At 48.3% G+C, this 115,343-nt stretch carries 84 protein-coding genes, 2 tRNA genes and 2 pseudogenes (1 of these 88 cut by a window edge); 49 read left to right on the top strand and 39 right to left on the bottom strand.

Annotated elements, in window-relative coordinates:
- The 5 genes from WKT13_RS04415 to WKT13_RS04395 form a co-directional block, all read left to right on the top strand.
- Positions 1–82, top strand: the 3' portion of a protein-coding gene (locus WKT13_RS04415; RefSeq protein WP_340322993.1) for a hypothetical protein. 362 nt of this gene lie to the left of the window's left edge; only the last 82 of its 444 coding nucleotides appear in the window; its start codon lies beyond the left edge, outside the window; it ends in the stop codon at positions 80–82.
- 227 nt (positions 83–309) lie between these two features.
- On the top strand, positions 310–771 hold the full coding sequence (locus WKT13_RS04410; RefSeq protein WP_298618244.1) for a MarR family winged helix-turn-helix transcriptional regulator: 462 nt from the start codon (positions 310–312) through the stop codon (positions 769–771).
- On the top strand, positions 752–2,071 hold the full coding sequence (locus tag WKT13_RS04405) for a TolC family protein (RefSeq protein ID WP_340322992.1): 1,320 nt from the start codon (positions 752–754) through the stop codon (positions 2,069–2,071). The genes WKT13_RS04410 and WKT13_RS04405 overlap by 20 nt, the downstream gene beginning before the upstream one ends.
- A gap of 39 nt (positions 2,072–2,110) precedes the next feature.
- A complete protein-coding gene (locus WKT13_RS04400) occupies positions 2,111–3,181 on the top strand; it encodes an HlyD family secretion protein (protein WP_298618242.1) in 1,071 nt (356 codons plus the stop codon).
- Positions 3,178–4,782 carry an MFS transporter gene (locus WKT13_RS04395; protein ID WP_340322991.1) on the top strand — a complete coding sequence of 535 codons (1,605 nt, stop codon included), beginning with the start codon at positions 3,178–3,180 and terminating at the stop codon, positions 4,780–4,782. Before WKT13_RS04400 ends, WKT13_RS04395 begins: the two co-directional genes overlap by 4 nt.
- 60 nt (positions 4,783–4,842) lie before the next feature.
- On the opposite strand, the gene WKT13_RS04390 is transcribed toward WKT13_RS04395, so the two are convergent.
- Positions 4,843–6,204 (bottom strand): MATE family efflux transporter, encoded by a 1,362-nt coding sequence (locus WKT13_RS04390; RefSeq protein ID WP_340322990.1) that lies wholly within the window; start codon positions 6,202–6,204, stop codon positions 4,843–4,845.
- A 411-nt stretch (positions 6,205–6,615) separates the two neighbouring features.
- On the opposite strand from WKT13_RS04390, the gene WKT13_RS04385 reads away from it, so the two are divergent.
- The gene (locus WKT13_RS04385; protein WP_340322989.1) at positions 6,616–6,903 is read left to right on the top strand and encodes a LysO family transporter; all 288 of its coding nucleotides are present in this window, start codon (positions 6,616–6,618) and stop codon (positions 6,901–6,903) included.
- A complete protein-coding gene (locus tag WKT13_RS04380) occupies positions 6,893–7,513 on the top strand; it encodes a lysine exporter LysO family protein (protein ID WP_340322988.1) in 621 nt (206 codons plus the stop codon). The genes WKT13_RS04385 and WKT13_RS04380 overlap by 11 nt, the downstream gene beginning before the upstream one ends.
- A 103-nt stretch (positions 7,514–7,616) precedes the next feature.
- Here the strand turns inward: WKT13_RS04380 and WKT13_RS04375 are convergent, their stop codons facing one another.
- The 9 genes and pseudogenes from WKT13_RS04375 to WKT13_RS04335 form a co-directional block, all read right to left on the bottom strand.
- On the bottom strand, positions 7,617–8,510 hold the full coding sequence (locus WKT13_RS04375) for a fimbrillin family protein (protein ID WP_340322987.1): 894 nt from the start codon (positions 8,508–8,510) through the stop codon (positions 7,617–7,619).
- Between the two features lie 50 nt (positions 8,511–8,560).
- The gene (locus WKT13_RS04370) at positions 8,561–10,354 is read right to left on the bottom strand and encodes a fimbrillin family protein (protein WP_340322986.1); all 1,794 of its coding nucleotides are present in this window, start codon (positions 10,352–10,354) and stop codon (positions 8,561–8,563) included.
- Between the two features lie 315 nt (positions 10,355–10,669).
- Complete coding sequence (locus WKT13_RS04365; RefSeq protein ID WP_340322985.1) at positions 10,670–11,179, bottom strand: GNAT family N-acetyltransferase; 510 nt, start codon at positions 11,177–11,179, stop codon at positions 10,670–10,672.
- Entirely contained in the window at positions 11,176–11,571 is a 396-nt protein-coding gene (locus WKT13_RS04360; RefSeq protein ID WP_340322984.1) for an SRPBCC family protein, read from the bottom strand. The genes WKT13_RS04365 and WKT13_RS04360 overlap by 4 nt, the downstream gene beginning before the upstream one ends.
- Positions 11,559–12,122: a helix-hairpin-helix domain-containing protein gene (locus tag WKT13_RS04355; protein WP_340322983.1), complete on the bottom strand. Its 564-nt coding sequence runs from the start codon at positions 12,120–12,122 to the stop codon at positions 11,559–11,561. Before WKT13_RS04355 ends, WKT13_RS04360 begins: the two co-directional genes overlap by 13 nt.
- A gap of 11 nt (positions 12,123–12,133) precedes the next feature.
- Positions 12,134–12,718, bottom strand: coding sequence for a nucleotidyltransferase domain-containing protein (locus WKT13_RS04350; RefSeq protein ID WP_340323113.1), 585 nt, complete (start codon positions 12,716–12,718; stop codon positions 12,134–12,136).
- A gap of 102 nt (positions 12,719–12,820) precedes the next feature.
- Positions 12,821–13,348, bottom strand: a pseudogene (locus WKT13_RS04345) (GNAT family N-acetyltransferase); the annotation flags it as partial.
- A 59-nt stretch (positions 13,349–13,407) separates the two neighbouring features.
- Entirely contained in the window at positions 13,408–13,731 is a 324-nt protein-coding gene (locus WKT13_RS04340; protein WP_340322982.1) for a TfoX/Sxy family protein, read from the bottom strand.
- Between the two features lie 216 nt (positions 13,732–13,947).
- Positions 13,948–14,562 (bottom strand): DJ-1/PfpI family protein, encoded by a 615-nt coding sequence (locus WKT13_RS04335; protein WP_340322981.1) that lies wholly within the window; start codon positions 14,560–14,562, stop codon positions 13,948–13,950.
- A 1,731-nt stretch (positions 14,563–16,293) separates the two neighbouring features.
- Here WKT13_RS04335 and WKT13_RS04330 point away from each other — a divergent pair.
- From WKT13_RS04330 to WKT13_RS04315, 4 genes are all read left to right on the top strand, one after another.
- On the top strand, positions 16,294–20,634 hold the full coding sequence (locus WKT13_RS04330; RefSeq protein ID WP_340322980.1) for a T9SS-dependent choice-of-anchor J family protein: 4,341 nt from the start codon (positions 16,294–16,296) through the stop codon (positions 20,632–20,634).
- A gap of 72 nt (positions 20,635–20,706) precedes the next feature.
- Positions 20,707–22,890, top strand: coding sequence for a choice-of-anchor J domain-containing protein (locus tag WKT13_RS04325; RefSeq protein WP_340322979.1), 2,184 nt, complete (start codon positions 20,707–20,709; stop codon positions 22,888–22,890).
- Between the two features lie 20 nt (positions 22,891–22,910).
- Positions 22,911–25,112, top strand: coding sequence for a S8 family peptidase (locus WKT13_RS04320; RefSeq protein ID WP_340322978.1), 2,202 nt, complete (start codon positions 22,911–22,913; stop codon positions 25,110–25,112).
- A gap of 8 nt (positions 25,113–25,120) precedes the next feature.
- On the top strand, positions 25,121–26,269 hold the full coding sequence (locus tag WKT13_RS04315; RefSeq protein ID WP_340322977.1) for a hypothetical protein: 1,149 nt from the start codon (positions 25,121–25,123) through the stop codon (positions 26,267–26,269).
- Between the two features lie 896 nt (positions 26,270–27,165).
- Here the strand turns inward: WKT13_RS04315 and WKT13_RS04310 are convergent.
- From WKT13_RS04310 to WKT13_RS04290, 5 genes are all read right to left on the bottom strand, one after another.
- Positions 27,166–28,359: a hypothetical protein gene (locus WKT13_RS04310; RefSeq protein WP_340322976.1), complete on the bottom strand. Its 1,194-nt coding sequence runs from the start codon at positions 28,357–28,359 to the stop codon at positions 27,166–27,168.
- Positions 28,360–28,551: 192 nt separating this feature from the next.
- Positions 28,552–31,161, bottom strand: coding sequence for a hypothetical protein (locus WKT13_RS04305; protein WP_340322975.1), 2,610 nt, complete (start codon positions 31,159–31,161; stop codon positions 28,552–28,554).
- A 516-nt stretch (positions 31,162–31,677) separates the two neighbouring features.
- Positions 31,678–32,301: a PliI family lysozyme inhibitor of I-type lysozyme gene (locus WKT13_RS04300; RefSeq protein ID WP_340322974.1), complete on the bottom strand. Its 624-nt coding sequence runs from the start codon at positions 32,299–32,301 to the stop codon at positions 31,678–31,680.
- Positions 32,302–32,614: 313 nt separating this feature from the next.
- Positions 32,615–33,328, bottom strand: coding sequence for a LytR/AlgR family response regulator transcription factor (locus WKT13_RS04295; protein WP_340322973.1), 714 nt, complete (start codon positions 33,326–33,328; stop codon positions 32,615–32,617).
- Positions 33,325–34,329, bottom strand: coding sequence for a sensor histidine kinase (locus tag WKT13_RS04290; protein ID WP_340322972.1), 1,005 nt, complete (start codon positions 34,327–34,329; stop codon positions 33,325–33,327). The genes WKT13_RS04295 and WKT13_RS04290 overlap by 4 nt, the downstream gene beginning before the upstream one ends.
- A gap of 205 nt (positions 34,330–34,534) precedes the next feature.
- Between WKT13_RS04290 and WKT13_RS04285 the strand changes: the two genes are divergently transcribed.
- The 8 genes from WKT13_RS04285 (at position 34,535) to WKT13_RS04250 (ending at position 47,790) form a co-directional block, all read left to right on the top strand.
- Complete coding sequence (locus tag WKT13_RS04285; protein WP_340322971.1) at positions 34,535–35,653, top strand: efflux RND transporter periplasmic adaptor subunit; 1,119 nt, start codon at positions 34,535–34,537, stop codon at positions 35,651–35,653.
- A gap of 13 nt (positions 35,654–35,666) precedes the next feature.
- A complete protein-coding gene (locus WKT13_RS04280) occupies positions 35,667–38,810 on the top strand; it encodes an efflux RND transporter permease subunit (RefSeq protein WP_340322970.1) in 3,144 nt (1,047 codons plus the stop codon).
- 13 nt (positions 38,811–38,823) lie between these two features.
- The gene (locus tag WKT13_RS04275) at positions 38,824–40,197 is read left to right on the top strand and encodes an efflux transporter outer membrane subunit (protein ID WP_340322969.1); all 1,374 of its coding nucleotides are present in this window, start codon (positions 38,824–38,826) and stop codon (positions 40,195–40,197) included.
- Positions 40,198–40,468: 271 nt separating this feature from the next.
- The gene (locus WKT13_RS04270; RefSeq protein ID WP_340322968.1) at positions 40,469–41,533 is read left to right on the top strand and encodes an efflux RND transporter periplasmic adaptor subunit; all 1,065 of its coding nucleotides are present in this window, start codon (positions 40,469–40,471) and stop codon (positions 41,531–41,533) included.
- The gene (locus tag WKT13_RS04265) at positions 41,533–44,571 is read left to right on the top strand and encodes an efflux RND transporter permease subunit (RefSeq protein ID WP_340322967.1); all 3,039 of its coding nucleotides are present in this window, start codon (positions 41,533–41,535) and stop codon (positions 44,569–44,571) included. The genes WKT13_RS04270 and WKT13_RS04265 overlap by 1 nt, the downstream gene beginning before the upstream one ends.
- Positions 44,572–44,610: 39 nt before the next feature.
- Complete coding sequence (locus WKT13_RS04260; protein ID WP_340322966.1) at positions 44,611–45,909, top strand: TolC family protein; 1,299 nt, start codon at positions 44,611–44,613, stop codon at positions 45,907–45,909.
- Between the two features lie 47 nt (positions 45,910–45,956).
- Complete coding sequence (locus WKT13_RS04255) at positions 45,957–47,012, top strand: sensor histidine kinase (RefSeq protein WP_298618215.1); 1,056 nt, start codon at positions 45,957–45,959, stop codon at positions 47,010–47,012.
- Complete coding sequence (locus WKT13_RS04250; RefSeq protein ID WP_340322965.1) at positions 47,005–47,790, top strand: LytR/AlgR family response regulator transcription factor; 786 nt, start codon at positions 47,005–47,007, stop codon at positions 47,788–47,790. The genes WKT13_RS04255 and WKT13_RS04250 overlap by 8 nt, the downstream gene beginning before the upstream one ends.
- Before the next feature lie 345 nt (positions 47,791–48,135).
- Here the strand turns inward: WKT13_RS04250 and WKT13_RS04245 are convergent, their stop codons facing one another.
- From WKT13_RS04245 to WKT13_RS04230, 4 genes are all read right to left on the bottom strand, one after another.
- Positions 48,136–50,046, bottom strand: a complete 1,911-nt coding sequence (locus WKT13_RS04245) for a RecQ family ATP-dependent DNA helicase (RefSeq protein ID WP_340322964.1) — start codon at positions 50,044–50,046, stop codon at positions 48,136–48,138.
- Between the two features lie 42 nt (positions 50,047–50,088).
- A complete protein-coding gene (gene recJ / locus WKT13_RS04240; RefSeq protein ID WP_298618212.1) occupies positions 50,089–51,822 on the bottom strand; it encodes a single-stranded-DNA-specific exonuclease RecJ in 1,734 nt (577 codons plus the stop codon).
- A gap of 230 nt (positions 51,823–52,052) precedes the next feature.
- Complete coding sequence (locus WKT13_RS04235; RefSeq protein WP_298618253.1) at positions 52,053–53,291, bottom strand: C1 family peptidase; 1,239 nt, start codon at positions 53,289–53,291, stop codon at positions 52,053–52,055.
- Between the two features lie 9 nt (positions 53,292–53,300).
- On the bottom strand, positions 53,301–54,704 hold the full coding sequence (locus tag WKT13_RS04230) for an aminopeptidase P family protein (RefSeq protein WP_340322963.1): 1,404 nt from the start codon (positions 54,702–54,704) through the stop codon (positions 53,301–53,303).
- A gap of 93 nt (positions 54,705–54,797) precedes the next feature.
- On the opposite strand from WKT13_RS04230, the gene WKT13_RS04225 reads away from it, so the two are divergent.
- Positions 54,798–55,643: a patatin-like phospholipase family protein gene (locus tag WKT13_RS04225; protein WP_445323575.1), complete on the top strand. Its 846-nt coding sequence runs from the start codon at positions 54,798–54,800 to the stop codon at positions 55,641–55,643.
- Positions 55,644–55,689: 46 nt separating this feature from the next.
- Here the strand turns inward: WKT13_RS04225 and WKT13_RS04220 are convergent, their stop codons facing one another.
- From WKT13_RS04220 to WKT13_RS04200, 5 genes are all read right to left on the bottom strand, one after another.
- Positions 55,690–56,205, bottom strand: a complete 516-nt coding sequence (locus tag WKT13_RS04220; RefSeq protein WP_340322962.1) for a DUF805 domain-containing protein — start codon at positions 56,203–56,205, stop codon at positions 55,690–55,692.
- An 84-nt stretch (positions 56,206–56,289) separates the two neighbouring features.
- Complete coding sequence (locus tag WKT13_RS04215; protein ID WP_340322961.1) at positions 56,290–56,859, bottom strand: DUF805 domain-containing protein; 570 nt, start codon at positions 56,857–56,859, stop codon at positions 56,290–56,292.
- Positions 56,860–56,983: 124 nt separating this feature from the next.
- Positions 56,984–58,099 carry a Gfo/Idh/MocA family protein gene (locus WKT13_RS04210; protein ID WP_445323574.1) on the bottom strand — a complete coding sequence of 372 codons (1,116 nt, stop codon included), beginning with the start codon at positions 58,097–58,099 and terminating at the stop codon, positions 56,984–56,986.
- A gap of 67 nt (positions 58,100–58,166) precedes the next feature.
- Complete coding sequence (gene trmD / locus WKT13_RS04205) at positions 58,167–58,844, bottom strand: tRNA (guanosine(37)-N1)-methyltransferase TrmD (protein ID WP_340322960.1); 678 nt, start codon at positions 58,842–58,844, stop codon at positions 58,167–58,169.
- A 604-nt stretch (positions 58,845–59,448) separates the two neighbouring features.
- The gene (locus WKT13_RS04200) at positions 59,449–60,204 is read right to left on the bottom strand and encodes a TIGR02757 family protein (RefSeq protein WP_340322959.1); all 756 of its coding nucleotides are present in this window, start codon (positions 60,202–60,204) and stop codon (positions 59,449–59,451) included.
- 495 nt (positions 60,205–60,699) lie between these two features.
- Between WKT13_RS04200 and rmuC the strand changes: the two genes are divergently transcribed.
- On the top strand, positions 60,700–62,073 hold the full coding sequence (gene rmuC / locus WKT13_RS04195) for a DNA recombination protein RmuC (protein WP_298618206.1): 1,374 nt from the start codon (positions 60,700–60,702) through the stop codon (positions 62,071–62,073).
- Between the two features lie 167 nt (positions 62,074–62,240).
- Positions 62,241–63,812, top strand: coding sequence for a site-specific integrase (locus tag WKT13_RS04190; protein ID WP_340322958.1), 1,572 nt, complete (start codon positions 62,241–62,243; stop codon positions 63,810–63,812).
- Positions 63,813–64,022: 210 nt separating this feature from the next.
- On the opposite strand, the gene WKT13_RS04185 is transcribed toward WKT13_RS04190, so the two are convergent.
- Positions 64,023–64,895: a hypothetical protein gene (locus tag WKT13_RS04185; RefSeq protein WP_340322957.1), complete on the bottom strand. Its 873-nt coding sequence runs from the start codon at positions 64,893–64,895 to the stop codon at positions 64,023–64,025.
- A 61-nt stretch (positions 64,896–64,956) separates the two neighbouring features.
- On the opposite strand from WKT13_RS04185, the gene WKT13_RS04180 reads away from it, so the two are divergent.
- Together WKT13_RS04180 and WKT13_RS04175 are read left to right on the top strand one after the other, a co-directional pair.
- The gene (locus WKT13_RS04180) at positions 64,957–65,124 is read left to right on the top strand and encodes an NUMOD3 domain-containing DNA-binding protein (protein ID WP_340322956.1); all 168 of its coding nucleotides are present in this window, start codon (positions 64,957–64,959) and stop codon (positions 65,122–65,124) included.
- A 299-nt stretch (positions 65,125–65,423) separates the two neighbouring features.
- The gene (locus WKT13_RS04175; RefSeq protein WP_340322955.1) at positions 65,424–66,053 is read left to right on the top strand and encodes a recombinase family protein; all 630 of its coding nucleotides are present in this window, start codon (positions 65,424–65,426) and stop codon (positions 66,051–66,053) included.
- A gap of 44 nt (positions 66,054–66,097) precedes the next feature.
- Here the strand turns inward: WKT13_RS04175 and WKT13_RS04170 are convergent, their stop codons facing one another.
- Both WKT13_RS04170 and WKT13_RS04165 read right to left on the bottom strand, forming a co-directional pair.
- Positions 66,098–66,604: a hypothetical protein gene (locus tag WKT13_RS04170; RefSeq protein ID WP_340322954.1), complete on the bottom strand. Its 507-nt coding sequence runs from the start codon at positions 66,602–66,604 to the stop codon at positions 66,098–66,100.
- Positions 66,605–66,646: 42 nt separating this feature from the next.
- A complete protein-coding gene (locus WKT13_RS04165) occupies positions 66,647–67,171 on the bottom strand; it encodes a hypothetical protein (RefSeq protein WP_340322953.1) in 525 nt (174 codons plus the stop codon).
- A gap of 442 nt (positions 67,172–67,613) precedes the next feature.
- Between WKT13_RS04165 and WKT13_RS04160 the strand changes: the two genes are divergently transcribed.
- The 5 genes and pseudogenes from WKT13_RS04160 to WKT13_RS04140 all read left to right on the top strand — a co-directional run bounded on the left by WKT13_RS04160 (position 67,614) and on the right by WKT13_RS04140 (position 74,895).
- The gene (locus WKT13_RS04160) at positions 67,614–68,105 is read left to right on the top strand and encodes a low molecular weight protein-tyrosine-phosphatase (RefSeq protein ID WP_340322952.1); all 492 of its coding nucleotides are present in this window, start codon (positions 67,614–67,616) and stop codon (positions 68,103–68,105) included.
- 377 nt (positions 68,106–68,482) lie between these two features.
- Positions 68,483–69,721, top strand: coding sequence for a TlpA disulfide reductase family protein (locus WKT13_RS04155; protein ID WP_340322951.1), 1,239 nt, complete (start codon positions 68,483–68,485; stop codon positions 69,719–69,721).
- A gap of 228 nt (positions 69,722–69,949) precedes the next feature.
- Entirely contained in the window at positions 69,950–72,211 is a 2,262-nt protein-coding gene (locus WKT13_RS04150) for an aconitate hydratase (RefSeq protein ID WP_340322950.1), read from the top strand.
- Positions 72,212–72,288: 77 nt separating this feature from the next.
- Positions 72,289–73,479 (top strand): annotated as a pseudogene (icd, locus tag WKT13_RS04145) (NADP-dependent isocitrate dehydrogenase); the annotation flags it as partial.
- Positions 73,480–73,548: 69 nt separating this feature from the next.
- On the top strand, positions 73,549–74,895 hold the full coding sequence (locus WKT13_RS04140; protein ID WP_298618202.1) for a citrate/2-methylcitrate synthase: 1,347 nt from the start codon (positions 73,549–73,551) through the stop codon (positions 74,893–74,895).
- 115 nt (positions 74,896–75,010) lie between these two features.
- Here the strand turns inward: WKT13_RS04140 and WKT13_RS04135 are convergent, their stop codons facing one another.
- Positions 75,011–75,376, bottom strand: a complete 366-nt coding sequence (locus tag WKT13_RS04135) for a hypothetical protein (RefSeq protein WP_340322949.1) — start codon at positions 75,374–75,376, stop codon at positions 75,011–75,013.
- Positions 75,377–75,636: 260 nt separating this feature from the next.
- Here WKT13_RS04135 and WKT13_RS04130 point away from each other — a divergent pair, with 260 nt between their 5' ends.
- The 5 genes from WKT13_RS04130 to asnS all read left to right on the top strand — a co-directional run bounded on the left by WKT13_RS04130 (position 75,637) and on the right by asnS (position 83,943).
- A complete protein-coding gene (locus tag WKT13_RS04130) occupies positions 75,637–78,051 on the top strand; it encodes a T9SS type A sorting domain-containing protein (RefSeq protein ID WP_340322948.1) in 2,415 nt (804 codons plus the stop codon).
- 241 nt (positions 78,052–78,292) lie between these two features.
- Positions 78,293–78,367 (top strand) — tRNA-Val (locus WKT13_RS04125).
- A 1,127-nt stretch (positions 78,368–79,494) separates the two neighbouring features.
- Positions 79,495–80,841, top strand: a complete 1,347-nt coding sequence (purB, locus tag WKT13_RS04120) for an adenylosuccinate lyase (protein ID WP_340322947.1) — start codon at positions 79,495–79,497, stop codon at positions 80,839–80,841.
- 95 nt (positions 80,842–80,936) lie between these two features.
- On the top strand, positions 80,937–82,391 hold the full coding sequence (locus WKT13_RS04115) for a pseudouridine synthase (RefSeq protein WP_340322946.1): 1,455 nt from the start codon (positions 80,937–80,939) through the stop codon (positions 82,389–82,391).
- Between the two features lie 148 nt (positions 82,392–82,539).
- Positions 82,540–83,943 (top strand): asparagine--tRNA ligase, encoded by a 1,404-nt coding sequence (gene asnS / locus WKT13_RS04110; protein ID WP_298618843.1) that lies wholly within the window; start codon positions 82,540–82,542, stop codon positions 83,941–83,943.
- 704 nt (positions 83,944–84,647) lie between these two features.
- Here the strand turns inward: asnS and WKT13_RS04105 are convergent.
- The 5 genes from WKT13_RS04105 to WKT13_RS04085 all read right to left on the bottom strand — a co-directional run bounded on the left by WKT13_RS04105 (position 84,648) and on the right by WKT13_RS04085 (position 90,084).
- Positions 84,648–85,382: a tRNA threonylcarbamoyladenosine dehydratase gene (locus WKT13_RS04105; RefSeq protein WP_340322945.1), complete on the bottom strand. Its 735-nt coding sequence runs from the start codon at positions 85,380–85,382 to the stop codon at positions 84,648–84,650.
- Complete coding sequence (locus WKT13_RS04100) at positions 85,382–86,215, bottom strand: CvfB family protein (protein ID WP_340322944.1); 834 nt, start codon at positions 86,213–86,215, stop codon at positions 85,382–85,384. Before WKT13_RS04100 ends, WKT13_RS04105 begins: the two co-directional genes overlap by 1 nt.
- A 38-nt stretch (positions 86,216–86,253) precedes the next feature.
- On the bottom strand, positions 86,254–86,991 hold the full coding sequence (locus WKT13_RS04095) for an ABC transporter ATP-binding protein (protein WP_298618837.1): 738 nt from the start codon (positions 86,989–86,991) through the stop codon (positions 86,254–86,256).
- Between the two features lie 68 nt (positions 86,992–87,059).
- Complete coding sequence (locus WKT13_RS04090; RefSeq protein WP_340322943.1) at positions 87,060–89,216, bottom strand: cation:proton antiporter; 2,157 nt, start codon at positions 89,214–89,216, stop codon at positions 87,060–87,062.
- 418 nt (positions 89,217–89,634) lie between these two features.
- Complete coding sequence (locus WKT13_RS04085) at positions 89,635–90,084, bottom strand: hypothetical protein (protein WP_340322942.1); 450 nt, start codon at positions 90,082–90,084, stop codon at positions 89,635–89,637.
- A gap of 128 nt (positions 90,085–90,212) precedes the next feature.
- On the opposite strand from WKT13_RS04085, the gene WKT13_RS04080 reads away from it, so the two are divergent.
- The gene (locus tag WKT13_RS04080; RefSeq protein WP_340322941.1) at positions 90,213–91,223 is read left to right on the top strand and encodes an aspartate-semialdehyde dehydrogenase; all 1,011 of its coding nucleotides are present in this window, start codon (positions 90,213–90,215) and stop codon (positions 91,221–91,223) included.
- 196 nt (positions 91,224–91,419) lie between these two features.
- On the opposite strand, the gene WKT13_RS04075 is transcribed toward WKT13_RS04080, so the two are convergent.
- Positions 91,420–91,501, bottom strand: a tRNA-Leu gene (locus tag WKT13_RS04075).
- Between the two features lie 341 nt (positions 91,502–91,842).
- Here WKT13_RS04075 and WKT13_RS04070 point away from each other — a divergent pair.
- The 4 genes from WKT13_RS04070 to WKT13_RS04055 all read left to right on the top strand — a co-directional run bounded on the left by WKT13_RS04070 (position 91,843) and on the right by WKT13_RS04055 (position 95,445).
- The gene (locus WKT13_RS04070) at positions 91,843–92,658 is read left to right on the top strand and encodes a polyphosphate polymerase domain-containing protein (RefSeq protein ID WP_340322940.1); all 816 of its coding nucleotides are present in this window, start codon (positions 91,843–91,845) and stop codon (positions 92,656–92,658) included.
- A gap of 139 nt (positions 92,659–92,797) precedes the next feature.
- Entirely contained in the window at positions 92,798–93,487 is a 690-nt protein-coding gene (locus tag WKT13_RS04065; protein WP_340322939.1) for a DUF4956 domain-containing protein, read from the top strand.
- The gene (locus WKT13_RS04060) at positions 93,466–94,248 is read left to right on the top strand and encodes a DUF2490 domain-containing protein (RefSeq protein ID WP_340322938.1); all 783 of its coding nucleotides are present in this window, start codon (positions 93,466–93,468) and stop codon (positions 94,246–94,248) included. Before WKT13_RS04065 ends, WKT13_RS04060 begins: the two co-directional genes overlap by 22 nt.
- Positions 94,249–94,251: 3 nt before the next feature.
- Positions 94,252–95,445, top strand: coding sequence for a carbohydrate-binding domain-containing protein (locus tag WKT13_RS04055; protein WP_340322937.1), 1,194 nt, complete (start codon positions 94,252–94,254; stop codon positions 95,443–95,445).
- Positions 95,446–96,490: 1,045 nt separating this feature from the next.
- Here the strand turns inward: WKT13_RS04055 and WKT13_RS04050 are convergent.
- From WKT13_RS04050 to WKT13_RS04035, 4 genes are all read right to left on the bottom strand, one after another.
- A complete protein-coding gene (locus WKT13_RS04050; protein ID WP_298618812.1) occupies positions 96,491–96,865 on the bottom strand; it encodes a RidA family protein in 375 nt (124 codons plus the stop codon).
- 68 nt (positions 96,866–96,933) lie between these two features.
- Positions 96,934–97,971, bottom strand: coding sequence for a S41 family peptidase (locus tag WKT13_RS04045; protein ID WP_340322936.1), 1,038 nt, complete (start codon positions 97,969–97,971; stop codon positions 96,934–96,936).
- Positions 97,968–98,783 carry a DUF3316 domain-containing protein gene (locus WKT13_RS04040; protein WP_340322935.1) on the bottom strand — a complete coding sequence of 272 codons (816 nt, stop codon included), beginning with the start codon at positions 98,781–98,783 and terminating at the stop codon, positions 97,968–97,970. The genes WKT13_RS04045 and WKT13_RS04040 overlap by 4 nt, the downstream gene beginning before the upstream one ends.
- A complete protein-coding gene (locus WKT13_RS04035; protein WP_340322934.1) occupies positions 98,770–101,514 on the bottom strand; it encodes a DNA gyrase/topoisomerase IV subunit A in 2,745 nt (914 codons plus the stop codon). Before WKT13_RS04035 ends, WKT13_RS04040 begins: the two co-directional genes overlap by 14 nt.
- An 822-nt stretch (positions 101,515–102,336) precedes the next feature.
- On the opposite strand from WKT13_RS04035, the gene WKT13_RS04030 reads away from it, so the two are divergent.
- The 10 genes from WKT13_RS04030 to WKT13_RS03985 all read left to right on the top strand — a co-directional run bounded on the left by WKT13_RS04030 (position 102,337) and on the right by WKT13_RS03985 (position 114,318).
- A complete protein-coding gene (locus tag WKT13_RS04030) occupies positions 102,337–103,878 on the top strand; it encodes a glycine--tRNA ligase (RefSeq protein WP_340322933.1) in 1,542 nt (513 codons plus the stop codon).
- 5 nt (positions 103,879–103,883) lie between these two features.
- A complete protein-coding gene (locus WKT13_RS04025) occupies positions 103,884–104,534 on the top strand; it encodes an FKBP-type peptidyl-prolyl cis-trans isomerase (RefSeq protein ID WP_340322932.1) in 651 nt (216 codons plus the stop codon).
- A 965-nt stretch (positions 104,535–105,499) separates the two neighbouring features.
- Entirely contained in the window at positions 105,500–106,876 is a 1,377-nt protein-coding gene (locus tag WKT13_RS04020) for an MATE family efflux transporter (protein ID WP_340323110.1), read from the top strand.
- A gap of 863 nt (positions 106,877–107,739) precedes the next feature.
- A complete protein-coding gene (locus tag WKT13_RS04015; RefSeq protein WP_340322931.1) occupies positions 107,740–108,234 on the top strand; it encodes a DUF3836 domain-containing protein in 495 nt (164 codons plus the stop codon).
- A 56-nt stretch (positions 108,235–108,290) separates the two neighbouring features.
- A complete protein-coding gene (locus WKT13_RS04010; RefSeq protein ID WP_340322930.1) occupies positions 108,291–109,109 on the top strand; it encodes an ABC transporter ATP-binding protein in 819 nt (272 codons plus the stop codon).
- Between the two features lie 31 nt (positions 109,110–109,140).
- On the top strand, positions 109,141–109,965 hold the full coding sequence (locus WKT13_RS04005) for a hypothetical protein (RefSeq protein WP_340322929.1): 825 nt from the start codon (positions 109,141–109,143) through the stop codon (positions 109,963–109,965).
- Between the two features lie 34 nt (positions 109,966–109,999).
- Positions 110,000–110,875 carry a hypothetical protein gene (locus tag WKT13_RS04000; protein ID WP_340322928.1) on the top strand — a complete coding sequence of 292 codons (876 nt, stop codon included), beginning with the start codon at positions 110,000–110,002 and terminating at the stop codon, positions 110,873–110,875.
- On the top strand, positions 110,872–111,237 hold the full coding sequence (locus WKT13_RS03995) for a GntR family transcriptional regulator (protein ID WP_298618795.1): 366 nt from the start codon (positions 110,872–110,874) through the stop codon (positions 111,235–111,237). Before WKT13_RS04000 ends, WKT13_RS03995 begins: the two co-directional genes overlap by 4 nt.
- 109 nt (positions 111,238–111,346) lie before the next feature.
- Entirely contained in the window at positions 111,347–113,371 is a 2,025-nt protein-coding gene (locus tag WKT13_RS03990; protein WP_340322927.1) for a M13 family metallopeptidase, read from the top strand.
- A gap of 35 nt (positions 113,372–113,406) precedes the next feature.
- Positions 113,407–114,318 (top strand): TraB/GumN family protein, encoded by a 912-nt coding sequence (locus WKT13_RS03985; RefSeq protein ID WP_298618793.1) that lies wholly within the window; start codon positions 113,407–113,409, stop codon positions 114,316–114,318.
- A 46-nt stretch (positions 114,319–114,364) separates the two neighbouring features.
- Here WKT13_RS03985 and WKT13_RS03980 read toward each other — a convergent pair whose 3' ends face one another.
- Positions 114,365–114,631 carry a hypothetical protein gene (locus WKT13_RS03980; RefSeq protein WP_340322926.1) on the bottom strand — a complete coding sequence of 89 codons (267 nt, stop codon included), beginning with the start codon at positions 114,629–114,631 and terminating at the stop codon, positions 114,365–114,367.
- Between the last annotated feature and the right edge of the window lie 712 nt (positions 114,632–115,343).

Below are 115,343 nucleotides of genomic sequence, written 5' to 3'. Positions count from 1 at the left end.
AAATTTAACGTTTCCGGCAGCGCTTTTTGTTTTTTTATATATCTGCGCGTTCAACATACAGGTCTGCGTGGATATGGTCTGACAGCGGCTTATGGAAGGGAAGCGGTGCACAATATTCCGTAATCATAAGACCGGATGCAGCTTGTCGCACGCATGCCACAGAGTGGCGACTGATGCAGGAGTCAATGGTGTTACGGGTGAGGAAAATCGGCTGACGAAGCGGTAAAATTGCTCCATTTTATGCTAATTAGTTAAATATTTGACTAATTTTGGGAAAAAAGATGTAATTTTGCACGCGCTAAAAGAATTATGGATAATGACAGAATAGAGGAAAGCCGTAATACATCCTCGCGTGATTGTATATTGCAGCTTATCCGTACGCGTATGGCTTCGCGCCAGGCCATGCAGAGATTATTGAGAAATACCGGCGCAGGGATAACGTTTGAGATGCTTCAGATAATGAGCTGTCTTTGGGACGAACAGGGGATAACACAACAGACTCTTGCCGCGCGCACATCGAAGGACAAAGCCTGTCTCACAGGGCTGATGCTCAATCTTGAGCGCAAGGGTTATGTGTGCCGGCGCGAGGATCCGGCCGACCGCCGCAACAAGCTCGTGTATCTCACAGAGGAGGGCGAGGCTTTCCACAGATGGATAGCGCCGCAGCTCAAGGCTTATTACAGCCGCATCGACCGTGTGTTCGGCGAGGACCGGCTGAAACAGGTAGAAACATTGTTAAAGGATTTACAGAATGCCATTGAGTCGTATTAACAACATCTTTTTGTCGCTTGGCGTCGCGTTGCTGGCGCATGGCGGCATATATGCCCAGAGCGACACTCTGCGTCTTGGTCTGCAGCAGCTTTTTGAGCGTGCGTCGGCCAGTCATCTGCAGGTGGCTGCCGACCGGATAAAGGAGCAGATGGCTTCCGACAGGGCTGCCACGGCACGCACCGCACGTCTGCCGGAGATTACGACAGGGCTGCGCGGAGGATTTCTCGGACAGCCCATAGTGTGGAAGAACGGGCTTGACAATGCCACCAGACCGGAGTCGCCCGACTGGCAGCAGAATTACACAATAGACTTTACGCAGCCGGTATATCAGGGAGGAAAGATAAAGTATGCCATACGCAAGGCTGACATAGAGCAGGACATAGCAAAGCTGCAGACCGCTACGGACCTGTCGGACATCAGGCTCGGACTGCTGGAACAGTATCTTGAGCTTTTCAGTCTCTACAAGCAGCGGCAGGTGTTGTACCGTAAGATAGAGGAGTCTGAACACAGACTCAAGGACATAAGGCGGCTGAAGGATGAGGGCGTGATAACAAACAACGACGTACTGCGCAGTGAGATGCAGCTCACCAACGACCGTCTTGCACTGACAGAGAGCTGCAACAGCATACGCATAGTGTCACAGCGGCTCGACATTTTGCTCGGTCTTGACGAGGGGCTGACGCTAATGCCCGATACGTCTTTGCTCGATGGTAATTACTCAGTGGAGGGATATGCCGACTATGTGGAGCGTGCCTGCATGTACAATCCGTCGCTGCGGCTTCTGCAAAAGGAGACGGAACTGGCTGAGAACAATGTACGTCTGACACGTGCCGACCAGCTGCCGCGACTCTCGCTCACGGCATCAAACACGCTGGCGCGTCCGGTATCGCGTACGCTGGCCGACATGTATAACAACAGTTGGAACATCGGACTGTCCTTCTCTTTCTCGCTTTCGTCGCTTTACAACAACCGTCACCGTATGGACGAGGCGCGCAGAAACGTGGGGCTCATGCGCAATGCCGAGGAGCAGCAACGGCAGAACGTACGCATGGCTGTGCAGACGGCGCTGCTCAGACACCGCGAAGCGGCCGGACGGGTGGAGGCGCTGGAACTGTCGGTGAGGCAGGCTGAGGAGAACTACCGCATCATGCGCAACCGCTACATGAACCAGCTGGCCATACTCACCGACCTGCTCGATGCAGACAATCTCAGGCTGAATGCCGAGCTGCAACTTACCACTGCCCGTACGCGTGTGGTGTATACATATTATGAATTACAGCGGGCTGCAGGAACATTGTAGGCCGTAAGTCATCTGTTTTTAACAATACAATAAACGTATATGTCTCTTATTCATCTGAAATACAGGCGGCTGAAACGACAGAAACGCCGCAACATCATTCTGAACATAGTGTGTATTCTCATAGCGGGTTCGGGCATTGTCTGGACGATAAACTATTTCTGGAGATACATAAGCTACGAAATCACCAATGACGCGTTTGTCGATCAGTATGTGGCACCGGTGAATGTGCGTGTGGCCGGATATATACAGGAGGTGCGTTTCAAGGAACATCAGTTTGTGCACCGCGGCGATACGCTTGTGGTTCTGGACAACCGTGAGTATGTCATACGGCAGAAGGAGGCATGTGCGGCACTGCTCGACGCACGCGGTTCGCGCGATGTCCTTGCCTCAGGCATACGCACATCGCACACAAAGGTGGCCGAGCAGGACGCCAATCTGGCCGAGGCGAAGGCCAAACTTTGGCAGGCCGGACAGGACTACCGGCGCTATGAGAGGTTGCTTCGCGAGGAGTCGGTGCCCGAACAGCAGTTTGAACAGGTGAAGGCCGACTATGAGGCGGCGCGTGCACGATATGATGCACTGATGCGGCAGAAGGAGGCCGCCAGTTCGCAATATGACGAGACAAACAAGAAGAAAGTGAATGTGGAGGCGGGCATACTGCGTGCCGAAGCTGCGCTCGACCTGGCAAACCTCAATCTTTCATACACGGTGGTCACGGCTCCATACAGCGGATACATGGGCAGGCGCACTATAGAGCCGGGACAGTATGTAAGTGCCGGGCAGACTCTTTCGTACATAGTACGGCAGTCTGGCAAGTGGGTCACAGCCAATTACCGCGAGACACAGATAGCCAACATCTACATAGGACAGCCTGTGCGCATAAAGGTGGACGGTGTGCCTGGCCGTGTTTTCAAGGGCCACGTGACTGCCATATCAGAGGCTACGGGCTCGAAGTATTCGCTGGTGCCTACGGACAACTCGGCAGGAAACTTCGTGAAAGTGCAGCAGCGCATACCCGTGCGCATTGATTTCGATGATGTGGACGAGAAGAACATGAGCATGCTGCGTGCAGGAATGATGGTTGAAACAGAAGCAGAGAGAAAGAAATGAAGACCGCACGCGAACTCGACATTCCCGTACGCCGGTGGGTGCCGGACATTATTGGCGTGGCTGCCGTCTTCATCATAATGCTCCCCATCGCCATGCTTAACGGCACTTATACGGGCAGCATGGTGGAGGTGTCGGGCACACTCGGTGTTTATACGGAGGATATCACCATAGGTTATTATGCCGCTTCGGCCGGTATGGCGGTGTCTTATCCCATCGTGCCGAAGATTCTTAATGCCTTTTCGTCGAAGTCGCTTCTGCTTGCCGACCTCACCATGCAGTTCTTTCTGAGCTGGTTTTGTGCGCGTCAGTCGGAAATAGGACTGCTCATCGCTGCCAGCTTCATCATTGGTTTTCTCAAAGGATTTATCATGCTTTGGGTCATACGGCGCATAAAGTTCATATTCAGTCCCAAAGATGTGAGAAGCGAATTCTACGCTTACTTTTATCCTTTGGTGTTTGGCGGCGGCCAGTTGTCGATGGTCATAACGGCTCTGCTGGCTTATCATTACGACTGGAAGTACATGTATTATTTCATGATGCTGCTTCTGCTGCTTGCCATTATGGCGGTGATACTGCTGTTCCGGCATGACCGCCCGTCACGTTCAGTGCAATGGAAGGAACTTCATCCGCGCGAGATGCTTATCATTTCCACCGGTCTGCTCATGCTGATATATGTGATAACTTATGGCAAGACTCTCGACTGGATGGCGTCAACACGCATTTGTGTTTATATTGTCGTGGCACCGCTGCTTGTGGCTTTGTTCTTATGGGAGCAGTTCCATTCACCCCGTCCGTATGTCAGTCTGAAGCCTTTGTTCCAGTGGAAGGCCATTCTCGGATATTTCTATATGATGCTTGTGATGTTCTTTAGTACGTCGACAAGTCTTCTTACAAGTTACATGACAACGATACTTCACGTTGACAATACGCATACTTACACACTCTACGTGTGGCTTTTGCCCGGTTATCTGCTCGGAGCGTTCATCTGTTTCTGGTGGTTTCGCTGGCAGCGGTGGCGCTTCCGTTTCTTCATAGCTGGTGGAATGGCGTGTTTTGCATTGTTCTTCGGAATGCTCTATTTCGGCATATCGCCCGACAGTACTTATGAGATGTTGTATCTGCCGATGTTCTTCCGTGGACTTGGCATGCTCACACTTATCATAGCCTTTGCACTTTTTGCGGTGGAAGACCTGCATCCAAAGTATCTGTTGTCTAATGCTTTTTTTCTTATCACATTCCGTTCTGTGCTTACTCCGGTCATTGCTTCTGCCTTTTACAGCAATGTGCTTTATCATCTTCAGCAGAAGTATATGGTGGAATTGTCGGAGAATATGACCGCAGCCGACCCGTTGGCGGATGTCCGTTGGCAGTCGGCATTCAACAGTGGGATTATGCAGGGACACGGAGTGGATGAGGCAACACAGCTTGCCACCAATACGCTTTACAGCGTGGTGCAGCAGCAGGGCACTCTGCTTGCTCTAAAACATATTCTCGGCTGGTTGTTTGCCGTAACGCTGGTGATAGCTGTTGTGTCACGTTTCATACCGTTCCATAAGACAGTGCGCGTACCGGTTGTACGTATGGGCGAGGATATGGTGTGATTGATGAGTTGGCACATACGTGTATACGGTTTTATTTCATGTTCATTCCGGAGTGTTCAATTAGTTGCGGCAACTTGACATGAGGATGTGGCGCCGGCGGCGGTAATACCATAGTCCGGTGATGTCGGCCAAAGCCCAGCCTATAGGCACAGACCACCATATGCCGGTGTATCCAACAGACGGGATGGCGGCAAGGGCGTATGCCAGTGCCACACGGGTGCCGAGCGACACAACGGTGAGCACCACCGACATCGAGGGCAGCGCCACTGCGCGGTAGAGTCCGTAGAGAAGGAACAGATAGCCAATGCCTACATAGAAGCTGCCTTCGATGCGCAGATATTCCACTCCGATGGCTATTATTTCGCTTTCGCCTTCAGGTACGAAGAGCGACATGAGCCACGGCGACAGCCAGAACACCAGAACAGACACCGTGAGGGCGAACAGCGTGGTAACGACAACGGCGCTGCGTATACCCCGTCTTATGCGGTCGGCACGTCCGGCGCCGAAGTTCTGTGCGATGAATGTGGAGAAGGCGTTGCCGAAATCCTGCACTGGCATATAGGCGAACGAATCAATCTTGACCGCCGCGGCGAATGCTGCCATGACCGCTGTGCCGAAACTGTTGACCAGACCCTGCACCATCAGTATTCCGAAATTCATCACCGACTGTTGCAGGCACGTGAGAAACGACCATGAAGCCACGCGTCTGAGTGATGCACCGTCGGCCTTGCAGTCGGAGCGGGTGAGGCTAAGTTCGGGGAAACGACGTTTGGTGTATATGTAAAGTCCGACAGCAGCTACGGTCTGTGCGGCCACAGTGGCAAGCGCAGCACCCTCTACGCCCATACCCAAACCGAGTATAAGTGCAAGGTCAAGCGCGATGTTGAGAACCACGGACACTGCGAGAAACACAAGTGGAACAACCGAGTTGCCAATCGCGCGAAGCAGAAATGCGTAGAAATTATATACGCATACGGGCACCATTCCAAGAAAGACGATGAACAGGTAGTCGTGTGTAAGCTGTTCAATCTCGGACGGTGTCTGCATGATGCGGATTATGGGATCGAGAAAAACAAGTGACACGGCATTGAGCACAAGTGTCGTTGCGCCTATGATGAGTATGGAGGAGAACAGGCTGCGGCGCAAAGCCTTCAGGTCGCGGGCACCGTAGTGTATGGAGAAAAGGGCGCTGCAACCCATGCAGAGTCCTATGAACACGGATGTGATGAATACCATGAGAGCATACGACGAACCTACGGCTGCCAGTGCACGTGCACCAAGTACGCGGCCAACGATGAGTGTGTCGGCAATGTTGTAGCACTGTTGCAGCAGATTGCCGAGCATCAATGGCAGTGCAAAACGCAGCATGGTGACGGTGATGCCGCCCTCTGTGAGATTTCCTTTGTTGTATAATTGGCTCATGTCCTTGTTCCGAAAAAACATTCAAAATTACGCTTTGTGCGTCAATTACACAAATATCCATGATGTAATTATATGTATGTAATGAATGATTTTTGCATATTTATTTGCAAAATATACATAAAAGCATTACCTTTGCGGCCGCAAAATTCGATATCCAATGAACAATACATTATTCATAACACGCCGTTTACGTATTGATGCCGGTCTTTACAAAGGCACCGACATCAGTCAGACCGTGCATGTTCATTGGTTCAGCGGTTTTATCTGATTTTCCACTTTATTTTATTATATCAGGCTGTCATGCTGTCCGTATGAGGCATGGGCCGAAGTGATGTTGCGTGTGGAGTTTTTCCATCGCGCCGTCATCAGTGTTCTGTATGTGGAATTCTTAAAATCAAGACAATACAAATCATGTTCAGCATAGTAATGACCATGCTGGCCGGTGTGCTTATCGGCCATTTCCTGCGCAATGGAAAGAGAGTGGAGAAGATAGAGAAGAGCACGTCAATAACCATTTTCGTACTGCTCTTCGTGCTCGGCCTTTCAGTAGGCTCAAACAATGTTATAATTGACAATCTGGGACGTTTCGGCTGGCAGGCTGCAGTCATTGCCATGCTCGGAATGGGCGGAAGCATCATTGCCGCACGCATAGTGTTTCAGTTGTTTTTCAAGAAAGGAGAAGAGAAAAATGAAAAATAGTCTGTTTGTAATCGTGATTTTCGTTGCCGGTTGTATCGCCGGTGCATATTATGAAATAAAAACCGACATGCACAATATGTCGCTCTGCATACTCTACGCGCTTATGCTGCAGGTGGGCATTGGTATCGGCAGCAACAAGAGTCTGCGCGAAAGCCTGAGACATGTAAGTCCGAAGATACTGCTTGTACCTGTTGCCACCATCATGGGAACATTGCTGTTTTCGGCTGCTGCAAGTCTTTTGCTCAGTCAGTGGAGTGTGTTCGACTGCATGGCTGTGGGCAGTGGTTTCGCCTATTACTCGCTTTCGTCAATACTGATAACGCAGTTTAAGGAACCGTCGATAGGTCTGCAGCTTGCTACCGAGCTTGGTACGATAGCGTTGCTCAGTAATATCATACGCGAGATGATGTCGCTTGTGGGTGCTCCACTCATACGCCGTTACTTCGGAAAGCTGGCTCCCATATCGGCTGCGGGAGTAAATTCAATGGACGTTCTGCTGCCTTCCATCACCAGATGCTCGGGCAAGGAGGTCATGCCGATAGCCATTTTTCATGGAATTCTTGTCGATCTGAGTGTTCCGTTCTTTGTAAATCTGTTCTGCAGCCTGTAAAAAATCCGGCGCCTCCATGCAGACTTTTGCTGCGGAGACGCCGGAACGCATTGGGTTTTGATTGTTTAGTAGTTTTCTTTTATTTTACGGTAGTCTGATGTTTTCAGCCGATGGTCACTTCACCGTCAGCCGTTACCTGGTCCTCCCATCCGCTTATTGAGCCACCCGAAACGGTTATTCCGTCGCGTCCGATGCTCAATGTGATGGTGCATTTCTTGCCTCCTTCTAGGTTTTCCTGCGGTGTGCCGAGCTTTTCGAGCAGCTCTTTCAGAGTCATGCCTTTCTCTTCTCCGTTCATGTTTATGGACAGTGTGATGTCGGCAGTGGCCTGTGGTACGAGGAAGAATGATGCTGCCGCTCCTTCAGATACGTAGTTGTCTTTTGTATCTTTCACCTTGCTTATCTCGCCTTTGGCGGCATCCACCACGCATGTTGTTTTGGCGTTGCATTTCAGCACAAGTTCTTTCAGGTCTTCCTCTGTATATCCGCTGCCCGGTGTGAAGTTGATGTCGAGGCGGTGGAGGGCATGTGTGAACGTGAGGTTCACGTCATCCTTCGTGCCTACGTTTACCGGCTGTGCTTTTGAAAGCAGCAGATCCTTATATGATGCAGTGGCTGTATTGAATTCGAAAGTGCCGTCGTCGGCAAGTGTCTGTTTCGGATAGCATGCGGCGAAAGTCACGTGTGTGGTGCCTTCTGGCAGGTTAAGACCACTCCATGTCAGCACGTCTGTGTCGAATACATAGTCGGTGCGTGTTATGCATTTTGTGCCGTCGCCGACAAAAAGCGACAGAACGTCTCCCTTGATGAAGTTGCCTTTGCCTTCGTTGTCGAGCTGTGGAGTGCGCTTCTGCGGTGCCACACTTGTTCTTATCTTTATAATGTCTCTCTTGCTTGAGTTGTCATCGTTATTGTCATTCGAACATGCTGTCAGTATAAGACCGCTCATAATGCACATGCACAGAGCACTGATGATACGTGAATAGCTTTTTTTCATAATCATTGTTTTTTATTGTTTGTTTTATTATTTCGTTGTTTCTTAAATAATTATTTTATGTGTGGGTATTTCGTCTTCCAGATGTCAAGACGAAGATCAGCAAGTACCAGCGAGTTGAACGCAATCTTTCTGGCAGAAATGTTGCCGTTGTCAGGCAGTTGTACCATGTATGCACACAGGTCTTTTATCTCTGGCAATGTGGATTTCTCGTAAACAACCTTATATCTCATTATTGATGCATGGTTGGGTTCATCTATTCCGTCGTTGTTGTCACAGAAATAAACGTATGCCACATCTCCGTTTTCATCGAATTCTGCTCCCCAGATAGTCATGGAGTGACGGCCTGTGTTTGTTCCGGCATAATCGAATGCCGAGAAACCTATTGCCTTATGATTTCTGAATGCATCCTTCATCCACAGGTTGAAGTTCTTCTTCGACATGTCTCTCGTTTCTGTAGCGATATCATCTCCTGTCTTGAATAAACTTCTGAAGAATCCTTTGAATTCGGGATTATTAGGGCTGAGATTTTGTCTGTTACCGTTAATAAACCAGTTGACACCTCCTTTGTCCCAACTTCCGGCGTCTCGGAATGATTTCTTGAAGAAATTGAATACGGCACTATGATCCAGATTGTCGGGTGTCATCTGCTTGTATTCTTCAGGACGACTCATGTCACTGTATTCCAGACCGTAATCTTGGTCGTATGCTTCTATGTATTTTTTGTTTTGTTCCAACCACCAATGAATGAGGTTGGAAGAAGTGGCGGCCCAGCACATATTCCTGTCACTTACGAGGCTTTTGTTACAGTCGTACCAGCCACATCCTTCCTTCCAGGTAAAGAATTGCATTTCCAAGTTCATTGGCGGATACATGTTCTCGTACGCAAGGCGTAACCATTCTCCAGCCGGGAACTTAGTTTGTCCTACAGGATATGTGGTGATGTTTTCCCTGCCCGGGAAGTCGACGCCTTTTACACCATATACCCACCGTGTCTGGTTGGCAAACTCGGTATCTACTCCGCCTTCGTCCATTTTCAGTGTCAGATTGAGCGTTGTCTGTTTCCCTGCCTCAAATGTGCTGATGTCCGATTTCAGCATATATTTGGCCGACTTGCCACCGCTTTTGAAGCTTATGAGGCCTTCGCCGTCGTGAAACGCCTTGGCGTCCTGTGGCATGATGATGACAGAATACGAACTGTCGCCCGTCTTGTAAGGTTTTATCCATACGTATCCGGCTGCCTCGTCCGGGCTTACACTGCCATCGGCAACAGACATAGTACCCTGGCCGAGAGATTTTATTTCTACGGTCAGGTCTTCAGGTATGGAACCTTTCAGATTGATTTTTATGCGGTGCATGGCATGTGCGAACTGCATGTCCGCAGCTACAGAACCTTCCTTTACGGTGGTTCTGGCGAAGAGAATGTCGGTTGCGTTGTGGTTGTCGGTTGTGCTCTGGTCGGCAGGTATGCTTATGGTTCTCATGTTTTCGCCCACGGCAGCCTGTGGTAAAATAGGATAAACGGCTGAGAGCAGCAGTTCTCCTGTGCCGTATTCGCTGCGCTTGAGTGCCGGCATCCACTGTGAACCGGAATACTGTAAAGTGGTATTGCTTGTGGTACCTGCGGTAGAAATGTTCATCTCTATGCGGTCGCCGGCCTCGAAGCTGCCTTTACCGTCTGTGTCGACGGCTGCGTTCCTGAGTGTCCAGTCTGCACTGCGTGAGCATTTAAGGGCAATCATGCCTTCCTCGTTGCCATAAAACGAATCGTCAATGTCGCTGCACGAAGCCATAAACATCAGGCTTCCCGCGAAAATGGCAATAACTTTCTTGAAGTTTGTCGTCATTATTCCAATATTATTCTGATAAAAAATGAGTTGTCGGTTTACTTCCGTAATAATCAAAACAACAAACATTCATATAATACTTATGCGCATACCTGAATATTTGTGTTATTATATCATATATGTATATCCTGAAAACATACATCCCGATATATACGGGCTGCAAAGATAATGCTTTTGCTTCACATTGCAAAGACTTGTGACGGAGTGGTGTTGTTTTGTAGAAAGACGATGAATTACATTCCGTTGTCATAAAGATGTTTCATGGTATTGAACATTTTTAATGTTGTGTGTTATTGAGGGAGACGTTATGGTTTTTTATAATGAAGATATGGTCTTGGAGGACAATTCGCGTAGCATGACATATTCTTCTTCTGTTTCGTGCAAGGTCATGAAGCCGAAGCGACAGTACAGACGTACGGCAGGATTAGCCTTCTGTACCGAGAGTGACACACTGTTAATACCTTCATCGTGTAGCCTTTGCAGTATTGTCGATAGCAGTCGGCTGCCAATACCTTTGCCGCGATGTTCTTTTTTTACGGATATGGCGAGCGATGGTGTTTGGTCATCCACGTGTCCGTAGTCGTTCATTATGCGTGCCCACACAGCTCCTATAAGTCCGTCGGTGGTTTCGGCAACGAAACAGACATCGTGAGGTTTTTGTCCAAAGTCTTCTATATAAACACGGAGTTCAGGTATGTCTGTTACGCTTAGTGGTGGCGGTTCCACACCTTCGGGCAGAAAGATGGCGTCGTAGAGAAATCTGCGAAGGTGGTGATATTCGTCCTTGTGCATCGGTCGTATGGTGCAATATTGTGTTTTTGTCATTTCTCGCATGCTTTTTTCAGATCGGCAAGATATACAGTCTGCTGTTTCTTCAGATATGTTCCTGCAAACGGTCTCATCCACCATTTTCTTATGTGTACGCTTTCCGTGAATTCTATTTCCGTACCGTATATTGTTTCGCGGAACACTCCTGTCCAGTGACCATTCAGATTATTGTTTTCAAAATACAGCTTGTAGCAGCTGTATGGTCTGGATACGATGACGGTGAAGTGTGTGGCATAGCCGTCTGTTGTGTATTCTGTGAAATTCTGTTCGTCATGTGTGACTATGTGGTTTATGCCACTGCGCCAACTGTGATGCTCTGGTGTAGTCACGGTGTTCCATACGTTACGTATGGAGGCACGTATTTCCGATTTTATCGTTACGGTTTGCATGACTTGTCTGTTATTTTTTTCTTGTCTGTGGATTTTAGTCTTTCTATCATTTGTCGCAGATTAGTGACGTTCTCCTCGTCGGACAATGTGGGATCTTTTGTAAAGCGTTCGCAGGGCAGGAGAGTACATTCTCCACAGTTGTCCATGCCTTTCCGATTTACGCAACAGTCATAAACCTTGCATATTTTGTCACCGGTGTATTTAAGCCAGTGTACTTTTCCGCGTATGTTTCTGCATCCACTACATTTTGTTGGGAACATTTCGCAACGTATGCAGAGCGCTCCGCATGGTGAGGGCATGGCAAAATCGTCCTTCCATAACCACCAACTGCATTTGTGAAGGTTGGGTTTGGGAGTGTTGACGAAGTATTCTACAGCCCGATAAAGATAGAGTTGGCAGCGGTCCACGATGCATCCGCGCAAGCGGCATTCTTCGCTATAAAGTTCTTCAGCGCTTTTACCTTTCAGCGATTCTATGGTGGTGTAGCCCATCGCTATGAGGTCCCGCTCGGTCTGTGGCCCTACGTTCGGTATTTTTCTCAGTTCGCTCATATATGGTGATTTTATTCCTTGGTTTCTTCAATGAGTGCGGAACTCCACTCCAACAGGTCGCGGCTCATGAGGTCGAACACATCACTGTCGGTTATGGAACCTGCGTGGCGGGCATGGTCGAGAATCCTCCGGTCGGTTGGCGTGACCATTTCAGTAAGTTCAGACATGGAGGAAACGTAAGAGCCGGTCTGTATGAAGTGTTTCATGCGGACGGTGAAGCGTGCCGCCTTGTAGAGCCCGGCAAGCGCGTCAGAACTGCGTGCGTGCAGGAAGTTGTGCGAGCAGGCATGGTAAAGATTGCATGCTCCGATGCGTACGGCGCGGCGTATGTCGTCGGCGGTGAACAGGCTATGCAGACACTCGAGCGAGCCAATGACGGGTCGCGTGTCAAGATACAGTTGCAGGAGGTCGGACCGTTCCCAACCCATCAGTTCGTCTTCGCCTGCCACAAATCCGCAGATGAGGCTGCTCTGGCTGTCGCTGTCGAGCATCCGGCGGTATGCGCGCAGGTCGTCGAAACCAACGTGGTCGAGTATCACCACCACGTCGATATCGCTCTCCGGTGTGGCTTCACCGCGGCCGTAACTGCCTTGCAGCCCTAAGAAACGGAGCCTATCGCCGAACAGCAGGGTGAGCCTATCCTGAAAAGAGGCGAGCCATCGGTTGATGTCGAAGTGTTCTTCGGCAGTCTGTATGCTTTCGCGCCATTGCTCGGCGGTAAGTTTAAGGAAGTGCTCTGTGCGTATGTCGCCGAGTGGCGAGGGCTTTCCTGTCTCCGTATGATGAAACACAAATCCGCATTTTTCCATCACTCGTCTCGACCGGGTGTTGCCTTCGTAGTGGCCGCACCACACTGCGCGCAGCCCCAGTTCGTCGAAACAACGTCGCAGTATGCGCCTTACGGCTTCCGGCGTGAACCCCTTTCCCCAATAGGGTACGCCGAGCCAATAGCCTATCTCGGCCTCGCCGTCGCCCATCTGCGCACTGTGCAGGCCGTCGCCATACATTATGCCGATGCTGCCTATGGGCTCGCCAGTCTCTTTGAGTACCATGGCGTAGGTCTCCGGACCCGACAGAACAGTGCGTATTATCTCGCGGCTGTTGTCCACAGACGTGTGTGGCGGCCATCCGGCAACAGGTCCTACGGCCGGGTCAGAGGCATATTTGTAGAGCGCGGCGGCATCGTTGTCGTGCCACGGACGCAGTATGAGTCTTTGGGTTTCCATAATGTTGTGAAATGAAAATATGGTTTTGTTTTCGCAGGTGTAATTGTCCGGTATGATGATTACGCCTTTTTCTTCTTTTTCTTTTCAGGATAGGGTAGAGCCTTCTCCAGCGTGGCCACCACCTTCAGCAGTTCCTCACGGTGCTCCACATCCAGTATGTAGTGCTCCTTTGCGCCGTCGTATGGCGTGCCACATTCGGCGTTTGCCATCATATCGGCCACTTCCGGCAGTTTCTTTATGTACGCTATGTCGTCGCAAACAAGCACTGCCGGTTTCTCATTGACATAAACCAGATATTCGCCGAACATCTTGCGGTGGCGCACATTGCCCAGCTCTGAGAGTTGTGAACATACAAATTCTACGAAGTCGATGGAGCTCGCCATAAAACGATGTGTTGTGAGTGTGTTTTGATAAGTGATAATAGTATAAGCAGATTTCGGACCTTGGGTGGTTTAAGGCGGAGATATTGCATGGATGCTGACACTTTACGCGCAGCATACGGACCGTAATACCGATTGTAAGCGCATAATGTGCTAATGTCTGTCATGCCACATACCGACAGACACACGGGTTGTCGGTATGTGGCATGATTGATGTTGTCATTTTAGTCCGAACAGGTCTACAAGTCCAACTTTGTTGAATTTGTAGAACATCTCGACAGACTCCGGAGTATCATTCTTGAGCAGCAAGAGCAACTCACGTGCAAACTCCAGATAACCGCTGCCGTTGGCCGTGACTATGTTTTTGTCTGCCACAGCCTGTTTGTTGATATATCCCGAAGCGTTGGTGTAGTTGTCTCCGCCCCATTGTATGAGTTGGTCGATGCCGTTACCGGTGTGTTTCACGTTGTTCAGGAAACCGTGTCGTGCCATGAAAGACGCAGCGTTGCATATGGCTCCTACGATGATGCCTTTGTCGAGTGCGGCTTTCACTATCGGTGCCACCTTGTCTGCCACGGCATGGTCGAGCCATCCGTATCCGCCTATCAGAACGAGCGCCGCGTAGGTTTCGGGCATGGTGTCGAACGAGTAATCGGGCAGTGTGCGGAATCCTCCGCATGAGTGCACTGCGTCGGTTGTAGGTGCAACCACCTTGTTGATGTATTTTGGTTCGGGACGCAATCCGCGTTCCTCACAGTTTATTGCCGATGCCAGAAAGGCCGGTTCGTGTTCTGCATAGTTGTCAAGCAGAACGTAGAGTATCTCATTATCCATTCTGATTAAGTTTATTGTTGTATGACTGTTTTGTCCGGTTGTTTCTGCTGTTATCAGGATTGCTTGATAACGGTAGTGCAAAGATAGTGAAAGGTGAGCGCAAAAACAAATGAAGAAACACAGTTTGTTCAGATTGGTTTTTGCCGAACCGCATCCTATCTTATACAAAGATAGTGAAAGGTGAGCGCAACTGCAAATTTGCGTAATAACAAATTCACGTCTCCGCAATCTGTAAATCCTCATCAACAGAAAGATACACGCTTTCTGTATCTTTCATAATGTGCTGATATCAGTGTTTTCAAAGAAAACCCGGACAGAGGACTTACAGATTTTCTTGACTTTTTTTTGACAAAATAAAATCGCAAAAGAGGTGTGAAGGAATGTTAAATCGCACATAATAAAGGCCGGTTCAGACCGTACCGTTTTATGATGTACCCCATAGTGGAAGGTCGGACAATACGTCTTGCGTTCCGGTTATGCCTGTTTCAGTCTCCGTTTTCGTTCATATCAGAGCGTGATATGGTGCGTTTCAGGCCATGAAACGGGCCATATCGTGTGCTGAAATGGTGCTTATTGCATAATGGAAAAATGTCTTTTGTATGCAAGTTGTTGATGTCCAGTGTTTTGCATAAACCTCTTATTTTTCGCGAATTTGCGTCCGAAGGAGAGTCAGCTCGCAAATACTCGCTTATTTTTCGGGGTAGAAGTGAAAACTCAGACGGAAAAACCACAGGATACTGAAAATCTGTAAGTGCCCCATATTGTCCACCTTCCGTCAGAAAGTGGCAACGCTGTGCGGTACTGAAGTCGCAGTCTTTTTGTCTTAACCTGTTTTATTCATTCTGTCGTGTCGGTTTCTGTATGTTTATGAGGAGTCGTACCCGTTTTTTACCGCCGACTGTATGGAGAAGCGAAGTGGGAGCTGTGTGCACAGGATGGTGGCCGGACAATATATAATAATGTGGTGTATGACGTTGTCCGGACGGTGACAGCGGTGATGCTTATGGCTGTATGTTTTTGTGTGGATATGGCTTCGTTGTGGTCTGTCCGTGTGTATTCTTTGTGATGTTCAGGGCATAATGCGTAAGTTATGAACAGAATATAGTGTTAATAAATTATAACGACTAATACGCAAAGTATTGTTTCTTGTTGCCTGTAAGATGTCTGAAAGTAACTTTAACTGCTTGAAATAAATGAATTTTGTTATATAAGCCGTGTTTTTGTTTTACATTATCACACTTTTATTAATGATTTAAAATATCTTAACGAATATGGTTTTGTTTATGAAATTTTATCTATCTTTACATGCATAAACCTGTTCCCTGTAAAGAGAGACGGCTTTGAAAAACTGAGAAATATGGATGAATAATCTTAATAGCCATGGTTGTATGAATCAGTTGGAGTTTTTATCGGGAAGTAACAATACCATACGGTGAGGATAAAGCTGGTTTGTCTGTACGCAAGATAATTATACATGATAATAATCATTGCGCCGAGACATGGATTGAAAATAGACATTAGGATAATTCCGTACCGATCGGATAAATCGCTTTTTGGCATCATTTGACTTTGTTTTTATCAGGATTCTGTGAATCGCTGTGGTTGTTGGTGGGACGTGCATGACGTATCACGTGACATGCCGGATACATATAATTCCGGACGAGAGACAGGTTGGTGGTGTGGAAAAGATTGAGGGGTGAGAATATAAATTAACTTAATAGATTAAGTGATATGAGAAGATTATTGTTACTAATGTTCACATTTATTTTCATCGCGGGAATAAATGTCGGTAAGGCGCAGGGCGTGTTGCCGTATGAAATCAATTTCGCCGACAGTCAGGAAGGCTGGACGGCTGTGGACAACAGTCCTAAGCCGGGGACGACATGGACATACAAGCCTAAGTGGGCATACATTCAGGGTGTCTATTATGGCAGCATCGTGATGACCATGGACTATTCTTCGACGAGCGACGACTACTATGTATCGCCGGCGTTCAATCTTGAGGCGGGAAAGAAATACACCGCCGAGTTCAATCTCTGCAGTCAGGCCGACGGCGAACCGTGCACTGTGACGTTCGAACGCGGAACATCCGACACCGACATGAGCACCTTCTCAAAGGTGGCCGATGTGGTGCTGAACGACAATTCGGAGTATCCCGCAGCACAGAAAGTGCAGGTGGAGGTGGAGGAAGACGGCAGCTATCACTTCGCTTTCCACAATGTTGCCCCGCCGTTCAACGGCACTGTGTTCATCTTCGAGTTCAAACTCTATGAGGACGGCGGCTCTGTGGTCGATCCGGAAGATCCTGTAAAGGAAGTTCCTTACAGCGTCAATCTGACAACAGATTATAAAGAATGGACAGCGGCCGACAACAACAAGGACTCACATACATGGACTCCTATGTCAGGTTTCGGTCCGATGCTGGAAATGCCTTTGACCGGACAGAACGACGATGACTACTTCTCTCCGCAGATAATACTGAAAGGTGGAGTTACCTATAAGATAACAACCAACGTGGCTGTACAGGGCATTCCGAAAGGATTTGACATCATTACTCTTACACAAGGAACGGATAAGACACTGATGACTCCTGTGAAACAGCTCACTCTGGAGAACAGTGGTGAGAACGTGGAGGTGGCTTATTTCACTCCGGAAACCGATGGCAACTATTATTTCTCGTTCCATAACACATCTGAAAGCGGTGGCAACACATTGCAGCTTTATTCTTTCGCAATAGAGGAGAACAAAGAGGATATACCTTCAGAAACAGAAATCTATTCGACTGATTTCACAGGTGCCGATCCTCTGAATGGCTGGACGGTAGTGGATACAAACGCCGACGGCGTGAAGTGGGCGATGATAGACGGTTATAACGGACCGTCCTATGACGGCAATACTGCCGCCGGTGCAGCAAACGACTGGCTCATCACGCCGGCTCTGAACATGGAAGCAGGCAGCGATTATCTGATAAGATACACTGTTTCACAGGCCGGTGCGTTCGATGCTGATGAACTGAACGTAAAGTGGGGCACGTCTCCTACAGCTGAGGGTATGACCAATATCCTTGCGACAGAAAGCATAAATCTGAACAGCGGTTCGGTGGACAAGATTATCCGTATGACATGCACCGAGTCAACAACTGCATACATCGGCTTCAACATTGCTACTGCCGCTCCTAACGGTATTCTGTCTGTCAACAAGATATCTGTTACGAAGACATCCAAGGCACAGCCTAAGAGTGTTGAGAATCTTGAGGTTTCTTCAAGCTTCAATAATAAGAGTGTTACTCTGAAATGGAAGAATCCGTCTTATGATGTTACGGATGCTCCTATCCTCTCTACGCTGAATATCAGCATATATGAGAATGGTGTGAAGGTGGCAACCCTTGAAGACAGAGAACTTGGTGCTGCCGATTCTTACACATACAACCCGGAAACATTCGGCGGAACAGCCAGATTTATGGTTGTAGCTTCTGTTGATGGTGTGGAGTCACTGCCTGTTGAACAGGTGATAAACCTTGAGGACGTTCAGGGCGAAGCCGTTGTTGTGAGAGAGTTCATGACAGCCGGTGATTACAGTGAGTGGGTTGTAGAGAACAAGGACGGCGGCAACACATGGCAGGCTGTGACCTATGGCGACGGCGGCATGACTGTGAACAGAGGCAGCAAGGATATGCACAATGACTGGGCTATAACACCTGGTGTGACGCTGGAGCCTGGCAAGAGATATGTAGTCAAGTTCAGAGTTTCTACAAGCACGAATTATGAAGGAACATTGAAGGTTTGGCTCGGCGACAGTCAGACATCAGAGAGTATGACAAGAGAGCTTATTTCTCTTGACGATATACGCTATAACGGATTTGTAAAGACTTCCACTCCGCAGTTCAGTGTGGACAAGGAAGGCGTATATTACCTTGCATTCCAGGATTGCAAGACAACCAACATGATGACAATAAAGAGCGTTGGTATATATTATATTGATGGAGACGACAAGGAAGTGCCGGTTGTCGAACTGCCTTATACGGAGAATTTCGACAGCTATACCACAACTCCTGAAGGATGGAAGATGGATCGCAGCAGCGAACAGTACGGCTTCTGGGTTGAGAAGGTGGCCGACGTTTCTTCAATATTGGGAGTAAAGGCATATTCAGGAGCTAACGCCCTGTTTGCTGCCGGTGGCGCACCTGAGGCAAGAGAAGAGGTTGTTTACACTCCGAAATTCTCTTTGCAGCCGGGCAAGACATATACTGTAAGCTTCATGCTTAACATGCTCCAGCGTGGAACAAACAACAAGGTGGCCCTTTACAAGGCAACCGATCAGAGCCTTTCTGCATTGGACGGCGAACCGCTGATGCAGACAGAAGAGTCAACAAACCTCAGTTGGGTGAAGAAAAGCGTGGATGTGACTGTTGATGAGGCTGGCGATTATTGCTTTGCAATCAAGGTGAACACTGACGGTGCCGAGGGCGGTGAGATCATCATCGACGACTTCAGCATAGAGGAATCTGTTGTTATCGTTCCGGTGAAACCGGCTGCTGTCACAAATGTCAGGGCTATGGCTGTCAATTCCAACAAGAATGTTATCTTCCACTGGAGCCATCCGCTTGTTGACGCTGAGGGCAAACCTATACAGAAAGGTTCTGTTATAAAGACTCAGATATATGATGGCGACGAACTCATTGTAGAACATTCTGAAACCATGCCGGATCCTGCCACTCTCGATCCTAACACAGGTCTTGAGGCTTCATACTCATACCAGTATGTTGACGGAGACAAGTTCGCCGGACAGAAGATTTACAAATTTGTACCGAGCATTGAGACAGAAGTAGGTCAGGCTACATCATGCGTGCTGTCGATAAGCAGTTTCACCGACGGATATCTCAAAGAACGCGCATACGTGGCCGACTTCTCTGAAGGCGAGAACGAATGGAACGCCATTGACGCTGACAAGGATGGTAACACCTGGACAAGCGCAGATGCTTCCATGGCAACCAACGGCAAGGATGAGTGGCTCATCTCACCGGAGATCGCACTCGATCCTACCAAGTCATATTATGTACTGTGTGAGTTCAAGACAGATTTTAACCAGAGTGCTGACATTACCTTTACACGTGGCAACGGTCAGTCGGTTGACGACCAGACAGAAGTGATAGGAGGTTTCAAGGACGTCATAATGAACGATTATAACGTGATGGAGATCGGCACCACATTCACTCCGGAGTCTGAAGGTAACTTCTTCGGCATACACGTAGAAAGCCCCAACGGTGCGAAAGTTCAGATAAAGAGTCTCAAGGTAATGCGTCTGTTCACTTCGGCAGAACCTGAAGAACTTCCTTATACTCAGGACTTTGAGAACCGCATCGACATCGACGAGAAAACCCTCTTTGCAAACAAGTGGGGTTGCAGAACATCTTCTTCAGAACTGTTCCGCATAACAAAGATGCCGGAGAATACGGTTGCCGCACACTCAGGAGAATATGCTGCAGTGGCTAATGAGTATTCGCTCAACGGAAGAACCGAACTTCTCTACACACCTTATTTCACATTGAAGCAGGGTGAGACATACGAGATTTCGTTCTATCTTTATATGCCTGGCAATGGTGAAAACAAGACTACGGCAAACGTAGTGCTCGCATACACTCAGGATGAAAGCGGACTTGAACTTCCAATACTGTACAGCATAAAGGATCCTGTTACCGAATGGACGAAGTTTACGGTGAAATATGAACCGACCTATGATATGGATTACTGCTTCTATTTCGAATTTACCGCTGACGCTCCTAACGCAGGAATGATTGCTCTTGACGACTTCAAGATTGAGAATGTGACAAGCACCGGCATCAAAGAGAATGTGGAAAGCAGCAGCATGCACTACGATGCTTCTACTTCGACACTGTATCTCCGCGACGACATCAAGTCTGTATCAATATACAATGTGCAGGGACAGAATGTTCTCAACGCACACGATGCGGCAGGCAGTATGTCATTGTCAGGTCTTGGCAACGGTATTTACATTGTGAAGGCACTTACATCTGACGGAAAGACTCTGTCAATGAAATTGGTTAAGAAATAAATAACATTTAATGGGCACTGCCTTTTCCGGGCAGTGCCTGATTTAAGAATACGCCTAATTAAACACATGGTTATGAAGAAAAACATACTTTTAGGTCTTGCGTTGCAGCTGTCTTTGTTGTTCTGCAACACGAACAGTGCTGTGGCTCAGGAGTATAACAAGAGAATAGCAATGGAAGGTGTGGAGATGTACGGCATAGTAACATTCTCCCCGATAAACCAGCTTGACGACATGATTCCGGGTTTGTATAAATTCGGATATGACGATAATTTCAAGCCGGACGACAACAGCGTGCTATTCAACCGCTACATATCAGGCGGTGGTGTATATCACAACGGCAAGATATACTGCAACATTTACAGCGACGAGGCCAACATGCCGGAGCAGAAACCGGTGTGGACTATTCTTGACGGCGAAACATATAAGGTGCTGTACGAGAAGGAACTGGCCGATAACTGCCAGTGCACCACAACATCGCTTGCCTACGATGTGACCAACGACAAGATATATGGAATAGTCGTTGACTACACAAACTCGCATCTGGTAGAAGTCGATCCGGAGACAGGAGATATGCAGAGAGTGGGCAAGGATTTCGAAAGCAATCTGCGATTCAAGACTCTTGTATCCGACAACAACGGCATGCTTTACAGTGTGGTTCTTGATACTAAGGATCAGGGACAGTATTTGTATAAGATCAGAAAGACTGACGGAATGGCTGTGAAGGTGAAGGCCATAACCGGCAAGAACCTTATCGGTCCGGATGATTATCTCGCTAACGGTGGCACGGAGCAGGCAATGTTCATTAATAGAGCCACCGGCAAGGTATACTGGATATTCGAGAGCAGCAGCATAGAGCTTGACAGCGAGTACACGCCGATAGTGGAACTCAATCTGACAAACGCTGAAGGCACCATCGTATCATATCTCTCACGTACATATCAGGTGAGCGGTGCATGGCTGAAAGAGCCGAATGAGGGCGCTCCTGGCATTGTTTCAGACTTCGAGTTCGTTACTCCTGACGACAGTTCTGTGAGCGGTTATTTCCAGTTCCAGATTCCTTCTGAAAGCTATCTTGGCACTCCGCTGACAGACGAAAAACTGAATGTTAAGGTGACAGAAGGCGACAAGGTGCTCGTGGACGCCACTGCAGCTCCGGGCTCTCTGTTCAAGAGCGACGCCATAACACTTCCTAACGACAACCACACGGTGAAAGTGACTGTGTCCAACGAATATGGTGACGGTCCAACAATCACCCGTACATTCTTTGCCGGATATGATCTTCCGAAGGCGCCGACAAACATAAAGCTGACATACGACGGCCTTACAACCACACTGACATGGGACGCTCCAACAGAGGGCATCAACGGAAACGCCATTGACAAGGACAATATCACATACAAAGTGGTAAGATATCCTTACGAGATAACCGTAGCCGAGAATCTGAAGGAATGCACATTCACCGAAACCCATCCGGAGGATATGACGCGTTATGTGTACACCGTGACGGCGATGTATGACGGCAAGGAAGGTGGCTGGGGTTATTCCAACAACCTGATTATAGGCACTCCGCTCAATCCACCTTACGGAGGCATGTTCACAGGTCCGGCAGACATGCTCAACTATTACACGCTGCTTGACAGCAACGGCGACGGATATTGCTGGAACTATGATTCCAACACAAGAAGCGCTGTGTACATTTACAACCAGCAGAACGACGCCGACGACTGGATGATAGCTCCTCCGATAAACTATCAGAAAGGCGTTGACTACACACTGTCGTTCAAGGCTTATTCGTCGTTGCCAAAGTATCCGGAATCTATGGAAGTTACATTCGGCAAGGGACGCACCCCGGAGGAGCAGACCATACAGTTGCTCAACATAACAGAGGTGCCCGGTGTGGATGAGGAACATCCTGTTACTGAATATTCGGTACCGGTAAGAGTGGACGAAGACGGCATCTATTATTTCGGATTCCACGTAACATCTCCGAAGTTCCATGAGTTCCTTTATCTCTTCGACATACGTCTCGACGTAACGACAGGTATCAACAATGTGACTGGCGACGAGGGTGTTTCGGTTACCACCGGCAAAAACACCATCAGCATAAGCAATCCGAACGGTGCCAAGATTTCAGTGTATTCAAGCGACGGCATGCTGGTTGATTCGTTCACAGACGCAGCCTATGAACGCACACTGCATTCCGGAATATACATCGTGAGAACCGGTAAATCGGCCAAAAAGGTTATCGTTCAATAAGCCATAAACAACCAACAGATATGAAAAGACTGTTAATATCGGCAGCTATTACTGCAATGTCGGTGAGTCTGTGGGGACAAAGCAAATTGTCCCCATATACCCGTCATTTTGTCGAGACTGTCAGACACAGCGGCTCTCCGGCCGAGATAAGACAGCTCCGTAGCGCCTACTACTTCAAGACGGGAGCAACGGACGACAGTGTTGTCATATCGGCCTTTGTCCATCTGCGCGACGGATACAGTCCCGATATGCTGAAAGAGTACGGTGTGAAAGTCAGAACCGTTATAGGCAATGTACTTACGGCTGACATACCGCTCGACGTTCTCGACAAGGTTGCGGCCATCGACGGAGTGAGATACATAGAAATGGGCACACCCGTAATGGCCAGTCTGGACAAGGCCCGCAAGGATACACGAGTGGACGACGTGCAGAACGGAGTGTCGCTACCCGAGGAATACCGCGGCAAAGGAGTCGTGGTGGGCTTGGTGGACAACGGTTTTGAGTTCGGCCATCCCAACTTCTACACCCGCGACAAAAGCGAGCTTCGCATAAAGCGTGTGTGGGACCAGAACGTCACGGGTACGGCTCCCGCAGGTTTCGGTTATGGATGTGAATACACAACAACCGACGACATACTGGCCAAAGGCTACGACACCAATGCCTCCACACACGGCACTCACGTGCTGGGCATTGCGGCAGGAGCCGATAATACCGATGGCAAGAACGTGTATGGCGTTGCCACCGATGCCGACATCGTGCTCGTATCTCTCAACGGAAACGAACTGATAAACGCAGACAACACCACCGTCATCGACGGCGTGAAATACATATTCGACTATGCGGAGTCGGTGAACAAGCCCTGCGTTGTCAATCTCAGTCTGGGCAGTCACCTCGGACCGCGCGACGGATCGTCCACCTTCGACATGCTGACCGGTGAGATGCTCGGTCCGGGACGCATCATCGTGGGAGCGGCAGGCAACGACGGCGGTTCAAAATGTCATGCATCCAAGACTTTCGAAGGAGAGCTGCCTGACACGCTTGCGACGTTCCTCGACTTCAAATACACATACCCGCAGTCGGGAACGGCCGAGATATGGTGTGACAAGGGAATGGACATCAAGTTCGTGCCTTTTGTCTATCGTGCCAAGAGCAACACCATAAAGAAAGTCTACGAACCGGCAGTGTTCAACGACGGACAGTGCGACAACCGCAGCTACGAATTCACTCTTGCCGAAGATTCCGTCACCGGCAATCTCTCGGTAGAAGGTGAAGTGAATCCTATTAACGGCAAGGTGCACCTGATGCTCAGCTTCAACTATCTGAATACGCCCGATTACCGTCGCGGCATATACGTCATATCGTCTGACAAGGGCACCGTGAACATGTGGACCGAAAACATGACATCGCTCTTCAGCAGCTATGATGTCCCCGGATTTGTTGACGGAAACGACGCGATGACCGTGGGCGAAATAGGCGGTACAGGCAAGCGTACCGTGTCTGTGGGAGCATACGTTACGTGCGACTACAGCCTGCAGTACGGAGTGCCTCACTACATAGACGAGAAGATGAATGAGCTCGCCTCGTTCTCAAGCCACGGTCCTACGGCCGACGGACGGCTCAAACCTGATGTCGCAGCTCCCGGCACCTACATCATATCTTCGCTCTCGAGCTACTACACAGGCAGCAAGACAAAGTACTGCACCGTAAACTGGAACGGCGGCAAATACGAGTATGGCTACATGCAGGGCACGTCGATGGCTTCGCCCTTCGTTGCAGGAGTGGTGGCCACATGGTTGCAGGCAAATCCCGAAATGACGCCGGAGAATGTGCTACAGGTGATGCAGAAGACCTCGCGCCGCGACTCCTTCACGGGCGACGACCTGCCCACCTGTCTGTGGGGATACGGCAAGCTCGACGCATACGAGGGTGTGAAGGAGAGCATACTCATCCGTACCGGCATTGATGCAGAACTTGCAGAGTCGCCGCATATGATTGTCTGCGACGGTCGCAGCGTACGCATTGTCATGGGATATGCCGACAACGACATACGCATGCAGCTCTACAACATGCAGGGCGAATGTGTCGCTTCAGCCACGGCGGGCAGCGCTGCGGGCGGCGAGGAGCTGACGTTCGACACCGCCGGAGCCACACGCGGAGTGTATATCTTCCGCATGTCGGGCGACAATACAAAACAAACAGTCAAGAAAATAATAATTCAATAAACAGCAAGATGATAAGAACAATGATACTGGCCACAGCCGTGGCCGCCGCAACATCGGTTTGCGCGCAAAACACAACGGAGGTCCCTGCACTCAGCGACATGGCAGGCGACTATCTCGTATTGAACTCACAGGAGTATAACGGGGTGAAAAACCTGGCGTCGATGAAGGCATTCACCATCAGTCCTTCGGGCAGCGCCACACTCACCATGAGCGGTTTCTACATGACGGGATGTCTCGACTTCGATGCCGAGTACAACGAAAAGAACGGCGGCATAAGCATCACCTCCGGCACACCCGTTTACGACATGGACACATACATGGTGTATCTTTATCCATGGGATACGGAGAACGATGTGGAGATTGTACGTCCGATAGAATACACATATGCCGGCAACGACACATGGGAGAGCGACAACGACATCATGGTGGTTGCCGTGCAGGGCGAGGAACGTCAGACAAGCACATTCGCCAACGGCTCGAGCATCGTGCGCTGCAACGGCACATCGGGCAACATTTCCTACGTGGGCTCTGCCGGAAGTCAGGACGAATACATTGAGTCAAGGCCGTGCTATGTGACCATAAAGGGCAACCACATCGACATATACAACGTGCTTCAGGCCGACCAGTACGGCTACGGCGTGCACCTCAGCGGCACGTTCGACGCACAGACCGGCGAGGCTATGCTCGACTATACGCTCACCGGCTATGCCAACGATGGCACATACCGCATTCTCACCGGTTGCGAATACGACGAAGCCACCAACATGCCCACCGGCATGTCTTATCCGGATACCAACAACATGGGTAAGATTCACGCCGTCATCGACCTCGAGAACGGCAGGCTGACTCTTGATCCAATGGCTATATGGGTGGCTGAGTACGATGCCGGAAGCGGCAGTATCACGGTGAATGAGAACATGCTGTTCGAGTTTGTCAAGACCGTCAACGTAGAGTACGACGCCAATTCTTCTGCCGTCACGACCATAGAGTCTGTTGACAATGGAACCGCTGCCAAGGAAGTACTGCGCGTGGACTATTACACCATCGACGGACGCAAGATTGCCGAACCGCAGGAAGGCAGTCTCGTGATACGTGTCACCGTCTATAAGGACATGACCACAAAGAAGGAGAAAACAGTGTTTATGAGCAACCGCTGATCCATCGGCAGGACAGCTTATACAGTGTACATAAAGTGTAAGGGGCGTATCCGTGCGATACGCCCCTTTTCTGTTCAGTGTTTTTCTTGTGTGCGGCCGTAGCCGTAGTGTGTCGCCGTTGTGCCGTCCTGTTGTGGTTCCGGTCAGCCTGTTGTTTCCGTTTCCGCCATACGCATAGTCCGTATGGATTTGTCGTCACTGCGCTGTTCTCTGTTCCGTCCGCTTTCTTTAGCAGTCACGTCCGCCGTGAGCGTGTTCTGCGCGGCAGTCATCCGTCTGCAGATTGTCACTTATGGCGGCGCGCTGTCATACTGTCCGAAATGTACTCTATCGCACTCCGTATTGCATATTTATTCATTTTTGACAGTAAAAAATTTTGACAAAATAAATTCTCAAAATAGAAAACGGAGGACGGAAATTTTCGTGTCGTATCGCGCAAAATGGGCTTTTCCGCAACCGTCGAGTCTGTCCGGAATCAGAGGGAAATTCTGTCGCCCTCGTCATAAAGCCTGTTTTGGCCTGCGATATGCACCATATCAGAGCCTGGTTTGCACTATATCAGGGCCTGATAAAGCCTATATCGTGCCCTGAAACGGGCTTAATCACAAGCCCGGGAGCTTGCCTTTGGATTGTCAAAATGCGTAAGCCGCTGTATGACAGGCAGATAACAAACCCTCTCAAAACTCGCGAATTTGCGACCGAAGGAGCGGTCGGACGAAAAAACGCGCGTATTTTCGAGTTACGCTGTATATTTATTCATTTTGTCTTCCCGGTTTCTGTATATTTATACATTTCCCGTTCTGCTATAAAACGGGTGACTCGAAGGACAAAAAGAAAGCCCCTCCACGGTGGCGGAGAGGCTTTCCATATATGTTCTGAAAACTGTTGCAGAATGTTTATTTTACCACAATCTTCTTGCCGTTCACGATGTAAACGCCTCTGTTCACGTTGTTCACCATGTGCTGGCCTTCGCTGCAGAACGCATTGAATATCTGTACGCCGTCTATGCTGCATACGCTTACCTGCTGCGCCTTGTCCACAGTCAGGACGATTGTTCCGTTCTGACCTGTTGCGCTGAGGCCTTCGGCGTTCTCCATGTTCTTTATATTGTCGGTGATAGGCCATCCGTCTTCGAGGCGGAATGGTACTCCGTTCAGCACTGCGTCGCCCGATGCCGGCAGATACAGATAGTACATGTTGTCGGATGGGTGTGCGCCGTTGGGTTTGCCGTATTCCTTGCCGCCGACTGTCAGCGACTCAAACCATGTGTTGTCTATATTGTAGAGTGTGAGTTCTGTTCCGTCGTTGTTCACCGGAATGAGCTCCTGACCTTCTAGACCACCGCCGAATGCGTAAAGACCGGTTGTCTTCACCGAGCCACCGTTTATCACAGGTGTCATGCCCGCTTCGGTTTCGTGTCCGCTGCCTATTGCTGCCGACTGGTCGCCGCCTATTGCACTGATAGTTCCTCCGTTGATGATTACCTTGCCTGCTTTCACTCCCCAGCTGCCGCCGATGCCGGCACCGTGAGTACCTCCAAGGGCAATGATGTTGCCTCCGTTGATGGTGAGTGTCTGGTCGTCCACACATGTTATGGCCGCCCAAGCCCAATCGCCTTCGGCATAAAGACTGCCTTCACCGTTTATTGTGACAGAACTGTTTCCATCCAGGTTTATTGCTGAACGGTCTCCTCCGGCATGCAAACTGCTTGAGCCTTCCAGATAGAAGTTTACGGAAGAATAGCTCACATAAATGGCAGAATAAGCATTTTCATCCTCGCGTGTGGAGCTGAGGTCAATGGTGGCGTCCTTGAGTGTTATGTTCAGATTGTTGGCATCGTAGATGTTGAGCATGTTTTCGGTTGTCGTTCCGGTGATAACATAATCGAAAATACCTTCAACAAACTCGTTGTTATATTCGTATCCGTTGCTTCGTATGTTGACGGTTGATACAGTAAGGTCCAGTTCTTTCTTTTCAAGTTCCGAACCGGGAGTGTCTTGTGCCATAGACTGTACAGGACAGGCAATGCATGCAATCATGAATACGAACGGATTTAATCCCTTCAGTTTCGAGTAAAAATAATGTTTCATAGTTTTTTGTTAGAAAGTTATTAGTAATAAATTAGATAAAAAATATCATTGTTCTGATTGGATGTTTGAGAGACATTATGCAAATGTTGTAATCTTCCGGTAAGCCGGAACATATTGCCGGACATGTCCTCATCGGTTTGTTGAAAGGAAAGCTTATACAGTATGGTATAAGCCTTCCTTTTATATTATGATTTATCTTACAACGATCTTCTTGCCGTTCACGATGTAAACGCCCTTGTTTACGTTGTTCACCATGTGCTGGCCTTCGCTGCAGAACGCATTGAATATCTGTACGCCGTCTATGCTGCATACGCTTACCTGCTGTGCCTTGTTGACTGTCAGGACGATTGTTCCGTTCTGACCTGTTGCGTAGAGGCCCTCGGCGTTCTCCATGTTCTCTATGTTGTCGGTGATAGGCCATCCGTCTTCGAGGCGGAACGGTACTCCGTTCAGCACTGCGTCGCCCGATGCTGGCAGATAGAGATAGTACATGTTGTCGTATGGATGTGTGCCGTTGGGTTTGCCGTATTCCTTGCCTTTGACTGTCAGCGACTCAAACCATGTGTTGTCAATCTTTTGTAGTGTCAGACGGGTACCGTCACTGTTCAGCGGTGTGAGTCCCTGACCATCCCAGCCTCCGCCGAATGCGTAGAGACCGGTTGATTTCACAGAACCACCGTTTATTATAGGAGTCTTGCCTGCATCGGTTTCGTGTCCGCTGCCAATACCTGCCGAACTGTATCCGCCGAGAGCTGTCACTGTTCCTCCGTTGATGATGATGTTTCCGCCAATACGGCCCCAGCTTCCGCCAATGCCGGCTCCGTGGTCGCCGCCTTCGGCCGTGATGTTACCGCCATTGATGGTGAGTGTCTGTTCGTCCACGCATGTTATGGCCGCCCAAGCCCAGTCTCCGTTGGCATACAGACTGCCTTCGCCGTTTATTGTTGCCGCGCAGTCACCTTCCATGTAGATGGCCGAACGGTCGTTGCCGGCATACAGTTTGTTGTCGCCTTCGAGTATGAGGTTCACAGAAGCGTCACTTACGAAGATGGCAGAGTGAGTCTCGTCCGTGCCTCTTTCGCCTCTCAGATCGATGTTTACATCTCTGAGTGTCACGTTAGTGTTGTTTGTATTGTAGAAGTTGAGCAGATTCTTGGTTGTCGAACCGGTTATGATGTAATCGTAATCGCCATCTACAAATTCTCCGTTGTATTCATAACCGTTGGGGTGGATGTTGACTGTTGATATGGAAAGGTCAAGTTCTATCTTTTCGATATCTGCCACAGTGACATTTTTCGATACGGAGGTCTCGCCGTATTTGTTTTTTATGTGTGCCACGATGGTGTATTCGCCCTTTTCCTGCGGCTCGTAATAAGATATTTCGAACGGCGCACCGGTTATGGTTGTTATGGTGTTGCCGTCTTTCTGTATGTCGTATGTTATGGTGCACGCATAGCCCATGTTGTAATCTTTCACCTTTGTGTTGAACGGTGCACCGGCTGCCATATATATGTTTTTGCCCACTGCCACTTTTTCCGGAACTGTGAGGTATGCGTTTGAAGGCACCTGTCCGGTGAGATAGTCGAGTGGTGGCAGGTCGTCTATTTTCAGAAGTTTTCCGAGCGGTTCGGTTGTGTTCGGGTTGTAGCGCCATGTGTTGCCGTTGCGCTTTGTGTAGAACCGGCCGTCAGGAGCATACCAGAACTCGCCCGGTTTGTCCGGTCCGAACTCATAACCGGAGCGGTATTCGGCTGAGGTGCATGCCGGGAACTTGACTCCGCTGCAGCTCCATGTTATTTCCTGATGTTGTGATGTGTGTGAGTCGATAAACTCGTTGTCGGTACACATGAAGTTGCCGAAGCCGGCGTGTCCGTCACCTGCGTCCTGCGCATCCCAGGTAATGTCGGTCTGTCCCCATATGCCGTCTATCTCGATGACGTTCCATGAATGGCCAATGTCGCCCGATCCGCCCTTGATGCAGTTGAGTCCTGCCTCCTCACAGAAAGCTGCAAAAGCTTTTGCAATGCCGTCACATACGGTCTCACGCTCAACAAATCCGTAGATGTCGTAACAATGTGGACCGAAATAGTATTCGGTGTTGCTGTATGTTCCGAAGTAGCTGTATATTATGACAGCCTTCTGCAGGTCGGTAGCATCTTCCGGTAAGAGGGCTGCAAGAGTGTTGTCGATGTAGTCCCACATTTGTTTGTTCTGTTCTTCGGATATGCCGTAGTGCAGCTCGCACTTGGTGAGTATGGTGCCGTTGTCGCTTACAGACACCCAACCGTTCTCCGACCAGATGTTTTCCACGAAATATGATGTCTCGCTTATAGGTACGTTGAACGACGAGATGTCGATGATTCGTGGATAATGGCGTATCTGGCTTCTTACGTAGTAGGCAGCGTCGAAGGCTTTGTAGGCGCTGGCGGCGGTAAACGTGATTTTGTCGCTCACAACTTTGTTTTTGCCATCCCATGCTTCGATACATGCTTCGTAGTTGCCGCCGTAGAGCAGCGTGCGTGTGTATGTGGATGCTTCGCCGATCAGTGCTGTGCGGCTTATCAGCCGGCCGTCAAGATAGAGACAGAGCGTACGGCTGGTAGAACCGGTGGCGTCGTATGTGAATTTCGCCTGGTCGATGTAGTAGTAACCGTCCCATTTTGCGTCACGGCTGAAGTTTGTCTTGTTGATTTTCAGAGTTGGTTTGTTCAGGGCCATGGACTGAACTGAGTATGCCATACATGTCAGTACGAGCAATAAAGGCATCAGTTTTTTAACTTTCAGGTAAAAGTGATTTTTCATAATGGTTTAAGTAAATTATTATTTTGTTTATGGTAAAGATGTTTAGCAAAATTGTATGCAGACGGAATGGTTTCAGAAACCTTGAGTTTTCATATTTACGAACAAAAAAATAGTCCGGACCTTCCTTCTGTTTATACGATCAGGCATATGTATTGTTCATAGGTATTATGACCGATGCAAATATATGAAAAATATGTAACATGCAGAAATATAGATAGTTATATTTTTGATGAAGATATATTTTTGTTTGCCGGTCATTTGACTTTGGCCATCTTTTCTATGCATAAGAGCAATTTGTCAGGCATGGATTCGGTAGTGTGGACATTGTGTCTGTTTATGTTTCGGTCATGTCCGGTTTTCGGGATAACCATGTCTGTCAGCCACAGGTCTGTTGTTCATCATGCGGGGAGTGTTTGTCATGCTTTTCTGTGAGGAGCTTTTTATTCCGCACTAAAAATAATTCCTGTCAGAACAAAAAGCTCCTTTTATGTGTCATACTGATGTTCAGGTTTATGTTCAGAATTCTGTCACCTTGTCAACTTTCAGTATGCGGCAGGCCTCGCCATCGATGAGTTTATACTGTATCTGGCGAGTTCCGCCTGTCGGCTGTCCGTTTGTGTCACCGTCTTTGTATATCGGGAAGCGGCGACAGAATGTTGACTCGACAATGGCCATCTCGTCATGTCCCATGTAGCCTTTGCTCAGTTCGGGTGTGTCCTTGAGGTCGGGCAGTGCCACCTGGCTCATCGATTTGCCATTGTTGACAGAGTAGCCGATGAGTTGTCCGTAGCTTCCGCTTCCGTCGGATGTTAGACTTATGAACACTTCTGGATAACTGTCGTTGTTCAGATCGCCTATCTCGGCTTTTGTCACAGTGTATCCGGTTATGTCGTGAGTCACGGGCTCATTTCTCACGGTGAGTCCTGACGGTTGTATTTTCAGGGTTTTCCCGTCAAGGCTGACGTGGAATGTGACTTTGCTTCCAGGGTAGGTGAGCGTAGTGTCGGCAAATGTTGCTTTTGACATCACGGAGTCTGCTGCCATCGTGGTGCTTTGCGCTTTCTGTCCGTTTTCCTTTTTTTGTGATGTACATGCCATCATTAATGACAAGGATAACGGCAATAGGAACATTTTATTCATAAACATCGGTTTTTAATTTATTGATATTTTGATTGATAGTAGTTTCAATTTGAGGACGTGGCAAACGTGTAGCAGTAAAGCGTTTTGCCGTCAGTAGATTGCTGGTTGGCGTTCTCTCATGTAGTTGTATAAAAAATACTCCTGGACAAAGATAAGAATCTTATACGGTTTTAACGATATAAGTAATTGTTTTTTTGCATTTTCTATATCTTTTATTTACACAAATTATTTACACAAACTCCATTTATGTATGTCATCCTGTGGTGACATGTCTGCGGTTAATACAGGCCATCCGTTATGCAGGTGTATGCTGTCAGTGGTTTTCGGAGATAATGTGTTCCTGCAGCTTCTTGATAACCGCCGGTGCATGTTGTGCGCCAATGGGAAGGTCTGTATCTTTATTTTTTAGAGTAATGCGTGTTTTGCTGAACGATGCGACAGCCGCTATCGGTATGATGTATGACCGATGGATGCGTATGAAGTCTTCGGAAGGAAGCATGTCGGTTATGGATTTCAGATTGGTGCGTGTGAAGACGTGCCCTCCGGACACGCGCATTATTTTAACATAGTTGCCCAGTGCTTCTATGTAAAGTATGTCGGATAACGGTATGCTCACGTTTGTATATTCCTGCTTGACTATCAGATTGGCGGCTTTCGCAGACTTGTGTGTCCCGATGCGTCGCATTGCTTTCTCAACGGCAGTCTCGAAACGCTCGTATGAGAACGGTTTGTGCAGAAAGTCCACTGCGTCGAGATTGAAGCCATCGAGTGCGTACTGGGCATAGGCGGTGGTGAAGATGAAGCAGCACTCGTGCGGCAACATGTTGGCAATTTCGATTCCGCTGATGCTGTTCATGTGTATGTCGAGAAAAACAATGTCGGGCTTTGTACGCCTTATCTCTTCCAGACCAGTGCGTGGTTCGCTGAAGGTGGTCAGATGCAGGCCACCTTTGCGCATGCAGAACTTTTCGATGACAATCAGTGCCATCGGTTCATCATCTATAGCTATACAGTTGATGGTCTTCATCTTAATTTTATTGTGAGTGAAGTTTTGTATTTTCCTTGATGTTCGCCGGTGTGCAGTTCGAAGTGGTGCGGATAGAGCAGTTCGAGACGTTTTCTGCAGTTAGCTATTCCTATGCCGTGACTGTTGTTTTCGGCAGTGCGCATGATGTCGTTCTCTGTTTCGAAGTACAGTATGTTGTCTCGTGTCTTTATGTTTATGTTTATGGTGCAGTCGATGTCGGACGAAGTGCCGTATTTGAATGCATTTTCGACAAAAGTAATAAGTATCATCGGTGGCACGGGCGTCTGGTCATTATCTGTGTCGATTTTGAGTTCTACGTGCGTATGACGGTTCAAGCGCAGTTTCTGAAGGTCGGTGTACTGGCTGATATATTCTATTTCCTTTCCTATCGGAATCGTGTCCATGTGTGTCTGTGCACACATGTATCTTAGTATGCTCGAGAATTTGACAAAGGCGGATTCGGTCTTGTCGGAACGTGACAGGACGAGTGCGTAAAGGGTGTTCAGTGTGTTGAAGAGGAAGTGAGGATTTATCTGTGCTTTGTAAAGTGCTAGTTCGGCCTTGTTTTTTTCTGCGGCAATCTCCTGTTTGGAAATAATCTGTCTGAACAATTCGAAAATAAGTTCTATGGCAAGTGAGAATCCTGTCACGATAAGAAAGAAAAACCAGATGGTCTGTGTGCGTAAGTGGAGTCTTGCTTCTATTGGACGTGTTTTGTTTGCAAGTTGTTCTGCCGGGAGTGGAAAGTGGGTGAGTAACACTGTTATGCCGGCCAGAACTGTCAGAAGTATGGCTATATGTATGTATTTCTTCTGCATGAAAAGTTTAGGCAGGCATGCCTTGCGGTAGACAAAATATAGCATGTATATATATGCTATGAGCGTGATGAGAAAGGCTGTGTTGTCTTTCATCCAACGGTCTACCGGAAGCATCATGATGGCCAGTGGCATAATTACCAGACAGAACAGCATGTCGATGTATAAGGATATGTGGTGTTTCATGTTTTATGTTTTTTCCTGAAAGCAAAGATACGATATTTTGATGAACGAAAACAAAAAATTCAAGACTGTTCGTCACCACTTATGAGCCGTTGGTCACCACATGCTGTGGGTTTTGACTCAATGTACATAATTTTACAATCACGGTATGGTTGCATACGGAATGAAAACAGAAAATATATAACAAATATTTATTTAATAGAGAGATATGAAGATCAGAACAAGTGTTTATCTTGCATTTCTTTTTTTGTCGTTGGTTTATGGATGCAGTGACAAGAAACAGACAATGCCGGGTGAGAAGTACAAAATGATGATTGTGAGCAAGGGTGACTATACCTTGCAGTCGGCTTATACTGCAACCCTTCGCGGACGCCAGGCAGTGGAGGTACGTCCACAGGTGAGTGGTACCATTACGGAAATACGTATAAACGAAGGTGATAATGTGAGGCGGGGACAGATTCTTTTTGTCATAGACCAAGTGCCTTACAAGGCTGCACTTGCAACTGCACGGGCTAATATGAAAAGTGCGGAGGCCAAGCTTCAGACTGCAAAACTGACGGCTGACAGCAAGAATGAACTTTACAGGGAAAAAGTAGTGTCGGACTTTGACCGTCAGACAGCCTTGAATCAGTTGCGTGAGGCCGAGGCGGCGGTTGCACAGGCCAAAGCCGAGGTGACACGGGCTGCAAACGACTTGTCTTATACTGAAGTGAAAAGTCCGGTTGACGGTGTTGCTAGCATGATTCCCTATCGCGTTGGCGCACTAGTGAGCAGTACAATGGAGGAACCTCTTGTGACAGTGTCTGATGATTCGGAGATATATGCATACTTTTCTATGGCGGAAAGCCAGATGATAGATCTTATACAGCAATATGGATCGCTGGAAGAGGCAAAGAAGAAAATGCCGGCAGTAGGTCTGACGATGAGCAATGGCAGGACGTACGACGAACAAGGATGTATTGACGCCATCGGCGGAACTGTGGATGACGGTACTGGAGCTGTGACATTGCGTGCCGTGTTCAAGAATCCACGTCATCTGCTGCGTAATGGCGGCAGTGCCTCTGTTGTGGTGCCGACAGTGCAGAAAAATTGTATTTCCATTCCGCGTTCTGCTACTTATGAATTGCAGAATCGTGTGTTCACATGGAAGGTCGTTGATGGTAAAACACAGTCGACGCCAATTACCATATATAAATATAATGACGGTCAGAACTACATTGTGCTTTCGGGACTGAATGAAGGTGATATCATTATTTCTGAAGGTGCAGGACTGATGCGTGAAGGGACGGCTGTGAATATGGATGATATAAAGAAAACCAAGAAATAGCATAATACAGTATATGAAAATAAGAACATTTATAGACCGTCCCATTCTGGCATGTGTAATTTCTGTGCTTATATTGATGCTGGGTCTTATCGGTCTGGCACAGCTTTCGATAGAGCAGTTCCCGGAAATAGCACCGCCTACGGTGAGTGTGTCGGCAACATACAGCGGCGCCAATGCAGAAACTGTACAGAAAAGTGTGGTGGTGCCTCTTGAAGAAGCTCTTAACGGTGTCGAGGATATGATGTATATGACGTCAACCGCATCTAATACAGGTTCGGCAAGAATAACAGTATATTTCAGACAGGGCACAGACCCGGACATGGCAACAGTGAACGTGCAGAACCGTATTGCCACGGCGCAGGGATTATTGCCGGCTGAGGTCACCAAGAGTGGTATCACCGTTCGTAAGCGTCAGACTAGTAACATAAAACAGCTGGCAGTATATAGTCCGGACGATTCGTTTGATGAAACGTTTCTGACCAACTATATGAAAATAAACATCGAACCACGTCTGTCGCGTATTGCGGGAGTGGGCGAGGTGAATGTATTTGGTTACGAATACTCCATGCGTATATGGCTTGATCCTGGCAAGATGAGAAAATATAGTCTGATTCCGTCAGACATAACCGCTGTGTTAGACGAACAGAACGTTGAGGCAGCTACGGGTACACTTGGTGCCGAATCGGAAAATACGTTCCAGTATGTTTTGAAATATCGTGGACGTTATGAGAACGAGGTGGATTATGAAAATCTTGTTATCAAATCGTTGCCCGACGGCAAAGTGCTGCGACTGAAGGATGTGGCCGACATTGAACTTGGTAACAGAGCATACGATTATGTGGGACGTGTGAACGGACATCCTGGTTGTAACATCATGATTGCGCAGACATCAGGATCTAACGCTAATGAGATAATAGAAGAGATAGACCGTACGGTGGACGAGATATCAAAGACATTGCCGAAAGGAATAAAGATTGTCGACCTCATGAGTACGAAGGATTTCCTTGACGCATCGATAAAGAATGTTGTGGAGACTCTGATTGAAGCAATCATACTCGTGGTGCTTGTGGTTTATGTATTTCTTCAGAGCTTGCGCTCAACGCTTATCCCTGCTTTATCCATTATTGTGTCGCTGATAGGAACATTCGCATTCCTGGCTTTGGTGGGTTTCAGTCTTAATATGCTTACACTGTTTGCTCTTGTTCTTGTCATCGGTACGGTTGTGGATGATGCCATAGTGGTTGTTGAGGCAGTGCAGGCAAAGTTTGACGAAGGTTATAAGTCTTCTTATCTTGCAACAATAGATGCAATGGACGGTATCACATCGGCATTGGTCACGACAACGTTTGTATTTATGGCAGTGTTTATTCCTGTGAGTTTTGTCGGCGGAACTACGGGTACGTTCTACACACAGTTCGGTCTGACAATGGCTGCTGCCGTTGCCATATCGCTGATAAATGCGTTGACACTCAGTCCTGCTCTTTGCGCGCTAATAATGACACCGCATCAATCCGTAAAAGAAGGTAGGAAACTAAGTTTCTCCTCGCGTTTTCATATGGCATTCGATACGGCCTTTCATCGTTTGGTGATGAAATATAAGACAGGAGTTCTGTTTATGTTAAAGCGTAAATGGTTTGCCGGGGCTTTGCTGGCAGTAGCTTGTGTAGGACTCGTGGTTCTTATGATGACGACAAAAACCGGTTTCGTTCCGAACGAGGATCTGGGCACTGTGTTTGTGGATGTGAGGACATCGCCAGGAAACAGTGTGTATGAAACACGTAAGGTTATGGAACAGGTGGACAGTTGCATACGCACAATTCCGCAGATAGAGCTTCAGTCCAATACGACAGGTAATTCCCAGTTAAGCGGTCAGGCCTCGTGTAACGGAATGTTTACAATCCGTTTGAAGAACTGGAGTGAACGTCCTGATAAGGAGGATGCTGTGGATGCAGTCATTGATGAGATAAACCGTAGGACAGCACATATATCAAGTGCGGAAGTCATGGCATATACGCGTCCGATGATTCCTGGTTATGGCGTGAGCAGCGGCTTTGAGGTGTATGTGCAGGACCAGAAGGGCGGAACAACGGAAGATCTGTTGAAATATACTCGCGACTTTATTGATGCTTTGAACAAACGACCTGAGATAGGCCGGGCAACAACGTCATTTGACACTAAATTTCCGCAGTATCTTGTAGAGGTGGATGCAGCACGATGTAAGCGTAATGGGGTTTCGCCGTCGGATGTGTTGAGTACGCTTTCCGGATATATCGGTGGAAATTATGCGTCGAACATGAACCGTTTTTCGAAACTTTATCGTGTGATGGTACAGGCCTCGCCCGAATTCCGTCTCGATACAGAGTCGCTCAACAATATGTTTGTACGCAATGATAATGGGGAGATGACGCCGATAAGTCAGTATCTGAAACTTACAAGGGTTTACGGCTCTGAAGTCCTGACTCGTTTTAATCTGTTTTCTGCCATACAGGTGAACGGTGCACCTGCCACAGGATACAGCTCTGGTCAGGCTATCAAGGCAGTGAAAGAAGTTGCAGCTCAGACTCTTCCTACCGGTTACGGATTTGAGTTTGGCGGCATGTCGCGTGAGGAATCCAATGCAGGAAATACAACAACTGTTATATTTGTAATATGTGTAGTGTTCATCTATCTTATACTTTGTGCGCTTTATGAGAGTCTGTTTATTCCGTTGGCAGTCATTCTGTCAGTGCCGTTTGGTCTGGCTGGAAGTTTCCTATTTGCCAGAATATTTGGTCTTGAGAATAATATTTATTTGCAGACAGGTCTTATTATGCTTATCGGTTTGCTTTCAAAGACAGCCATTCTACTTACGGAGTATGCCTCAGAACGCCGGCGTCATGGTATGAGTATAATGCAGGCGGCTGTATCTGCAGCCCAGATACGTCTGCGTCCTATTCTAATGACATCGTTGACAATGATTTTCGGAATGTTGCCAATGATGTTCTCGACAGGTGTTGGAGCCAATGGTAATATATCGGTGGGTGTGGGCACAGTCGGTGGAATGCTTATAGGCACGATAGCGTTGCTTTTCATAGTTCCGCCATTGTTTATGGTGTTCCAATATCTGCAGGAGAAACTCATGCCGGAACGAAATGTGCCGCAGATTGACAATAAATAAAATAAAAGCAAATATGAACACATCAAAAACTATAATAACGGTTTTGTTGCTTACGACAGTATTGAGCGGTTGTCATATTTATAAATCTTATGAACGACCGGAGCGTATAACTGTAAGTGACAGCCTTTTCAGACAACCGGTTGATAAAGACGATACAGTTTCGCTGGCATCATTATCGTGGCGTAAGCTTTTTACGGATATTAAGTTGCAGCGATTGATAGAACAAGGACTTGAGAGCAATACGGACCTTGGCATAGCTCGTCTTAAAGTGAAAGAGGCTGAAGCGCAACTCATGAGCTCACGCCTGGCTTATCTGCCGTCGTTGTCGCTTACACCTCAGGGTACATTTAAAAGTATTGATGGCAACAGTCCGACAAAGACTTATAATATTGCTGCTTCTGCAGAGTGGGAGATAGATATATTTGGCAAGCTGCTTAACAGTAAGCGTGGAGCGCAGGTTGCTCTTGAACAGAGCGAGGCTTATCGACAAGCAGTGCAGACACAACTCATCGCAACCATTGCCAATAGTTATTATACATTGCTTATGCTAGATGAACAGTTTGACATAACCAGTCAGACTGCTGAAATATGGGAAGAGAATGTACGTGTGATGAAAGCTTTGAAACGTGCAGGGCAAACTACAGAAATGGCCGTTGCACAGACTGAAGCCGGAAAACTCGCTGTGGATGCTTCATTGTTGTCACTTGAAAAACAGATAAGCGAAACCGAAAATTCCATATCTGTTCTTGTGGGTATGGCTCCACAGACCATAGAACGTTCGACACTCGACGCACAGATTTTTCCGGATACGGTTTCTGTTGGAGTGCCTCTTCAACTATTGAGTCGCAGACCGGATGTCAGACAGTGTGAAATGCAATTGGCTGGTGCATATTATGCCACAAACGTGGCACGCTCGGCTTTCTATCCAAGCATTATGCTGAGTGGTTCAGCAGGCTGGACCAATGCGGCAGGAGCTGCAATAACCAACCCCGGACAGTGGTTGTTACAGGCGGTAGGATCTTTGGTGCAGCCTCTGTTCAATCGTGGACAGAATGTCGCGAATCTGAAAATTGCCAAGGCACAGCAGGAAGAGGCCTTGTTGAATTTCAGACAAAGTCTGCTCAATGCGGGTGCGGAAGTGAATGATGCACTTGTTCAATGGCAGAAAGCAAGAGATAAAATAAAAGTGGACGAACAACAGGTTGATGCATTGGATTCAGCATTGCATAGTGCGGAGTTGTTGATGCAGCACAGTTCACAGAATTATCTGGAAGTGCTTACAGCACGTCAGTCATTGCTTCAAGCTCAGCTTGATGTGATAACTGATCGTTTTGATGAAATTCAGGGTGTGATAAATCTTTATCATGCTCTAGGCGGTGGACAATAGTTTTCAATATATATGTTATTGGGAAATAATATATATGTATAAAATACTGTTTTCATAATTCTCATAGGTTATTAATCTGATTATTGAATTGCAGACCGGCATTATCTGATGAAGACGATGCCGGATTTTTTGTTTTACATTACAGTGTTTATAAAATACGTTTCGGTTTATGTATTTATACGTTTCAGGAAAATATGTATTGCGATCCGGCTTATGTAAATATAAATTTGTGACGCAAAACAATATGGAAACAAACGTAATAAGATAAAGAATGAGACATATTATTTTTATCAGCATGGCTGTGTTTCTTTTGGCAGCATGCAAACAGAAACAGGCAATTCAACAGGAGAAAGCCGGAGTAAAAGTTGCGATGGCAGAGAGAGTTACGGAATCTTTGTCGCGCCGTTATACTTTCATATCTGAGCCTTACAGAGTTACACAACTTGCGTTTCGTGTTGGTGGACCGGTTAAGGATTTTACCGTACAGAATGGACAGTTCTTTAGAAAAGGACAATTGATTGCGGCCATTGATAACCGTGACTTTGCTGTGAGTGAGGAACGTGCCGGAGCTATATGCAAACAGACAGAAAGTGAATATCGGCGTATATCCAATCTTTATGATAAAGACAATGTGTCTGGTTCTGTCTATGAGAAAGCACGTGCTGATTATGCAAAAGCGCGTGCCGACTATGATAATGCTAAGAACAGTTATACGGATACACGGCTTGTTGCGCCATTTGACGGATATGTGCAGCAGACTCATATAGAGCGTTATCAGAATGTTCAGCCATCTCAGCCGGTAGTGACATTTATTGATCTGTCAAGTATAAAGGTAGAGACATTCCTGCCTGAAGATATGGCAGTTGCTTTGAGAAACAATGATTCGTCTGCATCTTGCCGTATTGTGTTTGACAATATGCCAAATAAAGATTTTAAACCGTACAAGACTTATCTGACTCAGGCTGCCGGAGAAAATAATCTTTCGTTTAAGTTCACGGCCCTGATAGATAATAAGGATAACAAACTTCTGGGAGGTATGTCCGGGAATATGGAAATATCTGTTCATTCGCAGACTCAGTCCGGCTCTGCTGTCTGTGTGCCTCAGACAGCGGTATGCAATGAAAATGAGGAATGTTTTGTATGGTTGATAAATAATGAAGGACGTGTTATCAAACGCCCTGTCATTCAGGGCAGATTGCTTTCTGACGGACGTATTGAGATTGTTTCCGGATTGACGGCAGGCGATAAGGTGGCAGTTACACGTCAGTCGTATTTGTCTGAAGGTGATATTGTTAGTGTGATAGGAAACAAAAATAAGGGCAAAGGTATTGAATAATGAAAAGTGTAGCCAAATTTTTCCTTAGAAACAAGGCTCTCAGCTGGTTGTTGCTGGGACTTATTCTTGTAGGTGGAATTGTTGCCTATAATGGTATGGGCAAACTCGAGGATGCTCCATTTACTATCAAACAGGCTGTTGTCACAACAACCTATCCAGGCGCATCGCCTATGGAAGTGCAGCAGCAGGTAACAGATGTGTTGGAAGAATCAATCCAGTCGCTCGGAGAATTGTATTATCTGAAAACGGAGAATCGTGCCGGACTCTCAAAAATCACGGTTTATGTAAAAAAGGAGATACGTGCCGATGCCATGCAGCAGTTATGGGATAAGTTACGTCGTAAAGTGAACGACGTACAGGGACGTCTGCCGGCAGGTGCGGGTACATCTGTTGTCAATGATGACTTTGGCGATGTGTTGGGTGTTTTTTATGCTTTGGGAAGCGATACGCACTCTTATCGTGAACTGGAAGATCAGGCTGAGGTTCTTAAGAACAAGTTGCTGACTGTTAAGGATGTGGCAAAAGTAGAACTGTTCGGTGTGCAGAACCGTACTATAGAAGTGGAAACAAAACCTTCGCTCCTTGCTGCCAGTGGTATAACGATGGCAGATATTGCATCTGCTTTCGAACGTCAGAATCGTGTAGTGGATGCTGGTGCGGTTGAGACATCCCACAATCGCCTGCGTGTTGAGGCTTCCGGCAGTTTCACCTCTTTGCAGGAAATAGAGAATCTCACAGTGACATCTCGTGATGGAGCTTATTTCCGTCTTGGAGAAATTGCGACAGTTCGTGAAAGTTATTCACGTCCGGCCAGAAGTTTCATGTTCAAGGATGGGATGCCGGCTGTAGGTATCGCTATTTCAACTGTTTCTGATGGAAATGTGGTGGATATGGCGCAACTGGTTGAACAATGTATTGAAAATCATAAAGCGGAAATGCCTGAAGGCTTTGAAGTATCTCCTATATATGATCAGGGTCATGAGTCGGCTGTGGCCAACAACGGATTTGTGCTCAACCTTATTATATCTGTTATAACGGTTATTGCGGTGTTGTTGTTCTTTATAGGTTTGAAGAACGGAATCCTTGTAGGCAGCGGACTTGTATTTTCCATTTTCGGAACACTTCTATATATGTATGCAGATGGCATTGCTTTGCAACGTATGTCGCTTGCCGCCATTATCATTGCAATGGGTATGTTGGTTGATAATGCAATTGTTGTTTATGATGCCACACTTGTAAACATGCAGCGTGGTATGCGCAAGCGTACTGCCATTCTTTCTGCTGTTGAGACAACCGCAATGCCGCTTCTTGGAGCAACACTTATTGCTGTTCTGACGTTCCTTCCGGTTTATCTGTCGCCACATATTACAGGTGAACTGTTGTCGTCGCTATTCATCGTTATTGCTGTTTCATTGCTGCTTAGTTGGGTTTTTGCCATTTCTCAGAATGTATTCTTTGTTCAGGAATTTGTGCGTCGCCCCCGTCCTGACGAACTGAAGGACGAACTGTTCCAGGGACGTTTCTACGATATGTTCCGTAGGGCATTACGGTGGACTATACGCAGACGATATGTTGTTGTAGCAGGAATGGTGGCTCTTCTCATTGTTTGCGGTTGGGCATTCAGGTTTATCCCACAGCAGTTCATGCCACTTCTAAGTAAACAATATTTTTCTGTCGATATGTGGCTTCCTGAAGGAACACGCATTGAAGAAACCTCTTCGCAGGCAGAAGCGATGGCTGACACTTTATTGCGAAAGGATGGGGTCAGTCATGTGACGACATTTGTCGGCCAGACTCCCCCACGTTATTATCTTGCCAATGCGGCATACGGTCCTCAAAGTAACTATGCACAATGTCTGGTTGAGACGGAAAGCACTTCCAAGGCAGTTGATATGCAGCAAGGACTGCAGAACGAACTGTCACAGCGTTTCTCTGATGCTCTGGTACGTGTCAATCGTTTCGAATTGAACTCAATTCCTCAGGCTCTTATAGAAGCACGTTTCAGCGGTGATGATCCGCGTGTCCTTGATTCTCTGACAAATGTTGCAATCTCAATCATGCGCCGTAATCCGAAAGTCATGAATGCACGGAACGAATGGGGAAATAAGGCAATGATGTTCAATGCTGCATATAATCCGGTAAAAGCAGGCCGTATCAATATCGGAAAGTCCGATATGATGGCTGCCGTCAAAAGTGCCAGCGACGGTATTTCTGTTGGTGTTTATCGTGATGAAGACAAGAAAGTTCCTGTACTATTACACGTATCGGGAGAAAGCCAGATGTCACAATCTGCACTTGAGGACATGCCCGTATGGAACGGCCGTAACTCAGTGCCTTTGGCTCAGGCAACCGACAGTATATATCTTGGTTGGGAATGGCCGCTTGTCAAGACGTACAACCGGCAGTTGTCTATGGCTGCGCAGTGTGATGTCCGTCCCGGACATACAATGAAGGAAGTGCATAGCGAAATCCGTTCGGAAATAGAACAGATGAAGCTACCGGCCGGTTATACATTCTTTTGGGATTCGCAGTATAAAGATCAGAATGAGGCCATGGAAGCTCTTACAAAATATTTCCCATTGGCTCTGGTGTTCCTGGTTATTATTCTGGTGGCGCTTTTCGGCAATTTCCGTCAGCCATTCATCATATTCCTCATTCTTCCATTGTCTGTCATTGGAGTGGTTGTAGGCTTGTTGGTCACAGGTTTCCAGTTTGGATTCTTCTGTATTGCCGGATGGCTTGGATTGCTTGGTATGATAATAAAGAATGTCATCGTGCTGTTGGATGAAGTCAATCTGCAGCGTCGTGCCGGTGTGATGCCAGGCAAAGCAATTGTCGAGGCCACAGTCTCCCGTATGCGTCCGGTGCTCATGGCTGCTGTCACAACAATATTTGGAAGTATTCCTCTGTTGTTTGATGTGGTGTTTGGAGGTATGGCAGCCACAATCGTCTTCGGACTGTCGTTTGCCACATTGCTTACGCTTTTTGTAACTCCGGCACTTTATGCAATTTTTTATCCGGAGACGGCAAATGTATAAGTTATAGCAGTTTTAATACGAACATTAAATATGATGGAAATGAAACATAAGATATATTTCATTGGTTTTGTTGTCCTGTCTGGTGTTATGCGTTCTAACGCACAGGATAATGTGATGCTTGAATCTTATCGTAATCGTGTGGTTGCCTATAGCCAGGACATTAAGGCAGCAACTCATGCGGCCGGAGCAAGTGGTGAGGCACGATTGTCGGCCAAAGCCGATTTCCTTCCGAAACTGTCCGGCAGTGCGAATTTCAATTATACAGGAAACCCACTGGCTCTTGACGTTACGTTGCCGGGTACAGATAATCGTTTGTCTTTCGAAGGCCGTAATATCAAGTATGGCACATCACTGAATATATCGCAGCCTGTTTATTCCGGAGGGGCTTTGCGTGCCGGTTATGAGAAGGCATGTGCGGAAGATGAGAATGCACGTCTTGAAGTAAGACGTGTTTCGAATGACGTGCGTTATGAGGCTGATGTGCGTTATTGGAACAGTGTGGCTCAGAATGAGCTTGCGTCTGTTGCAGTTGGTTATAGGGACGCGGTGCGTCAGTTTGTCGAGGTAGTGCGTCAGAGAGTGGAGGAAGGATATTCCGACCGCAATGACCTGCTTATGGCGGAAGTCCGTCTTAATGATGCAGACTATCAGGTGAAATGTGCTTTTAATGACGCAGAGGTGGCACGTCTGTCGCTTAATGCTTTGGCCGGCGTACCTTCAGATGAACACATAGCCACCGATTCTGTTGTATGTCATTCTTTAGCGCTTCCACTTGTGTCTGGTGATGTTTCGGCCATTGTGTCCCAACGCCCTGAGATGCTTATGGCAGAAGGCGGCATACGCATCAGCCAGTCTGACTCCAAGATATCCAACTCGCGTTATATGCCGGTGCTGTCTGTAGGTGTGGATGGCGGTTTCTCGTCTCCCGGTTATGATTTCCACTCAGATATAGATCCTAATTATGCCGTTTATGCCAAACTTAGCGTTCCGGTTTTCGAGTGGGGCAAACGTCGCCGTACGCGTCGTATAGGTAATCATAATGTTGCAATAGCACGTGAACGCAGAAGTAAGATTGCCGATGGCTTGCGTCTTGAGGTAGAGACCGCACGCTGCAATTATGTCCAGGCTGCAGAGCAGGTACGTATTACGGAGAACTCATTGAGCAAGGCATCCGAGAGCGAGGCCATGGCCATTGACAGATACCGTGAGGGAAGCGTTTCGGTGGTAGATGTCATCAATGCACAGATATATCATGAGGAGGCACGCCGCAATTTTGTGCGTTCCAAACTGAATGCCTGTATCGCAAAAAGTGCATTGGAGCGGGCTTGTGGTAATTGAAAAATCAGTACATTTGCAGATACCAATAAAAATACAGACAACATCTTATGTCAGAATCAGATACATTCCGTAATTCGTGTCTGGCCGATATACTTATTTTCTCGGCCATCGGTTGTTGTTCATATCTGCTGCTTATCACCAGTGGCGACATCCCGGCACGCCAACAGCTCAATCTGCTTACACCGGAAGCTATCGTTGCAGTGCTGTTGCTGTTCAATGGTGTAGGTCTGGGCATGAGATTTGTCAACAGACGCATCGGACCGGCCTATCCGGGATTTATTCGTGACCGCAGACGCATATTTCTGTTCTTCTTCATTTCGGCAGCAGGTTTGCTTGTTCTCAATTATCTGCTGCTGGTCATGGCAAAGTTCATTATCGGTTCGTCCCACCTTTTTGCTCTTGCATGGCGTGGTACGGTCGGTGTGTTATGCGTATGGTTCATGGAACTCATACTTTTGAGCCTTTTCATGATGAACCGGTTCTACGCCGATCTTATGAGTCAGTACCGTAGAACCCGCCTGCTTGAGGAAAGTTCGGCACAGGCACGTTATGCGGCTTTGCAGAATCAGCTTAATCCACATTTTCTATTCAACAGCCTGAATACGCTTGTTGCCGAAATTGAATATAATCCGCCGCGTGCTGCTGAGTTCACACGTAATCTGGCAGATGCCTACCGTTACATTCTCGATTGTCACGACAGACAGACCGTAACTGTGAGCGAGGAGCTTGAATTTGTCGATGTATATCTTCAACTGCAGCGGGTGAGAATGGGTGAGTGTATTGATGTTGACAATCGTCTTGATGAATCGGTGCTCGACATGAATATCCCGCCTTTGACATTGCAGCTTCTGATAGAGAATGTCATAAAGCATAATGCCATAACCATGGCACGCCCGATGACAGTGGTACTCGACACAGAGAAACGTTCTGAGGACATGTGGCTTACCGTTTCGAACCGTATCCAGCCCAAGCAGATTTCAAGAACGTCCGGAATGGGACTCAACAATCTGTCGCAGCGCTATATGCTGTTGTGTGGCCATGATATAGAAGTTATACCCGAGAAAGAGTTTTTCACCGTAAAAGTTCCTTTGATATATGAATAAGATCAGGGCAGCGATAGTTGAAGACGAGCTACCGGCAGCGCGTCTGCTCGAAAGTATGGTGCTTGAGTTGCGGCCACAGTGGGATGTTGTGGTCTTGCCGGGTAGTATTGAGGAAGCGGCGGCGTGGCTTGCCGTCAATCCCCATCCTGACATAATGTTTCTTGACATACAGCTTGCCGACGGTATTTCCTTTCACCTTATCGAGCAGGCACATCCGCAGAGCATGATTGTATTCACCACTGCCTATGACGAGTATGCCGTACGGGCTTTTACGGTGAACAGTGTCGATTATCTGTTGAAACCTGTACGAAAAGAACGTCTTGCCGAGGCGATACGGAAGTTTGAAAGATACAGTGCGGCTGGATGTATTGCCGGACTTGGGAGCATATTCGATGCGGGAGAATTTCTGAATGCGTTGTCATCCGGTGCTTCACGCCAGTATCGCACACGTTTTCTTGTAGCATCCGGATCGCGGTTCTCCACATTGCAGGTAGCAGACATTGCCTATTTCCGTTCTGAGGATAAGATAACTTATGCCGTGACCAAACAGGGACGCAGCCATATTGTTGACATGACACTGAGTAAACTTGAGGAACAGCTTGATCCGAAGATCTTCTTCCGTGTGAACCGTCAGTTCATACTGTCTGCTGCATCAGTGTGCAATATCGAGCCTTATTTTGGTGGAAAATGGTCGGTGCGTGTAACGCCTCCTTGTAACCGTATGATACAGGTCAGCCGTGAGAAGATTGCTGCATTGAAGATGTGGCTTGATTTCTGATGTCCTTCTGTCGCTCTTCGGTTATCATTCTTTTATGTCCTGCAGGTCGTACTTGAGCTTTGAGGCCTGTGTTCAGTGCTTCTTATGTTTCATGTATTGACAAGGTTTGATATGGGCTTGTTTTGTCTGATAAATTCTTCCGTGCTGCCAAACGGTCGATATCGTGTTGTGAAACAGCCCGTATTGTGCTCTGAAATGGGCCGTTTCATCCTCTAAAATGGCCTGTTTCATGGCCTGAAACAGGCCGTTTTGCAGCCTGATAAAGCCTATTCTGCAACAGGCTGAACATATATAGGTTCAAAAGCCGTGAATGGCTGAGGATTGTTGTCTTATGTGGAAGTCGGGTTATTCTATGTAAATATAACTGCTGTCCACTCTGATCATTTCTTCGAATATCAGTTGTTCCAATGCCGTGTCGAGTATATCCGAAGGTAAGGGAAGTTTCAGCAGTTCTGTCAGATGGTGCTGTTTTTTGTCGCTGAGCACTTCTGTTATCATGCTTCTTGCGTCCTTCAGCTGCTGTTTTCTGTCGGGATTTCTTTTATGTGCGAGGCACACGTCGCACTGTCCGCAGTCATTCGAGCGCGTTTCGTCAAAATATCTGAGCAGCTGCCGGCTGCGGCACACGTTGTCGTTTGTGGCGTAACTTATTACGGTGTTTATTCTTTGGGTGAACTGTTCCTTGCGGTCTTCATACACATCGTGTGTGATCATGAGATTCTCGCCGTCCACCCTGTCGCGCGTGTATGTGATGAACGGTGTCTTGCTGCGTGGCACAAAGTGCAGTATGCGTTTCTGTGTGAGGCCTTTGAGCAGGAGGTATATCTGCTGGCTTGTCAGGTCCGCCTGTCTTGCAATCATGTCCTCGTCAATGTATGTGTAGTCAATGAACAGCGAACCGTAGTTTCTCAGCAATGTTGTTATGAGCCTGTCCTCAAGCGGTGACAGCTCGTTCAGAATATAAAGTTGTTCGCGCGAGATAAGGAATACGATGCGAGGGTCAGAATTCGGATCTGTGTTGTATTCAAGATATCCGGCACGTTCAAGAATCTTCAGTGCGGCGTCCGTCTGAATAGGAAACAGTTTGTAGGTGCGGCAGAATTTTCTTATGTCAAACATGAATGTGTGTCCGCAACCGCTGTGTACGGCTATCTGGAAGAAGCTTGCAAGATGATCGTATACTCCGCGGATGTATTCTTTCTCCGGAAATTCGTCGGTTATGCGTTTCCGCAGCTTGGGTTCGTCACTGCCATTATACAGCAGTACGGCGTACGACTTTTCTCCGTCGCGGCCTGCACGCCCGGCTTCCTGAAAGTAAGCCTCAAGCGAGCTTGGACAGTCAAAGTGTATCACCAGACGCACATCCGGTTTGTCAATACCCATACCGAATGCGTTTGTGGCCACCATCACGCGCTTGTTGTCATCATGCCATTCTTTCTGCCGCTCGTCCTTTACGGAATGTTCCAGTCCGGCATGATAGAAAGTCGCTTCCACATCGTTCTGTTCCAGCCATTCGCTTATCTCCGAGGCTCGTCTTCGGCTTCTTACATATACTATCGCACTGCCCTTGACGCTCCGCAGAATATGGAGCATCTCTTCTCGTTTGTCGGTGGCATGGCGCACGATATATGCCAGATTCTTGCGTTCGAAGCTCATGCGGAACATGTTCGCATCCTTGAACTGCAATTTCCTCTGTATGTCGTCGGCCACCTGTTTTGTGGCTGTGGCTGTCAGTGCGAGCACTGGCGCATCCGGTTTTATCTTTCTTATGTCGGAGATGTGAAGGTATGAAGGCCTGAAGTCGTAGCCCCATTGGCTTATACAGTGGGCTTCGTCAACAGTTATGAAGCTCACGCGCATGTGGCGCAGTTTTGTTTTGAACAGTTCAGAGGCAATGCGTTCCGGCGATACGTACAACACTTTCGTACTGCCGAGTATGCAGTTCTCGAGAGTACGTAATATTTCATGACGTGTCATGCCGGAATATATTGCTGCAGCCATTATGCCGCGTCGGCGCAGGTTGTACACCTGATCTTTCATCAGGGCGATGAGCGGCGTGATGACAATACACACTCCCTCAGCAGCAAGAGCCGGAACCTGAAAGGTTATCGATTTGCCGCCTCCGGTCGGCATCAGTCCGAGTGTGTCGTGTCCGCTGCCGATGCTTTCGATAATGTCGCGCTGTATTCCCCTGAAGTCGGAGTGGCCCCAGTATTGGCGCAGTATTCTTGTATATTTGTCAGAACCGTTGCCCACGCAGATAATGTGTTTTGTATGGTTGTCGGAGTGTGAAGACGCTTATTCGTTTTCGTCGTCTTCGGCCGGACGTATGTCCTCTATCTGCAGCTGCACCATGTTCTTCTTGAAAACATTGTCCTCGAGTGTGTAGGCAATGTCGAAACTTCTTTTCGATTTTATGTACCGTGCCGATGCGCTTTGGCCGAAGGCAATGCCGTTGACAACATTGCTTGACTTCGAGTCGACAAGCTCCAGCTTGATGTGTTCCTGCTCACGTCCCACCACCTTGCTTGTGCCGTAATCGTACACTCCCACGGTGCAGAAAATAGGTTTCTGGTTGCACGGACCGAATGGTGAGAACTTCTTCAGATCGTTGTGCAGTCGTTTGGTGATGTCCTTGAAGTCTATCACGGTGTCAATATTGAGCATGGCTTCTGTCTGTTCCGGCTGTATGTGGTTGTCGACATATTTCTGGAAACGGCGCCTGAACTCTGGAATGTCGTCCCATCTCAGTGTCAGTCCTGCCGCATAGGTGTGTCCTCCGAAGTTCAGAAGGATGTCGCGGCAGCTCTTTATGGCAGAATAAACGTCGAATCCGGTCACGCTGCGCGCTGAGCCTGTAGCCAGGTCGCCATCGCGTGTGAGCACCACTGTCGGTCTGAAATAAATTTCGGTGAGACGTGAAGCCACTATTCCTATTACACCTTTTTTCCAGTTCTCGTCATACAGTACAATGGACGAACGGTGGCGCTGACTTTCCAGGCGGGCCACAATCTGGTTCGCCTCTTCCGTCATCTGTTTGTCTATGTCCTTGCGCTGTTCGTTGTAGCAGTCTATGTGTTTTGCTTTTTCCAATGCGTGCGAGAATTCCTTTTCAACAAGCAGATCCACACTTTCCCTTCCGTTCTCTATTCTTCCCGACGCATTTATGCGCGGTCCGATTTTGAACACAATGTCGCTCATTGATATCTCACGGTTGTTCAGTCCGCAGATGTCGATTATTGCCTTCAGTCCGGTGCTCGGATTTTGGTTCAGAATCTTCAGTCCGTGATAGGCGAGTATGCGGTTCTCGTCGGTCACGGGTACAATGTCTGCGGCTATGCTCACGGCACACAGGTCGAGCAGAGGCATAAGTCTTGAGAATGGAATGCTGTTGTTCTTTGCGAATGCCTGCATGAACTTGAAGCCTATACCGCATCCGCAGAGATGCTTGAACGGATAGGTGTCGTCGCTGCGCTTGGGGTTGAGTATTGCCACAGCCGGCGGCATATCCTCGTCAGGCACATGATGGTCGCATATGATGAAATCTATGCCCAGCGATTTGGCATAAGCTATCTCCTCGGCCGCCTTTATTCCGCAGTCGAGAATTATTATCAGCTTCACGTTGTTCGCATGCGCATAGTCTATTCCTTTCTTGCTTACGCCGTATCCTTCGTCGTAGCGGTCGGGAATATAGTATTCTATGTTTGAATAGAACTGCAGCAGGAACTTGTATACCAATGCCACAGCCGTGCATCCGTCGACGTCGTAGTCGCCATACACCATGATGCGTTCCTTGCGTCCCATGGCGTCGTTCAGTCTGTCAACGGCCACATCCATGTCTTTCATCAGAAAAGGATTGATGAGGTCGGAGAGTTGCGGATGAAAGAAACGTTTTGCCGCCGATTCTGTCGTGATGCCCCGTTTAATGAGCAGTCCGGCAAGAATGGGGCTGATGTTGAGTTTTCCTCCTAATTCGTCAGCCGCTTGTCTTTCTTCGGATGTTGGTGGCTTGTAATTCCATTTGAAAAGCATTATATAGTTTTTATTTTTTATTCTGCATGAGGGAAAAGTGCGGATTGACGCACATAAACTGCCCGTAAAGTTACAAAATAAAAATGGAAAACATGGTATTGATAATGCGTTTTTATATAAAAATAAGACTGCGGGTCAGGCTTTGTCACGCCACCTGTAACTCCAATCAATGTTGGCAGGTTGGTGTCAAACTCCTGGCCCGCAGCCCTTGTTTATTGTGTGTTGTTGTGTTATTCGCCTATGCCGGCTTTCTTCACAGCATCCTCCATCTTCTTGCGGATGTCCTTAGGAATGGCGTTGATGTTCACCATATAGTCCATTGTGTTTGCAACGATGAAGTTCTTTGACATATACCAGATTCCTTTGTAGTCACCGGCTTCACCCCATGAGTTCTTCACCATGTAGTATTCTTTGCCGTTCTGGTCTTTTGCGATACCGAAGATAAGCATTCCGTGGTCGTCTGTCAGCTCCCAGTTGTCATAACGCTCCTGACGCTTCTCCTGTGTCGGAGTGAGCTCAGGCACCTTGCATCCCAGAGAGTCGATGATGTTTGTACGCTTTGAAGAAGACAGCTTCAGCCAGCGTGCCATGTCGCTGCCAGCATAGCTCTGCATAGCGTCTGTGTCGTAAGAGTAAGCCAGACCTGTGCGTGTGAATCCTTCCTCGCTCACGTCGCCACCCCATGCTACGGTGTAACCGTTCATCACAGCATTGTCTATGATGCGTGCCATGTCTTCAATCGGCAGGTTCCATGAACCCGGATTGCGCCAGTTGTCCTGTACTTCAACCGGGAATTTTGTGTAGAACGGATGATGTGTGTAGCTTGTGATTGTCACATAGTTGCCCCAATCCAGTCCGAGGCTTTCAGCGAATGACTTCGGAGTGTATGTCTTGCCTTCGTATGTGAAGCTCTCCGGGCATTTGCCGAGATAAGCGTCGAGAATACCCTGCAGTCCGACCTTCCACTGTCCTGAGAGTTTCTTTGCAGAACTCTTTGAAACGGCTGCAACATACGGTTCCATCAGAGAGAAGAACTCGTTGAAGTTGTTCAGTGAGTCACCGTAGAGTGAACCAGGGAACGGCATTGCGTCTTCCGGGCAGATACCGTATGTTTTCAGTACGTGGTAAACGTCGTAAGCCGAACCTCCCTGTGAGAACTGGCAGTCACCGTGCAGGCGTACAACCTGGATTGCACGTTCCATGTAGTTCTTGTTTGCAACGAAAGACTCGCACAGGTCGTATGTCTTGCCTGTAGCCTTGAGTATTTCGCTCTCGAAGAAAGCAAGTGTAGAGTAGTCCCAGCATGTGCCGCTGCGGCTCTGGTCCTTGATGCTTGTGATAGGATTCTCCTTGACAACTGTGAAAACAGGCTTGTTGCTGTTTTCCTTCTTGTCCTGGGCGCTCACTCCCATGGCCATCATGGCGAGGAACGCAAGTGTCATGATTTTCTTCATAGTTTGTTGTTGTATAGTTTGTTTTTATTGATTGTTCTCCATGAATGCCTCAACGTCCTTCGGATGATAAGGTATTCTCTTTTCTCCGATGAAACGGCAACCGTTTTCGGTTATGAGAATATCGTCTTCGATGCGTATTCCGCCGAAGTCCTTGTATGTCTCGAGCAGGTCGAAGTTGATGAACTCCTTGCAGTGTCCTTTTGCCTTCCAGTCGTCGATGAGTGCGGGGATGAAGTATATTCCCGGTTCGTCGGTCACAACAAAGCCCTGCTGCAGGCGGCGTCCCATGCGCAGACAGTTTGTTCCGAACTGTTCGAGATTAGGACGAGTCTCTTCGTCAAAGCCTACGTTTATCTGGTCGAGGTTCTCCATGTCGTGTACGTCCATGCCCATCATGTGGCCCAAGCCGTGCGGCAGGAACATGGCGTGTGCGCCTGCTGCTACAGCCTCGTCGGTGTCGCCCTTCATCAGTCCGAGCTCTTTCAGTCTTTCGGTCATAAGGCGGCACACAGCCAGATGCACGTCAAAGTATTTCACTCCGGGCTTGGCTACTTCCAGTACATAGTCGTGGCATGCTTCCACAATGCTGTATATCTCCAGTTGACGTTGCGTGAACTTGCCGCTTACAGGCATTGTGCGTGTGTTGTCCGAGCAGTAGTTGTTTATTGTTTCTGCTCCGGCGTCACACAGAGCGAGTCGTCCTGCTTCCAGAATGCTCATCGACGGATTGCCGTGCATTATCTCGCCGTGCTGGCTGTAGATGGTCGGGAAACTCACCATGGCGCCGTATGAGTGGGCGATTCCGTCCACCTGTCCGCCTACGAACTTCTCAGTCACTCCCGGACGTGTCAGCTTCATGGCTGTTGTATGCATCAGATAGCCTATTTCGGCTGCTCTCTCCAGTTCTTCAATCTCCTGCTGCTCCTTTACGGAACGCATGTTCACCACTGATTTTATGAGCTCCATGCTTGCAGCTTCCTTCTGCTGTACAGGGTGAATGCCGAGCAGATCGAAAATCTGTATCTTTATGTCATGACGGTAGGGCGGCAGAAAGTGTATCTTGCGTTTCTGTCGCAGAGCCTCGTTGCATGCGCTCTTCAGTGCACGCATCGGTGCGGTGTTTTCCACGCCCACCTGTGCCGCGAGGTCATGCACGCTGTCCACGCTGCCGTACCAGACAATGTCTTCGATGTCGATGTCGTTACCGAAGATTGTCTCACGGTTGTTGTCTATGTCGATCACTCCTACGAGTCCGTCTCTGTTCAGACCGAAATAATACAGGAACGATGAATCCTGTCTGAACGGATAGTAGCCGTTGCTTGGGTAGTTGCAGGGCGACTCGTTATTACCGAAAAGTATGATTATGCCGTCCTTTACAAGACTTCTGAGCTTGGCGCGACGGTTTACGTAGGTCTGTTTGTCAAACATATATTAAATTATCATGTCAATTGTTTGCAAAGTTACAATTTTTATATTTAAAATGTGTAATTTTGCAGAGCGTTTTAAACAGTTTTTATACAAATGGACAAAAATACGGGGCTTGTGCTTGAAGGTGGTGGTATGCGTGGTGTTTTCACCACGGGCGTACTCGATGCGTTCATGAAACACAATTTGTATTTTCCTTACATTGTGGCGGTGTCGGCCGGAGCATGCAACGGCATGTCCTACGTAAGCCGTCAGCCTCGACGCGCCCGAATCTCAAATATCGATTATCTGGCGCGCTACGACTACATCGGATTGCGCTATCTTATCACCCAGGGTTGCATATTCGACCAGAAACTGCTTTACGACAAATTTCCTAACAGTTATATACCGTTTGATTTCGACACGTTTTTCGAAAGCGAAACGGAGTTTGAAATGGTGACAACAAACTGCCGTACGGGACTTGCCGAATATCTGTCGGAGCGTCACGACCGTCAGCGTGCGCTCGATGTGGTGCGTGCTTCGAGCAGTCTGCCGTATGTGAGCAAGATTGTTTTTGTGGACGGAAAGCCGATGCTAGACGGGGGAATAGCCGACAGCATTCCCGTAGAGCGTGCCATGCAGAAGGGCTATACTCACAATGTGGTGGTGCTGACACGTAACAAAGGCTACCGCAACGACGGCCATGACATAAAGATACCGCGTTTCATCTACCGCGACTATCCACGTCTGCGTGTGGCTCTGAGCCGACGCATAGAGGTTTACAACCGCCAGCTCGACATGATAGACCGACTGGAGCAGGAGGGGCGCATCACCTGCATACGTCCGCTGAAGCCGATGGAAGTGGGCCGTATAGAGAAAGACACTAAGAAGCTGGAGGCTCTCTACGAAGAAGGCTTCGCGCTTGGCGAAGCCTTCTGTAAACAATTTATGGATAAAAAATAAACCTAGGCCTTTGTCACATGTCTGTTACAAGGCCTTTCTCCGAATGTCATTCCTCTGTCTCTTTGTATTTCGGCGATTCACCATATTTGTTGGTTTCTGCTTTGCTGTCGAGCAGACAGAATATTATGACGATGATATTTAAAATTGTGTTGATTGCCGTTATGCCTATGGTTGCCGGTGCACTGGCAAACTCCATTATTTCTTCCGGGTTTATGTTTACGCTCATCAGTATGTCGCTGTTTGCCATAACGTATATTGAACTGATGATGCTCACAATCCAGCTTACGCCGACCCACCATCCGCTCCGGCCTGTATCGTGCAGGCGCCGTACCGTTGCACCGAAGATGAGAAACTGAAGTATTATGCCTATTATGGTCAATGCTGTCTGAGGCAGAATCATACCCAGTATTAAATTAATGATCAATACGCATATGTAGTATGCCAGTATTGTCCACCAGAACTCCGAACGGCGTGTGCGGCCTTTGAAGTCGGTCAGGCGGTTGAGCGATGATTTCACGGCATCGCCGAATCCTACGGAAGGGGTTGCTTCGATTTGTTTCATTATCTTTTTGTTTTTTCTGGTTTATATATGTAACCGCCTGGCAGATGTCCGCCAAGCGGTTTTGTACACTTTTTGCCCGTCTTGTTACATTGTGTCGTATCTTCTGTCTGCCATATCCGCGTTTGTGTCCATGTCGACGTATTTTGGTGACGGGCCATATTTGTTGTCTTGCATATGGCTGTCCTGGCATAGGAATACGAGCAGAATGATGTTATAGACAATTCCTATCAGCAGTCCGATTGCCACATAACCCAGTGTCACACCGGTGAGCATCTTTTCTATTATTTCATTATCAGACATTGACGACAGGTCCGACAGGCTCTCGCTTACGCCGAGTGAGCCAATGAGTACGAATATGAAGAAGACGAAGAAGGCAAGACCGCCTATCAGGCTTACGCCATACCACCATCCACTGCGGCCGGTGTCGTGCAGACGGCGGAATGTTATCGGGATAAGAGCCAGGCTTATAAGAAGCGATATCAGACTCCCGATTACTGGAACGAATGTAAAGATGAAGTTAAGGATAGTGGCTACAAGATAAGTCCACCAGTATTCGGAACGGCGCGAACGGCCGTTGAATTGTGCTATCTTGTTCCATGCGGCGCTCAGCGCTTCTGTAAATCCCAACTGTGGAAGTACTGTCAATTCTCTCATAATCAATTTAGGTTTTAATTGTGGTCCCCAACATTTGTTTATGTCGTCCGTGCCGGAGTGGGGACCGTGTCTCCGGCGACAGGCGTATTGTCTGTTGTTTATGTACGGCAACTGTGTCGTGGCGTTATTTCAGACGTACCGGTTTGCCGGTGCGTGCACTCTTCACTGCAGCACTCAGAATCTCCACCACCGTCAGATTGTTCTCCAGCGATGCGAGGTCTGTGGGCTGCACCGTTATCTCTCCGCGCACGGCAGCCTTCAGATAGCGGAACGAATCGTCGTATGGAGCGTTCAGTTTTGTCGGTCTGACGTCTGTCTCTTTGCCGTCCCTGTAGAGCGACATGCGCGACGGAGTGCTTTGATAGATGTATCCCTTTGAGCCGTATATGTACATATCCTTGCGGTTCATTGGCCAGTTCCACGACGGCATGAGCTGCACTGTCACATCGGGATACTGCAGTATGATGGTGGCGTCGTCGTCCACCTTCGGATATTTCTTGGGTTTCTGATGGTTTGTCACGGCATAGACACTCAGCGGTTTGCGGCCGTCGAACAGCCATGTGGCGATGTTCGCGCCGTAGCATCCGAAGTCGGTTATCGCTCCGCCGCCGTTCATCACCGGGTCGGTCAGCCACGTGGTGAAGTCCTTGCCGCATCCTATCTCTATCGGCCCCTGGTGTCCGTCGTACACAAGTATGCGCGTTATGTCGCCTATCTGTCCTTCCTTCACCATTCTGTAAGCTTCGTGATTGGAACAGTACCAGCTCGTCTCATAGTTTGTGAGCAGCAGAATGCCGTGCTCACGTGCCAGCTTTGCCATGCGGCGGGCGTGTTTCATGTTCACTGCCAGCGGCTTTTCCACCATCACATGTATGCCCCGCGGAGCACATTCCTCCACCACCTCCATGTGGTCGTATATCGCACCGTAAGCCACCACAGCCTCCGGATGTATGCTGTCGAGCATCTCTCCCAGATCGGCAAATGCCGGTATCCTGTTGTTGTGAGCGACGAGTCCGTTATGCCGGCGCATGCGGTCGTCTTTCTCATAGACGCCCACCACTTCGAAGTCGCCCCTGTCCATGCGCGACACAATGTCGTTCAGATGGCCGTGGGCAACTCCCGCCACGGCCACGCGCAGCGGCTTGTTGTTTTCGCCGTCTATGGCTGCCGCCGTCAGACAGTATGCCATCAGCGTTATGAAGACACACAGTGTTTTATGGATAAGGTTGAAGGTTTTCATATCATAATTGCAGGTTGTTCCGGTTCTTAGTCGCGTGTGCTTGTCGTGTATCGTCTTGCGGCGGAGGTCATTTCTCCAGAAGGTCTGGCCTAAGGCGGCGTGTGCGCTCCATGGCCTGTTCCATTTCCCACTCCTTTATCTTTGCTTCGTTGCCGCTGAGCAGTATGTCCGGCACCTTCCATCCCTTATAGTCGGCGGGGCGGGTGTAGATGGGGGCCGACAGCATGTCGTCCTGGAAACAGTCGCTCAGGGCACTCTGCTCGTCGCCTATCACTCCCGGCACCACTCTCACTATGGCGTCGGCCATCACTGCCGCAGCCAGTTCGCCTCCGGTGAGCACATAGTCGCCGATGCTTATCTCGCGTGTGATGAGATGGTCGCGCACACGCTGGTCAATGCCTTTGTAGTGGCCGCACAGTATTATCATGTTCTCCTTCATCGACAGGTCGTTGGCCACGTGCTGGTTGAACTGCTCGCCGTCGGGCGAAGTGAATATCACCTCGTCGTAGTCGCGTTCGGCCTTCAGTGCCGATATGCAGCGGTCTATCGGCTCGCACTGCATCACCATTCCGGCAAATCCTCCGTACGGGTAGTCGTCCACGCGACGCCATTTGTCCTTGGTGTAGTCGCGCAGGTTGTGCAGATGTATCTCTGCCAGTCCTTTTTTCTGTGCCCTTGCGAGTATCGACTCGTTGACAAAGCCTTCGAGCATCTCGGGCAAAACAGTGATAATGTCTATTCTCATATTTTGCAAATTTATTGAAAAATATCGTAAGTTATAGATATGAATGGTTAAAGAAAGTAAAAAGAAACGGTCTGCAGAGGTCACTGTATCCGTGTATGGGGTGGGTTGTCGGGACTGGCGGGCGAAGGTCTTTATGCGTGTGGCGACAACTAAAAACCGGCGAATGTTAAATCATACGTCTCTGTGGCTGCGATATTTGCGTGCGACACCCGTGTCGGTCGCAAATACGCGATTCTCGGACACTTTGCGGAAGTTGCTGTACGACAGTGGGTTACGCCGACTGATGTCTTACGTGACTTTTTACAGTCGTGCGAAACAGGCTTTGTTGAGGCGTGATATTGGCTTTATCGTGGTGTGATATTGGCTTTATCATGGTGTGATATGGTGCATATCAGGCCCTGATATGGGCTGTATCATGTGCTGAAAAGGTGCTTGTTGCGTGACGTTTGAGAAAAATACGGATTGCCGGACAGTCTCCGTCATCCCGAAACAGGCACTTCTGCATCACTCCTTAATCTGTAGCGCATCTTGAGGTTGAACTTTTTTCGGGTCCGGAATTAACATAAAAGTGTTAAATCTTTCTCTGTCGTCCGTGGCCGATGAACTATGTAGGCTGATCTCCCTTGTTGTTCACTCCGTAGCCGAAGAGTGCGAAGTCGCCTTTGAGAGGGTCGTCCGGGAACACCTCCAGCATGGCTTGTGACAGTCGGCGTGCCGCACTCATCGACGCCGTGCGGCTTGTGAGCAGTCCCAATCGCTGCGACTGCTGCACCACGTGCGTGTCGAGCGGCATTATGAGAGTGCGCTTGTCGATGAATCGTGTCCACAGTCCCAGATCGACGGGCGAACCGTCGCGCACCATCCAGCGCGTGAACATACACACGCGTTTGCATGCCGACTTGGTGTCGCGCGGTATCACCGTGCTTGCATTACGTTCGGCGAAGTAGGCACACAGGGCGCCGACGGCTCCGTAGCCGTCTGTGGCATTGGTGCGGACAAACTGCCCCAGACTGCCGTGTTCGGTCAGCATGGCGCGCAGCGTCTGTAGCAACAGGTGCATGTCGTGCTGCGTATACAGGCGATAGTAGCACCGGTCTTCGTCGGGTATGTCGTCGGCAAAGCTGCCGCTGCGCACCCATTCGTCCATTCTTCCGCCGGAGCGGTCGAGCATGTATTGTATTTTTGGGAAGAACTGCTTGCGTGATCCGTAGCTCAGACATGATGCTGCGAAGGCCATCACCTCCATGTCTGCCGCGCCCTCCACCTTGTGCATGAACAGGCTCGGGTCGTCTTTCAGAAAGTCGGCCGTCTCATACTTTTCCGCAAGAAGTCTTATGTAGTCTGCTGTCTTTTTATCCATCGTTTTTTGTGTTTGATTATATAGCCGTGCGGTGGGGTCTGTCCGCCTTCAGACATAAAAAAAGGCGACAACCTTCACAGGCGACCGCTTCAAATCTTCAATAGGTATTAGTCTCTTCCATTAAGGTAAAAAGATTGTTTTCAGGATAACGTTTACAAAGATATGACATTTTTTATGTCTGCCAAAATTTTTTATACCTTTTTTCCGAAAAAATCCACCGTGTGCGCGCACAGTGTGCTTCTTGATAGCATTAAACATAAAAATTCATAATAAAACCGTATAAAAATGGTTATTTATTAAATATCTGTGCCTTTTTGATGTTTTAATTGTCACTTTGTTGTTGCTGTGTGAAATATTTTCGGGAATGTGGCGCGCAAAGTGGATTTATTTTGTTATATTTGCGCTTCCCCGTATTTTTCCTTGTATGATGCCTGCCGGCATGTTGTTTGTGTACTGCGGGCGGAAAATGCGGAGATGTTTTAAATGTAATTGAATATGGAGATAGTTTATTTGATAATAGGAATTGTTGTCGGCTGTGCGATTGTGTTTTTTTTCATGCAGTCGAAGGTCAGGAGTGTGAAAACCGGACTTGCTCTGGCCGAGCAGAGGGCCGCACAACTGGAGCAGACCGCCGCGCAGCTCAAGGCGGATACGGAAAATGCCCGGGCCGAGATGTCCAGAATGAACGGCGAACTGATGCAGGCCAGGGTGGAGGCAGAGCGTGTTGCCACCGAACTGAGGGCTGAGAAGGAGCACAGTTCGAAGGAGATGCAGATGCGGCAGGAGCAGTTCGAACAGCAGCTGAAGACTGTGCAGGAACAGTTTGCCAACCTTGCGACGAAGGTGCTCAACCAGACCACCGACCGTCTGAAGGCTGACAACTCGGAGAGTATGGAGAACATCACCAAGCCGCTGCGCGATAATCTCAAGCAGTTGCAGGAGGCAATACGTGTCACCAACAGTGAGACGGCCAAGAGCACGGCGTCGCTTTCCGAGCAGCTCAAGGCCATGAGCGACCAGACTACTAAGATAGACCGCACGGCGACAATGCTCACCAATGTCATAAGGGGCGGCAACAAGGCGCAGGGTAACTGGGGCGAGCGCATGCTGACCGAAATTCTCGATGCGCAGGGTTACAGGTGTGGAATAGACTATGACGTGCAGCAGACCATAACAGACGATAAGGGTAACGTCATTGTGAACGACGAGAGCGGCAAGCGTATGATTCCCGACGTCATACTGCATTATCCTGACAACGAGGACGTGGTGATAGATTCGAAGATGTCCATCGATGCCTACTATCAGTATGTGAATACAGAGGACGAGGCGTTGAAGCGCAAGTTTGCCGACGATCTGGTGAAGAGTGTGCGCACGCAGGCCGTTAATCTCGCGAAGAAAGACTACAGCCGCTACATAACAAAGCCGCGTCGGGCCATCGACTTTGTCATAATGTTTGTGCCGAACGAGGGTGCGTTGCAGCTGGCATTGGCTCACGACCCGAAGATATGGCGCGAGGCTTTCGACCGCCATGTGTTCATCACCGGACAGCAGAACCTTATGGCCATACTCCGTATGATTCAGATTGCGTGGCGTCAGTATGCTCAGACCGAAAGCCAGAAGAAGGTTTTCGAGATGGCGGACGAGATGATAAAGCGCGTAGGAGAGTTCATCAAGAGGTTCGACAAGCTGAAGAAGGACATCGACACTCTGCACAAGGACTATGACGACGCCTACAACAAGGCTTATACCGGACGCCAGAGCATTGTGCAGAAGGCTAACGAGCTGAAGTCGCTCGGCGTGAAGGAGAGCGCCAACTATCCCATACCCGAATCACAGACACTATTAGACGACGATTATGAAGAAAAGTAAGAAAAGACTGTTGTTTGTTTGCTTGGGGAATAAATAGAAAAATATATCATTATTATATATTGCTGAAATATAGTTAGTTTAGATTTATTTTATATCTTTGTAATGTAAACTAAATATAGATTTTATATATTATAATGTAAACTAAAAGGTAAACTAAAAACAATGATATGAAACGAAATTTACCTACTATTTCAGCAATACTTTATACTTCAAAGACGCTTGCCAATGGTGAACATCCTATTATGTTGCGTGTCTGCTATAACGGAAAGCGTAAATATAAGAGTATGGGTATATCTTGTATGGCTCAAGAATGGAGTGATGACAAGCAACGAGTTAAAGGCAAGCGTGCAAACAGCCTCAACGCAATCATCGCAAAAGAATTGGCTGATGCTCAAAATCTTGTGTTTTCTTTGGAAGGTAGGAAAGAATATTCAGCCTCAACTATTGTATCTGATTTACAGAAGTCTCCTACGAAAATCACATTGTTTTCTTTATTTGAGGAACGAATTGAATTTTTTAAAGTAGAAAAAGGAAAATATAATACTGCCACAGGATACACAACTTTACTAAATCGCATAAAAAAGTACACCAACAATAAAGACCTTGAATTATTTGAGATAACAGTAAATTGGCTTCGCTCATTTGAAGAATATTTGCGTTGCCATTATGTAGATAATTCCATCCGAAAGTTCTTCGATAATTTCAAAGCTATCTTAAATTATGCCACAACTAAGGAGTATATAAAGGATACTCCGTTTGCTTCCTTTAAATTCAGCAAGAAGTTAAATTGTCAAACAAGGAAACGTGCCCTAACGTTACAAGAAATAACGTTGTTGATGAGATATTACCAACAAAGATATGGTTATAATGGTAAACAGAATAACGATGTCTATGGAGAAGTTAATGATAAACAGTATTGGGTAAACCAAAAGTTCAAACCAAGGGGAGAGACAAAGTTAAGTCCAATCAATGCGGAACAATTTTCACTTGCTTTATTTTTATGTAGCTACCTTTTTCAGGGAATGGCTCTAATAGACCTTGCTAATTTGAAAAAGAAGGATTTGCGAATAATTGAAATTACAGACAGAAAGACGTTTATCAAGGATGCGGCTGAAAATGGATATGATTATGCGATTGATAACTTGAGAAAAATTTATTGTTATGAGATTATAACGACAAGGCAAAAAACTAATCATCCTACAAAAATTATCGTCAATATAAATTTGTTGATGCCATACCTTTATCCATTTGGTTCATATATCGATGGAGAAAAGATTTTGAGTGAAAATGAATTAGAGGATTATATATTCCCAATCTTTGATAAAGATAATGATACCGAAGATAAGAAGTTCAGTCGCATGGCATATATGAATTATCTTGTTAATGTCAATTTGAAACGTATTGCAAGGCGATTAGGTCTTTCCAATGGTATAACATTCTATAGTAGTCGGCACAGTTATGCTTCCGCTCTTTATCATGCTAATGTCCCTGTGGGATTAATTGCACAAAACATGGGACGTAATCCTGCGGAAATTGAAACTTATCTGAAGGAATTTGACAATGAGAATATTTATAATGCAAATTTAAGGTTGTATTTGTCGGAGCAACCCGAATATAGGGATATTATTGAGAAGTCCCGTGACGAAGAAAGAAAGAGATTAAAAGAAGAAGGAAAATTGGGCAGGTTAGAGCTGCTTGAAGATATATGGGAAGGCTACGATGAAGAACCATTCATTTAATAACTATTTGGGCAAGTGGAGATATTAATATCCACAAAATAAACCATTAGAAATTTAATTAACAGAGGTAACTTCCCATTCAATAAAATATATTAGATATTGACACTTAATGAGGTATTCGTTGCATGTATAAAAAATTTTTTTCTAAGAAATTTGGGGCTATTAACCAATAGCCCCAAAATACATGAATTATAAACTTATATACCTATATCACAATTTTTTAATAGCCTCATTAAGTATGTTTAATGGTTTCCGATTTTTGCGTAAGTGTATTATTCTATCCATTAGGTGCATAAAAACTGTTATTAATACGTGTTCATCGTTCAAATGTGAATATAAATACTCATCGCTTATTCTAAGGCTATCAAGTGTCTTCTTTAAAAGTTTGTGATTTTTGCAGGTTATTTCAACTCTATACATCGTTGTATTAAAACCTGTCTTTTCTTGAATGTAATATTTACTACTCTCTTGTTCTATTTCCTTTTTTTTATTGTATGTTTTCATCGATAATGTACTTTTTTTGTTTTTTACCAACATCTGAGGATTGGCAAAAATACGATGTCGGGGATTCCACCATGAAAGAAAGCCAACACCATAAACTGCTTTATTATCAGCTAAGCGACCATTAACAATTAAATCATAGTTATCATCTTTATATTGTCTAATAAGATGTTTTTCAACATTAAAATTAAAATCTACCGCAATATCCAATTTTGATATCTGTAGAAATTCAAGATTAAGAGCCTCTTCAATATAATAACGTGCAGAAACCAACCATGAGTATAGAGCTTCGTTATCATAAATAATATATACATTCTGACGATTTTTGTTGAATGAACCGAAACGCATATAGCCAACTTTTCTGTTATAATAACCTTTGTATTCGTTCCAATCCTTGCACCACATAACAAACTCATTCTTATAATAGCGAGATTCCGACCTTACAAGCCATATTTCTTTATTTTTACCAAAATGAAAAATGTTATTGTCTGCCGATAGGTATTCTTTCATGCTGTCAGTTGTTGTATATGTTATCTCAAGGCAATCAATACTTGCTTGGTATAAATATTCTTTTTTTCTCATTGCTTTTTGAACTTATAAACTATTTATAAATATAAAAATAATTCAATTAAGTTCAATAATTATGGCAAAGAGAATTAGGAGAAAATTATCGGATGCAACTAAATTTAAAATGAGATTGGCGAAATTAGGTACTAAAAATCCGATGAGTGGCAAGCATCATACAGAGGAAACAAAAAGAAAAATCAGAAAAAAATTAAAGGATTATTGGCGATTAGTCTCGATAGAATAGATTACCCATGAATAGGCAAATACTTTCAGTATCATAAATGCTGATACTGCATATATACTGTATTCTCTTTTAGATTTATAGAAATCGAATGTTTAAATACATCTACTTAATGTTATTTCCTATATATCCGTGTGTCGTGTGTTTTAATACAGAAAAATGTATGCTTAAAAATTCTGTATTCAAATAAATCTATAAGTTAATAAGAATATATTGAAATTCCGTATTCAATTTATTCTTTGATTTATTTGCATACAATAAAAAGAAATAGTATATTTGCACTGTAATAAAAAAGCAATAATATGAAAGCGGTAATATATTCAAGGGTCAGTTCAACAACAGATAGACAAAACACAGAAAGACAGGTAGCCGATTTAACTTCGTACGCCAAATATAAAGGTTATGAAGTCGCCAAGATATACGAAGAAAAGATAAGTGGGGCAAAAAAGAATAATGAAAGACCTATACTTGTTGAGGCTTTAGATTTTTGTAAATCTGAAAATTGTGATATATTATTAGTATCGGAATTAAGCAGATTAGGTCGAAACGCTTTTGAAGTCTTGGAGACTGTTAAACAACTTGTAGATGAGGGCATCAATCTATATATACAGAAGGAACAATTTACCTTGTTAGATAATGAAGGTAAACCGTCAATTTTTGCTCCAATAATGATTGCAACATTATCAACTTGCGCTCAACTTGAACGTGAAAATATCAAGTTTAGGTTAAACAGTGGTCGCCAACTCTATATTGAGAAAGGCGGTAAACTTGGACGTAAAGAAGGTTCCACAAAATCTACAGAACAAAAAGCTGAAGAATATAGACAAGTAATTAAGGAACTAAAACGAGGTACAAGTATTCGTAAAACTGCTAAACTATGCGATGTCTCAGTCTCAACTGTTCAAAGAGTTAAAGCTGAATTTAATCTGTAAAAGCAAAAAGGGAGGAAAAACCTCCCTTTTTTCATGTCCGACAATCAATAGTTAAACATTAAAGTTGCGTTTCCGTTAAATGTATAATCCCTACCATCATGACTCATTTTTAAATGCTCAAATCTGATAGTTATTTCGCTTTCATTGGGATTGACATTAGTTACTATAGCCTTTCCTGAATTATACTTAAAGGCATCCTCCAAATCGATAATGCTACCATCTTCTTCTTCGTTTAGCGGTGTTAATGCCAAATTCATAGTGGAAAAATCATCGCCTACTTGAGGACCGGTTACATTTCTATATGAGAAAGTATAATATTCCACATTAATAACTCCATTACTTTCATTATCTACAGCGACAGTAAATGTTCCTTTATTCGTACTTTCATCCCAATTTCCCATAAATCCAACCGCTGATAGATTATAACCAACTCCATTGATTTCAATCTTATTACCACCTTCTGTTGGGTCATCGTCATCACTACATGAAGTCAGATTAAAAGAAACAGCAGCAAAGAGTATAATAAAAAAATAATCAAAAAACTTTTTCATAATTCAATTTATAAGTTATACTATTTAAAACAAAAATAATCTTTAATCCCATGAATAATCACCATATTCAGCTTTGCCAACCAAGGCATTTGTTCTTCCGTCAGCAATTAATATACTAAGCACTAAGGAATGAATGTGAAAATAACATTCATTAGTGAAATTTATTTCTGCATTTTCGTCACAAACGGTCCCTGATGGTCCTAAAATTCCACCCTCAAATGTAACTTTATAGAACTTCTCACCTGTATTATGATAACGACTTTCACTTATTTTAAATTTGCCTTTATTATCCATAGTCCACTTTCCGTCGCTTGGATTTGCATAATAGAATGTGTATTCATCTCCGCTAAACTCAACTTTTAACCAACATCCTATTTTTGAACTGTTAAGAGGTTCTGTATAATGCCATGTTGTGCCATTTAGTAGCTTTTTAAACTCTTCGACACTATTAACTTTTTCTAATTTTTCAGTAATTGCTTCTTCTTTTATCTTGTTATTATTTACATCACAACTGATAACTATAATAGAAACAACAAATAATAATATAATTGAAATTGTTTTTTTCATTGCGTCTATTGTTTATTTATAATATTATACTATAGTCCAAAATCTGTGGGGAAGACAATACAAAAAGCGTGGACCTTACGCTGTATCGACTTCCAAGGTATCGCCAAACACCCAATCAACCATATACAACAGTAAAAGCCCACGCCGATGAGGACGCAGGCATTACCTTGTTATCCTTGGTTGATTTCTGTTGAATTTGGCGATTTTGGAAATCCACAAGATACAAGCTAACGCTCTTTATATTATATGTCTTTTAGTATTATCTATACCATAGGCAAAATTATTTTAGTTTACAGCACAAAATTAGCACTTTTCATTTTATTTAGATTGAAATAAAGAAGAAAAATCACCGTAAATCAATTCTAATATTTAATTTTGCAAGATTAAGATGCTATAACAAGGTGTAATTATTGTAAACCACAATGTAAACCGACATATTATAATGAAAGATAATCAATTGATAAACAATAAAAAATATAAGATACTTTTTGTTTGCTTGGGCAATATATGCCGCAGTCCGGCTGCTGAGGGCGTGATGAAGGCGCTCGTGGAGAAGGCCGGACGCGAGGACGAGTTTTTCATCGATTCTGCCGGAATAGGTGGATGGCACATCGGACAGTTGCCCGACAGCCGTATGCGCCGGCGCGGAGCAGTGCGCGGTTATAAGTTCGACAGTCGCGCACGTCAGCTTTCCACGGCCGATTTCAGCCGCTTCGACCTCATTCTTGTGATGGATAATGCCAACGTGCGTGCCGTCACTGCCATGGCTTCCATGCCAGAGGAGAAGGACAAGGTGAGGATGCTTGGCTCGTATATGACAGCCCATGCAGGAGTCAGCGAGATTCCCGATCCTTACTACGGTGATGATTCGGACTTCGATTATGCCCTCGATCTGATAGAGGACGCTTGCGCCGGACTTCTGGCTGAGTTCTGATGTGTCATGTCATCTGCCGCTTGTAAGGTGGCTTTTATATAATGTGCAACAGAATGATGTGTGTCTGATACCCATTCTGTTGCACATTTTTAACCCGAATCGGTCATTATAATTCAGTCGGTATTTTTGCTTTGTATAGAGCGTATTTTCGTTGGATTTTTTGCAGGCATAGCGGGCTCTGTTAAGAAAAATCCAACAAAAAGTGGTCAATAGAAAACAAAAAGACGGCTGAAAGCATGAATGCATAAAATATATGAAACAGATGCGGTCTGATGACCGATTGGGGTTTAATTTATGTTATATTTCTCCTGCCTTGTATATACGTTTGTTCTTTATTTCTTATATTTGAGAAAACTAACCGTATATATATTGCTTTTATGACAAGACTGATGCTTTTTTTCATGGCCCTGCTCATATCGTGTGCGGCCGAATGTCGGGATTTCAATATAAAAGGAAGTGTCGGAAGCGTGGCCGACAGCATGAAGGTAGTAATTTGCTATGACATAGACGTTCCTGAGTATTACGGATTTAATAGATTACTTTTAGGTAAACAGCCGTTGGCAGAGGCGCTTGTTAAGGACGGAACGTTTGAGATTTCCGGACATGTTGACGGTCCTGCGCTTGCTTACATCATATTCTGCGATGCGCGTGCTGCTTCGTTTTTCAACGATAGAGATGCAAGATATGTTACTGTCATGCTCGACAATGCAGACATGAGTGTAGTTGTTGACGATGTTACACGTCTTCCGCGTGTGATGAATTATGACGAACCGGAGGTGTCGCCCATGATGAGCGAGACCGCCGCAGTTGTCAGTGGCGGAACAGAACAGAATCGTTACAACGAATGGCGCGACGCGGTTATGGCGGCTGAAGACAGGCTGTGGCATACGGAAAGCCTGCTCGGAGCAACCAATCATGTGGTGAGCAACGATGCTGTGGAACGTCCGCAGAGTGAGCTCGACAGTCTTAAGGTGATTGCTTCGGAGCAGAGAAAGACGGTGGAACGCATCAATGATGATTTCATAAACGCCCATCCCGAGTACGCCATATCTCTCATATTGCAGTTGAAAAAGCTGGAGTACCCTTATTGTTATACGAAGGATATGCTGGAATCCACGGCAGACAAGTTCGCGGGCAACGCCGATACGTTGCGCTATAAAAGATTTCTTGCCGATATGCCACGCTATATGAAGTTTGTGAAAGGTCGCCATTTTGCCGATCTTCGCATGGTTTCGACGAGTGGAGAAGATGTTAATCTGGAGAGCGTACTCAGCCGCGACAAGGTTAATATTGTGGATTTCTGGGCATCATGGTGCGGACCGTGCAGGGCAGGAATGCCGAGATTGCGCGATATAAAAGACAAATATGAAGGCCGGATAAACGTGATTGGCGTGTCACTGGATGACGATGGCGACAAATGGTTGACGGCGTTGGACGACATGATGACGTGGAAACAGTTTCGTGTAAGAACGGAAAACGCCGGACCGGTGGATTCGGAGTACGGTGTAGCTGACATACCGTCTTATTTCATAATATCTCCTACGGGTGAGGTGATTTATAAGAGTTCAAATATAATTGAGGTGGGCAGGAAGCTCGAAAGTATTATGAACGACTGAAAACAAGGTTGCTGGAACAGTCTTTTGTGTGTTTTTCGATTGTATGTCAAAGACTGTTCCGGCTTGTTTTATGTATTTTTATGAGCTTTTATTTTTATTTTTGCATAAAAATACAACATTTTTATCGATATGAGTTATTAATAGTTTCAATTTGCTAAGTATATTGATGAAAATGCTACATTTATGAATTTTTTTTGTATTTTTGCATCCGATCAAAAGCAAGATAAGATGATACTGGATTACGAAATGCTGAAGAGCTTCTATTCTTCATATAATAATAAGGTAGAAAAGGTAAAAGGATTGTTAGGCAGGCCGCTTACTTATGCGGAGAAAGTGCTTTACGCTCATTTGTATGATGAGAATGGGTTGAAAGCTTATAAGCGCGGAACCGACTACGTGGATTTCCGTCCCGATCGTGTGGCTATGCAGGATGCGACGGCGCAGATGGCGCTGCTGCAGTTCATGAACGCCGGAAAGGACCGCGTGGCTGTGCCTGCTTCGGTGCATTGCGACCATCTGATAAAAGCCGACGTCGGTGCAGACAAGGACCTGCCGGCGGCAATGACGACAAACAAGGAGGTTTATGACTTCCTGCGTTCTGTATCGGCCAAGTATCACATAGGTTTCTGGGGACCGGGCGCTGGCATCATACATCAGGTGGTGCTCGAGAATTATGCTTTCCCAGGAGGAATGATGGTAGGCACCGACTCGCACACGCCCAATGCCGGAGGACTCGGTATGGTGGCCGTAGGAGTGGGCGGCGCGGATGCTGTGGACGTGCTTACGGGTCAGCCGTGGGAACTGAAGATGCCGACGCTCATCGGCGTACGGCTGAGTGGTAAACTGTCGGGCTGGGCATCGCCGAAGGATGTCATACTGCAGATTCTCGGTATGCTGACCGTCAAGGGCGGTACGAATGCCATATTGGAATATTTCGGCGACGGCCTCGAGTCGATGTCGGCAACGGGTAAAGCCACTATTTGTAATATGGGAGCCGAGCTCGGTGCGACTTGCTCCATATTCCCGTTCGACGACAACGGTGCCGAATATCTGTGCCGTACAGGTCGTGAGGAGATAGCCGCAATGGCTCGTACATGTAGTGGTAATCTGCGTGCCGACGACGAAGTGTATGAAAATCCGGAAGCATACTACGATAAAGTGATTGACATTGACCTCAGTAAGGTGGAACCGCATCTCAATGGTCCGTTCACACCGGATGCCGCCACGCCCCTCTCTCAGATGAAGTCTAAGGTGGAGGAATGCGGATTTCCGCCGGCTGTAGAGGTGGGACTGATAGGCTCATGCACCAATTCCTCATATCAGGACCTGTGCCGTGCGGCTTCGGTTGCGCGTCAGGCTTACGAGAAGAACATCCCCGTGAAAGGACAGATAATAATAAACCCGGGTTCGGAACAGATACGCCGCACAGCCGAAAGAGACGGAATACTGGAAGATTTCAGACGCATCGGAGCGGTGATAATGACCAATGCGTGCGGTCCTTGCATCGGACAATGGAAGCGACATACTGATGACAACGAACGTAAAAACTCTATTGTGACCTCGTTCAACCGCAACTTCAGACGCCGCGCCGACGGAAATCCTAACACATACGCATTCATCGGCAGTCCGGAACTGACCATGGCACTTGCCGTAGCGGGCCGTCTTGACTTCAATCCTGCCACGGACGCACTGACAGACGTTTCAGGACAGAGCGTGATGCTCGACCCGCCGCAGGGCAATGTGTTCCCTCCTGAAGGATTCGATGCCACGGACGACGGATTCATCGCGCCTCCGGCAGACGGCAGCGACGTGCAGGTTGTAATCTCACCCGACTCAGACCGTCTGCAGAAACTGGCTCCGTTTGGAGCGTGGAACGGCAAGGATCTGTGTGATATGCCCTTATTAATAAAGGTGAAAGGCAAATGCACCACCGACCATATATCAATGGCAGGCCCGTGGCTGAAGTATCGCGGACATCTGCAGAACATATCCGACAATCTGCTTATGGGTGCTGTGAATGCCTTTAACGACGAGAGCAATCGCGTGAAGTGTCTTACTGACGGCAATGAAATGGCTGTGTCTGCTGCTGCCAAAGCCTATAAGGCGGCCGGACTGTCGTCAATCGTCGTGGCAGAAGACAACTACGGAGAGGGCAGTTCGCGCGAACATGCTGCCATGGAGCCGCGCTATCTCAACGTACGTGTGGTATTGGCTAAGAGCTTCGCACGCATTCATGAGACCAATCTGAAGAAACAAGGCATGCTCGCCCTGACCTTCAAGGATAAGGCTGACTATGACAAGGTACGCGAGGATGACCGCATTTCGGTGACGGGACTCGACACGTTCGTACCCGGAAAGCCGCTTGTGGTTGTGCTGCGTCATGCTGATGGTACAACGGAAAGCTTCGAAGTATGTCATTCTTACAACTCTACTCAGATTGAATGGTTCCGTGCCGGTAGCGCACTCAACTATGTAGGGCTTCATAAATAAGCCGCTGTAGTAAAGCATAGTGCTGCTTGCGGAAAAGCGCTTATCTGATTATCATTAACTGAAGGAAACTCCAAAACAACGAAATAATAATGAAAATAGAAATGAAAAACGGCCGTCTGGCCGTGCCAGATATGCCGACCATTCCCTTTATCGAGGGCGATGGTGTGGGCAGCGAGGTGTCGCCCGTGTGTCGGGAGGTCGTGGATGCGGCCGTGAGAAAGGCTTACGACGGAAAGCGGAAGATAGAGTGGATGGAGGTGTTTGCCGGTGGTAAGGCCAACGAACAGACCGGTGAGTGGTTGCCGAAAGCCACACTCGACGCTTTTGCCGAATATCTTGTAGGAATAAAAGGTCCACTTATGACGCCCGTGGGAGGTGGTATGCGCTCACTGAATGTGGCTTTGCGACAGACGCTCGACCTTTATGTATGCCAGCGTCCGGTGCGTTATTTCCGCGGTATAGAGTCGCCGGTGAAGCATCCTGAGGACGTGGATATGTGTATATTCCGCGAGAACACCGAAGACATATACGCCGGAATAGAGTGGGAGGCCGGTTCGCCCGAGGCGGAGAAGTTCTATAAATTCATTTCGGAAGAAATGGGAGTGGGCAAGGTAAGATTCCCCGCCACTTCAGCCTACGGTGTGAAGCCCGTGTCGCGTGAAGGCAGCGAACGGCTCATACGCAGCGCCATTGAATATGCGCTGACACACAACCGCAAGACGGTGACGCTCGTACACAAGGGCAACATAATGAAATTCACCGAAGGCGGATTCAAGAAGTGGGGCTACGAACTGGCCGAACGCGAATACGGAGAAGAACTTCGCAGCGGCCGGCTTGTCATAAACGACTGCATCTGTGATGCATTCCTGCAGAATGCTTTGCTGCGTCCGCGCGACTACAGCGTCATTGCCACGATGAATCTCAACGGCGATTATGTGTCTGACATGCTTGCCGCACAGGTGGGAGGCATAGGTATTGCGCCCGGTGCAAACATCAACTATAAGAGCGGACACGCCATCTTTGAAGCTACACACGGCATTGCGCCCGACATTGCGGGCAAGGATCTGGTGAATCCGTGTTCCATCATCCTATCGGCAGTAATGATGCTCGAGTATATGGGATGGAACGAAGCGGCCGGTCTGATAACCTCGGCTATGGAACGCCTGTTTGCTGAAGGATATGCGACAACCGACCTTGCACGGTTCATGCCCGACGGAAAACCGCTCGGAACAAAGGCATTCGGCAGCATGCTTGCCTCCGGTCTATGACCACACAATGATTTTACCGGACGGCCTACGGTGCCGGACGGCAGTTTAAAACAAACAAAACTTAAGGTTATGAAAAAGGAATATCTGATATACAAGCTGTCTGACGAGGTGAAGAACTCGTGTAAGATAGCCAACGAACTGTTCCCGAAATACGGAGTGAAACGCGGTCTGAGAAACGAGGACGGAAGCGGCGTGCTCGTGGGTCTGACAAAAATAGGAAACGTAGTGGGCTACGACCGCGACGAGAAAGGTCATCTTGTGCCGACTGCAGGCAAACTGTATTACCGCGGTTACGAGCTCGACGACCTCGTGTCTCCCATACTTGCCGAGAAGCGCCTCGGCTTCGAAGAGATAGCTTTCCTGCTTCTCTCGGGCAATCTTCCCGACCGTGAGGAACTCTCGGCGTTCAGAGAGCTTATCAATGACAATATGGCTCTGGACCATAAATCGATAGTCCACATCATCGACCTTGAGGGTTCAAACATCATGAATATCCTTGCACGTACGGTGCTTGAGATGTATACGTTCGACCCGAATCCAGACGATCTGTCGCGCGACAACCTCATGCGCCAGGCGGTGGAGCTCACAGCCAAGTTCCCAACGATAGTGGCCTACGCCTACAACAGCTACCGCCACACCGTGCGTGGACGTTCGCTGCACATACATCATCCGCGTGAGAATCTCTCAATAGCCGAAAACTTCCTCTACATGCTGAAGCAGAACGACTACACCGAACTCGATGCTCGCATGCTCGACATGCTTCTCATCATTCAGGCAGAGCATGGTGGAGGTAACAACTCGACGTTCACGGTGAGAGTGACATCCTCGAGCCGCACCGATACTTATTCGAGTATTGCAGCCGGAATAGGCTCTCTGAAGGGTCCGTTGCACGGTGGCGCCAACATCAGAGCCATCAATATGTTCCATCATCTGAAGGATAACATCAGCGACTGGACCGACATAGACGAGATAGACACTTATCTTAACCGCATTCTGGACGGCGACGCCTACGACGGAAGCGGCCTTATCTACGGCATCGGTCACGCCGTTTATACGGTGAGCGATCCGCGTGCCGTGGAGTTGAAGAAGCTTGCCGGCGAACTGGCTAAGGAGAAAGGCCGCGAGGCAGAGTACGATTTCCTGCGTCTGCTCGAGCAGGAGAGCATCAAGTGTGTGTCTGCACGACGCAACACCAAGAAACCTCTCTGCGCCAATGTGGATTTCTATTCTGGTTTCATATACGAGATGATAGGTCTTCCGCAGGAGATTTACACTCCGATATTCGCCATGTCGCGTATCGTGGGATGGATGGCCCACCGCATAGAGGAACTCAATTTCGAGGGACGCCGCATCATCCGTCCGGCCTACAAGAACATACTGGAGGAAAGAGAGTACGTGCCTCTGGCCGAGCGCTGATGGCGTGTGCTACTGACTGCCGTGCGGCTGACTCGACAGGGACATGTTGCTGACGGCATGCAGTTGGGCGCATACGGATGAGGCTGACGGGTATGCATGACTGGATAAATATGTATTACCGAGAGTAAAAGAGATTTACAACAGAAAATCCTAAAATAGGAACTGTAAAGCGTAAGACAGTCACTGAAAGGACGTCTTCGGTGTTATCAGAATGTGGCTTCTGGCTTATAAAAAGCTGAAAACGGCTCTTCAACATTGTTGGAGGGCCGTTTTTGTTGTGCAGAATGGTGCGTTTCGTTGTGTGAAACGGGCCATTCCGGTGCATGAAACGGGCTTTATGACGTGGTGATAAGGGCTTTCCCGTCATGTCGAATGGACGTTTCTGCAGAGCTGCGATGGTGTTGTAGGCAGCGGAATGATGGATAGCAAAGTGTTGGACTGTATTTCCTTTTTTCTCGCTTTTTATGGAACTGAATGACATAAATGCAAATATTTTGCCGTATTTATTGTCAAAAAGTGATATTGTATGCTTTATTTTTGTATTTTTGCAAACGAAAGTGTGAAGCGTCACACATAGCCTATGATTACTTTGTGACAGTCGGTAAATGATACAACGGACGTTGTATGCATGCATGATGATACAGAGCTGACTGTCCGGACTGGACTTACTGTTGTCCAGTCAGCCGTCGAGATGAAACGGGAGATGAATGTACACTAACATTATACAAAATCAAATCTGTTATGAAAAATTCTACTTTTAAAACGAACGCACTTCTTCTGGTGCTGTCGATGTCGGTTCTTTCGACTACCGCTCAGGTGAAACTGAAGCCGGTGGGAATGGCCGCCACAGAACTTCGTGCAAATGCTGACAAAGAGGAAACAGTCTTGCTCGATGAGGACTTTTCTTTGTTTACGGCCGGAACAGAGGATGAACCGGACAACAAGAACGTGTCCGACAACTTCACCGGAGAGATTCCGTCTTATTACACCAAGGCTCCCGGATGGCAAGGTGCAGCCATAAGACAGGCCGGCGGTGTGTGCGCTATGGTGTTGGGTAACTTTTCGACGTCTGACGGTGGCGTGGAAACTCTGCCCGGATATCTCATTACGCCGAAAGGAAACTATGCCGGCGATCTCACAATGACTTTCCGTGCGCGTCTGCTTGGCAATGAAACGGAGTCTGACAAGATGACCGTTGCGCTGATACATTCAGAGAAGGGCACACTGGAAAACTCGCAGCTCGTTATCGGAAAGACGTGGGAGGAATACAGCGTGACATTCAGCAAGGGTGAGTTCCGTTCGTGCGCGCTGGAGTTCTCCATGTATTCTGCTGCCGTTCTTCTGGACGACATAAAGGTGGTGAGCAAGCAGACATCAATCATTCCGCCTGTACCCGCCGGAGCTACAGACTTCAATGCCGAAGGATTCACAGCCAACTGGTATCCTACCAAGGAAGCTGAGAGCTATCTGCTCAGCCTTTATGAGATGAATATGGACAAGGCGACGACATCCGAATCGTTCGACGGTATCAACTCTACAGCCGACGGTATGGTGGACAGCAGCAACCCCAACTACCCTGAAGGATGGCAGATCGTGCTGGCGCAGGGCGACGGCATACAGCTCAGCAACGTCGGATATGAAGGCTCGCAGGCTCTTGTCATGGGCGAGACAAACGACTGGTTGCAGACACCTTACATCGACGGAAAACTTGTTGACTTCAAGTTCTACGCTCGAAACATATCTGGCAATCCGGTGAATGCAAGCACTATAAAGGTGAACGTGATGCTCGATAATGACGAGTGGTATGAACTCGGACGCATCGATATAGAGCGTATATCAACTCAGGGTGAGTTCATCTCTGTTGCCAACAGCCTGGAGGACAACATCCACCGTGTGGCTATCGTGTTCGAAAAGCATGCAAACGACACAGATAAAGATCCGATGATTGCCATCGACCAGATATCGTATATGGTGCAGCCGGAGACAGTTCCTGTATTCGTGGACAAGGAACTGACCGACACATTCTACGTGGCTAAGGGACTTGATGCTGCAAAAGACTATTGCTATACGGTGAAGGCAAAGAACACTGAATTCACTTCGGCTGCGTCAGACGCCGTTCCTGCTCTCGGACTGGCAGTGCCTGTGTTGAGTGTTGCCGACGGAGTGAGCGACAATCAGTATACTGCCCGCTGGCAGGCAGTGCCGAAAGCTGACGGCTATTATGTGCGCAACTTCAGGGTTTATACAGTGGACGAACCGGAAGAGACGGTCGTTCTGCACGAGGATTTTGCCAAGGCGACACAGGGAACTCAGGACATGCCGTATAACGATGTTATGTCTATGTTCGGTCCGAAATCGCTCGATGCTTACACAACACTTCCCGGATGGCTGGGCCAGAACTATGTCACTATCCCCGGAATGCTTGGTGGCAACTCCGGTGCAGGCAGCTTCAGCAAGGCCGGAACAGTTCAGACTCCGGCTTTAAAACTCGATGGCAACGGAGGAAAGTTCAAGGTTGAAGTGACCATGTGTGGCGGTCTTGGCACAGAGGAGGACTCTCTTGTCATCCAGGCAGGCTCAAAGGTATACAAGCGTCTGTACTTCTCCGGCGAATATGAGCCCACAACTCTCACTGCCGAATTCGACTGTGGTGAGGCAGACATGCCGCTGTTGATTTATACATACAAAGGCTCCATGTTCTTCATCGATGACATAAAGGTAAGCCAGGAGCTTGCTTCCGGCTCTCAGATCATTACTGAGGAGGCCAACGGTTTTGCTTGGGGCAACCAGAACACAGCCTATACCTTCAGCAATCTGGAGCAGGGCGAGCACGAGAACTTCGGCTATCGTGTATATGCTTACCGTCTGTTCTGCGGTCAGGAGGTTTACTCTCCGTCAGGCGAGATGGCTCTCGTCGATCTCAACGGAACCACCGACGGCATTGACATGGCGCAGGGCGTTAAGGGTATATTCGCAGTAGGACGCAATGTGCACGTGGTTCTTGACCAGCCGCAGGCTGTTGAGGTGTACGACGTGAGCGGCCGCAAGTGTGTTGATGCAGCCGGAACAGCCGGTACGAATGTTTACGTACTTGGACGTCCTGGTGTATATGTTGTGAAGTCAGGAGGTATGATCAAGAAGATTGTTATCCGCTGATAGCGGTTCTGACGATATAGTCGGGCCGGCTGCGTAGGGCTTCCATGCTTTCCGCAGCCGGCCTTTCCGTTTCTTGTCCTATAGCTTGTGCAGATATGTTTTTTCGTGTTGAGAATGGTGAAAAGTGGATATTTGGCCTTGTAAATGGGTGATTTGTGTTAAAATAAGTAAAATATATGAGCGTTTGTTTGGCGGTTTGAACAAATGTTCTTATCTTTGCACCGCTTTTAAGATAAGCGACGGGCGTTTAGCTCAGCTGGTTTAGAGCATCTGCCTTACAAGCAGAGGGTCGGCGGTTCGAATCCGTCAACGCCCACAGCCATAGCCGGATGTAATTTTGCATCCGGCTTTTTTGTGTCTGTACGTTTCCTGTCCGCTTTGCTGCTATCGTATGATGGAGCGGTTGCAGTATGTTTTCTGTATGTTCTTTCATGTGTTCTTTCGGTTAGGTGGAAATTCTGTGGTGACAGGTTCCTGTAAATAATTACCATAGAAAGCTGTGAAATTTCATGACAACGCGGGATGACATGAGTGTTGACAGGCATTTCCTTGTTTAATGATAAATCCGTGTTTCCGTAACCAGTTAATCATCACCGTAATACATGTGCATGCTCTTCCTGCTTTTCGTTGCACCTCATCTCGGCTTTTTAAAAGAAAACCCGGACGGCGCGCTTACAGATTTTCTTGACTTTTTTTTGACAAATGAAAATCGTGAAAGAGGAGCGAGGAGGTGTTGAATCATACGTTTCGGAGGTATGTTCTGTATGAATGTTCTTGTCATATACCCTGCTGCGGAGTGTCGTATGCTTCATCTTGCTTTCCGTTTAAGCCAGTTTCAGCTTCCGTTTTCGTTCGTTTCAGGGTGTGATGTGGTGTGTTTCATGCCCTGAAATGGGCCATATCGCATGCTGAAATGGTGCATTTTGTGTGACTGAAAAATCGCTTCCGGACGTAAATCGTTGTTATACAGATGTTTGCTTAAAGCTCTTATTTCTCGCGTATTTGCTCCCGAAGGAAAGTTGGTGCGCAAATACGCGCTCGTTTTTTGGGGTAGAACAGAAAACTCTGGCGGAAAAACCGCAACATGCTTACAATTTGAAAAAGCGCGGGTTTGTTTCATCTCAACAGAGAAAGACGACGCCCTTCCGGGGTTGAAGACGCGGGCTTATTATCGTAACCGGTATGTACGGAATCTCTTCCGAACCGTCCTTTCCGGTTGATTTTCAGTTCTCTGACTGATGATGCAGGGCTTTTTTTATCCTTCCTTGCCTCGATGTGTTTTTAGTCTGTTTATAACCTGATTTGTGAAAATAGTCATTTCAAAGTGGCATTAAAAGTTAAGTGTGCATAAAATAAGAGTAACAAAAGGCTAAGTTTTTGAAAACTTTGCGCATGTTTCGATTTAAATTATTAATTTTGCAGCATCTATAATAGGTATTTTTTATGAAACTTGACTTGCTTACCGCCATATCCCCGATAGATGGCCGTTACAGAGGTAAAACGGAGGCATTGGCCGATTACTTTTCAGAGTATGCACTCATCCGCTACAGAGTGCGTGTGGAAATAGAATATTTCATCACCTTGTGCGAACTTCCGCTGCCGCAGCTGGCTTCGTTCGACCATGCGTTGTTCGGACGTTTGAGAAGCATTTACACCGATTTCGATGAGGTGTGTGCGCAGCGTGTGAAGGACATCGAGGCTGTGACCAACCACGATGTGAAGGCTGTGGAATATTTCATAAAGGAAGAATTCGACAAGATCGGCGGACTGGATGCCTACAAGGAGTTCATACACTTCGGTCTTACGTCGCAGGACATCAACAATACCAGCGTGCCGTTGTCCATCAAGGAGGCGCTCGAACACGTGTATTATCCTGCCGTAGAGGAACTCATCGCCCAGCTCAATACCTATGCCGAGGAGTGGAAGGACGTGCCGATGCTTGCAAAGACACATGGTCAGCCGGCGTCGCCTACAAGACTCGGTAAGGAGATCATGGTTTACGTGTACCGTCTCACCGAACAGCTCAACCAGCTGAAGGCATGCAAGATGACTGTGAAGTTCGGAGGTGCTACGGGCAACTACAACGCCCACCATGTGGCATATCCGCAGTTCGACTGGAAAGCTTTCGGTAACAGCTTCGCTAAGGAGAAACTCGGCATGGAGCGTGAGCAGTATACCACACAGATAAGCAACTACGATTGCCTTGGCGGAGTGTTCGACGCCATGCGCCGCATAAATACAATCATCATCGACCTTGACCGCGATTTCTGGATGTATATTTCCATGGACTACTTCAAACAGAAGATAAAAGCCGGCGAGGTTGGTTCGAGTGCAATGCCTCATAAAGTCAATCCTATCGACTTCGAGAACAGTGAGGGCAACCTCGGCGTGGCAAATGCCGTGCTCCAGTTCCTTGCTGCCAAGTTGCCGGTGAGCCGTCTGCAGCGCGACCTTACCGACTCTACGGTGCTCCGCAATGTGGGCGTGCCGTTCGGTCATGGTCTTATCGCCATCATGAGTACGCTGAAAGGACTGCGCAAGCTCATTCTCAACGAACAGAAGATTTACGAGGATCTCGACAATACATGGGCAGTAGTGGCAGAAGCCATACAGACTATTCTGCGCCGCGAGGCTTATCCTCATCCTTACGAGGCACTGAAAGCGCTTACCCGTACTAACAAGAAGATGACAGAAGAAACCATCCACGACTTCGTAAAAACGCTCGATGTGAGCGATGAGGTCAAGGCTGAGCTTATGGCCATCACGCCGCACAATTACACGGGTATCTGATAAGAAATCATTTTTTTACACTTAAAAGGTTTACATATTTCAGAAAGTTGTAATTTATTAACCGGAGCCGTGAGGCCAAAACATCATCATTTAATATGGATTTAGAATTAGAAAACAAAGCACAAGGGCAGTCTTCGGAGCAGAATGGCGAGAGCCAGGAGCATGCTGCCTCAAACTATCAGAAGGATTATCGTAGCGGCACCCGGCCGCAGCGTCCGCGTATTCGTGTGCAGCGTGCATACACAGCGGGACGCACCAACAACGATGAGGGCGGTTTCCGTCCCGAAGGTTTTGGAGCCGGATTGCTGCAAAACAATAATAACACAGGTTATCAGCCGCGTCAGCAGGCCGGTTATCGTCCGCGCTTCAACAGCGGCGAAGGTGCTCAGGGCGGCTATCAGCCACGCCAGCAGGCCGGTTATCGTCCACGCTTCAACAGCGGCGAAGGTGCTCAGGGCGGCTATCAGCCACGCCAGCAGGCCGGTTATCGTCCGCGCTTCAACGGCGGAGATGATGCTCAGGGCGGCTATCAGCCACGCCAGCAGGCAGGCTATCGTCCGCGCTTCAACAGCGGCGAAGGTGCTCAGGGCGGCTATCAGCCACGCCAGCAGGCAGGCTATCGTCCGCGTTACAACAGCGGTGAAGGTGCTCAGGGCGGCTATCAGCAGCGTCAGGGTGGTTTCCAGCAGCGTGGCGCACGTCCGCAGCGTGGCGGTTACAACAAGAACTTCCTGCAGGGAGGTTATCGTCCTCGTACCGCTGATTACGATCCGAATGCTAAGTACAGCATGAAGAAACGCATCGAGTACAGCGAAACCCACATCGATCCGAACGAACCTATACGTCTTAATAAGTTCCTAGCCAACGCAGGTGTTTGCAGCCGTCGCGAAGCCGATGAGTACATAGAGGCAGGCGCAGTGACCGTTAACGGAACAGTGGTAACCGAACTCGGTACAAAGGTTAAGCGTACTGACGAGATCAAGTTCCAGAACAATCCTGTGACACTTGAGAAGAAGGTTTACGTGCTTCTCAACAAACCGAAGGATTGTGTCACCACAAGTGACGATCCACAGCACCGCAAGACCGTGATGGACATCGTGGGTAACGTTTGTCCGGAGCGCATCTATCCGGTGGGACGACTCGACCGCAACACTACAGGTGTGCTGCTTCTCACCAACGACGGCGACCTTGCGAGCAAGCTGACTCATCCGAAGTTCCTCAAGAAAAAGGTTTACCACGTATTCCTCGACAAGAATGTCACTGCTCACGACATGCAGCAGATAGCCGAGGGTATAGAGCTTGAGGACGGCGAGATACATGCAGACGCAATCGAATATGCAAGCGATACTGACAAGAGTCAGGTGGGAATAGAGATTCACAGCGGCAAGAACCGTATCGTGCGTCGTATATTCGAACACCTGGGCTATCATGTAGTGAAGCTCGACCGCGTACAGTTTGCCGGACTGACAAAGAAGAATCTGCGTCGCGGTGACTGGCGTTTCCTCACAGAGAAAGAGGTTGACATGCTGCGCATGGGTGCTTTCGAGTAAACAGTGAAACTGAAACAGAAAAACATAAACAGATGACGTGTCGGCCGATTCGGGCCGTGCCGCTGCCGCGGAGACCGGTTGTATAAACTGTGAGAGGGCAGAGGCACGTGCTGAAAAGGCTGACAGCATTTTATAACATATTCAAAAAATGGAGACAATACGTAGAACAAAGGTTGTTGACGTTCTGAAGCGCACCGACTTCGGCGCGACTGTCAATGTCAGAGGATGGGTGCGTACACACCGCAGCAGCAAGGCCGTTGATTTCATTGCACTTAACGACGGCTCAACTATAAAGAACGTTCAGATAGTTGTCGATCCCTCCAAGTTCGACGAGAACATGCTGAAGCAGATCACCACAGGTGCTTGTATCAGCGCCACCGGCGAACTTGTCGAGAGCCAGGGAGCCGGTCAGGCTTCCGAAATACAGTGCCGCGAGCTCGAGATTTACGGTCTGTGCGGTTCTGACTATCCCATGCAGAAGAAGGGACAGAGCTTCGAATACATGCGTCAGTACGCCCATATGCGTCTGCGCACCAATACTTTCGGTGCCGTTATGCGCATCCGTCACAACATGGCCATCGCCATACACAAGTTCTTCCACGACCGCGGCTTCTTCTATTTCCATTCGCCCATCATCACCGCAAGCGACTGCGAGGGTGCCGGCGAGATGTTCCAGGTTACTACAAAGAACCTGTACGACCTGAAGAAAGACGAGGAAGGAAAGATCATCTACAGCGATGATTTCTTCGGAAAGATGACATCTCTCACCGTTTCGGGACAGCTCGAAGGTGAGCTCGGAGCCACTGCTCTGGGACAGATTTATACATTCGGTCCGACATTCCGCGCTGAGAACAGTAATACTCCGCGCCATCTTGCAGAGTTCTGGATGATAGAGCCTGAGGTGGCTTTCATCGATAAGGACGACCTGATGGACCTCGAGGAAGACTTCATCAAGTATTGTGTACAGTGGGCTTTGGACAACTGCAAGGACGATCTTGAGTTCCTCAACAAGATGATTGATAAGGGTCTGATCGCACGACTCGAAGGAGTGTTGAAGGATTCGTTCGTACGTCTCACCTATACCGACGGTATCAAGATTCTCGAAGAGGCTGTGGCAAACGGCAAGAAGTTCGAGTTCCCGGTTTCATGGGGCATGGATCTCGCGAGCGAACACGAGCGCTTCCTCGTTGAGGAGCACTTCAAGAAGCCTGTGATAATGAATGATTATCCGAAGGAGATAAAGGCTTTCTACATGAAGATGAACGAAGACGGCCGCACAGTACAGGGTACAGACGTGCTGTTCCCGCAGATCGGCGAGATAATCGGCGGAAGTGTGCGTGAGGAAAGCTACGACAAACTCATGACACAGATCACCGAGCGCAACATCCCGATGAAGGATATGTGGTGGTATCTCGACACCCGCAAGTACGGAACATGCCCTCACGGTGGTTTCGGACTCGGTTTCGAGCGTCTCATCCTCTTCGTTACAGGTATGCAGAACATACGCGACGTCATCCCGTTCCCGCGTACACCGAAGACTGCCGAGTTCTAAACGGAAGTCTCAAAATATAAAAACAATCCCGGAATAAAGTTTTTGCGCTTCTGTTCCGGGATTGTTCTTTTATCATCGTTAAGCCATTGTTTCAATGTCTGTATTATTTTTCCTTATTCTCGTTTCATTGTTTTCCTGTTGCCGTTCCGTGGTTTTCCTTGATTATTCTCATGCCTCATACCGGCGTTTTTAGAGAAAACTCAGCAGGCGGACTTACAGTTTTTCTTGACTTTTTTTTGACAAAATTTTTTCGTAAAAGAGATGTAAGGGAATGTTAAATCCGGCGTAAGAAAGGCCGGTTCAGGCCGTATGGCCTTGTGTTATATCCGGTAGTGGAATGTCGTATATTCCGTTCAGCGTTCCGGTTAAGCCCGTTTTAGGGGCTGGTTATGCCTGTTTCAGGGTGTGTTATGGTGCATATCAGGCCCTGAAACGGCCTGTATCGCGTGCCAATATGGTGCTTTTTGTATGACGAAAGAATTATCTTCAAGCGTAAACCGCTGATGTTCAGTATCTTGTGTAGGGCTCTTATTTTTCGCGAATTTGCGTCCGATGGAGAGTCAGCTCGCAAATACGCGCTCGTTTTTCGGGGTAGAACTGAAAACTCAGACGAAAAAAACGCAGGATGGTGAAAATCTGAAAGTGCACCATATTGTCTTTCCTTTCAGTTGTGGGAAACAGCTTTCCGTTGCGGACCGGAGAGCTTACTGTTTTCTGCCTATGCCGATTATGTCCTTCACAACCTCACCACCTATTATTATACCTGCCGCTGCCGGCACAAAGGCATTGCTTGCCGGAACGGGGCGTTTGGATGTCGTAGCGTTGTCGTCGGGCGCATCAGAGTCTGTTGCCTTTTCCGGTTGCTCCTCGCTGTAAACCACTTTCAGATGCTCTATGCCCGCCTTGCGCAGTTTCTTACGCATTATCCGGGCTATCGGGTCCATGCTTGTCTTGCTCAGATCGGTCACACGGAACATCGTCGGGTCGAGCTTGTTGGCCGCTCCCATGCTGCTTATCACCGGTACGCCGAGCTCATGGCAGCGCATTGCTATGTCTATCTTGGCCTTAATGGTGTCGATGCAGTCCACCACATAGTCATATTCCGACAGGTCGATGTTGTCCGCCTCTTCGGGCAGATAGAACATGCGTATGGCTCTGACGTCGCATTGCGGATTGATGTCAAGAACCCTCTGGCGCGCCACGTCCACCTTATATTGTCCCACGTTGCTGTTGAGTGCTATTATCTGACGGTTGATATTGGTGATGCTCACAGTGTCGTTGTCTATCAGATCGATGCGTCCCACGCCGCTGCGCGCCATCACCTCGACGGCATAACCGCCCACGCCGCCTACTCCGAACACGGCTACCCGCGCTGCTGCCAGCGCCTCTATGGCCTCGTGTCCGAACAGCATCTCCGTCCTTGAATACCACTCCTGCATCAGTCGTTCAGCTTTAGAGAGTTGTCCGAAATGCTTATCAGCCGGCGCTTGTACAGGTCGCCCACGGCACGTTTGAACACCTTCTTGCTCACATGGAACATCTCCTTTATGTCCTCGGCGTCGCTTTTGTCGCCCAGCGGACACATTCCGCCGTTGCCACGCATGTACTCCAGCAGGGTCTCTGCGAAGTCTGTAGTGCGCCGGCGTCCCAAAGGTTGCACCATAAGGTCTATCTTTCCGTCGGGTCTGACAGTGTTCACGTAGCCCTTCATGCGGTCGCCCGTGTGTATGTATTTAAAAATCTGGTCGTCGTATATGAGGCCCTGGAACTTGTTGTCCACAATCACCTTGAAGCCCAGGTCGGTCTTCTGCCACACCAGCATGTCCACCTCGTCGCCGCGCTGATAGGGTGGCATGTCCTCGCTGAGGAAGTGTTCCACCTTGGCAGACGCCATGATGCGGTAGCTCTCTTCGTCGAGATGCACGTGGACTATGTATTTGTTGCCCTTCACCATGCGCATTTTCTGCTCGCGGAACGGGCAGAACAGGTCTTTCATCAGGCCCCAGTTGAGGAACGCTCCGTGCTGGTTCACCCACGCAACTTCAAGATAAGCGAAGTCGCCTACCTTAGCCAGAGGAATCTCTGTTGTGGCTACGAGCCTCTCTTCATTGTCGAGATAGATGAACACTTCCATCGTGTCGCCTGGTTCGGCACCCTCGGGTACGTAGCGACGGGGCAGCAGTATCTCACCTTCGTCGCCTCCGTCGAGATACAGTCCGAAGTCCACTTCCTTAACGACAGTCAGTATGTTGTAGTCGCCGAGCTTTATCATGTCAGTCTGTTTTTTTGTGGTTTGAAATAAAGAAAAGATTATTCACCGTCGCCGTCGGAATCTTCCGCTCCGGCTGTATCCTTAGGAGTTTCTTCCGTCGATGCCGGTGCGGCTGCAGAGAAGCTGTTCTCCAGCATTCCGTCCTTCATCACAATGGTGCGGTCGGTTATCTTGGCCAGGTTCTCGTCGTGTGTCACGATGACGAATGTCTGGCCGAATTTGTCGCGCAGTTCGAAGAACAGACGGTGCAGTTCTTCCTTGTTCTTTGAGTCGAGACTGCCGCTGGGCTCGTCTGCAAGAATCACTGCCGGGTTGTTCATCAGTGCTCTCGCCACAGCAACACGCTGCTTTTCGCCTCCCGACAGCTCCGCCGGCTTGTGTGTGGCGCGGTCTTCCAGACCCATGAAACGCAGCAGTTCGAGTGCGCGCTCCTTGGCTTCGCTCTTGCCCATGCCTCCGATGAATGCCGGAATCATGATGTTCTCTATTGCCGTGAACTCCGGAAGGAGCTGGTGGAACTGGAATACGAAACCAATGTGGCGGTTGCGGAACTCGCCTATTTGTCTGGAGTTGAGTTTTCTTACGTCTATTCCGTCGATGACAATCGAGCCGCTGTCCGGTCTGTCGAGTGTACCGATGATCTGCAGCAGAGTGGTCTTGCCTGCTCCGCTGGGTCCGACTATGCTCACCACCTCGCCTTTGTCAATGTGCAGGTCGATGCCTTTGAGCACCTGCAGTGAGCCGAAACTTTTGGTAATACCCTTGATGTCTATCATAAATACAGTATGTTTGTCTTTTGTTGTATGTGCGTGCCGGCGGTTGATGTGTGGCTGTCAGGCCGCTTTCATTGTGCGTCGCTGCCGTCGGTACGGTTTTTTCCCGACTTCTTCATGCGGTTTATCCACTTGCCGATGCTCTCGTAAGCGCTTCGGTCCTCGGTGTGTTGCGGCTGTGCGAAGGTCATTTCGTCCATAGCGTTGCCGTGCTGGTCGGGGAATATAATCATGAGATTTGTGCCTGAGAAATGCGTCGTCAGCTCCTCGGGCAGATATTCTATCGCGTTCTTGTATGACACTGTGCCCTTTCGTGCAGCCACTACCACAAACAGATGATCCTCGTTTATGTTGGCCGCGAGCTTCGGCATCTCGTTCCAGTGGGTCATCGACATGTATTCGGCTTTCACCTCCGGATGACGCTGTACGGTGTATTTGTTGATGAGTGAGAGTGTGTCGGGACGTCCGTGGAACATCATCCGGCACTCCATGTTGCCTGCGAGGCGGTCCATTCGTTCGAGCCAACGGTAGAATCCCGGTTCGAACTGCGCCCTCGACGGCACAGCCACGTGTATGTGGCGTATGGTTGTGAGCGGCTGTTTCAGGCGCGCCATTATTATCTGATTGTTCAGTCCGTTGAACAGACTCTGGTGGAACGCTCCCCAGAACTTCTGCGACACCTCCTTGTGCATGTGCATTCCGATGATAATCTCCGAGGCATGGAACTCCTTGAAGGCGTGCTTTATGCCGTTGGCTATGTTGGCAGCCACTCTCACCTGAGTCTGCATTCTCACGTCGGCAGCTGCGGCATACTTGCTGACACTCTCCAGAAGGCGCTGTCCGCGCTCCTGATTGGTGCGCATGTCGTCGTCGTCATAAACCACGTTAAGGCCCACAATCTCACGTCCCAGACGCGGGTTGCGCATCATGAGTGCAAGACTCAGCAGGCGGTTTGCATACTCTGGATATTTCATCGGGATGAGTATGCGTTCGTCGTCGGTCTGCCCGTCGTCCTGCGGCATGTCTTTGTCGCGCAGTATTATCTGCTGTGCGGCCGATTCGGTCATCATTGTCGATATGATGCACGTGAAGAGAATCATTATCACCACGGCGTTGAGCATCTCGTCATTTACGAGGAAATGGCCCGGCGATGTCTCAATTCTCATACCCACCATTATCATGGCTATGGAACCGGCGGCATGGGCCGAGGTGAGTCCGAACATCATGTTGCCCGACGACAGCGGCAGGCGGAACAGACGGGCCGACAGGTATGCGGCGATGGCCTTACCGAATGTGCCGAAGAATGTGATGGCAAGCACCACCCAGATGATGCCCGTGCCGGCGAAGAGCAGGCGCACGTTGATGAGCATGCCCACACCGATGAGGAAGTAGGGGATGAACAGTGCGTTGCCGATAAACTCTATGCGGTTCATCAGAGGCGACACGTGCGGTATGTAGCGGTTGAGTATGAGTCCGGCGACGAAGGCTCCGAAGATGCCCTCAAGTCCCACGGCCTCGCTCAGTGCGGCACTCATGAAGAGCATGGACATGACGAAGATGAACTGCATCACGGCGTCGCTGTAGCGGCGAAGAAACCAGCGCGTGAGTCTCGGAATGACGAGAACCATCGACCCTATGTAGACAAAGAATTTGGCGACAAACCACACCCAGAACCAGAAACCGGTGCTCTCCCTGTGCGAGGCCACGAGGGCGGCCAGCGTGACAAGGGCAAGCAGCAGCGATATCATGGACGAACCGACGCTTAGCGACACGCTCTTCTTGCGCTGAAGACCGTAGCGGCTCACAATGGGATAGGCTATCAGAGTGTTGGAAGCCATGATGCAGCCAAGCAGCAGAGATGCCTGCTGGGAGTAGCCCAGCAGTTCGGTGCTCATGAAATAGGTCAGAACGAACGGTGCCGAGAAGGTGAGCAGACCGAAAGTGAGAAACCTCCGTCCGTCCTTGCGTATGCCGTCCATGTTCATCTCGAGCGAGGCGAGGAACATGATGTAGTAGAGTCCCACCTTACCGAATAGCTCGAACGAGTCGTCGCGCACCAGAATGTTGAGTCCGTACTTGCCTACGAGCACTCCGGCCAGCACCATACCGATGATGTGCGGAATGCGGAGCTTTCCCATAATGATGGGCGCCGAGAGGATGATTATCATCACCACGAAGAATATGAGCGTAGGGTCGGTTATCGGAAAGTATTGCGCTATCTGGGCCATGGGTATTTTGCTGGTGTTTGTCTTTCTGTTATTTAATTAATGTGCAAACTTAATCAAAATTGGCGGAATAAACGAATAAAAACGCGGAAATGGGCCGAACAGAACACTATTTGCATGCTTCGACGCATGTTTGTGAGACGGTGTGGAGCTGTATGGTATGGTCTGTGCGGCGCGTTGTCGGTTGTATTGCAGTCGTGTGTGTTTGTGGTGGGCATGTTCGTAGTCTGCTCTGCAAGATGTGCAAAATGGTTGTTGTAATGCGTTTTATGTAAACATAAATTAATATATTTTGAATTTTAAGTGTTAAAATAGATTTCGCTGAAATCTTCGTATTTTGAAATCAAATCACGTTGGCTGTATTTTTCGTGAAAGATAACGGCTTTGCACATTCGTTAGTAATCAGCTGATTGTTATGCGCTTACGTTTGAAGCGTAACGCGGTGTATTTTTCTTCGTCTTGCAAAATGGCCTGTATCAGCCTCTGAAATAGCCTGTATTATGGCATGATACGGTGCATTTCGTGCTGTGATATGCACTGTTTTGCGATGCAATATGGTCTTTTCTGCATCCGTGTGTGGTGTGAAATATTTTCCGATTGTCTGAATATGGCTTTCTGATACGCTTTTTTCTATTTCGATTTCTCCGGATTGTGAAAAATGAAAAGTTAAATCATAAAGGTGCAATATTGAAAAATAAGTTAAAATAATGCGTCGTATTATGCTTTGACGGAAGCATGTCATCCGCTGGTCATATTGTCGTCGCGGAGTGATGACTGGCGGCATTGTGTCGGTTTCTGATGCGATAAAAGAGCCGTGGTAATTGTATTTTAATGGAAATGTTGTATCTTTGCAAGGAATAACTGTTTGCATGTCATGCCTTTAGGCATAAGTCTGCGCATGGAGATGTAGTTCCGTCGGGGTGACGGACGGCACGACTTTGTGTCGCGGACGGCATGGCAAAGAAGAAGGAAGTATAACAACATAAAGATTATAACATTATGAAAGTAGCAATTGTAGGAGCAAGCGGAGCCGTAGGACAGGAGTTCCTGCGCATACTTGCAGAGCGTGATTTCCCGATGGATGAACTGGTTCTTTTCGGCTCGGAGCGTTCGGCCGGTCGCAAATACAGTTTCAAGGGAAAGGAATACGAGGTGAAACTGTTGCAGCACAACGACGACTTCAAGGATGTTGATATTGCTTTCGTATCTGCCGGTGGCGGCACATCGAAAGAGTTTGCTGAGACAATCACCAAGCATGGAGCTGTGATGATAGACAACTCAAGCGCTTTCCGCATGTGCGACGACGTGCCTTTGGTTGTGCCTGAGTGCAACGCCGAGGATGCCCTCAACCGTCCGCGTGGCATCATCGCCAACCCTAACTGCACTACAATCATGATGGTGGTGGTGCTCAAACCGTTGGAGCAGCTCAGTCACATCAAGCGCATACATGTGTCGAGCTATCAGAGTGCGAGTGGCGCAGGAGCCGCAGCCATGGCCGAACTGCAGCAGCAGTATGAGGAACTCGTGGAAGGCAAGCCCGTGACAGTGGAGAAGTTCCCGCATCAGCTGGCTTACAACGTCATTCCGCAGATAGACGTTTTCACTGAGAACGGCTACACCAAGGAAGAGATGAAGATGTTCAACGAGACACGCAAGATTATGCACAGCGACGTGAAGTGCTCTGCCACATGTGTCCGTGTGTCGTCGCTCCGTTCACATTCGGAAAGCGTTTGGATTGAGACAGAAAGCCCGATAAGTGTTGAGGATGCCCAGAAGGCCATTTCCGCAGCACCGGGATGTACTCTCAAGGACGATCCGTCAAACCTCGTTTATCCGATGCCGCTCGAGACAGCAGGTCTGGATGATGTGTATGTAGGCCGCGTGCGCAAGGATCTTGCCGACGATTGTGGTCTTACACTGTGGCTCAGCGGCGACCAGATACGTAAGGGTGCGGCGCTCAACGCAGTGCAGATAGCCGAATATCTTATAAAGGTAGGCGACGTGAAGTAATTGGCTTCGGTCGTACGCCTGTACGATAAACATACGGCGCATGCGGGATATGTATCACCGCATGCGCCGTTTTTTCGTGTCCAGGGGAAGGATGTGGATGAGTGTACGGAAGTTTCCCGCGCGTGTGTATTAATATATGTGTGGTGTAAAAACAAAACGCCGGACAGTTGTGAATTACTGTCCGGCGTTTTCTGTGTGCGCCTGATAGGACTCGAACCTACACGTCGCGAGACACCAGATCCTAAGTCTGGCGCGTCTACCAATTCCGCCACAAGCGCAAAATGTGAGTTTTGCGGTCCGCACATGCCGCACCTCTGAGGTGGTTTGTGTCGGCCGCAATGATTGTGCGTGAAGCATAATCGGTGCAAAGTTACATTTTTTTTGTGTCAAACACGAATGAAATAAGAATTTTTTTAATTGTTCTTTGTATGTCTCTTTTCTTGTGTTGTGCTGCCGTATATGTGTGAGCGGTGCGGCAGATGACGTGCGGATGCATCTGTTTATGGTCAGTGTAGTCTCATGCAAGCCACGTAGTGTTCATGTCCCGATTGGAAAATTGCTGTTCAAAAAATCAATAAGCAAAGCTTTTATTTGCTCCGTAAGGAATATTACATTATATTTGCAAAATAATTACAAAAGTGTTACCGTGACCGAACTGCTAAATTCATTTGAACCTATTACCCTTGACGAAATGAGCAGCATACGCCTGATGAACAGGACGGACGTCAAGTTTGTGACGACGAAAAAGATGCTGGCCAGGCTCCTTGTCATGGCTCAGGACAATTATCTGATACAGGAAATAGACGGCAGACGCATGGCTTCGTACTACACTGTGTATTTCGACACGGAGGAGTGCGACATGTTCATGGTGCACCACAACGGCAGGCTGAACCGCCAGAAGCTGCGCATAAGGTCGTATGTGGATTCGAGTCTGAACTTTCTCGAGGTGAAGACGAAGAACAATCACGGCCGTACGAGCAAGCAGCGGGTGGCAATAGACAATTTCAGTCCGGCCGAACCTCAGTATGACGTCATATTCGACGACAACCGCAACGGACGCCCTGCCTCATGCAGTGAGTTTGTGACGAGTCATCTGAAGTATGACATCAATACACTGAAAGAACAGATAGAGAACCGCTTCGACCGTATAACGCTTGTCAACAGGCAGAAGACCGAGCGGCTGACAATAGACTTAAATCTTAGATTCCACAACCTGGTGACCAATCAGGACGCGGCTTTCGACGACATCGTCATCATAGAGCTGAAGCGCGACGGACTCGCCTTCTCGCCCGTGCTTGAGATGTTGCGCCAGCTGCGCATCATGCCGATGGGGTTCAGCAAGTACTGCATGGGTATGGTGAAAACCAACAGCGGACTGAAAAACAACCGTTTTCTGCAACGTCTGCGTATGATGGAAAAATTGAGACAAAACTGAATTTATTAACCATCTGTCGTTATTTTCATGCGGGCCGGCGACGATGCCGACATGTCAGGCAAGGAACGTGTGAAGCCATGACGGAAAATATTATCACACAACAGTACAAACCAAAAACCTAAAACCAATCTTTATTCAAATGAACGAATTAGACGAATTAGACTTGCTTGGCGTGCCTTTTGTTGAGGGCTATGACTTTCTGACAATGCTGCTGAGGTTTTCTTTCAACACGGCGATGGTATGGATCATGATTCATTGCCTGTATTATCCGAAAAGCCAGAGGCGCGACTATTATTTCACTTTCATGCTTATAAGCATCAGCATCTTCTTCATGATTTATCTCTTGGGCGGAGTGAAACTGAAGGTCGGCTTTGCGCTCGGACTGTTTGCCATCTTCGGAATTATCCGTTACCGTACCGAGTCGATGCCGGTGAGGGAAATGACTTATCTGTTCAGCATCATAGCAATGTCTGTGATAAACGCGCTGGCGACGACGATAAGTTATATAGAACTCATAACCACGAACGCTATATTTGTTCTGGCAGCGTGGTTCTTCGAGAGTTATGTTCTGCTCAAGCATGTATCGACAAAGCTTATACAGTATGACCGCATCGCACTGATAACGCCTGAACGTTATGACGAGATGCTGATAGACCTGAAACAACGCACTGGACTCAACATAACGAAGGCCGAGGTGGGGGCGATAGACTTCCTGCGCGACATGGCCATAGTGAAGATTTATTATGAATCCGGGAAGTATGAAGATAACAGTACTATAAACAACGAACTTAAATTGTCAAGAGAAGAATGGACAGGAGAAAAGCAATAAAGAAGCAGGACATGCGCGCAAGACTGTTTGTGGCGCTGCTCGCAGTGCTTGCCATGGCGCCTGATGGCGTAAAGGCACAGGAGAGCGATTTCGGAGTCTGGACTTCGGTGAGTGCGGAGAAGGACTTCGGCAAGAAGTGGAGTGTGGGAGTGGAAGGCGAGTTCAGAACGCGCAACAACTCCAGAACGTCCGACAGATGGAGTTTCGGAGTGGACGGAAGCTACAAGATCGTGAAAGGATTGAAGCTTTCGGCCGGATACACATTGCTTTATGACAACAACGATGAGAAGATAACTTATCACGAGGACGGCACATACAACAACTGGAGACCGTCGTACTGGGGTGTGCGCCACCGCTTTAACGTGTCGCTTACAGGAAGTGCCAAGCTGGGAAGGTTCAAGTTTGCGCTGCGCGAAAGATGGCAGTACACCTACCGTCCGGAAAAAACCACGGAGCGTTACGACTTCGACAACTCATGGTGGGAGGACGATGACGTGAGAAGCAAAGGCCATAACGTGCTGCGTTCGCGCCTCAAGGTGGAGTACGACATACCGAAGTGCAAGATAGAACCCTACGTCAGTGCCGAGATTTACAACTCATGGGCGTTGGAGAAAGCGCGCTATATCGTAGGTGCTGACTGGAAAATCACTAAGCAGCACAGCGTGGGTATGTATTATCTTTATCAGGATGTCAACAACGACATAGATGATGACGATCCCAATGAACATGTGCTTGGATTGAGTTATAAGATAAATTTATAGTGTATGAAAAAGATATATGGTATATTGACAATAATGTTTTCGCTTGCCATGTTCACGGCCTGCGAGAACGATGACACCGATTTCAGTGATATCATAAATGGCGGCAAAGACCCTGAGTATGTGCCGAAGAGCATAGAGTTCGACTATACTTCGTTGAAGGAACCGGACGAGTCGTTCGATTTTGACGACGATGATTACGTGGAGAATATGACTGTTTTCTACACAGTAGAGGTGAAATACGACGGCAATACGGCCACTGTCGATGGCGACGGAGGCACTATCAAGGTGTCGGTGGACGGTGCTCATGTGACGGTGAACTCCACAGCACGCAATGTAGAGTACATTCTCAGCGGTTCAAGCAGCAACGGTTCGTTCAAGGTATACAGTGAATCGAAACTGAAGATAGGTCTGGACAATCTCACGCTCACAAATCCTGACGGACCGGCCATCAACAACCAGTGCGGCAAGTCGATGTATGTGGAACTGACTCCCGGTTCTGTCAACAAACTGGCTGACGGCACACGCTATGTCGAGGAGCCCGGCGAGGACATGAAGGGAACCATATTCAGCGAGGGACAGATAATATTCAATGGCGCCGGAAGACTTGATATCGAGGCCAACTGCAAGAATGGTATCGCAAGCGACGACTACATTGTGTTCCGTCCCGGAAACGTAATCAACGTGAAGAGCAACGTGAGCAACGGTGTGAAAGCCAACGACGGAGTGGACATAAGAGGCGGTGTTCTCAACATAGACATTGCTGCTGATGCCGGCAAAGGCATCAACTCCGAGTTTGATGTCACCATTTCGGGCGGCCGTACAACGGTCATCACTGCCGGAGGTCCGTTCATTGAATATAACGACACGAGCAGCTGCGCAGGCATAAAGTGTGACTCTACCTTCACTATGACGGCCGGAACTGTCAATCTGAAGAGCACCGGTGAGGGCGGCAAAGGCATCAACTGCGACGAGAACATAAGCGTGACGGGTGGCGAACTCAACATAGTGACTACCGGAAAGAAAGACAAGGCCTCGCCTAAAGGCATAAAGGCCGACGGCACGATAGCCTTCTCCGGCGGCAAGATATACTCTTACAGCAAGTCGGCAGATGCCATCGACGCTGCCGAAGGGTTCACTTTCACCGAAGGTTACACCTTCCTGAATAATAAAAAGAATCTGTTTGAAATAACATATTGACGTGAGTCAATCAGCGTTTTTAGGGTAACACGGACTGACTGCTTATCTTTGCGGTCAGTCCTTTTTGTTTTTCCGTGTGCCGGAAAAGGCTTTTCTGTTTGTCGGAGCGCATTGTGTGAGTTGTCGGCTAAGCGTTTATGAACATGCGGAATAGTGGTTTTCATGATGCTGCCTTGTGTGCAATGCTGTGCGGAAAGCTGCCGGTAGAAAATCAGTGTGTATTGATATAATGCGCGAGCCATAGTCTTCAGTCCTTTATAAGTGTTGTCTGCTTCTGTCCGGATGAACCCGGCAAGCACTCTTTCAGATTGTAAGCATGTTTCGGTTTTTCCGTCTGAGTTTTCTGTTCTACCCCGAAAAACGAGCGCGTATTTGCGTGTCAGCTCTCCGTCGGACGCAAATTCTCGGAAAATAAGAGCCTTACGCAAAATACTGGACATCAACGGTTTACATTTGGAGATGATTCTTCCGTCATACAAAAAGCACCATATTGGCACGCGATACAGGCCGTTTCAGGGTGTGTTATGGTGCATATCAGGCCCTGAAACAGGCATAACCAGACCCTAAAACGGGCTTAACCGGAACGCTGAACGGAATATCTGACATTCCGCTACCGGGTATAACACAAGGCCATACGGTCTGAACCGGACTTTCTTATGCTGAATTTAACATTCCTTTACATCTCTTTTGCGAAAAAAATTTGTCAAAAAAAAGTCAAGAAAAACTGTAAGTCCGTCGCTCGGGTTTTCTTAAAAAATGCCTGTATTGCGTGTTATGAGAATCATCGGTAGGCAGCACCTGTCATGTGGTGATGGTCAGACGGTTGCGCCGGTACGTATTTCCCATCATGTGATGTCTGCGTTGTTGCGATATGTGCCGTAACGCACTGTCAGGTCTGTTTGCGGTCTTCAGTGGTGATTTACGGATAAAAAGACTCTCCCCACAGAATTTATACTGAGACGGAAAAACTCCTTTTGGCTGCCGGCGGAAGAAACGAAAAAAGCCGGAACAGATGTTTGTTCCGGCTTCTATTGCGTCTGTCAGTTTATTTCACTGCGATGCACTCCACCTCTACGAGTGCGTTTTTCGGCAGCGTTTTCACTGCAACGGCTGAGCGTGCAGGGAAAGGCATGCTGAAAAATTCGGCATACACTTCGTTCATAGCGGCGAAGTTGTCCATGTCGGAGAGGAAAACTGTGGTCTTCACTACGTGTGCCAGGTCTGTTCCTGCCTCTTCCAGAATATGCTTTGCGTTTGTGAGCGACTGTCTGGTCTGCTCCTTTATGCCGCCCTCGGCGAACTCTCCCGTTGCCGGATCGATGGGAAGCTGACCTGAAGCGAATATCATTCCGCCTGCCTCGATGGCCTGGCTGTACGGTCCGATGGCTTTCGGAGCCTTTTCTGTGTTGATTGCTTTCATGTTGATTGATGTTTTATTGTTATGTGAATGTATGTCTGTTTTATCGCGGTTGTATGTTTACGGCCGGGTTATTGGCTGTCCGTCGTTGTACCGCTGTTGAGAAGCCGGCGCGCATATTCTATTATGGTGTCCTTTCCACGCAGCACATCAGCTTGGTCGAGCGACACTTTGTAGTCGGGCTCAATGCCGAATTCGGTGCTCTGTTTCTCTGTGTCGTACATGGGACATGCCGAGAATCTCACGCTCCATCCTATCGGGAGCTCGCTCGAGTAGGGCATTCCTGCTCCGCCGCCGGTCTTGTCACCCACGACGGTTACGCCCGGACAGCACTTCATGTACTTCACGAACTCGTTGGCGGCACTGAATACCGCTCTGTTGGTAAGCACCACCGTGTGCTTCTGCCAGCGCAGTCCCTTGCTCGGTTTCAGGCGCTGTTCCTCCATCTTGGAGAATTCGTTGTGGCCCGGTCCGGTCTTGTGCTGCATGTAGCCCACGCATATCTCCTCGTTGGTGAAGCGTGCCGCGAGCTTTTCCGAAGCTGTCAGCAGACCGCCGCTGTTGTTGCGCAGGTCGATGATGAGGCCGTTGCACGGCGCGAGAAACAGCATTATCTCGTCCAGATTGCCGTCGCCCGCCGCTGTGGAGAACGACTCGCAGCGGATGTATCCTATGTTGTCGTCGAGCACGCGGTATTCCATTCCCGAAGCGATGCGGTAGTCGGTGCCCAGATATTTGTTGATGAGTGTGTCGCTGTAGTTGGACGGATAGTCCTCCTTCCACGACCAGTTGCGTGCCACATCCCACGCCGAGTACATGTTCACGTGTCCGTCGCGCAGCTCGCCGAGCATGTTGCCGAGAATCTCAAACAGCTGGTCCTCCGACAGATTGTCGCTCATCTGCACAGAGTAACGGCTGTAAACCTCGTCCCAGTCGAGCCCGTACTCCTTGCCTTTCACGTCGAAGAAGCAGTAGTGCTCGTCCATTATGCGCCACAGAGCCTCGAAGTTGCCGCGCGGATTGTCGGCATACTCCTCCTCGTCAACGCAGGAAGTGAGACACAGCACGATTGCCGTGATGCAGAGAAAAAAGCCAGTCAGTCGTTTCATGGATGTATCTTTATGAGTTTGAAGCGTTTGACAAATCCTATCACAAAGGCGTGCGTGTAGATGTGCGACTTCAGATTGTTCACCCGTGCCTGCTGTATGTCGCAGAGATAACCCACGCGCAGGGTAGTGCGGCCTATGCTGAAGTCGAGCGAAAGCATCTGTCTGAGTGATGGAGAGCAGACGAATGTCGTCGGCACGACGTTGTGGTCGTAGTTGCCGCGTGAGAAAATCTCGTAGTAGGACTGCCCGTAGTTGGGGCTGAACATCAGTCCGCAGAGCGGCACTCCCAGCTCGTAGCGTGCGGCGAAAGGCCTTCCGGCGATGTTGAAACGGTAGTCGGCACTGGCCGTCGGTGTGATGTTGAGCATGGCCCTTGCCTGTGCCGGATTGTTGCCGTTGCGTGTATTGTATATGAAACCGATGGTGGCGTCGATGGCTGCACCCGCCTTTACGTTCAGACTGCGGTCAAGAAAATGCCAGTTGTAGAGCCATGCGTACTGGAAGTTGTATGCTCCCGCTATCTCCGTTCCGTTGCCCGAACGGTTGTCTGTGTAGGCTATGTCGCCCTGATGCACTATCTGTCGCGACCAGCAGCTGCTCTCGGAGTCGCGCGTGGTGTGCGATATGTAGCGCAGCTCCGTGCCTCTGTATTTCTCCGGCGACAGGTAAGTGTCGAGAATGTTTGTTGCTCCTACGCCTATCATCTTGGCGTTTGTTATCACCTTGTCCGACGTTATGGTGTCGCTCTGAGCCCATGACGCGGTGGCGGCGAGCATTGCCGTGGCTGCGAGAAAGGTTCTACACGTCGTCATTGCCGAACAGATTAAGTTGGCCTGTCATCTCGTCTATCACCTGCTGCTGGCTCTTGCCTGCGTCCGGATCGAGGTTTTCGGGTTCTTCGCCGGCATTGTCAGCATCTTCCGTACCGTCTTCCGGTTCGGGCTCGGGCATTCTCAGAGGTTCCAGTTCTTCAATGTTCTCGACGTCCCATGTGCTTATACGCTTGCCCTTGGCCTTGAATCCCTTCACTCCTACAAACTGTTCCATGTCAATTTCCATAGGCGGACGCTGCAGGGCGTTGCCGTCGCGGCTCTCCGCAGGCTTGAATGTCACACGGATGCGTGGATAAGGCGTGTCGGTGAGCAGCACGAGACGGCTGTGCGGGTTGTCGCCCAGGAAGTTCTGGTGACGCTTTGTCGCCTCCATGTTGAAGCGTTTGATGTAAGGATAGTTGTCGTTGTCGGCGTCGTAGACCACGGCTGTCCACACTTTGTTCGGATCCCATTTCTCGATTGTGCGGATGTTGTCCTCGTAGTGGTTGTTGGCATCGAAGTTGGAGATATAGAACTCGTTGTTGTCGAGCACCACCAGTATGGAGTCGCCGTCATTGAACTCTCCGAGCAGGCGGCCGCGGCCGTCGTAGTTCAGTCTGTTCACGTCGGTGTCGAACCATACTTTCCTTCCTCCGAGCGTAGAGCGTCCGTGGCTCTTCAGGCTTATCCTGTTCACAGTGTGTTTTGTGAGGATATTGCCCTTGGCCGTGCGCGACTTGATGCCGATGTCGGAGAAGTCCTTCTCCAGGAATATCTTTTTCATCTTCGAGGTCACTTCGAGCGTCACCTTTATCACTTCCGCTTCTCCGTTCGGATTGGCCGTGAAGTAGAGCACGCGCGAACCCGGTGTGCCCTGTGTGAGGTCATATTCGCGGTCGCGTGTCATGGCCGTCACGTTGAAACGCTTGATGTATGACGGACCGTTACGGCCGTCGCGGTAAACAGCGTTGTATGTGGTGCGGCGGTCGTTGCGCTTGAACACCTGCACGTGCATCACGTTCTTGCCTACGAATATCTTGTCTGCCACACGTATGATCTTGTATTTTCCGTCCTTGTAGAAAACGATTATGTCGTCGATGTCGGAACAGTTGCACACGAACTCGTCCTTCTTCAGAGCGGTGCCGATGAATCCCTCCTGCCTGTTGATGTAGAGTTTCTCGTTCGCCTCCACCACTTTTGCCGCCTCGATGGTGTCGAAGCTGCGTATCTCGGTGCGACGCGGATGGTCCTTGCCGTACTTTTCCTTGATGAAGCTGAACCAGCGTATGGTGACGTCGGTCATGTGGGCGAGGTCGTGGTCGATGTCCTTTATCTCTTCCTTTATCTTTACTATCAGTTCGTCGGCCTTGTCTTTGTTGAACTTCAGGATGCGTTGCATCTTTATTTCCATGAGCCGCAGTATATCGTCGCGCGTCACTTCGCGCACCAGATCTTTCTTGTACGGTTCCAGACGTTTGTCCACATGAGTCACGGCGGCGTCCATGTCGGGCGCGTTCTCGAAACCTTTGTCCTTGTAGATGCGCTCCTCGATGAATATGCGTTCGAGCGATGCGAAGAACAACTGTTCGAAAAGCTCGCCGCGTTTTATCTCGAGCTCCTTGCGCAACAGGCCCATGGTGCTGTCAACCGAGTGGCGCAGCACGTCGCTCACGGTGAGGAAGCACGGCTTGTTGTTCTCTATCACGCAGCAGTTGGGCGACAGATTTATCTCGCAGTCGGAGAAGGCGTACAGGGCGTCGATGGTCTTGTCGGACGATATGCCCGGCGTAAGATGCACCTGTATCTCCACGTCGGCGGCCGTGTTGTCGTCCACCTTGCGTGCCTTTATTTTGCCCTTGTCTATGGCTTTGAGTATGGAGTCGATGAGCGTCGTGGTGGTCTTGCTGTACGGTATCTCCTTTATGACGATGGTCTTGTTGTCTATCTTCTCGATCTTGGCGCGCACCTTGAGCTGTCCGCCGCGCTGTCCGTCGTTATACTTGCTCACGTCTATCGAGCCGCCGGTGGGGAAGTCGGGATAGAGCGTGAACTCCTCGCCGCGCAGATAGCTTATGGCGGCGTCGCATATCTCCACCAGGTTGTGTGGCAGAATCTTAGAGCTCAGACCCACGGCGATGCCTTCCGCACCCTGCGCCAGCAGCAACGGGAACTTGGCCGGCAGCGTGATGGGCTCGCGGTTGCGGCCGTCGTAGCTCAGCTGCCAGTTGGTAGTCTTTGGATTGAATACCACGTCGAGCGCGAATTTCGACAGTCGTGCCTCGATGTAACGGGGCGCTGCGGCGCGGTCGCCCGTCAGTATGTTGCCCCAGTTTCCCTGACAGTCGATGAGCAGATCCTTCTGTCCCATCTGCACGAGAGCGTCGCCTATGGATGCGTCGCCGTGGGGATGGAACTGCATGGTGTGTCCCACGATGTTCGCCACCTTGTTGTAGCGTCCGTCGTCCATGCGCTTCATCGAGTGCAGAATGCGTCGCTGCACGGGTTTCAGTCCGTCCTCTATGTGTGGCACGGCACGTTCGAGTATGACGTATGAGGCGTAGTCGAGAAACCACGTCTGATACATTCCGCTCAGATGATGCACGGCCGAAGCGTCAAAACGGTTCACCGGCTTGTAGTCGGAGTGCACCTCCGGCGTGGTGTCTTCGCTGTTCACGCTTTCACTGTTCATCTCGTCATCAAAAGTCTCGTTGTCCTTTATTTCGTCGCTCATATTTTCCTATCGTCACAAATTTTGCTTCAAAGTTACTGATTTTTTTCCTATTTATAAAAGATTTGCCCCAAAAGCCGCATGCATAGGGCGTTGCTAAGTCTGCGATGGCGTCCGGATCAACTGTCAGAGATGTCTGACGTGTGGCTCGCGATGTATCGGAAAATGTATAAATATACAAGTTTTGAAGTAAAAAATTTTGACAAAATAAAATCTCAAAATAGAAAATCAGGAACGTCTAAAATAGGCATTTTCGTCTGTATCCGTTTTTCGTCGCATGGCGTTTACCCCTTTATGTTCCTCTGTCTCCGACGTGTCCGCTTTGCGGAATGCACCATATCAGCATGCGGAATGGGTTCTATCAGAGCATGATATGGTGGATTTTAGGGCATGAAAAACACCATATCGCACCCTGAAAAAGGCTCTATCGCGGCGCATTAAATTCGGCTTTGTATGACGAAAAAGCATAACCTGTTGTGCTACAATTATTTACCGTAAGTGCTCAGAATTCGCGTATTTGCGACCGGACGCACACTTCGTCACCGCTACGCGATTCTCGTGAAGTTGACGTTGCATAAATATTCATTGCTCTCGGATTTCTGCATATTTATGCATTCTTGTCAGTACGATTGTCGGTGACGGCGGTGTCGGCTTGGTATGGAGCTGCTCACTGCATGTCGCGCCCGTAATTATAATGTGTGTGAAAATGTTTTGCGCTTTGCCCAAATTGTCTTATCTTTGCACACAAAAAATGTGCGCAGGGATAACATTCTGCTTGTCTTGGGCGGCATTTTGTGAATTAAAATATCAGCTAATATTTATACAATGGCACAGGAAGACGTTTTTAAGAAAATCGTATCACACTGCAAGGAATACGGCTTTGTGTTCCCGAGCAGCGACATCTACGACGGTCTGGCCGCCGTCTATGACTATGGACAGAATGGTGTAGAACTGAAAAACAATATCAAGGAATACTGGTGGAAGAGCATGGTGCTTCTGCACGAGAACATCGTGGGCATTGACTCAGCCATATTCATGCACCCCACAATATGGAAAGCATCGGGACATGTCGACGCTTTCAACGATCCGCTCATCGACAACCGCGATTCTAAGAAACGCTATCGTGCCGACGTGCTCATCGAGGATCAGATAGCAAAATATGAGGAGAAGATAAACAAGGAAGTGGAGAAGGCACGCAAACGCTTCGGCGAGGCGTTCGATGAGGCCAAATTCCGCGAGACCAATCCGCGTGTATTGGAGAATCAGAAGAAGCGCGACGAACTGCACGAGCGCTACAGCGTGGCTATGAACGCCATGAACCTTGAGGAACTGAAGCAGATAATACTCGACGAAGGCATCGTAGATCCGATAAGCGGAACAAAGAACTGGACCGACGTGCGTCAGTTCAACCTCATGTTCTCAACCGAGATGGGATCTACTGCCGATTCTGCAAGCAAGATATATCTGCGCCCGGAGACTGCACAGGGAATATTCGTAAACTATCTGAACGTACAGAAGACAGGCCGCATGAAGGTGCCTTTCGGTATAGCGCAGATAGGTAAGGCTTTCCGCAACGAGATTGTTGCCCGTCAGTTCATCTTCCGTATGCGCGAGTTTGAACAGATGGAGATGCAGTTCTTCGTTAAGCCGGGCACCGAGCTCGACTGGTTCAACAACTGGAAGCAGACACGTATGAAGTGGCATCAGGCATTGGGCTTCGGTGCTGAGAACTATCGTTTCCACGATCATGAGAAGCTGGCTCACTATGCCAACGCAGCAACCGACATCGAATTCCACATGCCGTTTGGCTTCAAGGAGGTGGAAGGCATACACAGCCGCACCGACTTCGACCTCTCGCAGCATGAGAAATTCTCGGGCCGCTCTATCAAATATTTCGATCCGCAGACCAACGAAAGCTACACTCCGTATGTCATCGAGACTTCAATCGGTGTCGACCGTATGTTCCTTTCGGTTATGTGCCACTCGTTCTGCGAGGAGAAACTCGAGAACGGCGAGACACGCACCGTGCTCCGTCTGCCGGCAGCACTGGCTCCTGTGAAGCTCTGCGTCATGCCACTCGTGAAGAAAGACGGACTGCCCGAGATGGCACGCAAGATCATCGACGACCTGAAGTTCCACTTCAACTGCCAGTACGACGAGAAGGACACCGTGGGCAAACGCTATCGTCGCCAGGATGCCATCGGTACGCCTTACTGCGTGACTGTGGACTACGATTCGCTCAAGGACAACACCGTCACTCTGCGTTTCCGCGACACCATGGAGCAGGAGCGCGTCAGCATAGACGAACTGCGTAACATCATAGAAGACAAGGTGAGCATACACAGCTTGCTGAAAAAACTGCAATAATAAATATGAAGATACACCTTATTATATTATATCTGCTGGCACTGCTCGCTCCTGTGGGCCTGCTGTCGTCGTGCAGTGAGAGCGACAATGAAGAGGAGGAATTCCCCAACTGGAAGAAAACCAACGAGCAGTACTTCAATAACCTGTACGCCATGGCCAAGTCGAGTGCCGACATGGGTGACAAGAGCTGGAAGGTGATACGCCAGTGGTCGTTGGAGGAGTCTACAGCCAAGGATCCTTACGATTACATCGTGGTGAATGTGCTTGAGAACGGCACGGGTTCTGGTTGTCCGCTTTACACAGACTCTGTGAAGGTACACTACGAAGGACGCCTGCTTCCGTCAACTTCATATCCCGACGGATACGTTTTCGACAAGTCGTTCACGGGTGAGTTCAATCCTGCCACGGCCTTACCGGCAAAGTTTGCTGTGTCCGGCATGATTGACGGATTCACCACCGCGCTGCAGTATATGCACATAGGCGACCACTGGAAAGTGTACATCCCATACCAGCTTGGTTACGGATCGAGCGCAAGCGGTTCTATTCCGGCTTATTCCACACTGGTGTTCGACGTGACGCTCGTGAGCTATTACAGGGCCGGTGTTGAGGTACCGGATTCCAAAGCACGCCCGGCTACGGGATGGATAGAGGAATGACATTGTTTAACGGCTGTTTTCATACAGCCTCAGAAAGAATACAGGCGGACTCGTAAAAGTCCGCCTTTTTTATTGAAAAAGTGCGTTGTGCGCGCACACAGCAACTGATATTTCTGTTGAAAAAACGTATTGTGTGCGCACACAGTAATGAGTATTTTAGTCGAAAAATGCGCTGTGTGCGCACACAATAATTGATTTAAGTCAAAAATAAGGCGTTTTTTGAGAACATATACTACAAAACTGTTGCAGAAAATTGTATTCGTTTGTAATTTTGCAGTGTCAAAAGAAATCTACCGCGAGGTAACAATGGAAGAACATTACAGAAGATGAATTTGAGAGAGATAAGATCTTCATAGGTAGTGAAAAGAAAGAGAGGTTCGGGAGGACCAAGGTAAAGATTGAAAAGGATAATATAGAAAAGGTTAGCTAAGTTAGGAAAAGTATTAGTCTAAGGTACAAGATTGAGGATAACAACGAAAGGTATTAGATTGAGGATAACACAGAAAGAAAAGGTATTAGCAGGTATAAGATTGAGGGATAACATAGAAGAAAAGGTATTGGCAAGGTAAAGATTGAAGGATAACAGATTTGGGTATTAGTTGTAATGGTTAATAAAGAAAGGTTGTTCAGGAATTTCAATAGGTAAAAGTTTGAAAGTGTAGAAAGATGGTAGAAGGATTTTGATGCATGTGAGATGACCCTATTTGCAGCGTTAGCTGCAATAGGTATGGAGGTGAGGAGAAAAAGACAGAAAACCTCCGACGCATCAGGGGAAAGCATAGAAAATAAGAAATAAGTTTAATTATAAAGAAATAGAAGTTAGAAAACTTGAGGGAGATGAGGTCATGTGCATGACTTCATCTTTTTTTTATCCCTCTTTTTGTTGTCGCCATGTTTTTATAATGTGGCGGCAATTTTCGTTTTACCGGAATTTTTGAAGTAACTTTGCAGACAGTTTGGGACGTATATTTTCATTGAAAAACAGTGACGAGCTTCTCGCCGGCATACGCGAAGGGCGGCCGGTGAGCACAAGCGAGAAACTCAGTCTTATTGTAGGACTGAGTATTCCGTCTATTCTCGCACAGGTGACGTCGGTGCTCATGTTCTTCATCGACGCTTCGATGGTGGGGCATATAGGCGCTGAGGCTTCGGCTTCCATTGGTCTTGTGGAGAGCACCACGTGGCTGTTGGGCAGCATCACCAACGCCGCGTCGCTCGGATTTTCGGTCCAGGCTGCCCACTTCATAGGTTCCAACGACTTCGCCAAGGCCCGTCAGGTGTTCCGCCACGGACTCATCTGCACCGCTATCATAAGTTTTCTTGTGTTGCTCTCGGCCGTAGCCGTTCACCGTCAGCTGCCTTACTGGCTCGGCGGAGGCGACGACATAGCCCACGATGCCTCACTTTATTTCCTCATTTTCTCGCTCGCCGTGCCGGCGTTCCAGCTTTCCAATCTTTGCGGTGCAATGCTCAAGTGTTCCGGCAACATGCGTATCCCGAGCATAGTGAGTGTGCTGATGTGTGTGCTCGACGTTGTTTTCAACTACATATTTATATTTGTCATGGGACTGGGCGTGGTCGGTGCAGCTGTAGGTACGGCTCTCGCTGTGACCGTGGCCGCATCGTTGCAGGCCTATTTTGCCATTGTCCGCAGCAAGATGCTGGCTCTGAGACTCGACCGTGAGCGTTTCCGCTGGATATTGTCTTATGTGCGCAACGCCCTGAAGATAGGCACACCCATTGCCCTGCAGTCGGTTCTCATGAGCGGTGCACAGATAGTGAGCACCATGATCGTGGCTCCGCTGGGCAATTTCGCCATTGCAGCCAACACTTTCGCCATAACCGTCGAGAGCCTGTGTTACATGCCGGGCTACGGTATCGGCGATGCTGCCACGACGCTGGTCGGGCAGACCAAGGGTGCGCAGCGGCTCGACCTGTGCCGTAGTTTCGCCCACATGACCGTCGGTCTCGGTATGGCCGTCATGGCCGTCATGGGTGCGGTGATGTTTATTTTCGCACCCGAGATGATGGGTATTCTCACTCCTGTCGAGGAAATACGCATCCTCGGCACACAGAGTCTGCGCATCGAGGCATTCGCCGAACCTATGTTCGCTGCCTCCATCGTGGTCTATTGCGTATGTGTGGGAGCCGGCGACACACTGAAACCTGCGCTCATCAATCTGTTCAGCATGTGGTGCGTGCGTCTGTCGCTTGCGGCCTTGCTTGCTCCGACATACGGTCTTCGGGGTGTGTGGACGGCCATGGCACTCGAGCTTACGTTCCGCGGCATACTGTTCCTTGTGCGTCTTTTCCGCGGCCGTTGGCTTCATCACAATCTCTGACCGTGGTGTGACGCACCTTCTTGTCCGCATGTCCGCCACTGTTTCTTCCACCCGTGTCGCGCACGTTTTTGCAAATTTTCTTTAACATCCGTTTGCAATTCCAATTTCGGATTTAACATTCCATTTTTCTAAATCCAGAGCGACGCCGCTTCATATTTGTTTCCCTGAAAGCCCGTTTCGTCTTGACCGCAGAGCGTCCGCACGTCTTCCGGTTTCTGAAACAGCCTTTACTGCGTTGCGAAACAGACTGTTTCATGGTGTGATATAGGCTGTATCAGGGCCTGAAATGATGCATATCGTGCCTTGAAACGGTGCATATCGTGGCCTGAAACAGGCTCTTTCGCAAACCGGTGCGGGACATATCAAATCACGATAAAATGTAAAGGCCTGTCCGTCAGCGATTTATCCGAACTCTCTGTTTTTGCAAAATTTCGCGCAAAACCACTCCCTGTACGGTTCTACGCGGATTTTTCGGGATTTTCACGACGAAGATTTAACATCCGAGGCTTCCGTTTTTTGTTTTTTTATGCGTCGGCTCTGTGCCGCAAGGTATGTCCGCATGTCATCCCGCTCTGCGCACAGTGTCTTACCGCCCGCCGGCTTTCCGGCTTCCGTCTTCCGCAGTATGGCACGTCAAACTGCATTTTACGCCCAAACAATGGCTATTTCATGGCTGTATAACGCGCTTTTTAGTAAACAAACGTTAAATACATACCTTTTCCCAATTTTTTCATAAAAAAATCGCCGAAAAGCTTGCGTCGTATTATAAAATACCATACTTTTGCAGTGTACTATTAAAGTAGAACACTAAAACAGTAACTAAATAACAAAAGAATAAACAACAAATTAAAAACTATACGACTATGGACGCAATCATCACAGCAGCAACCGTAATGGCAATGTATCTTAATTCGCTCGGCTCAGAAAGTAGCCGTTATCTCTATAATGCCGAAATGCAGAACGGCAAGGTGGCATCAATCAACGTGTATGACAATTCAGAAAAATATCTCTCCCAGAAACTTCAGTACCGCTTCCTTTATGACTCAGACAGCCGTCTGGTGTCTAAGGAGGCCCTGAGGTGGAACGCTGAGGCACAGCAGTGGCAGCCTTCATACAGACTGAATTACATGTATGAGGCCGACGGATATACTCTCGAGCTCCAGAGATGGGACGCCGCCAATTCGGCTTACGCCATGGCTGAGGAAAAGACAGAATACCGCATGGTGCTCGGAAACGTGACCGCCGTCACCACATACAGATGGTGTGACGAGGCAAACAGCTACGAACTGGCCGACAACATGCTCATCATGCAGCCGCATACCGATTATCTCATCGCCCAGAACACTTTGGCAAAGTGACACGGAAATTCATTTATTAAGGAAACATAAACACAGAACATAAAACAGATAAAATCATGATAACAGTAAACAACATAACATTCAGTTATCCGGGAACAAAGAGAAACGTATTCGAAGACTTCAGTCTGAAATTCGAGGAAAACCGCATCTACGGTCTGCTTGGCAAGAACGGAATGGGCAAGAGCACGATGCTCTATCTCATAAGCGGTCTTCTCCAGCCGTCGCGCGGGGCGGTGATGGTGGACGGAACCGACGCCCGCCGCCGCACGGCAGAAATGCTTCAGGAGATATTCCTCGTGCCAGAGGAGTTCGATCTGCCGCGCACCACGCTCGAGGAATATGTCCGCATAAACGAGCCTTTCTATCCGCGGTTCAGCCGCGAGGTGCTTCTCAACTGTCTGAAAGAGTTTGAGATGCCTCTGTCGCTCAAGCTCAACGCCCTCTCCATGGGCCAGAAGAAGAAGGCATACATGAGTTTCGCCCTTGCCGCCGGCACACGCCTGCTGCTCATGGACGAGCCTACAAACGGACTGGACATACCTTCGAAGAGCCAGTTCCGCAAGGTGGTGGCCAACAATATGACCGAAGACCGCACGCTGATAATATCCACCCACCAGGTGCACGACGTCGAATCGCTGCTCGACCACATCGTGATATTCGACGAGAACGGAGTGGCTCTCGACTCGTCCGTGGGCGATGTGTGCGACAAGTACGTCTTCGAAACACGCCGTCCGGGCGAACCAACCGACGACGTCATCTATTCAGAGTTCTCCATCCAGGGCAACGCCGTCATGGCACGCCGCGGCCGTCATGAGGAGACGCCGGTGAATCTGGAGCTGCTCTTCAATGCCGTGACAAAGGGAATGATTAAATGAACCGACAAGAAAAAGAAAGGAGAAAATGATCATGAAATCGTTTGAATGGAACCGTTTCCATAAGATGCTCTTATGGACGTTTGAAAATACAAAAGGCAATCTGCTGCGCATGGGTATTATTATGACCATCGCGTTCTTCCTGTGCGAAGAGTTCGTGCTCAGTATGGCTACTTTCTCAACCGGAAACGGAAGTGAGAATGACCTCGCAATTGCAATGGCCCTTAGCGTGTCTGGCTTCATGGTGGGATTCACATGTCTTTATTTCGGAGCGAGCACCATGTTTGCCAACACACGTCACAAGAAGCAGGCAATCTCGTTTCTGATGCATCCTGCGTCGAATCTGGAGAAATATTTCTCGCGCTGGACTTACGTTACGATAGGCTGGCCTGTTGTGCTGATAGTGTCGTTTTTTGCGGCCGACTATTTCAGAGTGCTGTTCAATATGCTCATGGGGTGGGACGCCACCACCAGTTTCATAAGTATGTGGTGTGACGACTCGGTGTTCGGAGGCGGCAATCTGATGAAATTCATAAGTTATATGTCGCCTTCGCGCATTATGGCCGGCATCATTCTGATGCTCACAATTATGTGGACCCACAGCTTCTATATCCTTGGCAGTGCATTCTTCCGTCGCCATCCGTTCATCCTCACATCGCTTGTGCTTATGGCCATTCAGATATGCCTTGCTGTCGCAGGACATGGAATAGATAACTATGATATCGACGTTTCGCTCACAATAATAGACAGATGTACCATCATTGCTATGGAACTGGCACTCATTGCATTGAATTACTGGGCGTCGTACAGGCTCTTCAAGCGCACCAATGTGATAAACAACAAATGGATAAACATCTGATCCGCACGTCGGACATGTAAAAAACAAGGAAAATATGAGCAATTTCAATATATCGAGAACCATGCGTCTCGTCAGGTGGAGCTTCGTGGAGGAACGTGGTTACGCCATACGCACAACGATAATCATCACCTTGCTGATGACGCTTTTCATGACAATGATGTCTATAGGCAGCGAGCCCATATTCATGGCAAATGCGTCCGATCCCGAAACGCAGCGCGCCATGCTGCTCAAAATGTCGAGAAGTTTCTCCTTCGTGTTCTTTGGTGCCTATTGGTTTGTCATTCTTATGGGCGGAAGCATGATGTTCCGCAACATGCAGACCAGGCAACAGCGTATAGCCTACATGATGCTACCGGCGTCTAACGCAGAGAAGTATGTCTGCCGTGTGGTGCTCGTTGTACTTGGCGGAATACTTATGTCGGCAGTGTCGTTTGTGGTGGCTGACCTGCTTCAGCAGCTTTTCATGCACCTCATATTCGGCCGGTCGCACATGGGTTCCTATGCCGTGACCTTGCTGACAACGCTGTCCGACATTGCCCAGCGTGGCGTCAGAGCGTTCGACGAGCTCGGTCCTACCTTCAGCAACTACGTGTCGCAGTCAGGATTAAGGGACATTTTTGCCGGCACATCCATCAATCCTGGCCTGTTCGTCATATTCTACTACTGTCTGGGCGACCTGTTCGACCTGTCGGTATTCATTTTCATGGGCACGCTCTTCCGCCGTCATGGCTGGTTGTTCGCATGCGTCATCTATTCGCTGATCAGGGCTCTGATCTACCTGATCTTTCCCGAATTCAACGTCTGGTTATCTATGTCGGTAATGCTTGCAGGCATGGTAGCATTTACATGGCTGTCCTTCCGACTGTTCACAAGAATGCAGGTTATCAACAATAAACTCTTGAACATATGACATTCAGCAACGATAAAGCAATATACATACAGATGGCCGACCGTCTGTGCGACGATATTCTCGCAGGCGTTTATGCCGACGACGAGCGCATACCCAGCGTACGCGAGTATGCCGTGAAGCTCGAAGTGAATACCAACACCGCCGTGAAGGCCTACGACTTTCTGGCACGTGACGGTATAATATACAACAAACGCGGACTGGGATATTTCGTCACTGCCGGAGCACGCGACCGCATTATGGAAGCCCGGCGCAAGGACTTCATGGAGAACATCCTGCCCGACATGTTCCGCAACATGCGCCTGCTCGGTGTCGATATAAAGGACGTCGAGGCCGAGTGGCAGCGCTATGGCGAAAGTTTATAATATGTTATTTTTGACGGTCATATTCGGCTGTTATGCGCATATTTGTTACTTTTGCATGTGGTTTTCAGTGTTTAACACGTTAATACAGACATAATTAACATATAAGAAGATGAAGACAAAAACATTATTGGTGTCGTTCTCGATGGTGGCTACGGCCGCTTGCGCCCAGAACCTGTCGTCGGGTATCGACAAAGCCAACATGAATCTTGACGTAAAACCGGGTGCTGATTTCTATGAATACGCTGCCGGAGGATGGCTGAAGACCCATCCCCTCGACGCAGAGCATCCGACAAACGGTGCTTTCGTAGACCTTGAAGAACAGAACCAGAAGCGCATCAAAGGGCTCATAGAGGAATATTCCTCGACAAGTCAGCCCAAAGGCTCGCTCGGACAGAAGATAGGCGACCTCTACAACCTGATGATGGACAGCGTCCGTCTGAACCGTGAGGGAGCCGCACCGCTCAAGCCCGTGCTTGCGAAAGTAGAGGCAATAAAGAACAAGAAGGAATATCAGCTTGTCATGGCTCAGCTCGACTATCATGGCGTGGGCGCCATGATGTTCGGTATAAGCGTGGGAGCCGACCAGCGCAACGCATCGCAGAACATCGTGGGAATATCTCAGGGTGGCATAGGTCTGGGCGAGCGCGACTACTATCTGAACGACGATGAGCAGACCGTTAAGGTGCGCAATGCATACAAGGAATACATCAAGACCTTGTTCCAGCTTGTTGGCGATGACGAGCAGACGGCTCAGAAGAAGAGCGACGTGCTTCTCGCTATCGAGACACGCATAGCAAAGGCAAGCTACGACAACGTGAAGCTGCGCGATGTCAATGCCAACTATCACAAGATGAGTTATGCACAGCTCATAAGCGACTATCCCGAAATAGACTGGGGCAACATCTTCCTGGCACAGGGATTCCCACCGTTCGCTGAGGTGGATCTGGGACAGCCGGAACCGATAAAGGAGGTTGAGAAGATATTGGAGGAAACTTCTCTCGACGACCTCAAGATCTATGCTGAGGCAAAAGTCATCAGCAGCGCGACCAACAGTCTCAGTGATGACTTCCGCGCAGCGTCGTTCAAGTTCAATCAGACCCTCAGCGGCGTTAAGCAGGACCGTCCGCGCTGGAAACGTGCCGTAGGTGTAGTGAGCGGTGTTCTGGGCGAGGCCATAGGCAAACTCTACGTTGAGAAATACTTCCCTGAGAGCAGCAAGCAGCGCATGCTCGACCTCGTTCACAATCTGCAGGCAGCACTTGCCGAGCGCATCGACGAGGCTTCGTGGATGGAACAGGTCACAAAGGAGCAGGCAAAGGATAAGCTGAGCAACTTCATCATCAAGATTGGCTATCCCGATAAATGGCGTGACTACTCCGGACTGGAAATTGATCCGTCGCTATCTCTGTACGACAACCTCACCCGTGTGACCGCATTTCTGACTAAGGATTACATCGACCGCAAGGTGAACAAGCCTGTTGACAAGAGCGAGTGGCACATGACACCGCAGACAGTCAATGCCTACTACAACCCGACTACCAACGAGATATGCTTCCCTGCAGCCATCCTGCAACCGCCGTTCTTCGATCCTGAGGCCGACGACGCTGTGAACTACGGAGCCATCGGCGGCGTGATAGGCCACGAGATGAGCCACGGTTTCGACGACCAGGGATGTCAGTTCGACAAGGAAGGCAACCAGAACAACTGGTGGACAGCTGCCGACAAGGCCAACTACGACAAGCGCACGAAGGTGCTCGAAGACTATTTCGGCAACTACGAGGTGCTTCCCGGCAAGAAGATAAACGGCAAACTGACTCTCGGCGAGAACATCGGCGACAACGGAGGACTGAACATCGCCTTCCGCGCCTTCAGCAATCTGATGAAGACCAAGAAGCTGCCCGTCATCGACGGATTCACTCCCGAGCAGCGCTTCTTCCTCGCATGGGGACGCGTATGGGCTGCCAACACCAGCGACGAGATGACCGACTATCTGCTGAAAGTCGATCCGCACTCACCCAACAAGGCACGCGTGAACGCCGCACTGCCACACATCGACGCATGGTACGACGCCTTCAACGTGAAGAAGAGCGACAAGATGTACGTGCCGAAGTCGAAGCGCGCCCACATCTGGTAATATGATTTCACAGTACAAACCAAACAGTTTATATTATGATTAAAAGATTCATCGCAGCAGCCTTTGTGGCTGTCTTCACAGTGGCGGGCGCAAACGCCCAGCTGCTCTACAAGATATCGGGTAAGGACCTCAAGGCGCCTTCTTACATCATCGGCACACACCACCTGGCCAACGTGGGCTTCGTGGAGAAGATACCGGGCGTGAAGGACGCGCTGACCAACACCGAGCAGGTTTACGGTGAGCTGAAGTGGGAAGTCATGAGCAATCCCGACAGCCTCAAGGTAATGCAGGCCGCAATGGTGCTCCCCGAAGGAAAGACACTCAAGACGGTGCTTTCGGCAGAACAGTACAAGAAGCTCGACGCCGCCATCACACAGATGATGGGTGTCGGACTGAGCAATCCGCAGGTGGCTGCACAGATGGGATCAATGTCGCCGGCAGCCCTCACCACACAGTTGCAGGTGCTCATGTTCATGCAGAAACACATGGGCGAGTTCGACCCGTCAAGCACTTTCGACCAGTACTTCCAGGCACAGGCCAAGAAGAACAACGAACCGACGGGCGGACTGGAGACCATGGCCTTCCAGACAGAACTGCTCTACAAGGGCACGCCTCTGAAGCGTCAGGTGGAGCAACTCATGTGTCTGCTCAACAACCAGGAGTTCAACGAGGAGGTGATGGAGAAGATGACAGACGCCTTCTATGCCCAGGACCTCAACGAACTGAAGGCTGTCATGGATATGAAGATTGGCAACACCTGCGACAGCACACCTGAAGAACTGGCACAGCTCATCGACAACCGCAACGCCGACTGGGCCAAGAAGATGCCCGCCATCATGGCCGACAAACCTACATTCTTTGCCGTAGGCGCAGGCCATCTGCCCGGAGCAAAGGGCGTGCTCCAGCTTCTGAAGGACGCCGGCTATACGGTTGAGGCCGTGAAGTGACGCTTGTTCCACATCTGAATATATTTACAGACCTGCCGCGACGATCTCATGCCGCGGCAGGTCTTTTGTTTTCTGTGTCCACAGCCCGACTCATTCGTCGCGCCTCGTTGCGATGTTTAAAAAAACGGAAAATCCGGTCCGCAAGGTTAAATCTTTCCCCCGAAAATTCCTGAAAAATCGTCTCGCAGCGCACCGCACGCAAAATTGTCAGAAAAATCGCAAAAATCATGATATCCTGCAACATCCTGTTTTTCAACTGTTTACACCGTCCTCTGTTCCGATGTTCCATTCCCGGCCTTGCAAAATGCACCATATCACACCCTGTTTAAGTCCATATCATGCTCTGATTCAGTGCATATCACCCCTTGAAACAGTGCCTGTCGCACCATGAAACGGCCCATTTCGCAGCATCATTTTCTCTCACCGGTCTGTCCGTCTGCCCTAAACGGACATTCCGAAGTGCAAAAAACGTATGGCGCGGAGCTGGATTTAAGAAAACGGAATGTTAAATGCGAGATTGTAGATGTGAACGGATGTTAATGAAAATTTGGAGAAACGAGCGCGGGGCGGGTGGGGGATTATACACCTGTCCGATGCCCGTGATTTTGTATTATTGCACTTTAGCAAATATATTGTACAAAAGGACGACATGCCGGTTGTTTCTTTTCTCAAATTGATGTGCAATGATATATTTTGTTTATTTTTGCAGTACGAAGATTAATGTTCTTAAAAAGAAAAACACAGACAACGGAAAGAAATTTATATGATGAATTAGATAGAAACATAAAAGATTCGTTTTTATCAAGCGGTTTTGCAATATCGGCAATGTGTCTGTTGAGACTTCTGTTTCTGATATCTGTATTTTTAGAAGTTGAATATGTTGCTCAAGCATATAAATAGTTGTATGTTATTTTTAAGTCACACATTCTTCTATTATACAAGAAAAATAAAAGTAATATATTCTATATACTTTAGTTATTTGGAAAGTTATTTCTGTACTTTAAAAGTACATGTTATTGTTATTT

Source organism: Prevotella sp. HCN-7019 (genome assembly GCF_037890215.1).
Taxonomy (GTDB): domain Bacteria; phylum Bacteroidota; class Bacteroidia; order Bacteroidales; family Bacteroidaceae; genus Prevotella.
This window is presented reverse-complemented; position numbering and strand designations above follow the sequence as displayed.

Coding starts and splice junctions, on each gene's coding strand:
- WKT13_RS04190 (WP_340322958.1), top strand. CDS start 62,241: ATGAAACGAAATTTACCTACTATTTCAGCAATACTTTATACTTCAAAG.
- WKT13_RS04105 (WP_340322945.1), bottom strand. CDS start 85,382: ATGCAGGAGTGGTATTCAAGGACGGAGATGCTGTTCGGACACGAGGCC.
- WKT13_RS04305 (WP_340322975.1), bottom strand. CDS start 31,161: ATGAAAAATCACTTTTACCTGAAAGTTAAAAAACTGATGCCTTTATTG.
- asnS (WP_298618843.1), top strand. CDS start 82,540: ATGGAGACAATACGTAGAACAAAGGTTGTTGACGTTCTGAAGCGCACC.
- WKT13_RS04280 (WP_340322970.1), top strand. CDS start 35,667: ATGAAAATAAGAACATTTATAGACCGTCCCATTCTGGCATGTGTAATT.
- WKT13_RS04335 (WP_340322981.1), bottom strand. CDS start 14,562: ATGGATAATGAGATACTCTACGTTCTGCTTGACAACTATGCAGAACAC.
- WKT13_RS04000 (WP_340322928.1), top strand. CDS start 110,000: ATGAGCAATTTCAATATATCGAGAACCATGCGTCTCGTCAGGTGGAGC.
- WKT13_RS04330 (WP_340322980.1), top strand. CDS start 16,294: ATGAGAAGATTATTGTTACTAATGTTCACATTTATTTTCATCGCGGGA.
- WKT13_RS04005 (WP_340322929.1), top strand. CDS start 109,141: ATGAAATCGTTTGAATGGAACCGTTTCCATAAGATGCTCTTATGGACG.
- WKT13_RS04230 (WP_340322963.1), bottom strand. CDS start 54,704: ATGTTTGACAAACAGACCTACGTAAACCGTCGCGCCAAGCTCAGAAGT.
- WKT13_RS04095 (WP_298618837.1), bottom strand. CDS start 86,991: ATGATAGACATCAAGGGTATTACCAAAAGTTTCGGCTCACTGCAGGTG.
- WKT13_RS04060 (WP_340322938.1), top strand. CDS start 93,466: ATGGACAGGAGAAAAGCAATAAAGAAGCAGGACATGCGCGCAAGACTG.
- WKT13_RS04160 (WP_340322952.1), top strand. CDS start 67,614: ATGAAAGATAATCAATTGATAAACAATAAAAAATATAAGATACTTTTT.
- WKT13_RS04100 (WP_340322944.1), bottom strand. CDS start 86,215: ATGATAAAGCTCGGCGACTACAACATACTGACTGTCGTTAAGGAAGTG.
- WKT13_RS04165 (WP_340322953.1), bottom strand. CDS start 67,171: ATGAAAAAAACAATTTCAATTATATTATTATTTGTTGTTTCTATTATA.
- WKT13_RS04365 (WP_340322985.1), bottom strand. CDS start 11,179: ATGACAAAAACACAATATTGCACCATACGACCGATGCACAAGGACGAA.
- WKT13_RS04265 (WP_340322967.1), top strand. CDS start 41,533: ATGAAAAGTGTAGCCAAATTTTTCCTTAGAAACAAGGCTCTCAGCTGG.
- WKT13_RS04050 (WP_298618812.1), bottom strand. CDS start 96,865: ATGAAAGCAATCAACACAGAAAAGGCTCCGAAAGCCATCGGACCGTAC.
- WKT13_RS04320 (WP_340322978.1), top strand. CDS start 22,911: ATGAAAAGACTGTTAATATCGGCAGCTATTACTGCAATGTCGGTGAGT.
- trmD (WP_340322960.1), bottom strand. CDS start 58,844: ATGAGAATAGACATTATCACTGTTTTGCCCGAGATGCTCGAAGGCTTT.
- WKT13_RS04275 (WP_340322969.1), top strand. CDS start 38,824: ATGAACACATCAAAAACTATAATAACGGTTTTGTTGCTTACGACAGTA.
- WKT13_RS03995 (WP_298618795.1), top strand. CDS start 110,872: ATGACATTCAGCAACGATAAAGCAATATACATACAGATGGCCGACCGT.
- WKT13_RS04055 (WP_340322937.1), top strand. CDS start 94,252: ATGAAAAAGATATATGGTATATTGACAATAATGTTTTCGCTTGCCATG.
- WKT13_RS03980 (WP_340322926.1), bottom strand. CDS start 114,631: ATGGTGCATTTTGCAAGGCCGGGAATGGAACATCGGAACAGAGGACGG.
- WKT13_RS04355 (WP_340322983.1), bottom strand. CDS start 12,122: ATGAGCGAACTGAGAAAAATACCGAACGTAGGGCCACAGACCGAGCGG.
- WKT13_RS04285 (WP_340322971.1), top strand. CDS start 34,535: ATGAAGATCAGAACAAGTGTTTATCTTGCATTTCTTTTTTTGTCGTTG.
- WKT13_RS03990 (WP_340322927.1), top strand. CDS start 111,347: ATGAAGACAAAAACATTATTGGTGTCGTTCTCGATGGTGGCTACGGCC.
- WKT13_RS04300 (WP_340322974.1), bottom strand. CDS start 32,301: ATGAATAAAATGTTCCTATTGCCGTTATCCTTGTCATTAATGATGGCA.
- WKT13_RS04290 (WP_340322972.1), bottom strand. CDS start 34,329: ATGAAACACCACATATCCTTATACATCGACATGCTGTTCTGTCTGGTA.
- WKT13_RS04180 (WP_340322956.1), top strand. CDS start 64,957: ATGGCAAAGAGAATTAGGAGAAAATTATCGGATGCAACTAAATTTAAA.
- WKT13_RS04030 (WP_340322933.1), top strand. CDS start 102,337: ATGGCACAGGAAGACGTTTTTAAGAAAATCGTATCACACTGCAAGGAA.
- WKT13_RS04315 (WP_340322977.1), top strand. CDS start 25,121: ATGATAAGAACAATGATACTGGCCACAGCCGTGGCCGCCGCAACATCG.
- WKT13_RS04135 (WP_340322949.1), bottom strand. CDS start 75,376: ATGTCATTCAGTTCCATAAAAAGCGAGAAAAAAGGAAATACAGTCCAA.
- WKT13_RS04045 (WP_340322936.1), bottom strand. CDS start 97,971: ATGAAACGACTGACTGGCTTTTTTCTCTGCATCACGGCAATCGTGCTG.
- WKT13_RS04155 (WP_340322951.1), top strand. CDS start 68,483: ATGACAAGACTGATGCTTTTTTTCATGGCCCTGCTCATATCGTGTGCG.
- WKT13_RS04250 (WP_340322965.1), top strand. CDS start 47,005: ATGAATAAGATCAGGGCAGCGATAGTTGAAGACGAGCTACCGGCAGCG.
- purB (WP_340322947.1), top strand. CDS start 79,495: ATGAAACTTGACTTGCTTACCGCCATATCCCCGATAGATGGCCGTTAC.
- WKT13_RS04340 (WP_340322982.1), bottom strand. CDS start 13,731: ATGGCGAGCTCCATCGACTTCGTAGAATTTGTATGTTCACAACTCTCA.
- WKT13_RS04130 (WP_340322948.1), top strand. CDS start 75,637: ATGAAAAATTCTACTTTTAAAACGAACGCACTTCTTCTGGTGCTGTCG.
- WKT13_RS04405 (WP_340322992.1), top strand. CDS start 752: ATGCCATTGAGTCGTATTAACAACATCTTTTTGTCGCTTGGCGTCGCG.
- rmuC (WP_298618206.1), top strand. CDS start 60,700: ATGGAGATAGTTTATTTGATAATAGGAATTGTTGTCGGCTGTGCGATT.
- WKT13_RS03985 (WP_298618793.1), top strand. CDS start 113,407: ATGATTAAAAGATTCATCGCAGCAGCCTTTGTGGCTGTCTTCACAGTG.
- WKT13_RS04200 (WP_340322959.1), bottom strand. CDS start 60,204: ATGGATAAAAAGACAGCAGACTACATAAGACTTCTTGCGGAAAAGTAT.
- WKT13_RS04360 (WP_340322984.1), bottom strand. CDS start 11,571: ATGCAAACCGTAACGATAAAATCGGAAATACGTGCCTCCATACGTAAC.
- WKT13_RS04375 (WP_340322987.1), bottom strand. CDS start 8,510: ATGAAAAAAAGCTATTCACGTATCATCAGTGCTCTGTGCATGTGCATT.
- WKT13_RS04010 (WP_340322930.1), top strand. CDS start 108,291: ATGATAACAGTAAACAACATAACATTCAGTTATCCGGGAACAAAGAGA.
- WKT13_RS04025 (WP_340322932.1), top strand. CDS start 103,884: ATGAAGATACACCTTATTATATTATATCTGCTGGCACTGCTCGCTCCT.
- WKT13_RS04400 (WP_298618242.1), top strand. CDS start 2,111: ATGTCTCTTATTCATCTGAAATACAGGCGGCTGAAACGACAGAAACGC.
- WKT13_RS04065 (WP_340322939.1), top strand. CDS start 92,798: ATGAACGAATTAGACGAATTAGACTTGCTTGGCGTGCCTTTTGTTGAG.
- WKT13_RS04150 (WP_340322950.1), top strand. CDS start 69,950: ATGATACTGGATTACGAAATGCTGAAGAGCTTCTATTCTTCATATAAT.
- WKT13_RS04255 (WP_298618215.1), top strand. CDS start 45,957: ATGTCAGAATCAGATACATTCCGTAATTCGTGTCTGGCCGATATACTT.
- WKT13_RS04395 (WP_340322991.1), top strand. CDS start 3,178: ATGAAGACCGCACGCGAACTCGACATTCCCGTACGCCGGTGGGTGCCG.
- WKT13_RS04040 (WP_340322935.1), bottom strand. CDS start 98,783: ATGACGACGTGTAGAACCTTTCTCGCAGCCACGGCAATGCTCGCCGCC.
- WKT13_RS04310 (WP_340322976.1), bottom strand. CDS start 28,359: ATGAAACATTATTTTTACTCGAAACTGAAGGGATTAAATCCGTTCGTA.
- WKT13_RS04015 (WP_340322931.1), top strand. CDS start 107,740: ATGGACGCAATCATCACAGCAGCAACCGTAATGGCAATGTATCTTAAT.
- WKT13_RS04370 (WP_340322986.1), bottom strand. CDS start 10,354: ATGACGACAAACTTCAAGAAAGTTATTGCCATTTTCGCGGGAAGCCTG.
- WKT13_RS04080 (WP_340322941.1), top strand. CDS start 90,213: ATGAAAGTAGCAATTGTAGGAGCAAGCGGAGCCGTAGGACAGGAGTTC.
- WKT13_RS04410 (WP_298618244.1), top strand. CDS start 310: ATGGATAATGACAGAATAGAGGAAAGCCGTAATACATCCTCGCGTGAT.
- WKT13_RS04260 (WP_340322966.1), top strand. CDS start 44,611: ATGAAACATAAGATATATTTCATTGGTTTTGTTGTCCTGTCTGGTGTT.
- WKT13_RS04220 (WP_340322962.1), bottom strand. CDS start 56,205: ATGAAACAAATCGAAGCAACCCCTTCCGTAGGATTCGGCGATGCCGTG.
- WKT13_RS04325 (WP_340322979.1), top strand. CDS start 20,707: ATGAAGAAAAACATACTTTTAGGTCTTGCGTTGCAGCTGTCTTTGTTG.
- WKT13_RS04210 (WP_445323574.1), bottom strand. CDS start 58,099: ATGAAAACCTTCAACCTTATCCATAAAACACTGTGTGTCTTCATAACG.
- WKT13_RS04215 (WP_340322961.1), bottom strand. CDS start 56,859: ATGAGAGAATTGACAGTACTTCCACAGTTGGGATTTACAGAAGCGCTG.
- WKT13_RS04295 (WP_340322973.1), bottom strand. CDS start 33,328: ATGAAGACCATCAACTGTATAGCTATAGATGATGAACCGATGGCACTG.
- WKT13_RS04380 (WP_340322988.1), top strand. CDS start 6,893: ATGAAAAATAGTCTGTTTGTAATCGTGATTTTCGTTGCCGGTTGTATC.
- WKT13_RS04085 (WP_340322942.1), bottom strand. CDS start 90,084: ATGCAAACAGTTATTCCTTGCAAAGATACAACATTTCCATTAAAATAC.
- WKT13_RS04175 (WP_340322955.1), top strand. CDS start 65,424: ATGAAAGCGGTAATATATTCAAGGGTCAGTTCAACAACAGATAGACAA.
- WKT13_RS04185 (WP_340322957.1), bottom strand. CDS start 64,895: ATGAGAAAAAAAGAATATTTATACCAAGCAAGTATTGATTGCCTTGAG.
- WKT13_RS04390 (WP_340322990.1), bottom strand. CDS start 6,204: ATGAGCCAATTATACAACAAAGGAAATCTCACAGAGGGCGGCATCACC.
- WKT13_RS04115 (WP_340322946.1), top strand. CDS start 80,937: ATGGATTTAGAATTAGAAAACAAAGCACAAGGGCAGTCTTCGGAGCAG.
- WKT13_RS04170 (WP_340322954.1), bottom strand. CDS start 66,604: ATGAAAAAGTTTTTTGATTATTTTTTTATTATACTCTTTGCTGCTGTT.
- WKT13_RS04225 (WP_445323575.1), top strand. CDS start 54,798: ATGGACAAAAATACGGGGCTTGTGCTTGAAGGTGGTGGTATGCGTGGT.
- WKT13_RS04385 (WP_340322989.1), top strand. CDS start 6,616: ATGTTCAGCATAGTAATGACCATGCTGGCCGGTGTGCTTATCGGCCAT.
- WKT13_RS04270 (WP_340322968.1), top strand. CDS start 40,469: ATGAGACATATTATTTTTATCAGCATGGCTGTGTTTCTTTTGGCAGCA.
- recJ (WP_298618212.1), bottom strand. CDS start 51,822: ATGCTTTTCAAATGGAATTACAAGCCACCAACATCCGAAGAAAGACAA.
- WKT13_RS04035 (WP_340322934.1), bottom strand. CDS start 101,514: ATGAGCGACGAAATAAAGGACAACGAGACTTTTGATGACGAGATGAAC.
- WKT13_RS04140 (WP_298618202.1), top strand. CDS start 73,549: ATGAAAAAGGAATATCTGATATACAAGCTGTCTGACGAGGTGAAGAAC.
- WKT13_RS04090 (WP_340322943.1), bottom strand. CDS start 89,216: ATGGCCCAGATAGCGCAATACTTTCCGATAACCGACCCTACGCTCATA.